Source organism: Paenibacillus sp. J2R1T-4 (assembly GCF_059692235.1).
This window is the reverse complement of record NZ_JCAUBA010000014.1, coordinates 1-115,343: the sequence shown is the minus strand read 5'-3', so window position 1 is coordinate 115,343 and position 115,343 is coordinate 1. Positions and strand designations below refer to the sequence as shown.

General features: G+C 47.9%; 86 protein-coding genes and 2 pseudogenes (1 of these 88 running past the window's edge). 76 read left to right on the top strand and 12 right to left on the bottom strand.

Annotated features, from left to right (window positions below):
- A protein-coding gene (locus AC58QD_RS21925; protein ID WP_497337143.1) for a LytS/YhcK type 5TM receptor domain-containing protein crosses the window boundary here: on the bottom strand, positions 1-1,633 show its 5' portion. It extends 140 nt beyond the left edge of the window; only the first 1,633 of its 1,773 coding nucleotides appear in the window; the start codon lies at positions 1,631-1,633; the stop codon falls past the left edge of the window.
- Between the two features lie 160 nt (positions 1,634-1,793).
- On the opposite strand from AC58QD_RS21925, the gene AC58QD_RS21920 reads away from it, so the two are divergent.
- From AC58QD_RS21920 to AC58QD_RS21900, 5 genes are all read left to right on the top strand, one after another.
- Positions 1,794-2,504 (top strand): metal-dependent hydrolase, encoded by a 711-nt coding sequence (locus tag AC58QD_RS21920; protein ID WP_497337142.1) that lies wholly within the window; start codon positions 1,794-1,796, stop codon positions 2,502-2,504.
- Positions 2,505-2,730: 226 nt separating this feature from the next.
- Positions 2,731-3,159 (top strand): MarR family transcriptional regulator, encoded by a 429-nt coding sequence (locus AC58QD_RS21915; protein ID WP_497337141.1) that lies wholly within the window; start codon positions 2,731-2,733, stop codon positions 3,157-3,159.
- A gap of 47 nt (positions 3,160-3,206) precedes the next feature.
- Positions 3,207-4,805, top strand: a complete 1,599-nt coding sequence (locus tag AC58QD_RS21910; protein ID WP_497337140.1) for an MDR family MFS transporter — start codon at positions 3,207-3,209, stop codon at positions 4,803-4,805.
- Positions 4,806-4,948: 143 nt separating this feature from the next.
- Positions 4,949-5,284 (top strand): ArsR/SmtB family transcription factor, encoded by a 336-nt coding sequence (locus AC58QD_RS21905; protein WP_497337139.1) that lies wholly within the window; start codon positions 4,949-4,951, stop codon positions 5,282-5,284.
- An 88-nt stretch (positions 5,285-5,372) separates the two neighbouring features.
- Positions 5,373-5,912: an SRPBCC family protein gene (locus AC58QD_RS21900; RefSeq protein WP_497337138.1), complete on the top strand. Its 540-nt coding sequence runs from the start codon at positions 5,373-5,375 to the stop codon at positions 5,910-5,912.
- 397 nt (positions 5,913-6,309) lie between these two features.
- On the opposite strand, the gene AC58QD_RS21895 is transcribed toward AC58QD_RS21900, so the two are convergent.
- Positions 6,310-8,052, bottom strand: coding sequence for an ABC-F family ATP-binding cassette domain-containing protein (locus tag AC58QD_RS21895; RefSeq protein WP_497337137.1), 1,743 nt, complete (start codon positions 8,050-8,052; stop codon positions 6,310-6,312).
- 510 nt (positions 8,053-8,562) lie between these two features.
- Between AC58QD_RS21895 and AC58QD_RS21890 the strand changes: the two genes are divergently transcribed.
- The 10 genes from AC58QD_RS21890 (at position 8,563) to AC58QD_RS21845 (ending at position 28,189) form a co-directional block, all read left to right on the top strand.
- Positions 8,563-14,325: a polysaccharide lyase family 8 super-sandwich domain-containing protein gene (locus AC58QD_RS21890; protein ID WP_497337136.1), complete on the top strand. Its 5,763-nt coding sequence runs from the start codon at positions 8,563-8,565 to the stop codon at positions 14,323-14,325.
- A 242-nt stretch (positions 14,326-14,567) separates the two neighbouring features.
- On the top strand, positions 14,568-16,745 hold the full coding sequence (locus AC58QD_RS21885) for a helix-turn-helix domain-containing protein (RefSeq protein WP_497337135.1): 2,178 nt from the start codon (positions 14,568-14,570) through the stop codon (positions 16,743-16,745).
- Between the two features lie 199 nt (positions 16,746-16,944).
- Positions 16,945-17,865, top strand: coding sequence for an ABC transporter permease (locus tag AC58QD_RS21880; RefSeq protein WP_497337134.1), 921 nt, complete (start codon positions 16,945-16,947; stop codon positions 17,863-17,865).
- A gap of 31 nt (positions 17,866-17,896) precedes the next feature.
- Positions 17,897-18,739: a carbohydrate ABC transporter permease gene (locus AC58QD_RS21875; RefSeq protein WP_497337220.1), complete on the top strand. Its 843-nt coding sequence runs from the start codon at positions 17,897-17,899 to the stop codon at positions 18,737-18,739.
- Between the two features lie 64 nt (positions 18,740-18,803).
- The gene (locus tag AC58QD_RS21870) at positions 18,804-20,372 is read left to right on the top strand and encodes an extracellular solute-binding protein (RefSeq protein WP_497337133.1); all 1,569 of its coding nucleotides are present in this window, start codon (positions 18,804-18,806) and stop codon (positions 20,370-20,372) included.
- A 55-nt stretch (positions 20,373-20,427) separates the two neighbouring features.
- Entirely contained in the window at positions 20,428-21,483 is a 1,056-nt protein-coding gene (locus AC58QD_RS21865) for an amidohydrolase family protein (protein WP_497337132.1), read from the top strand.
- A 15-nt stretch (positions 21,484-21,498) separates the two neighbouring features.
- Complete coding sequence (locus tag AC58QD_RS21860; RefSeq protein WP_497337131.1) at positions 21,499-21,858, top strand: Rieske (2Fe-2S) protein; 360 nt, start codon at positions 21,499-21,501, stop codon at positions 21,856-21,858.
- Between the two features lie 295 nt (positions 21,859-22,153).
- Positions 22,154-22,696 (top strand): NADPH-dependent FMN reductase, encoded by a 543-nt coding sequence (locus AC58QD_RS21855; protein WP_497337130.1) that lies wholly within the window; start codon positions 22,154-22,156, stop codon positions 22,694-22,696.
- A 237-nt stretch (positions 22,697-22,933) separates the two neighbouring features.
- Positions 22,934-24,736, top strand: coding sequence for a hypothetical protein (locus AC58QD_RS21850; protein ID WP_497337129.1), 1,803 nt, complete (start codon positions 22,934-22,936; stop codon positions 24,734-24,736).
- Positions 24,737-24,949: 213 nt separating this feature from the next.
- The gene (locus AC58QD_RS21845; RefSeq protein ID WP_497337128.1) at positions 24,950-28,189 is read left to right on the top strand and encodes an OmpL47-type beta-barrel domain-containing protein; all 3,240 of its coding nucleotides are present in this window, start codon (positions 24,950-24,952) and stop codon (positions 28,187-28,189) included.
- A 97-nt stretch (positions 28,190-28,286) separates the two neighbouring features.
- On the opposite strand, the gene AC58QD_RS21840 is transcribed toward AC58QD_RS21845, so the two are convergent.
- Complete coding sequence (locus AC58QD_RS21840; RefSeq protein WP_497337127.1) at positions 28,287-29,693, bottom strand: ABC transporter substrate-binding protein; 1,407 nt, start codon at positions 29,691-29,693, stop codon at positions 28,287-28,289.
- A 266-nt stretch (positions 29,694-29,959) separates the two neighbouring features.
- On the opposite strand from AC58QD_RS21840, the gene AC58QD_RS21835 reads away from it, so the two are divergent.
- The 9 genes from AC58QD_RS21835 to AC58QD_RS21795 all read left to right on the top strand — a co-directional run bounded on the left by AC58QD_RS21835 (position 29,960) and on the right by AC58QD_RS21795 (position 41,828).
- Entirely contained in the window at positions 29,960-30,979 is a 1,020-nt protein-coding gene (locus tag AC58QD_RS21835; protein WP_497337126.1) for a Gfo/Idh/MocA family protein, read from the top strand.
- Positions 30,976-32,277 carry an enolase C-terminal domain-like protein gene (locus AC58QD_RS21830; RefSeq protein ID WP_497337125.1) on the top strand — a complete coding sequence of 434 codons (1,302 nt, stop codon included), beginning with the start codon at positions 30,976-30,978 and terminating at the stop codon, positions 32,275-32,277. The genes AC58QD_RS21835 and AC58QD_RS21830 overlap by 4 nt, the downstream gene beginning before the upstream one ends.
- On the top strand, positions 32,274-33,206 hold the full coding sequence (locus tag AC58QD_RS21825; protein ID WP_497337124.1) for a Gfo/Idh/MocA family protein: 933 nt from the start codon (positions 32,274-32,276) through the stop codon (positions 33,204-33,206). The genes AC58QD_RS21830 and AC58QD_RS21825 overlap by 4 nt, the downstream gene beginning before the upstream one ends.
- Before the next feature lie 385 nt (positions 33,207-33,591).
- On the top strand, positions 33,592-35,145 hold the full coding sequence (locus AC58QD_RS21820) for a response regulator (RefSeq protein ID WP_497337123.1): 1,554 nt from the start codon (positions 33,592-33,594) through the stop codon (positions 35,143-35,145).
- A 21-nt stretch (positions 35,146-35,166) separates the two neighbouring features.
- Entirely contained in the window at positions 35,167-36,927 is a 1,761-nt protein-coding gene (locus tag AC58QD_RS21815) for a sensor histidine kinase (RefSeq protein WP_497337122.1), read from the top strand.
- 101 nt (positions 36,928-37,028) lie between these two features.
- The gene (locus tag AC58QD_RS21810) at positions 37,029-37,943 is read left to right on the top strand and encodes an ABC transporter permease (protein ID WP_497337121.1); all 915 of its coding nucleotides are present in this window, start codon (positions 37,029-37,031) and stop codon (positions 37,941-37,943) included.
- On the top strand, positions 37,940-38,800 hold the full coding sequence (locus tag AC58QD_RS21805) for a carbohydrate ABC transporter permease (protein ID WP_497337219.1): 861 nt from the start codon (positions 37,940-37,942) through the stop codon (positions 38,798-38,800). The genes AC58QD_RS21810 and AC58QD_RS21805 overlap by 4 nt, the downstream gene beginning before the upstream one ends.
- A gap of 31 nt (positions 38,801-38,831) precedes the next feature.
- Complete coding sequence (locus tag AC58QD_RS21800; RefSeq protein ID WP_497337120.1) at positions 38,832-40,379, top strand: extracellular solute-binding protein; 1,548 nt, start codon at positions 38,832-38,834, stop codon at positions 40,377-40,379.
- A gap of 90 nt (positions 40,380-40,469) precedes the next feature.
- Positions 40,470-41,828: an FAD-dependent oxidoreductase gene (locus tag AC58QD_RS21795; RefSeq protein WP_497337119.1), complete on the top strand. Its 1,359-nt coding sequence runs from the start codon at positions 40,470-40,472 to the stop codon at positions 41,826-41,828.
- A gap of 563 nt (positions 41,829-42,391) precedes the next feature.
- Here the strand turns inward: AC58QD_RS21795 and AC58QD_RS21790 are convergent.
- Positions 42,392-44,647: a helix-turn-helix domain-containing protein gene (locus AC58QD_RS21790; protein WP_497337118.1), complete on the bottom strand. Its 2,256-nt coding sequence runs from the start codon at positions 44,645-44,647 to the stop codon at positions 42,392-42,394.
- A 246-nt stretch (positions 44,648-44,893) separates the two neighbouring features.
- Between AC58QD_RS21790 and AC58QD_RS21785 the strand changes: the two genes are divergently transcribed.
- The 10 genes from AC58QD_RS21785 (at position 44,894) to AC58QD_RS21740 (ending at position 59,545) form a co-directional block, all read left to right on the top strand.
- Positions 44,894-46,573 (top strand): extracellular solute-binding protein, encoded by a 1,680-nt coding sequence (locus AC58QD_RS21785; RefSeq protein ID WP_497337117.1) that lies wholly within the window; start codon positions 44,894-44,896, stop codon positions 46,571-46,573.
- A 62-nt stretch (positions 46,574-46,635) separates the two neighbouring features.
- On the top strand, positions 46,636-47,535 hold the full coding sequence (locus AC58QD_RS21780; RefSeq protein WP_497337218.1) for an ABC transporter permease: 900 nt from the start codon (positions 46,636-46,638) through the stop codon (positions 47,533-47,535).
- Between the two features lie 24 nt (positions 47,536-47,559).
- Positions 47,560-48,438 carry a carbohydrate ABC transporter permease gene (locus AC58QD_RS21775; protein ID WP_497337116.1) on the top strand — a complete coding sequence of 293 codons (879 nt, stop codon included), beginning with the start codon at positions 47,560-47,562 and terminating at the stop codon, positions 48,436-48,438.
- A 34-nt stretch (positions 48,439-48,472) separates the two neighbouring features.
- Positions 48,473-50,443 carry a family 10 glycosylhydrolase gene (locus tag AC58QD_RS21770; RefSeq protein WP_497337115.1) on the top strand — a complete coding sequence of 657 codons (1,971 nt, stop codon included), beginning with the start codon at positions 48,473-48,475 and terminating at the stop codon, positions 50,441-50,443.
- 170 nt (positions 50,444-50,613) lie between these two features.
- Positions 50,614-51,447 carry an NAD-dependent epimerase/dehydratase family protein gene (locus tag AC58QD_RS21765; RefSeq protein ID WP_497337114.1) on the top strand — a complete coding sequence of 278 codons (834 nt, stop codon included), beginning with the start codon at positions 50,614-50,616 and terminating at the stop codon, positions 51,445-51,447.
- A 250-nt stretch (positions 51,448-51,697) separates the two neighbouring features.
- A complete protein-coding gene (locus tag AC58QD_RS21760; RefSeq protein WP_497337217.1) occupies positions 51,698-52,579 on the top strand; it encodes an ABC transporter permease in 882 nt (293 codons plus the stop codon).
- Between the two features lie 34 nt (positions 52,580-52,613).
- On the top strand, positions 52,614-53,495 hold the full coding sequence (locus AC58QD_RS21755) for a carbohydrate ABC transporter permease (protein ID WP_497337113.1): 882 nt from the start codon (positions 52,614-52,616) through the stop codon (positions 53,493-53,495).
- A gap of 46 nt (positions 53,496-53,541) precedes the next feature.
- Complete coding sequence (locus tag AC58QD_RS21750) at positions 53,542-55,074, top strand: extracellular solute-binding protein (protein WP_497337112.1); 1,533 nt, start codon at positions 53,542-53,544, stop codon at positions 55,072-55,074.
- A 15-nt stretch (positions 55,075-55,089) separates the two neighbouring features.
- Entirely contained in the window at positions 55,090-57,165 is a 2,076-nt protein-coding gene (locus AC58QD_RS21745) for a beta-galactosidase trimerization domain-containing protein (protein ID WP_497337111.1), read from the top strand.
- A 109-nt stretch (positions 57,166-57,274) separates the two neighbouring features.
- Complete coding sequence (locus AC58QD_RS21740; protein WP_497337110.1) at positions 57,275-59,545, top strand: helix-turn-helix domain-containing protein; 2,271 nt, start codon at positions 57,275-57,277, stop codon at positions 59,543-59,545.
- Between the two features lie 65 nt (positions 59,546-59,610).
- Here the strand turns inward: AC58QD_RS21740 and AC58QD_RS21735 are convergent, their stop codons facing one another.
- Positions 59,611-60,075 (bottom strand): cupin domain-containing protein, encoded by a 465-nt coding sequence (locus AC58QD_RS21735; protein WP_497337109.1) that lies wholly within the window; start codon positions 60,073-60,075, stop codon positions 59,611-59,613.
- A gap of 138 nt (positions 60,076-60,213) precedes the next feature.
- Between AC58QD_RS21735 and AC58QD_RS21730 the strand changes: the two genes are divergently transcribed.
- From AC58QD_RS21730 to AC58QD_RS21715, 4 genes are all read left to right on the top strand, one after another.
- Positions 60,214-61,065: an SDR family NAD(P)-dependent oxidoreductase gene (locus AC58QD_RS21730; protein WP_497337108.1), complete on the top strand. Its 852-nt coding sequence runs from the start codon at positions 60,214-60,216 to the stop codon at positions 61,063-61,065.
- On the top strand, positions 61,062-62,597 hold the full coding sequence (locus AC58QD_RS21725) for an AMP-binding protein (RefSeq protein ID WP_497337107.1): 1,536 nt from the start codon (positions 61,062-61,064) through the stop codon (positions 62,595-62,597). The genes AC58QD_RS21730 and AC58QD_RS21725 overlap by 4 nt, the downstream gene beginning before the upstream one ends.
- 198 nt (positions 62,598-62,795) lie before the next feature.
- On the top strand, positions 62,796-63,542 hold the full coding sequence (locus AC58QD_RS21720; RefSeq protein ID WP_497337106.1) for an RraA family protein: 747 nt from the start codon (positions 62,796-62,798) through the stop codon (positions 63,540-63,542).
- A gap of 20 nt (positions 63,543-63,562) precedes the next feature.
- Complete coding sequence (locus AC58QD_RS21715; protein ID WP_497337105.1) at positions 63,563-64,039, top strand: NanQ anomerase/TabA/YiaL family protein; 477 nt, start codon at positions 63,563-63,565, stop codon at positions 64,037-64,039.
- A 9-nt stretch (positions 64,040-64,048) separates the two neighbouring features.
- On the opposite strand, the gene AC58QD_RS21710 is transcribed toward AC58QD_RS21715, so the two are convergent.
- Positions 64,049-64,942, bottom strand: a complete 894-nt coding sequence (locus AC58QD_RS21710) for a helix-turn-helix domain-containing protein (protein WP_497337104.1) — start codon at positions 64,940-64,942, stop codon at positions 64,049-64,051.
- A 110-nt stretch (positions 64,943-65,052) separates the two neighbouring features.
- On the opposite strand from AC58QD_RS21710, the gene AC58QD_RS21705 reads away from it, so the two are divergent.
- The 9 genes from AC58QD_RS21705 (at position 65,053) to AC58QD_RS21665 (ending at position 79,672) form a co-directional block, all read left to right on the top strand.
- Positions 65,053-66,021 (top strand): D-2-hydroxyacid dehydrogenase, encoded by a 969-nt coding sequence (locus AC58QD_RS21705; RefSeq protein ID WP_497337103.1) that lies wholly within the window; start codon positions 65,053-65,055, stop codon positions 66,019-66,021.
- Between the two features lie 67 nt (positions 66,022-66,088).
- Positions 66,089-68,320, top strand: coding sequence for a helix-turn-helix transcriptional regulator (locus tag AC58QD_RS21700; RefSeq protein WP_497337102.1), 2,232 nt, complete (start codon positions 66,089-66,091; stop codon positions 68,318-68,320).
- Positions 68,321-68,519: 199 nt separating this feature from the next.
- On the top strand, positions 68,520-69,467 hold the full coding sequence (locus tag AC58QD_RS21695; RefSeq protein WP_497337101.1) for an ABC transporter permease: 948 nt from the start codon (positions 68,520-68,522) through the stop codon (positions 69,465-69,467).
- Positions 69,468-69,486: 19 nt separating this feature from the next.
- On the top strand, positions 69,487-70,362 hold the full coding sequence (locus AC58QD_RS21690; RefSeq protein WP_497337100.1) for a carbohydrate ABC transporter permease: 876 nt from the start codon (positions 69,487-69,489) through the stop codon (positions 70,360-70,362).
- Between the two features lie 47 nt (positions 70,363-70,409).
- Positions 70,410-72,044, top strand: a complete 1,635-nt coding sequence (locus AC58QD_RS21685) for an extracellular solute-binding protein (RefSeq protein WP_497337099.1) — start codon at positions 70,410-70,412, stop codon at positions 72,042-72,044.
- A 77-nt stretch (positions 72,045-72,121) separates the two neighbouring features.
- The gene (locus tag AC58QD_RS21680; RefSeq protein WP_497337098.1) at positions 72,122-73,207 is read left to right on the top strand and encodes a sialidase family protein; all 1,086 of its coding nucleotides are present in this window, start codon (positions 72,122-72,124) and stop codon (positions 73,205-73,207) included.
- Positions 73,208-73,237: 30 nt separating this feature from the next.
- Positions 73,238-74,044, top strand: a complete 807-nt coding sequence (locus AC58QD_RS21675; protein ID WP_497337097.1) for a polysaccharide deacetylase family protein — start codon at positions 73,238-73,240, stop codon at positions 74,042-74,044.
- A 63-nt stretch (positions 74,045-74,107) separates the two neighbouring features.
- The gene (locus AC58QD_RS21670) at positions 74,108-78,700 is read left to right on the top strand and encodes a CBM96 family carbohydrate-binding protein (RefSeq protein WP_497337096.1); all 4,593 of its coding nucleotides are present in this window, start codon (positions 74,108-74,110) and stop codon (positions 78,698-78,700) included.
- A gap of 42 nt (positions 78,701-78,742) precedes the next feature.
- Positions 78,743-79,672 carry an N-acetylneuraminate lyase gene (locus AC58QD_RS21665; RefSeq protein WP_497337095.1) on the top strand — a complete coding sequence of 310 codons (930 nt, stop codon included), beginning with the start codon at positions 78,743-78,745 and terminating at the stop codon, positions 79,670-79,672.
- Positions 79,673-79,770: 98 nt separating this feature from the next.
- Here AC58QD_RS21665 and AC58QD_RS21660 read toward each other — a convergent pair whose 3' ends face one another.
- Positions 79,771-79,956, bottom strand: a complete 186-nt coding sequence (locus AC58QD_RS21660; protein WP_497337094.1) for a CDGSH iron-sulfur domain-containing protein — start codon at positions 79,954-79,956, stop codon at positions 79,771-79,773.
- Between the two features lie 206 nt (positions 79,957-80,162).
- Here AC58QD_RS21660 and AC58QD_RS21655 point away from each other — a divergent pair, with 206 nt between their 5' ends.
- From AC58QD_RS21655 to AC58QD_RS21645, 3 genes are all read left to right on the top strand, one after another.
- Complete coding sequence (locus tag AC58QD_RS21655; protein ID WP_497337093.1) at positions 80,163-80,600, top strand: NUDIX domain-containing protein; 438 nt, start codon at positions 80,163-80,165, stop codon at positions 80,598-80,600.
- A gap of 27 nt (positions 80,601-80,627) precedes the next feature.
- Entirely contained in the window at positions 80,628-80,957 is a 330-nt protein-coding gene (gene csaA / locus AC58QD_RS21650) for a chaperone CsaA (RefSeq protein ID WP_497337092.1), read from the top strand.
- A 357-nt stretch (positions 80,958-81,314) separates the two neighbouring features.
- Positions 81,315-81,497, top strand: coding sequence for an NUDIX domain-containing protein (locus AC58QD_RS21645; protein WP_497337091.1), 183 nt, complete (start codon positions 81,315-81,317; stop codon positions 81,495-81,497).
- Between the two features lie 122 nt (positions 81,498-81,619).
- Here the strand turns inward: AC58QD_RS21645 and AC58QD_RS21640 are convergent, their stop codons facing one another.
- Complete coding sequence (locus tag AC58QD_RS21640; protein WP_497337090.1) at positions 81,620-82,267, bottom strand: PadR family transcriptional regulator; 648 nt, start codon at positions 82,265-82,267, stop codon at positions 81,620-81,622.
- 180 nt (positions 82,268-82,447) lie between these two features.
- Between AC58QD_RS21640 and AC58QD_RS21635 the strand changes: the two genes are divergently transcribed.
- Together AC58QD_RS21635 and AC58QD_RS21630 are read left to right on the top strand one after the other, a co-directional pair.
- Positions 82,448-82,951: a hypothetical protein gene (locus AC58QD_RS21635; protein ID WP_497337089.1), complete on the top strand. Its 504-nt coding sequence runs from the start codon at positions 82,448-82,450 to the stop codon at positions 82,949-82,951.
- Between the two features lie 2 nt (positions 82,952-82,953).
- A complete protein-coding gene (locus tag AC58QD_RS21630) occupies positions 82,954-83,856 on the top strand; it encodes an alpha/beta fold hydrolase (RefSeq protein ID WP_497337088.1) in 903 nt (300 codons plus the stop codon).
- Positions 83,857-84,305: 449 nt separating this feature from the next.
- Here the strand turns inward: AC58QD_RS21630 and AC58QD_RS21625 are convergent, their stop codons facing one another.
- On the bottom strand, positions 84,306-84,482 hold the full coding sequence (locus tag AC58QD_RS21625; protein WP_497337087.1) for a hypothetical protein: 177 nt from the start codon (positions 84,480-84,482) through the stop codon (positions 84,306-84,308).
- Positions 84,483-84,657: 175 nt separating this feature from the next.
- Here AC58QD_RS21625 and AC58QD_RS21620 point away from each other — a divergent pair, with 175 nt between their 5' ends.
- The 8 genes from AC58QD_RS21620 (at position 84,658) to AC58QD_RS21585 (ending at position 96,402) form a co-directional block, all read left to right on the top strand.
- Positions 84,658-85,314 carry a cysteine hydrolase family protein gene (locus tag AC58QD_RS21620; protein ID WP_497337086.1) on the top strand — a complete coding sequence of 219 codons (657 nt, stop codon included), beginning with the start codon at positions 84,658-84,660 and terminating at the stop codon, positions 85,312-85,314.
- Between the two features lie 75 nt (positions 85,315-85,389).
- Positions 85,390-85,536 carry a YfhD family protein gene (locus AC58QD_RS21615; RefSeq protein WP_497337085.1) on the top strand — a complete coding sequence of 49 codons (147 nt, stop codon included), beginning with the start codon at positions 85,390-85,392 and terminating at the stop codon, positions 85,534-85,536.
- 183 nt (positions 85,537-85,719) lie between these two features.
- Positions 85,720-86,991, top strand: a complete 1,272-nt coding sequence (locus tag AC58QD_RS21610) for an ABC transporter substrate-binding protein (protein ID WP_497337084.1) — start codon at positions 85,720-85,722, stop codon at positions 86,989-86,991.
- A gap of 278 nt (positions 86,992-87,269) precedes the next feature.
- Positions 87,270-89,567: a helix-turn-helix domain-containing protein gene (locus AC58QD_RS21605; RefSeq protein WP_497337083.1), complete on the top strand. Its 2,298-nt coding sequence runs from the start codon at positions 87,270-87,272 to the stop codon at positions 89,565-89,567.
- Positions 89,568-89,866: 299 nt separating this feature from the next.
- Positions 89,867-90,763 carry an ABC transporter permease gene (locus tag AC58QD_RS21600; protein WP_497337216.1) on the top strand — a complete coding sequence of 299 codons (897 nt, stop codon included), beginning with the start codon at positions 89,867-89,869 and terminating at the stop codon, positions 90,761-90,763.
- 18 nt (positions 90,764-90,781) lie between these two features.
- Positions 90,782-91,666 carry a carbohydrate ABC transporter permease gene (locus tag AC58QD_RS21595; protein WP_497337082.1) on the top strand — a complete coding sequence of 295 codons (885 nt, stop codon included), beginning with the start codon at positions 90,782-90,784 and terminating at the stop codon, positions 91,664-91,666.
- Positions 91,667-91,726: 60 nt separating this feature from the next.
- Positions 91,727-93,283, top strand: a complete 1,557-nt coding sequence (locus tag AC58QD_RS21590) for an extracellular solute-binding protein (RefSeq protein ID WP_497337081.1) — start codon at positions 91,727-91,729, stop codon at positions 93,281-93,283.
- 119 nt (positions 93,284-93,402) lie between these two features.
- Complete coding sequence (locus AC58QD_RS21585) at positions 93,403-96,402, top strand: Ig-like domain-containing protein (RefSeq protein ID WP_497337080.1); 3,000 nt, start codon at positions 93,403-93,405, stop codon at positions 96,400-96,402.
- A gap of 72 nt (positions 96,403-96,474) precedes the next feature.
- Here the strand turns inward: AC58QD_RS21585 and AC58QD_RS21580 are convergent.
- Positions 96,475-96,972 (bottom strand): annotated as a pseudogene (locus AC58QD_RS21580) (sigma-70 family RNA polymerase sigma factor family protein); the annotation flags it as partial.
- 192 nt (positions 96,973-97,164) lie between these two features.
- Here AC58QD_RS21580 and AC58QD_RS21575 point away from each other — a divergent pair.
- The 8 genes and pseudogenes from AC58QD_RS21575 to AC58QD_RS21540 form a co-directional block, all read left to right on the top strand.
- Complete coding sequence (locus AC58QD_RS21575; RefSeq protein WP_497337079.1) at positions 97,165-97,986, top strand: methyltransferase domain-containing protein; 822 nt, start codon at positions 97,165-97,167, stop codon at positions 97,984-97,986.
- A 30-nt stretch (positions 97,987-98,016) separates the two neighbouring features.
- Positions 98,017-98,838, top strand: coding sequence for an aminoglycoside 3'-phosphotransferase (locus AC58QD_RS21570; RefSeq protein ID WP_497337078.1), 822 nt, complete (start codon positions 98,017-98,019; stop codon positions 98,836-98,838).
- A gap of 301 nt (positions 98,839-99,139) precedes the next feature.
- The gene (locus AC58QD_RS21565) at positions 99,140-99,856 is read left to right on the top strand and encodes a hypothetical protein (RefSeq protein ID WP_497337077.1); all 717 of its coding nucleotides are present in this window, start codon (positions 99,140-99,142) and stop codon (positions 99,854-99,856) included.
- Positions 99,857-100,231: 375 nt separating this feature from the next.
- Positions 100,232-100,630: an RrF2 family transcriptional regulator gene (locus AC58QD_RS21560; RefSeq protein ID WP_497337076.1), complete on the top strand. Its 399-nt coding sequence runs from the start codon at positions 100,232-100,234 to the stop codon at positions 100,628-100,630.
- An 82-nt stretch (positions 100,631-100,712) separates the two neighbouring features.
- Entirely contained in the window at positions 100,713-101,627 is a 915-nt protein-coding gene (locus AC58QD_RS21555; protein WP_497337075.1) for an NAD(P)/FAD-dependent oxidoreductase, read from the top strand.
- Positions 101,628-101,788: 161 nt separating this feature from the next.
- Positions 101,789-102,688 (top strand): AraC family transcriptional regulator, encoded by a 900-nt coding sequence (locus AC58QD_RS21550; RefSeq protein WP_497337074.1) that lies wholly within the window; start codon positions 101,789-101,791, stop codon positions 102,686-102,688.
- 144 nt (positions 102,689-102,832) lie between these two features.
- Positions 102,833-103,315: a GyrI-like domain-containing protein gene (locus AC58QD_RS21545; RefSeq protein WP_497337073.1), complete on the top strand. Its 483-nt coding sequence runs from the start codon at positions 102,833-102,835 to the stop codon at positions 103,313-103,315.
- A 41-nt stretch (positions 103,316-103,356) separates the two neighbouring features.
- A pseudogene (locus tag AC58QD_RS21540) lies at positions 103,357-103,767 on the top strand (HIT family protein); the annotation flags it as partial.
- 15 nt (positions 103,768-103,782) lie between these two features.
- Here the strand turns inward: AC58QD_RS21540 and AC58QD_RS21535 are convergent.
- The gene (locus AC58QD_RS21535; protein ID WP_497337072.1) at positions 103,783-104,343 is read right to left on the bottom strand and encodes a 5' nucleotidase, NT5C type; all 561 of its coding nucleotides are present in this window, start codon (positions 104,341-104,343) and stop codon (positions 103,783-103,785) included.
- 138 nt (positions 104,344-104,481) lie between these two features.
- Between AC58QD_RS21535 and AC58QD_RS21530 the strand changes: the two genes are divergently transcribed.
- The 8 genes from AC58QD_RS21530 to AC58QD_RS21495 all read left to right on the top strand — a co-directional run bounded on the left by AC58QD_RS21530 (position 104,482) and on the right by AC58QD_RS21495 (position 115,081).
- Complete coding sequence (locus AC58QD_RS21530; RefSeq protein ID WP_497337071.1) at positions 104,482-105,057, top strand: VOC family protein; 576 nt, start codon at positions 104,482-104,484, stop codon at positions 105,055-105,057.
- 305 nt (positions 105,058-105,362) lie between these two features.
- Positions 105,363-107,522, top strand: a complete 2,160-nt coding sequence (locus AC58QD_RS21525; protein WP_497337070.1) for an ABC transporter transmembrane domain-containing protein — start codon at positions 105,363-105,365, stop codon at positions 107,520-107,522.
- Positions 107,522-108,031 (top strand): hypothetical protein, encoded by a 510-nt coding sequence (locus AC58QD_RS21520; RefSeq protein ID WP_497337069.1) that lies wholly within the window; start codon positions 107,522-107,524, stop codon positions 108,029-108,031. Before AC58QD_RS21525 ends, AC58QD_RS21520 begins: the two co-directional genes overlap by 1 nt.
- Before the next feature lie 222 nt (positions 108,032-108,253).
- Entirely contained in the window at positions 108,254-108,760 is a 507-nt protein-coding gene (locus tag AC58QD_RS21515; protein ID WP_497337068.1) for a hypothetical protein, read from the top strand.
- Positions 108,761-108,771: 11 nt separating this feature from the next.
- On the top strand, positions 108,772-109,083 hold the full coding sequence (locus tag AC58QD_RS21510; protein WP_497337067.1) for a hypothetical protein: 312 nt from the start codon (positions 108,772-108,774) through the stop codon (positions 109,081-109,083).
- Positions 109,084-109,159: 76 nt separating this feature from the next.
- Positions 109,160-112,261 (top strand): hybrid sensor histidine kinase/response regulator, encoded by a 3,102-nt coding sequence (locus AC58QD_RS21505; protein WP_497337066.1) that lies wholly within the window; start codon positions 109,160-109,162, stop codon positions 112,259-112,261.
- A complete protein-coding gene (locus AC58QD_RS21500) occupies positions 112,258-113,391 on the top strand; it encodes a response regulator (RefSeq protein ID WP_497337065.1) in 1,134 nt (377 codons plus the stop codon). Before AC58QD_RS21505 ends, AC58QD_RS21500 begins: the two co-directional genes overlap by 4 nt.
- 940 nt (positions 113,392-114,331) lie before the next feature.
- Positions 114,332-115,081, top strand: coding sequence for an alpha/beta fold hydrolase (locus AC58QD_RS21495; protein WP_497337064.1), 750 nt, complete (start codon positions 114,332-114,334; stop codon positions 115,079-115,081).
- On the opposite strand, the gene AC58QD_RS21490 is transcribed toward AC58QD_RS21495, so the two are convergent.
- On the bottom strand, positions 115,071-115,343 hold a 273-nt coding region (locus AC58QD_RS21490; protein WP_497337063.1), incomplete at its 5' end, for a hypothetical protein. The genes AC58QD_RS21495 and AC58QD_RS21490 overlap by 11 nt on opposite strands.

Sequence of the window (115,343 nt, the reverse complement as noted above, 5' to 3'; positions counted from 1 at the left end):
TGCTGATATTATATAAAGCGGTTCCGGTTCCTTCTGTTGATTTGACGGTGTGTTTACCAAGGGTATCTAGTAAATGGGAAGGCATTCCATTGCCGTTGTCTTCCGTAATAAGAATCATCTTATCCTCTTCTTGATAGGCCTTAATGGAAACATGTCCTCTTCTTTTGGAAAAGGCGTAGCGGACGGCGTTCTCCACTAACGGCTGGAGCGTAAACGGCGGGATCAACACCTCCTCAAGCGAAGGCTCAATAGCTACACTTACTGTGTATTTATCGGGAAAGCGAGCTTTTTCCAAAGATAAATACGCCTCTACATGCTCCAACTCCTTATGCAGAGGAATGAGCATCTGACGTGCTCCCTGCAGATTGCTCCGAAAAAACACGCTCAACTGCAGCAAGAGCTGTCTCGCTTTTTCAGAATCGGTGCGGCATAACACGGATATCGTATTGATTGCGTTAAACAAGAAATGAGGATGAACTTGCGCCTGCAGCGCTTTAATTTCGGCATCCTTTAACAATTTGCTCTGCAGTTCTGCCTCACCCAATTCCAATTGAGTGGAGAACAGCTTGCCTAATCCTTCGGCCAGCTCCTGTTCGACCTGATCCATCTGGTTCGGATTCTTAAAATAAAGCTTTAACGTCCCGACAGTTTCATTATGAACCTTAAGCGGGAGCACAATAGCGGCTTGCAAGGGGCAGTGTTCATGAAAGCATTGAATTTCTTCCCGCGATTTCGCCTTTAATACTCGTCCTTGTTCCAGCGCATTTTTCGTTAATTGAGTGGACAGGCTTTGCATGGGAACATGATGGTCAGAGCCAGTTCCGACGTGAGCCAAAACTTGACTTTTATTCGTAATGGAGATAGCGTCTGCATTTGTGCTTTTTAATATTACTGCTGCTGCTTCTCTGCAAGAATGGGCATTTAACCCTTGTCGGAAAAACGGAAGCGTTTGATGAGCTATATAAAGCGCCTTATTCGTTTGCAAGGCACGCGTGCGTTCCTCTTCCTGCAATATAGACTGAATGATTAACATGAACAAAAGCGTACCGAATCCGTTCATTGTAATCATTGGAATGCTTATGACTTGGACGAGCTCAAGCGCAGCTTCAAAAGGTTTGGCAACGAGTAGAATAATCCCCATCTGGATACACTCCATTATGATGCCGATTGCTACCGCATGCCACAGCGTGTTCTTTCTATTTTTTCTAAGGTGTTCCCCGAGCAGCCCAGTTACAATACCTGCTAATAACGTCGAAATGCCGCAAGCAACGGCTGTATAGCCTCCTAATGTGAAACGGTGAAAACCGGCAATCATACCAACGCCAAATCCGACAAGAGGGCCTCCAAGTAAGCCGCCGAGAGCTACTCCCAGGATTCTTGTATTGGCTAGGGCGCTGTCGTAGTCTACCTCTGTCTGCCAAACTTGGGATGCAATTAAGCCTTGGTGAATTTCTATTCCTGTATAGTTACTGATAATCCCGAATGTTCCGAACACCACGATCAACATCATTTTTTCTTTAAAGCCATGCTCATTATGAATAATTTGACGAAAAGACCTCATTCTGGAGAGTAAGAATACGAATATCAATAGTATACCGACCCGTTCCAGCATTAAAGGCAGTAAGTAAATCACGTAAGTTCACCCTCATTCTGAAGTTATTCCTCTACCTGAAGTATATACAAAAATAGAGCAGCCTCCTAATCTTTGAATGAGCATGAAGCTGCGCCAGCGCGATACGTAGGATATAATGATATTGGCATGATGAATTCTTAGAGAAGGGCAGGTTATCTGAATGAAAGTAGAGTACCATGGTCATTCTTGCATTCAACTGACGAGCGGTGGGCAGTCGATTATTATTGATCCTTTTTTGACGGACAATCCAACAGCCTCCGTCCATCCGGAGAGCATCCGGGCGCAATATGTGCTGCTGACACACGCTCATGGAGATCATATTCAAGACGCTGTCACCATCGCGAAGCAGAATGACGCGACGCTTATAGCGATTCACGAGCTAGCGACCTATATGAGCTGGCAGGGCGTACGCGTCAGGGATATGAACATCGGGGGCAAGCTATCCCTTGGATTTGCTGAGGTTCAAATGGTGCCTGCGTTCCACAGCTCGGGCATCGTGCTTCATGATACTAAGGAGATTGTCTATGCGGGCATGCCTTCAGGTCTTCTCATCCGGTGGAATGGGCTTACGATTTTGCATGCAGGCGATACTAATCTGTACTCCGACATGAGATTGATTGGCCAAAAGAATAAAATAGATCTGGCTTTCCTACCTATCGGTGATTTGTATACGATGGGACCGGAGGATGCGGCAGAGGCGGCAGAATGGTTGAACGCGAAGCGGGTAATTCCCGTTCATTACAATACGTTCGAGCTGATCCAGCAGGATGGGGAGAACTTCGTTCAGCTTCTCGCCAACCGAGGCATCGAAGGCAAGGCATTGAAACCTGGCGAGTCGATCACGTTAGAGGCAGGGCCGGACAAGCAATAGGATATGCAGTAGTCTGGTTAGAAAATCATATTTTTATTAGAGCTGAGATTTCATATCAGCTCTTTTTTGCGCTCTTTTTTGAAAAAGGACTAATACGGGGCGATAATTTGTTTCTCCTGAGGGAAAGCTTTAATACTTGACATTTTTATTGAAGCAGGTTTATATTTAAACATGTTAAATATAAATCTATTGAATAAAATTCGCGGAATGGAAGGGGGCATCAAATATGGATTCGTTATTACATCGGGTTCAAATTGCTCTGGAATCACTTAAACGCGGTGTCAATTCCGACTTACTGAAGAAATTAGGCTCCCAAGTCACGGGACCTCAGATATACGTGTTGTATTACATCAACCAACAGGAAACATGTAAGCTGACTCTTCTGGCGGAGAAGCTGGAGGTTAAACCTAGTGCGATAACGGTCATGATCGACCGATTGGAGAAGCACGGGTTTGTGAAGCGAACCCATGATACCGTGGATCGTAGGTCTGTGCTGGTTCAAGTCACTCCGGCTGGAAAAGAAGTATTGGAAAAAGCCATTCAGCAGAGGAACGAAACTATAGGAACTTATTTATCCCGGCTTGAACCGACGGAGAGGCTATTAATCGCCGAATTGTTGGAAAAAATGGTGAGTCCAAATAACAGGGCGGAATAGGTTGGTTAAATATTAAGCCACATTTATATTAAAGGGAGATTACATTTATGGAAGAGTTGTCCCACAAGCGAAAAGTGACCATTATGCTCGCGGTAATGGTGGCTATGTTCTTTTCTGCTATTAATCAAACCATTGTGAGCACCGCTATGCCTCGAATCATTGCTATTCTTGGAGGCATGGAATATTACACTTGGGTTATCACGATCTATATGCTTACTTCAACTATCGCTACAATACTTGTCGGTAAACTATCAGATATATATGGGCGCAAACCGTTCATCCTTGCCGGTATCGTTTTTTTTCTCATCGGGGCATTTTTAAGTGGTTTTTCCAAAGATATATTCCAATTGATCACCTACCGAGGCATTCAGGGGATCGGGGCCGGTATTATTATGGCATCCGCGTTCACTGCGGTCGGTGACTTGTTCTCGCCGCGTGAGCGTGGGAAGTGGACCGGGATGATGATGGCGATCTTTGGGTTCTCCAGTGTTCTCGGACCGACGCTCGGCGGTTGGCTAGTGGACAATATGGAGTGGAAATGGCTTTTTTGGATCTTCCTCCCGGTAGGGATCATCGCGTTTGTAATGATTCTCCTCCTTTTCCCGAAGGTGGAAAGAAGGGCATCGGAGAAAATTGACTATGCAGGCTCGTTTTTCCTTAGTTTAACCATTATCGCGCTCCTGCTCGGTTTCTCTTGGGCTGGAACGAAATATGATTGGGGATCGGTACAAATTATAGGTTTATTCGCAGCGGCGGTAATCTTTCTTATCGTGTTTATCCTCATTGAGAGGAAAGCAACGAGTCCGGTCCTGCCTTTATCGCTGTTCCGAAATGACATCGTTACAATCTCCAACAGTATAGGTTTCCTTATGAATGCAGGCATGATGGGGGCGCTCATTTACCTTCCTTTCTTCGTGCAAGGTGTAGAAGGGATATCACCGACATATTCCGGTTATGTTACGATGCCGATGTCGATCGCTATGGTTGTCGTCAGCGCGGTAACCGGTAGATGGATTACCAAAACAGGCAAATATAAACGTTATGCGGTCATTGGGATGCCGATCATGATAGCCGGTATGCTTATCATGGCGTTTATGAACACGGTATGGTTAGCTGTTATAGCGATGATCGTATTTGGTGTTGGTCTCGGCGTAGGTATGCCGGTGTTTTCGCTAACGGTCCAAAACGCGGTCAGTCCCGCACAGCTCGGTGTAGCCACGGCATCCTCTCAATTGTTCCGGAATCTTGGAGGGACGATCGGAATCGCTGTTATGGGAACGCTGATGCAGTCCCGATTGATTAAAAACATGCAGGAGGCGGCTACATCCGAGAATGGCTTCGATTTCACCAAGCTCGATCCTAAGACGGCAGAGCAATTAGCTGCGTTCCATAACCCTGAGATGCTTCTGGATCAACCCAAGCTCGAGGAGCTGCAGCGGACGCTTCCACAGGATATTCAACCGGTTGTTACTCAAATGATCGATACGCTTCGCGACGCTTTGAGCGCATCCCTGACAACGGTCTTCTTAGCTGGAGCCGCTTTGGTTGTGATTGCTATGATCTTAACCTTTTTCCTTAGAGAGATTCCGCTCCGCACGTCCAACAAAATGCCGCAGGAAGAGCCAGAAGGCGGCAGTGTTGTCTAACCGAAGCCAGTTGGTTGACTTCATGGATGTGAGTGCAAAGACGAGACTGGGTAAATCCAGCTCGTCTTTCCTTTATTCCTTGACAGATATATTCCGTTTCGGGTATATTGTAAGTAAGAATATCGTTTGGAGTAGATTTACTTATGAATGTTATGACTTTCAGTGCACTTGCCGAACCCAACAGGTTCGATATTGTTGAGCTGTTGCGTGATGGACCCTTGCCTGTCGGAGAAATTGCGGAGCGGCTTGATCTCAACCAACCACAAACCTCCAAACATCTTCGTGTTCTTAGTGATGCCGGTCTTGTGGAAGTGCAACCAGCGGCTAATAAAAGAATTTACAAATTGCGGGCTCAGCCACTCCAAGAACTGGATACTTGGCTGGATAATTACCGCCGCATTTGGGAAGAGAAATTCGATAACTTGGACATTTATCTTCGTGAACTGCAACAAAAGGAGAAAAACGAGGGAAATAAGTAATGTTCGAGCACACAGAGTTCCGGTCAATCTGCTAAGTCCATCAAGTAAGCTTGATTCAATAATTCCTATTCAGGTTTGGAGGATTAACATGGCTGCAGACAATGTATCAAACAACGTAACAACGGATGTGGACAACAATGATTTTGTGATAACACGAGTCTTCAACGCCCCGCGCGAACTCGTGTTCAAGGTATGGTCAGAGGTCGAGCATCTGAAGAAATGGTGGGGGCCAAAAGACTTGGAAATGGGCTATACCAAGTTAGACTTCCGCCCGGGCGGCACCTTTCACTACCATATGAGCTCCCCTGATGGCTTTGAGTTGTGGGGCAAGTTTGTCTATCATGAAATCGAAGCTCCTGAGAAGATTGTGTTCGTCAATTCGTTCTCCGATTCAGAAGGCAACATCGTTCGGCCCGAATTCAGCGCTACGTTCCCGCTGGAAGTACGCAATGAAGTGACATTCTCTGAAAATGATGAAAAAACGACGATTACTCTCCGCGGAGGTCCGATTAACGCAACAGAGGAAGAGCGCAGATTTTATATGGGAATGTTCGAGTCCATGCAGCAAGGATACGGCGGAACATTCGATCAACTCGCCGATTACTTGGCAAAGGTGTCACCGCAATAAAGTTATTTAGTCCGGTCCTCATGAATTATGGGGCAACTGAACCGAATGCGTAACAAAGAGGAGCATGCCATTAGGCTGCTCCTTTTTTGTAGTGTGATTTCCACCTTACTCAAGCAGAATATCGCTGTTGTTCCTCCTTCCCTTCTGCATATCGTCGCCCGTTTGGATTATAGTGGCACACCGTTACAGATAAGCCATTTTACTACTGGCTATTTAAGCCATCTCATCGCTCAGGCACTAATTAGCCAACCTGACTATCCCTTATTTCCGCATTGTGAACCGATTTTCCTTAGAACTAGGCCAATAACCAGTAGTAAAACTTGCTATCCCAGAAAGAACTGTCTTTTCCACACAAATAACCTATACTAGCAATGGCTATTAATCAGGTAGTCCAGAACTAAAGCCTCCTCAATTTTTGCAAATTTTTAATTTGTTCGGTCAAAACCTTGAACCGTTGATCAAGCTCGATAGTATCGTCGTGTTTCCCCGGCATCGACAAGCGAGCAAGAACGGTGTTGCGTTCCAACTCCAGCCTTAAGAGTTCTTCTTCTTCGTCTAATGACAGCTTGGCATCTGTCGCGGGGCCCTTGCCAACATTTCCTGCATTGGACTCCAATTTTATCGAAGATGCATGGGCTGCTTGCTTAAACGCCTCAAAGGACCCATCAAACCAAACATACCGCTCGCCTTCCAAGCTAAGGACTTTATCGGCAAGTTGGGCGGCTAACCTCCGGTCATGCGTGGCAAAAAGAATCGTGCCCGGATAACTCATCAGCACCTTCTCCAGCTCTTCTTTAGCAGGAAGGTCCAGGTAATTGGTCGGTTCATCCAATAGGAGAAGGTTGCAGTTGCTTAAGAATAGCTTGGCCAGGGCCGTTTTAACCCGCTCACCGCCACTCAAAAGCTCTACTCGCTTGAATACATCCTCTCTCTTAAAAAGAAGCCTTGCCAGCACGGTTCGGACTGTCGATTCCGGATGGATGCTTGTGGCCATTACGTTATCCAGGATCGTACCTGCATCGTCCAGTATTTTCAGCTTCTGATGGAAATAACCGATCCGTGCGCTCCCTGGCAAGCCAACGCCATCGGAACGATCGGCAATCATGCTGAGCAGAGTTGATTTTCCCGATCCATTGGGTCCGAGCAGAGCTACTTTGGAGCCGGGCCGGATCATAAGCGATAGATCGCGGAATAAGGTTCGCGCGTCAGCAGCACTTTCGCTGCCGCGAGACACATTGTTCAAGCGATGAGCGATTGCCACGTCTTCTCTGACGTGGTTGCATTCTTCTTTCCGCACAGGTACTGTACGGGTAAGCCCCGACAGACGAATGGCAGCTTTTCCATGAATAGGCTCGTAAGCCTGAATATCGAAGCGGACGGCCGGAAGCTCCATTGGCTTTTCTACCGCTTCGAGCTTCTCTAGCCGGCGGTGAATCGCCTTCGCATTTTTCTCCATTTTGGCCGCTTTGCCTTCAAAGAAATCCTTGCCCATGCGAGCCTCGGAGCTGCTTAATCGACGCGGGGCTTTTACCGCGCGGCTAGCTCGCTTCTTTTTCTCGGCGATTGCATCCGTCAGCTGCTCCTTCTTGGCCGTATATTTCTCAAATTCCAACCAGGCACGATCCCGCTCATTTTCCTTAAAAGCCCTATACTTGCTGTAGTTTCCCGTATAGAGGGTGAGCTTTCCGTTGTCTATCTCGAGGATTCGTGTGCATGCGGCATCCAGGAGCTCCCTGTCATGCGAGACCAGCAAGACGGTGCCGGGATAAGCGCCGAGTATACGCTCGACTTCCAAGATACCATTCAAGTCCAAGTGGGACGTCGGTTCATCGGCGATCAGCAGATCTGCCTGCGCAGCAAAAGCCGCTGCCAGACGCTGCCGCGTTTCTTCTCCGCCGCTGTAATCACCCTCGATTGGCTCCCACTGGGCAACCATCGCCACAGTCCCGTATCTTCTGACCGTACCTGCATCCGGCTCTACTACTCCTGCCAGCAGGTGAAGCAGCGTTGTTTTGCCTGCGCCGTTGGCTCCCACGATTCCAAGACGGTCCCCTTTATATAGCTTCAGCGGTTGTTCCTGTTTGAACAAAAGCCGATCGCCAAATGATTGTTCCAAATCCATACTCTCTATAGTTAACATAAAAAAACCTCCCTGATGTCAGAGAGGATAGGTTGCTCAAATAAACCATGCGCGTTCGCAAACCGTCATTCGTTAGAATCACGATCGAAGCCTTCGGTTATCCGTGTAAATGAGCATACCAATCCCGTCTGGACTTACTTTTGTATTCCTAAATTCAGAGTCCAGTTCATCAGGATTAGTTCCACATCGGCACAGATACCTTCGCTTTCATCGGATTGACCGGGAATCGTTTCCCGAGCCATCCCATTATAACATGTTTTGGAGATGCGGCCTATGCAGGAATATGAAAATGATTCATTCATTAAATATGATCCATATCCAAAAGGGCTCCTTCCATATACGATAAAGGAGCAAATTTTGGATGAGAAAGGATGTCGTTCATGAAAAAAGGTTAGGCTCTTGCTGGTAGGATGCATCTTATTGTTCAGTTTGGTACAGGATTGCCGTATTTGTTGGACATTCAGACGGAATAAATTCATGGTTTATTAAACCGGGGAGGTTCAAGAAAAAATGAGAAAGAAAAGCTTCGTTTCGCTGTTTGTTAGTATAGCGCTTATATTCAGTCTGCTGCCGGGGCTGCCGACTGGCGTTCTCAAGCTGTCAGCCGCTAATGCCGCGCAGGATGCAGCGGTTAACAACCAGAATGGGGACATGTTCGACCAGTTGCGTTTGAAATGGCGGTATTCTTTGACTGGAGAGAACGCTTACGAATTACCAGTAACGGATCCAGGAGTACAGAGTCGTATCGATGAGATTACGCTTGCTGCGCAAACTGCTTGGGATTCGATGAATAAGACCGAAGGGCGATTGCTGTTGTGGGACGACGCAACACCGGAGGTGTATCTGACTTCGGGCCATATTTACGAGACTTTCAAGCGCTTATACCGCATGTCGTTAGCTTACGCGACCAAAGGCTCTACCTTGTATCAGAACCCGCAATTGATGGCTGATCTCTCAGCAGGTCTGGACTGGGCCTACGAGAATCAGTACAGCGATACGATGACCTGGCAGGTCAATGTCCATCACTGGGAGATTAACATCCCAACTGTTCTGGTTAACATCACAACGCTTCTGTATGATGAGTTGACACCCGAACAGAGGACGAATTATATGAACGCCGTTCACAAATTCGCAAGTGATCCGACGACATACGCTACGTCGACAACTCCTTCTTACGGGGCCAATCGCTTGTCTGAATCGTTACCGATTGTAATACGAGGCATTCTCATTAAAGACGGGAGCCGTCTGGCACTAGTCCGTGATCGGTTAAGTGATTACGATGCACTCAATTATCCCTTTGTAGATGAGGGAAATGGATGGTATAGAGACGGCTCGTTTATATCTCACAATGCTCATGCTTACACAGGGACATATGGTCTGGAACAGTATGGGAAGCTTGTCCTGTTGTTAGATTTGCTCTCCAATACGCCTTGGCAGATTACGGATCCCCGAGTGGAGAACGTCATGTCCTGGACGATGGACGGATATCTCCCTCTGGTCCACAAGGGAAGACTTATGGATATGGTGAATGGGAGATCGATTGCACGACAAGGTGGAGGCGACTACGCCCAGGGTAATGCGTTGATCGATTATTTGCTCAAGGTGATTAACTTCGCCCAACCCGGGGATGCCGCCATCATCAAACAAACGATCAAGGAATGGGTTACAGACAAAACCGAGAACAGTTATCTGGAAAGAGCGTCGATTCCTAATTATTTCGCAGTGAAAGCGCTGTTGGCGGATTCATCTGTACCTGCTGCTCCGCCTTTATCTTATCAGCAGTACGCGGGCATGGACCGGGCCGTTCAACAAAGACCGACTTATGCTTTTGGGCTCAGCATGTTCTCGAAGCGTGTCTTCGATTTCGAATCGATTAACGACGAGAACAAGCGAGGATGGTATACCGCATCGGGTATGACCTATCTATACGACAGCGATCATGTTCAATATAACGATAACTACTGGGCAACGGTGAATATGAAGCGGCTTCCCGGGACGACCGTAGATGCGGAATATGCCCGTCCGGAGAAACAAGGAAACCGATTAAGCACGAAGAGCTGGGTGGGAGGAGTCGAAGTCGACGGTGAATTCGGTGCCTCCGGTATGGAGCTTGAAGGCATTGGTACTTCTCTGAATGCACGAAAGTCCTGGTTTGCGTTCGATAATGAAATCGTAGCCTTAGGTTCAAATATTACTAGCACGGACAATCGGACAATCGAGACCATTGTGGAAAATCGCCGGCTGGATAGCACGAAGCAGCAAGCCTTGACAGTCAATGGAATTGTCCAGCCTTCCGAACTGGGATGGAATGCAACCTTGGATGGAGTCCGTCAGATTCATCTGGAAGGCAAAGGGGAAGGCTCCAGTATCGGGTACGTGTTCCCTGGCGAGAATGTGACGGTGAAGGCGCTCCGTGAGGAGCGGTCCGGCTCCTGGCAAGATATATCTCCCTCTACGGATACTACTGTATACAACAACACATTCATGACACTCTGGATGGACCATGGCAAAAACCCAACTCAGGCCAGTTACTCTTACATTATGCTGCCGGATCGCTCGGCTGCGGAGGTATCGCAATATGCTAATCAGCCGGAGGTGTCGATTCTAGAGCAGAATGAATATGTGCATGCCGTACGAGACAATCAATTAAAGATTACGACTGCTCTGTTCTGGCAGGATGTCAAGCGCACTGTAGGTCAGTTGATTACGGTTGACAAAAAGGCGGCAGTAGCTGTCAAGGAATCGTCGAATGAGCTGGAAATATCAGTATCTGATCCTACGCACGAAAACAAAGGGATCATTGAAGTGGAGATCAACCGCTCCGCGGCCGGTGTCGTAACCGCAGATCCTTCTATCAAGGTACTGCGTCTCGCACCAACGATTCAATTGACCGTTCAGACCCACGGAAACGTAGGACGGACACAGAATATCAAACTGAGCTTGCAGAATAGTAATGCTTATTCAGCTCTCGTGCTTCCTGCGACTGCAGATGCATCGGTGCATAACGGGAACAATGCCTCAACGAATCTGGGTTCTGCCACGACAATGGCCGTGATCGATGCCCCGGATGAATCCAAGAACAGGAAGGCATACACCAAATTTGACTTGAGCCCTATTGTGACCGTTGATCGTGCGATACTTAGGGTCCGTACTTCCAGCACATCAGGAGAATCTGCGGTCTTGACCGCGACCGGAGCCGACAACAGCTGGACTGAAGGCGCGATAACCTGGAATAACGCTCCGTTACCGAATACCGGGGTGCTTGATTCCGTATGGGTCAATGGAAGGGAGCAGGTATACGAGCTGGATGTGACGGATTACATCCGCGGACGGTTAGCGGGAGACAGGCAAGCCACACTCGTATTGTCAGGTACGGATTATGAGAGTCTGGCGATGTCCATTCACAGCAAGGAGCATTCTTATGGCGAACCCCAGCTTCTGGTGCAAGGCTCATTCGTAGAGAACACACCTGTTGTGACCATTAACCCGACATATGGGGATGGGCTTCGAGCAGGCTATCAGGACAATTTCGAACCATCACCCATTAATAGTACCCCGCAGAATTGGCAGATTACCGGAACGGGCGCTCAGGCAATAGTAAGTGAACCCGCTGGGGCGATGAATGATCATGAGGTGAAACTTGTAAGCGGAGCCTCAGGATTAACCGCTAGTGTACCTTTTGCAGCACAGGAAGGAATTGTTCAGGCTGAGCTCCGAGTGCGGGCCAATCAAACAAGCGTACCTTTGAAGATCGAGCTCAAATCGGAAGGCCATGCAGCACCAGCCATGACACTTGCTTTTACAGGAAGCGGCCGCATTACCGCTACCGATGGAGAAAAGGATCGTTTACTGCAAACTTATACGTCAAATAAAGACTACAAGATCAAGATCATCCTGGACACCGTTAATGGGGATTATGATGTCTATGTGGACGAGGTCAGGAAGGCGCAGCGATTCGCGCTTAATCAAGCAACCCCATCCATTGGTGCGCTTGCGATGTCCATTCCTTATGCGGGTGTATTCCAAGTCGATGATGTTGCCATTGGGGAAATCGATACACGTCCACCTGTTCGGACGGACGAAGATGTTCTGCATGACGACGAAGAGGATATCACATTACCGAAATATACGGTTAACGACAGTTTCAACATACCTGGAACGAGCGTTCCGCAAGGTTGGTCCATTGCCAGCACGGGCGGGCCAGTTGGTCTGACGGATTCACCGAATTCTAATAATCGGAGCCTGGAGATAGCCAAAACCTCGGCCTCCTCTTCCTCGGCATTGCGCACGTTCAATCAACTTACTGGAAAGGTTATTGTAGATTACTGGTATAGATCCGATCAGAAAATAACGTCTGGAGCTCCTTACGTTCGAGATGCCGGTAACCGTGAAGTGATTTCTATCTTGTTCAGCAACAATGGGAATATTCAGGCGTTCGATGGGGCAACAGCCAAAAATCTGATGCCTTACGAGCTGGGCAAATGGTATCATATCAAACTAGTAATAGATACGGCCGCCAAAAAAACAGATATCATCATTAACGGCAAAACCTATGGTACCGGATTCACCTTCCGTAACGTTGCAGTAACCGGAGTAGCCAAGCTGAATTTCTTCAGCAATGCCACACCGGGAACAATCAAAATCGATAATGTGGTGGTTACTTCGGAGGACGACAGCTACTCCCAACCGGATCCGCTTAAAGTCCCGCGGATTCAGATCGATACGCCGAAGCAAGTACTGCCAGATCAGTCGTTCCAGGTCGGGATGCAGCTGCACAATGCAGGATACGCTGCGAATGTTGAGCGAGTACAACTGACTTATGATTCTAACGTATTCTCCTATGAAGGATTAGAGGGAGGAGATCCGGCTGCAGAGTATATGGTGGATTCCGCAGTTGCGGGGCTACTGTCCATGACTTGGACAAAGGGAGGCGATGGACAACTGCCGAGCTTGAATTTCAAATCCAAACCGACTATAGAGAGGAAGCAAGGTGCTATCCGTCTGTATTCGGCAGATCTTTATTTGCCTGAAACCCAGACGTTAATGCTGACTCCAACGGACAATCATGAAATCGTAGTTGATAAATATAATACCAATATTCAATTACAGCTTGCGGATCAAGAGCCTACGGTTACATCTGTTACTTATGGCGATCACAGCGCTCTTAGGGTAACCGTGACGGGAGGTCAGCAGGCACCAAATGTCATTCCGCAAGGTACGGTTACATTCAGGGATGGAACGGAGCAGATCGGCGTGCAGACATTAGCGACGGACGGAACGGCTGAGTTTGAGCTTCCTCCGCTAAGTCTAGGCGATCACCTGATAACAGCTCAATACTCCGGAGATGATACATTCAAGGCGGGTGTCTCAACCTTTGGGTTGAAGGTAATGCCAGATCAACTTCCCCCTGTTACTACTACTGAGGTAATAGGTACGGCTGGGCAGAACGGTTGGTATGTGACAGATGCACACGTAACCCTGAATGCGGAAGATTCGCAATCGGGAGTGGCGTTAACCGAATATTCGCTTACTGTCGTCCAAAGTCCCAAATTAACAACGGTGACTGAAGCGACCTACGACGGATCGTCTGGAGCCGGGACGACTGCTCCTACCCAAGGTTATGTGCCGTACTCAGGGCCGATTACGCTTGGAGAGGGAGTTTACTCGGTTGGATATCGATCAAAGGATCGGAGCGGGAACTATGAAATAGAACGCCAGATTACGGTGAAGGTCGATCATACAGTGCCGGTATTCCAGTTGAATGGGAATGGGAACCTGGTGACACAAGGGACAGTATACACTGATGTGCTGCCTGTAGCTTTCACCCTGCAAACGGACGATAATTTATCGGGAGTGGCTCTGAAAAGTATAACGGTAGACGGCGTCCCATACACAGAGGGAACCCTGAAGAATTGGACAGGAGCGTATGGTCCGCACCTCATTCAAGTGGTCGTTACAGATACGGCAGGTAACGTAGCGGAACAAGCTTACACGGTAACTGTTATAACAGCCGTGGATGCATTGCGAATGCTGCTTAATCGCTTTATCGAGGACGGGCAAATACAAGAGCCTCTTGCGACATTGCTTCGAAATATTGTCAATGTGATTGAGCATTTTGAAGAAGCCGACAAGAACAAACAGGCCGTCAAGCATTTGGGTGACATGATCAAGCACTTGAATAACAACGCTATGCAAGACCGAATATCGTCTGATGCAAAGCAGGCAATTGAGAACACAATCCTTCCTTTGATCGAAGCATGGTCGAAAGGATAGCAGGGCACTATCCCGTTTTTTAGCTTTGTAGGGTTATATTGCCTGCCTCTCGCTCACTCTTACCACACTATGCAGGGCTGCCGTATCACACGGCGGCCCTGCTGTGTTCCTCCAGATGCATTATAAGCTCTAACATTGAAATATAATCTCATGAATAATCTTAATAATTGAAGTATTATTTCATTAGTCTTATAATATTACTAGAACTGGAAACGTTTACAAAGGGCAGGGAGGAAATTGCTATGACCATCTCTAAGGTACACAAGTTCCGAATAGCCCTTTTTTGGCGGCTCTTCATGAACTATATCGTCGTTATTCTCATACCGGTGCTTGTCGCCAGCATTCTCGCTCACGTTCTTGTAGTCCGTACGATCGAGAAGGATGCCGAGAAGCTTAACGACGTCATCATGAGCCACTTTTCCCAACAAACGGACACCGCCTTAGATTCATTGAAGACCCAGATGATTAACATGCTCAGCTCATCCAACGTAACGAGTCTGCTCCGAATCGCTGACGATTCGAGAGAAAATCAACAGCGTGCGGAACAGTTTCATTCGCTTAGAGAGCAGTTGATGAAGATTCAATCTGACAAATTGGTATCGAAGGCATTTTTATATTTTGCGAATCACGATCTGGTGGTGGATGTCGATATATATACGGACAAAGCGTATTACTTCGATTATTTTTATCCGCTGGACGATCAGCAGAGAAAGGCATACTTGACCCAATTTACCGGCAAAAAGATGATGGATTTCACAGATCCGAATGTTTTCGGGATGTCCGCCTTCATGAGTTATCCGTTTAACACCGACAAGCCTGAGGTATATTTGGTCGTCGATTTCGATAGGGACAATCTCAAGGAGCAGATCAGCATTCCAGAGAAATGGGTGACCGGCACGGCCATTGCGAGCAGCCGAGGGTTCATCATGGATCAGTACGGTTTGACCGAAAAGGAAGCGAAGGCGGTAGTGGAGCATACGCGAGCTACTTCTGTCGGCTCCCAATTCCTCATTACGAACGAAATCGCCATGTCGCTCGTGAAATCCCGTTTCGACGATTCTTGGTACTACGTGACGATCGCGGATCTACGTACTCTGATGAAGCCTGCGCATATTACGCGGGTGATCAGTTGGGCGTTTCTTTTGTTTTTCCTAGTGGTGGGCAGCATCGTGTCTTATTATCTGAGCCGTCGTGTATATCGGCCTATTAAGGAAATTACAGAGGAGAATAAAGAGCTGTCTCAGCGGGTGAGCGGGATGTTCCCTGTGGTGCAGGAGTTATTCGTGACGAAGATATTGTTAGGCGAATACCGGGATGCGCTGTCCATTGAGTATTACGCGAAGGAAATCAAGTTTACATACAACAAAAATGCGGAGCGGACGGTTCTATGTATCGCATTTCATTACAACTCGCTAGCCTATGAACAGCTCTCGGAGACGACGAAGTCCTTCATGCTCGTGGAGCTTAAGGAACGTCTGTTCAAGTCGTCGCCTTCTCTGGTCTGGCTCAGCCAAACGAAGCCGGACGTGATGGCGTGCGTCGTGCAGCATGACCCGTTCCTGCGCTTTGGTGCCGAGGAAGCCGCGAGCATCGTCAGCGTTGTGCTGGAGCAGTACAGCCCCTATTTCAAGTCGACAGTAGGAATTGGGAAAACGGTGAATGCCATAGAGGAACTGAGCGATTCGTATGACCTCGCCTTGTCCGTGCTACAGAATCGCGGACTTGACTCCGATGTGGAGATTTGCCGCGGACCGAAGGTATGGGAACGAACGCAATGGGAAAGTTTCTTATCGGTGCAAGACGTCAACCGCATCATGAACCAATACAAGACGCGGGAGTTCGACTTGCTGCTGCAATCTGCATTCCATATGCTCGAAGAGGGGAAGAACAAGAATGCCACCGCCATCCAGATCAAATATTTGTGCACCGACGTGCTCAATACATGGATTCGCGCTGTAGAAACGGAGCACCACGATTTTAACGTATCTCTCTTCTCAGGCCTATTCAAGCAGCTCAATCGCTGTATGACATGGGACGAGCTGAAGAGCTGTTTTGAGGACATTCACAGTGTCTTATTCCGAACGGAGGAGCCCGATCAGCGTGCCCGGCAGTTCTCCGATATACTGGACTATATTCATGAGCATTATAACGAAGAGCTGTCGATTGAATATTTTGCCGGGCTCTTGAACATGTCGAACGGACACTTCAGCCGTACCTTCAAAGAAGAAGTGGGCGAGAAGTATGTGGAGTATATCGCAAAATACCGGCTGAAGAAGGCCAAGCAATTTCTACTCGAGACGGACATGAAAATCGATGATATTGCGGAGAAAATCGGGTATTGGGGACGCAACTCGTTTATCCGAACGTTTCGCAAATATGAAGGCATTACGCCAGCCAAATATCGCTCGATTAACCATTGATTAGAGGGAGGCTTCATTTTTTCTGAAGTCTCCCTTTTTGCATCGGAGCTCCGTAGGAAGCCCGGGATTCCTGGGAAACGCAACGTAAGCAAAAAAAGAGACAGCATGAAATTATGCGCACTTTACGGGGGCGATCGGGCTTTGTATAGTTAGGCCATCAACCGTTATGTAAACGCTACCAAGAGGAGGATTGGGTCATATGCCGCCACGCAACTATGTCTGGTACATGTTGTGGAAACACAAAGCCTTGTACCTGTTGATGCTGCCGGGAATTTTGTATTATATCATTTTCAAATACATGCCCATGTATGGAGTCATCATCGCGTTTCAAGACTATTCGATCGGCAAGGGGATTATGGGCAGTAAATACGTCGGGTTGAAGCATTTTATCGAATTCTTCTATGTAAATCCGGATTCCTGGAAGCTGATCCGCAATACCGTCATGTTGAACATATATGATTTGCTGTTTCATTTTCCGGCACCGATCCTGTTGGCCTTACTATTCCACGAGCTGAAGAACAAAACGTTCAAGCGGATTGTACAAAGCATCAGCTATATGCCGCATTTCTTATCTACCGTGGTCATTGCGGGCATACTCGTTACGTTTCTTTCTCCGCAGACCGGCATCATTAATCTCCTTCTAGTAAAGCTGTTCGGCATGGAGCCGATTCTGTTCCTGGGGCTGCCTGAATGGTTCAGGACGATCTACGTCAGCTCGGAAATCTGGCAAAAAGTAGGCTGGGGAACGATTCTGTACCTGGCCGCAATTGCCGGCATTGATCCGACGCTGTACGAAGCCGCCAAGATGGATGGGGCGAACCGATACCATCAAATGCGCCATATTACGTTCGTCGGCATGGTGCCCGTCATGATCATCCTGTTCGTCCTCACGCTCGGCAATTTCATGGAGAGTGGTTTCCAAAAAATATTGCTGCTGTACAATTCCATGAACTACGAAACCTCAGACGTCATTAACACATTCGTGTATCGGCGGGGGATCCTGGATGCGGATTTCAGCTTCGCCACGGCTGTCGGGTTATTTCAGTCCGCGATCGGGCTAGTCCTTGTCATCGCCGCCAACCGGATTGCACGCAAATATTCTGAAACCAGCTTGTGGTAAAGGAGGAGTCGTATTGAATATCAGAACTTCGATGGCCTCCAGGCTATTCGATACTTTCAACTATGTGTTCATGATTGTTCTGATCATCGTAATGGTGTTCCCGTTGGTCTATGTGTTCAGCGCTTCGATTAGCGATAACGCCCTTGTGTCGAGCGGGTCAGTGCTCCTATTGCCGAAGGGGATCACGCTTATTGCCTATAAGCAGCTGTTGGCTAATCCGGATCTATGGGTCAGCTACTGGAATACGATCCGCTATACGCTGGTCCATGTGGTGCTTACTTTGATCGCGACCTCGGCCATGGCTTATCCGTTGGCGAAGAAATGGCTCCCTGGACGCAGAATCATTCTAATTATGGCCGCATTCACACTGCTGTTCAGCGGAGGTATGATTCCGACATTTCTGGTCGTGCAGAAGCTGGGGATCTTGAACTCGATTTGGGCCATTGTCCTGCCTTCTCTGATCAGTACATGGTACTTGTTCATCATGCGGACGTTCTTCGAAGCACTGCCGGAGGAATTGGAGGATGCGGCGACGATCGACGGCTGCTCCTCGCTGCAAGTGCTGCTGCGTATCGTACTTCCACTATCGATGCCGGTATTGGCGACCATTGGGTTGTTCACGGCCGTGAACCAGTGGAACGCATTCTTCGACGCTCTTATTTACTTGAATGAGCGCTCTATGTATCCGCTGCAGATTATGCTTCGGAACATACTGGTGGCCGGCAGTACGATCCAGGCAGAAGGCGATCTGAGCCTGCTCCAGACGATGAAGTACGCCATCATCATCATCGCTACGCTTCCAATCCTTTGCGTATATCCGTTCATCCAGAAATACTTCGTGCAGGGAACGATGATCGGCGGTATCAAAGGATAGTTCTAGATTCTCTGGAATCTAACGCTATATAACTTAATTTTAACCCAAATTAGGAGGGAAACGAATGAACAAAAGAAGGATCGCATTGGCACTGACTACTATTATGCTCGGCGGGGTGATCGCTGCGGGCTGCTCAAGCAACACCAGTGAAGCGCCCAAGGCCGGGGAAACGAAGAAACCGGAAGAGTCTAAGAAGCCGATCACATTCACGTGGCTAGCCTATGACCGTCCGGAAGGAAAAGTGCGCCAGGATTGGGATATCTTCAAGGAAATCGAAGCCAAGACCGGCGTGAAGGCAGATTTCCAAGTGGTCAGTCAGGAAGGGTTGAAGGAAAAGAAGCAAATTATGATCGCGACCAATTCGGTGACGGATTTCATCCAGGTCGATACTTTAGAAGGCAGACAGCACGGTCCGGACAAAGTGTTCTTGAATTTGAAGGACTACTTGGACAAGGCGCCGAATCTGAAGGCGTTCTACGACAAATACCCGGAGGCCAAAGCGGTCGCGACCGGCTTGGACGGCGGGATCTACACGGTGCCCGTTATTGAGGGCGACGCCGAAGGGAAAGGCTTCAACTTCATCTGGTATACACGCAAGGACATTATGGATAAGTACGCATTGAAGGCGCCCACTAACTTGGATGAATTTTACCAGTATCTGAAAACACTCAAAGAAAAACAGCCGGATACGTATCCGCTCATCAATAACGCTATTGTCGGGGATACCGGTTTGTTTACGACATTCGGCAGAGCCTTCACCGGCATTCACGGTTTCTTCAATATCGATCCGTCCAACGACAAATACGCGTTTGCTCCTTACCATAAGGGCTATAAGGACTCGCTTATTTTCCTGAATAAATTGTTTAACGAAAAACTGTTGGATCCCGAATTCTCGATGATTACGCAAGCTCAGTGGGAAGAGCGGATTCTGAGAGGCAAATCGCTCGTAACGTATTTCTGGAAAGCGGACTTAGAGACTCTGATGGACAAAGGACGTAAAGCGGGCATAGCGGATTACACGCTCGATGCGATTCCTCAGTTCGCGGCTTCGGGCATCAAGAACTACCAATTCTCCCGTCCGGTTGTCGGCGCTGCAGGTCGTGCAATTTCGGCTAAGGTGAAAGACAAGGACCAGGCGGTTCAGTTCCTGGACTACCTATTAAGCGAAGAAGGCTCCAACTACTTATCGCTCGGCATCGAGGGTAAAACGTATACGAAGGAAAACGGCAAGCCTGTCTACAACAAGGATTTCGGTGCTTCGCCCTTCACGGTTCTGCGCAAGGACTGGGGCGTATGGTACGACATGCTCACCCTCGACAATGCGAAATCCCGCGAGGTGTGGGAGCGAAGCTTAAGCGACAAGGGCAAGGACATCAACAAGCGATACGAGTCGTTCATCATTCCGGCACCGAAGCAGATCGTGAAAACGAGTGAAGAGCTGGAGCTGGAGAAGTCGAAGCTGAGCAACCTGAACAAATTCCTGGAGCAGAAGCTGACCGAATTCGTGTCGGGCAAGACGCCGATCAACGACAAGACGTATGAAGAATTTATTGACCAGGCCAAGAAACTCGGCTCTGACGAACTGCTCAATATGTACAATACTGCCTATACTCGCACATATGGCAAGAAGTAATCCATTCGTGCAGCAATGAGGCAATAGCAATCTAACTCTGGAAGAGGGGATTCGTATGGCCGAAGATTTCAAGGTCATTGATGTGGATGTTCATAATGAACAAAGTGATGCCGCCTTGCTGCCGTATCTGGCCGAGCCGTGGCGCTCACGCGTAGCGGCGTCTGGAATCGGGTATGCCGGCTCCGGGTACTATTCGCCAGTGGGAGTGTTTAAGAAGGACTCCATTCCGGCCGGCGGCGGCAAAGCCGGAACGGACCCAGACCTGATGATCAAACAACTTCTCGAGGACCACAATGTGGAATACTGCGTATTGACCGGGGTTGTGTACAACATCTCGACGACGCACGACCCGGATTACGCAGCTGTGATCTGCTCGGCGTATAACGACTATTTGATCGCCGAGTGGCTTGGCAAGCATAAAGCGTTCAAGGGCGCCATGGCCGTCGCCACACAGGATCCGCATCTGGCCGCGCGTGAGATCGACCGCGTCGGCGGCCATCCGGACATCGTCGAAGTGATGATCTCCAGTGCCGCTCGTGCGCCGCTCGGTCAGCGCATGTATCATCCGATCTATGAGGCAGCGGAGCGAAACGGTCTACCCGTGGCGCTTCATCCGGGTGCGGAGGGAGGGGGCGGCTCGACGGCCCCTACCGCGGCCGGGTATCCGTCCCGTTACATCGAGTGGCACACCTGCTTGTCACAAATGTTCATGGCTCATCTAGTCAGCATGGTATGCGAGGGCGTATTCGAGAAATTCCCGCGTTTGAAAGTGGTGCTGACTGAGGGCGGCATTGCCTGGCTGCCGCATCTGATGTGGCGGCTGGATAAAAACTATAAGGCGCTCCGCTCCACCGTGCCTTGGCTGAAAAAGCTGCCCAGCCAGTACATTCGAGAGCATTGCTACCTCTCTACGCAGCCCATAGAGGAACCGGACAATCCGCAGCATCTGATCGATTTGTTCAATATGATCGATGCTGAGAATATGCTCCTGTATTCAAGTGACTATCCGCACTGGGACTTCGATTCGCCCGGTATGATTCTGCGGAGATTAAAGCCGGAGGCGAAGCGTAAAATCTTTTACGAAAATGCCAAAAGCTTGTATAACCTTTAATTCATGGAGGACCTTATGACGGTACATTACGTGCTGGATGTGGATGATGTTCCCGAAGGCGGACATGCGGTCGTCACGGTCGAGGGAAAGAGCATCGGCATCTATAGGATCAATGACGACTATTACGCCTTAAACAATTATTGCCCTCACCAGGGGGCACCGATGTGTGCGGGCCTAGTATCCGGGACTACGCTTCCATCAGACGTCTATGAATACAAGTACGGTAAGGGCGGCGAAATTATCCGCTGCCCATGGCATGGTTGGGAATTCGATATTCGAACTGGCAAATCTTTATTCAGCGACAAGATCTGGGTGAAAACGTACAAGGTGAGCGTTCAAGACGGCAAAGTCGGGATTGGGTTGGAAAGGAAGTAGTCCATTCGAAGTGTAAAAGATCGAACAGGCTTGAAACACCTGTTCGATCTTTTTAGTCTTTCAGGATTGTATCTGTCGTCAGTGTAATATGTATGGCTGTCAACAACCATTGGTATTTGATGAACTGAATATGTCATTTGTATCTTTTCTTCTGAGCTGCTATCCTAACAAGGGAATTTTACTTATGATAATAATTAATATATAGTAAGTTATGAAAAGTAATTAAATTGTTGGTTAGGAATGGAATCAAGCACACCAGGTAAGTATAAAACACAAACGCTTGGAGGGAAACATCATGAAAATAGTTGCAATAGTAGGTAGTCTACGTAAGGAGTCCTATAACTTAAAGCTCGCAAAATTTATTCAAAGCCGGTATAACGAGCGCTTTGATCTCGAGATCTTAAATATCCGGGACCTTCCGCATTACGATCAAGATAACGAGAATGATGCTCCTGCAGCCGTAAGGGAATTCAAACAAAACGTAAAAGCTGCGGATGTTGTCCTATGGGTAACTCCAGAATACAATTACTCCATACCAGGCGTGCTGAAAAATGCGATCGATTGGTTATCCCGCGTTGACAAGGTTATGATCGGAAAGCCATCGTGGATCATTGGAGCTACGATGGGTGGGTTAGGAACAGTCCGTGCCCAACAACACTTGCGAGACATTTTGTTCTCGAGCGGCGTTTCGTCACCCATCATGCCCGGGAATGAAGTATATGTAGGGGCCGTCCATGAAAAGTTCGATCAAGAGGGAAATTTCACCCATGAACCCACTATTAAATTTCTAGATACGGTCGTCGAAAACCTCGTTGATTGGGTGAAGTCCAAGAGATAACTAATAGAAGCCAAAAACTAGCGACCTGAACCTCAGCGTCGCTAGTTTTTTGTTTATTTGGATAAAGAGAGCAAACAACCGACGTGTTCAGAATAGCCGGCAGTAGCAGAAAATGAAATAGTTGTACACATATATCCATATTGATCCTAAAGTAGATTTGGTACGCTTGATGGCGGATACTTTCAGCACGAACAGGCATATAACACGCATCCAATCACTTTTCAAAGGAGGAATTTGATGAAGCGCTCAATTAGAAAAGGAATCGCAGCTGTTGTAGTAACCCTGATTCTGATGTTCCTGCTATTGCCTGTCGCTGCTTTTGCCCAAAACACCATGAAGGATGATGAGGATTACGCTTTATCTGCTTATGCTCTGCAAGAAGATGTTGGGACGAGTCTTTATTTGAATGTTTCTCCAACACGAGCCGGGGATAGCGCTCCGGAATCGGTCGAGAAGGTGCAGCTTAAAGTGTATGATGATGAGGGTAAACATTTGTATACCCGTAACGAGACAAACTTGCCGTCACCGGGCGGGAAACTGGCGATCTTGTTGGATAACACAGCTTTGGGGTATACCGTATCCATCGATGTCCGGATCGACCAGTCAGGTAAAAATGTGAAGCTTGAGGCGGAGACAGCCGTAACGGAGTTCGCCGTGAATGCCAATCAAGTGGTCGTCCCGGAATTCATGGGTTACGGCACCCAATTGAACATGCACCTGTATACGGCGCTTAACGACCCGGCTAGAGGCTTCACTGGCAACGAACCGCCAAAGGAGCTTGCGAACGTCGAGGCTAAAGTAAAGGCGCTGAAGCCAGGCTTGACCCGAATATTCCTATCGCCGGTTAATTTCGACCCGGGCAACGAGAATCGGATGGAATCCTTCAACAAGACAGTGGAGCTCGCTCACCAAGCAGGCGCAATCGTCAATGTGACCTGGTGGTTCATGGAACGTGCGCCCGGAGACGATCCGGCTAAGCAGGCGCTACTCATGCAGGAGAACATGCGGCAATTCGCAGATACGCTGATTGATCTCGTTACAACCCGGGGCTTGACGGCAGTCCAGCAAATTACGATCCAGAACGAAGTGAATACGACATGGATCAAGCCGGAGCTGTACGAGCAGTACTATCGTTTGCTCGATCAATATTTAGTTGATGCAGGAATCCGGGACAGCATTCAGTTCGTGGGCGGTGACTTGGTCTTCAACAATCAACTGACCTGGTTTACGTACATGGCGGATCATATGGGTGATGTGCTGGACGGTTGGTCCGTACACATTTACTGGAATTATTGGGATACGGCCTACATGCAGAAGAGATTCACCGATATTATGGCCATTTACAACAATATCGCTCCGGAGAAACGCAAGCCATTGTCAATTACGGAGTACGGAGTTCGGGGTCACAAGGTCTATGAGGACAAGACACCGATTATGGACGTCAACCCTTATCGGCGCGGTGCCTTGACCGCTACCCTTGCAGGTAAGTATGAGGATCTGGTCACAGCGATTAACGAGACGAACATCGCAGCATTCGAACAAGCCTGGTTCGACCTTCAGGCTGTGAATCTGGGCTTCGTCGGCCTGGCTAAGTGGGACGCTTACCGGGCGCAATATGATTTCAGCTACCAGGATCACTCCTTGATCGGGTATTTGTTCAATCCGGCGCCAGGCGAAGACCGCTGGCCGCTCCGGCCAGCCTACTACATGCAGTGGTTGCTGGCGAACACGACAGGTCAGGGCTGGCAAGTGCTCGGTTACAACGGCGATGCCGGCGCTAAGCTGATCACACCGTTCCGCAGCCCAGATGGCGAATGGACCGTATTGGCGCTTAGCCGAGACGGAGCTGCCGCTTCATTCCACATAGGCAGCTTGCCTGCCAACACCGAGTTCAAGGTGCTGCTCTGGAACGGAGACGGAAGCGGCAAAGTAACAAGCGCCGGAACCGTCAACTCGGGCACGGCCGGTACGGTAGCAGTAGATGCTCCGGCGGGCAGCGTGGTTGCGTTAACGACCGTATCCGTTGTGAATTTACCTTAAGTCACAAGCCAAATATAATCCAAAAATCAAGGGCTGCTTCACCGTTCGCGAATTTGTATTCGCTGCTCGGAGAAGCGGCCCTTTTTCTTAACCGCATTTATGATTTTTGGTTCCTTCTCAAATGTCGGTTTCATTAACCCCCCTAATTATTGACAGATGTTTCCCTCTCTACTACAATAACGGTGAGTCAGATGTAAATCACAATAAGAGGAGATGATCGCTATTTATCCATTAATTCATCGTATGATAAGTGTTCTAGCTGCTATCTGTTTAAGCTTTACACTGCTGCCTGTCGGCGTGTATGCAGAGTCGCCTCCAATCACGATTCACAATTCTGGTTTTGAAGAACCTGTTTCCGGGAAGGCTATTCCGGGTTGGAAACAAACGTTTGGCATGGGATACAGCGATGTGACTTATGAAGTATCTGCTGCTTCGAGTTATGAAGGCGGTTACAGTCTGCTGTTGGATGACCGGAATTCGGTTCGGGCGCTCGGATTAGAAAGCGATCCTTTCCCGGTTGTGCCTGGAGTCAGCTATTCTCTCACTGCTATGATGAAGGTTGAGAACGGTTCCATGGGTCTTTATTTGCGCTTTTTCAACGCGGCCGGGACCAAAATTGGTGAATCCGTTAACTGGCTAACCCCAACGAACGGGGAGTGGGCTAAGAATGGGACTTCCTCTGTCATTCCGGCTGATGCTGTATCGGCGACGGTATTACTCTATTCTTCTGGAGCAGGAATTACTCGCGGTTACGCGGACGATGTACAAATTCAAGAAATTGAAATGGGTACGTACGAGCGAATCGGCGGCGTTGTGCAAGGAATGATCAACGCAGACTCCGAAGTGGCAGTAGAGGACGGTAAACCCGTTATTTATTCTGTATTCAAGGGGCGTGATGCGGTGCCAACCGTGTTCGCGGTCATCGACGCGTTAACTCGGAATGTGCTCCGTACTTACCCGCTTCCCGGTGTCGAATCGGCATGGGGCGTAAAGGCGGCGACTGATGGCCGAGTATACATCGGCACACATTATGATGGGGGCTTATACCGTTATACTCCGGGGAGTCTGAATTTCGAGTATATGGGCCGCTTCGGCACTGAAACACATGTCTTCTCGATGACAGCCGGACCGGACGGGAAAATGTTCGCCGGTACGTATCCGGGAGGGAGACTGTATGAATTCGATCCAGCGCTCGAGAAAATTATCGATCTCGGCGCTGTAGACCCGGAGCAGAAATATGTAAGGTCACTGGCCTACGATGCCGCTCGAGATGTGCTGTATGCAGGTGCTGGCGGATCGAAGAGCCGGATCTACAAGATCAGTCCGGATGGAACACGCAAGGAGCTGCTGGGCACCATGATTCCGGGAGGCGGCGACACGGTCGCTTTTCCTTATGGTATGGATTTTGCTGAAGATCGGCTGTTTGTGAAGTTTTCCAACGGTGATCTGCTCGTCGTTCGACCTGATGATACGATCGATTATTACGATCCAGATGGAATGGATATACATTCCGGCCAAGTTGCCTCCATCCCTGGTCAGCCGGGAAAAGTCGTGTTTACCTTAGGCGGACAGCTGTATGTCTACGATTCTGCGACTCAATCCTCATCCCTGTTAAAGGAAATCGAATCCACCATAAACTTTCAAGATGGGAAATTTGTCGATCTAGGCAGCCCAGAGTGGCCCGGGATGACGTTTGTGGGAATGGGCTCCTTTGGCCATGTCATGTATTATAATTTGTCTACCGGCCGTACGGAAGTTACGCCAGCTAACTATGCCGGCTCCCCGATTCTCATTCAAAGCATTCATGCCGGCCCGGACGATAAGATGTATGTCGCTGGCTATATGTCCGGATTTGCCTCGTATGACCCTGTAAGCGGGGCGGTATCCGAGACGAATTCTCTAGGGCAGATTGAAGCGTCGGTGGTCCGCAACGGTAAGCTGATATTGGGCGCTTATGCGGGATCGCGCATATTGGAATACGATCCTAGTCTGCCATACTCGGAGAGTAATCCGCGCCAGCTGTTCGCTCTGCGTGACCACGAGCAGGATCGCCCGTTTGCGATGGCATATGACCCGGTGAGTGACCAATTGGCAGTCGGCACGGTTGCGAACACAACTTCACTACAGGGAGCGCTCTCGATCTACGATTTTGCCACGAAAAAAGTGGACGTATATAAGAATATCGTTCCGAATCAAAGTATCATTTCTTTAACCTATAAGGATGGATTGGTTTATGCGGGCACGACCGTTTATGGAGGCCTCGGCACAAGCGGTCCAACTGAGACGAATGCAAAGTTGTTCATCTTCGATCCAGTCACCAAACAGAAAGTATATGAGACGACACCGGCTATCGGGCGCAAAGGTGTGACGGGGCTGTCTGTCGGACCAGACGGTATGATCTGGGGAGTAGCTGAGGATTTCATCTTTAAATTTAATCCGGCTACCCGTCAGTTCGATTACAAAGTCGCCAAGTTGCGCCGCTACGGTGCCAACACTACGACATGGGCTTGGGCGTTTCTTCATCCTGGCACGGACGGGAACATGTATGGAACTTCACGCGGCCTGTTTTTCATGATGAAGCCGGAGACGAACGAGTTTGTTGTTCTCGACGGGAACCGCGGCAATTACTTGAACCGTGACGCATATGGCAACTTTTATTTCTCCGACAGCTCGGATTTGTGGAAATACACGCCGCCAGGATTGGACAACGAGCCGCCAACGACAACAACAGCGGTGGATCCCGTGAGTCCGGACGGAAATAACGGTTGGTATACAGGCCCGGTAACAGTAGCATTGAGCGCAACGGATAAGGGAGCTAGCGTCGTAGAGACAGTCTACAGCACAGATTCCGGTGCCAAGTGGTCACCATATACCGTACCGCTCCGATTCGAACTGGATGGCGCTTATACGCTGCTGTACAAATCAACCGACGCGGCCGGCAACACAGAGTCGATGAAGAGTATGAACTTCAAGCTGGATACGTCTGACCCCGACATTACAATCGATATCCCAGCAGAAGCAACATACTATACTGCGGACGAGCTATCTTTAGGCATTTCCGTCACGGACAGCGGTTCGGGTATTGATCCAGCAACGATTATTGTCAGCTTGGACGGACAGGAGGTACAACAAGATGCCGCCATCCAGCTGTATAAGCTTCCGCTTGGATCGCACACCGTAACCGTCACCTCAAGCGATCTTGCCGGGAATACTAAGAGCAATAGCATTATGTTCCACACGGCTCCAGCCCAGGAATCGTTATTTCGATTAGTCGAAAGCTTTGCGGCTAAGGGTTGGATTGATAATGACGGGATTGTAAGCAGTCTGTTGGTAAAATTGAAAGAGGGTAATTTGCAGCCGTTTATTCAACAAGTAAAGGCCCAGAGCGGGAAGCATATTCTTCAAGAGGCGGCCGATTATTTGCTGCGCGACGCAGAGGAGCTGCTGAGGTAATCATAGAGAAAGACATGCCATTAACAACGGCATGTCTTTCTGTTCGTATGCCCCATAGCTTAATCCATGGAGCCCGGCAAGCGAAGTGGTGCTAATTTCACCCCTGCTCCAACCGGAGAAACAACTCATTCACCTGCTTGCATAATTCATCATCATCGATCAAGCCGGACCAATATTTCTTGAGCAATTGCCTCAGTCCGACAAAGGAAGCGCTCGATAGATTCAATTCCCGGTGAAGCTTGTACGAGGACATAATTTCTCGGAATAAGGTGTGGCGGGAAGGGCGGTTCATGCCGCTGAGCGACTCTAGCCGTGTTTCCGCTGCTTCTCTTCGCGCGGGCAGGCTCAATGTTCGCTCACGGATAATTTGCTGCGCACGCGGAGAGATCAGATAGTCGGCCAAGAGCCGGGCCGCTTCCTTGTTCCTCGAGTCTTTGTATATCGCAACGCCGATTACGTTCAATAGAGACCGCGGTTCATACAGATAGGGTAAGGGCGAGATGTCAAATTCGAGATCCGCAGCCTTGAAGTCATTTATCGTCATATAATTGGTCATGATCATAGATACTTTGCCCTGCATGAATAGCTCTGTTACGTCATCGCTGTTCTCCGACAAGTAGCTTGGATAGATCGTTGGATCGGATATAATCCGTTTGCATAGGCGGATACATTCCAACATACGAGTGCCTGCTAACTGGAATGAGCCATCTTCCTCCGGTTCGAACTTCATCCCGCTTTGCAGGAGAAAGGCAGGCCATCGATTGTCTGATAATAAGTAAAAATACAGACCATGCTGCCTCCCGGCACTTGTCAATGCTGCCGCATATCGAAGGCAATCTTCCCACTTCCAGCTGCTGTCGGGTTCAGGGATGGCAGCCTCGCGAAAGTGCGCTCGGTTATAAGCAAGCACGATCGGCGAGAAGATGAGGGGTCTGGCATAAAGGGTCTGATTGTGTTCAAACGCATATTCGGCAAAATGATATAAATTCGAATCGGCAGGCAGCGTTTCAAGCAAATTTAGGCGGTCATAGTCCATAATGCCTTCGAAGTCCGTGTTGTTAATTGTAAATACATCTATTTGTGCGTGATCCATATATTCTTTCATGTTATCTGCATAATCAGCAGCTGTTTTCACATGAACAGTCTTGACGCGTTTGTCAGGATATATGGAGTGAAAGTCGTTCAGCAGAGCGGACAAGCAAATATCCCGTTCAATAGTGAAGCTGAAACCAAGTGTAATTGTGGATTTGCTTCCAGGTATAGGGTCAGACACACGGCTGCCGACACGGTCGATTTTGACAATGAGCTGTTCCTCGACAAGTATATCGAGTCCCTTTCGAACGGATTTATTACTTAAGCTGTACTGCTCGGTTAGTGTTTTCTCAGAGGGCAAGTATTCGCCGGGTGCCAGGCGGCCCTCACAAATATCGGAACGCAAGCGGTCTACCATACCGCGAAGCCGGGACTCGAAAGATTTGCGACTTGGTTTACCAGTTTTGTTCATAAAGCAGGGAGCACCCTTTCTTGAGGAGAGTATAGCTATTATCATAATGGATGGACTTAGAAATGTATAGCAGTCTGGTGTATATGTAAGTAGGAACTCATTAAATGGGGCTAAAAAATTAACTGTTGACAACAAAATGAATACATCTGTAAGATGAAAGAAAGCAAATATACATCAAGATATACATCAATTTAAGGTTAACATACGGAATTCGTTCAACATATACATCAGATTCCGTTGTAACCCATTTGGAGGGGAATTATCATATGTCACGTACAGTTAAAGTTGGTTTAATCGGCTGCGGTAATCTGGGTAAAATTCACGCGAAATGTATTGCAGAGGTAGAAGGGATGGAGCTTGTCGCCTATTGCGACGTATTCGAGAAGAGTGCGCAAGCGATGCTGGAGGAGTTCGGCGGAGCATACGCAACAAGCGATACCGATCGCTTCTTTCAGGATCCGGAGCTGGATGCGATTTATGTAACGACCCAGCATGACACGCACGCTGAGTATTGTATCCGTGCACTTGATGCCGGCAAGCACGTTCTGGTGGAGAAGCCGCTAGCGATGTCGGTGGAGGATTGTACCCGAATTGGTGAAGCGGTTACCCGCAGCGGTAAAAAGCTGTTCACGGCTTTTAAGATGAGATATTACGAGCTGCTCTGGAAAGCGAAGGAGCTTATCCCGCAGCCTGTTATGGTAACGATGCAAATGATGGACAACCGCTGGGGGGACTCCATTTGGCCGAATGATCCAGTCAAAGGAGGCGGCAACGTGCTTAGTCAGGGTTGCCATTCCGCTGATGTATTGCGATTCGTCTCTGGAGGCGAGCCGGTAGAGGTGTATGCCGCCGGTGGTAATTATTATCAACCTTCTGGTGTTGTTGATAACTTGGTTGCTGTGTTCCGCTTCGACAATGGAGTAGCCGGGAGTCTGGTTCAGGGGGATTGCAACTGTCCTCCAGTGACAAGTAAATTCTTCATGCAGTTGTTCGCCGAGAACAAATCGATTACGCTCAATGATCGTTTAACGACGCTTACTTATGTTGAAGCCGGGAAAGAGCCTCAAATTTTCCAAGGAACGGAATCCGGATTTCTGGAGGAGAACAAAGCGTTTTATCGTTGCTTGCATGAAGACACACCTGCACCGATTGATCACATTGACGGGCTGTATGCGACTCTCATGATTCTTCAGGCATTCGAATCACTGCGAAGCGGCAAACCGGAACCAATCAAGTCTCTTGTAGAGAACTCTGTTGCAACGTCATCGGAGAAGATAAGCTTATGATCCGAATCGCACAGACGAAACATGCCATTATTAAGGAGCCGTTGCTGTCACCCTTCGGCTTCAAGGGAGCTTATTTATCGGAGCTGTGGCAGTCCATCACGATGCTTGGGGATGAGAATGGCGGTGTCGGGATGGGCGCAGGGGTACAGAGTGTGCTTTGGTCGGATGCGCATGTGTTTGTCCGGTATGGGGAAGCAGCCGGCAATGAGATGATGGCTAACATAACCCGGTATGCGCTGAGTCGAATGGAAGGCAATCAATATGAATCTCCGTTCGAGCTGCTTGATGCGATCTTGCCGGAAGCATACCATTACGGGGTCGAATCGATGAATCTGCCCGCGCTGAGAAGCACCTTTGCGCTTAATGCTCTCGTTACGGTCGATCAAGCTGCTTGGGCATTATACAGCAGAGGCAAGGGGCTTCGCTTCGAGGAGCTTGTTCCTGACTTCTATCGAACTGCCTTCGCTGAACCGCAATCTGAGCTTGCGAGTATCCCGCTGATTCCGTACGGAATGTCAGCAGAAGCTATTACGCAAGTGTTGGATGAAGGTTATTTTCTACTGAAAATCAAGGTTGGATCGGACCCGGATCAAGACGGCAATCAAGATAAAATGCTTGCTTGGGATTGCCGGAGGCTGTCGCAAATTCACGAGATCGCTTCCCGTTACGAGACGGTAAATACAGTTAACGGCAAAATTGCTTATTACTTAGACGCAAACGGTAGATATGACAGTAAGGATCGCTTACTCCGTTTGCTGGAGCATGCGGATCGTATCGGCGCATTGGAGCAGGTTGTTCTATTCGAAGAGCCTTTTCCAGAGGAACAGAAAATCGATGTCCATTCCATTCCTGTTCGACTTGCGGCAGATGAGAGTATTCACGACGAGTCCGACGCATTGGAGCGCATCGAACTTGGCTATGGCGCATTAGCGCTTAAGCCAGTGGCCAAAACGATGAGCATAAGCCTGAAGATAGCTAAGCTGGCCCGTGAAAAGAATATTCCTTGCTTTTGCGCTGACTTGACCGCTAATCCAGTTCTGGCGGATTGGAATAAGAATCTCGCAGCCCGACTTCCCATACTGCCAGAGCTGAAGGTGGGGGTTATCGAGACGAACGGCCATCAGAATTATCGCAATTGGGAGCAGATGAAAAGTTGGCATCCGCGCGTAGGCGCTGAATGGATTGACTCAGCGCAGGGCATGTACCGTTTGAATGGCAGCTTTTATGACACCGCTGGGGGCGCGCTCGAAATTGCAGGACATTACGCATCCGTACTTACTGGAGGTCATTCACAATGAAAGCAATACGCATCGGTCTAGTTGATTTGGACACGTCTCATCCCGGCAGCTTTATTCCAATTCTGCGTGAACTAGGGCATGAGGTAACGACTGTATATGACGGGGGGGTTATTAATCCAGCCGGTTATGCAGAGAAATTCGCTCAAGATAATGGGATTGCTACCGTATCGGAATCCCTCGAGCAGGTAGCGGATCGGGTGGATGCAGTTCTCATCCACAGCTGCGACTGGGATCTGCATGTAGAACGGGCCAGACCGTTCGTAGAGGCGGGTAAAGCGGTTTTTATTGACAAGCCGATTGCCGGGAATGCGCGAGACCTGCAGCAGTTCGTTCAATGGGCCAAGGCCGGGGCAATCATTACTGGCGGGTCCTCATTGCGAGTGTGTGAAGAGGTGCGGGCTTGGCGCGAACAAGAAATCCCGCAAGAGGATTGGATATACGGCATGGTCGGCTGTGCCGTGGATGAATTCAACTACGGAATTCATGCCTACTCCATGCTGCACGGACTTATGGGGCCTGGCATTAGTCAAGTCCGTCATCTAGGTTCGGCTGGAGGTCAGCGACAAGTAGAACTGCAATGGACGGACGGGAGACGCGGGGTGATCAGTGTCGGGAAGACGAGCGGATATTTGCCTTTCTATGCCAATCTCGTAACCCAAAAGCGTATTGATTACATCCAAGCGGATAACAGCAAATTATACAAAGCGCTGCTTGAGGCCGTCCTGCCTTATCTGGCAGGCGAAGCCCCAGAGCCGCTTCCTATGGAGCAGCTTGTGGAGGCAGAGCTGGCCGCCATCGCCGCAAAGCTCTCCGAAGAGCGTGGAGGAAATGTGGTAACATTGAGCGATATACCGGCTGATTATGCTGGATATGACGGACTCGCGTTCGCGCGGTCGTATAAAGGGTTGAAATATCCTTCGACTAAATAAACAGGGAATACCTGGCCTAAGGCCAGGTATTTTTTATAGGTTTGCCCAGCATCGGTGCTATCTCTAAGTGCGCTATGTGACTATCCTCCGCTAATTCTCCCGTGTGATTGCTTAAAATACCCTTGTTGCTGCTGCCATCCTTCTGTATTATGATAAAAAGAAGAAGAATGCGGCTCAAGAAGCTCTGGTTAGCCGCCCGCATGTGCTGCTGGTGCGCGCTGACGAAAACTCGCCTCGTTTGGGGCGAGTTTTTTCAACTTCGATCCTTTAGTGAATTAAAGTAGATGTCGATGATTTATACACAGACAGGGTGATTCTGCTAGATTTACACTACTACCACATACGATCTAGCGGTACACAAGACGATGACGAGGAGGGAATCCGGATGAATGTGGTAATCGTCGAGGACGAGAAAGAAATCCTTAACGGGATGAATGAGGTGATAGGTGAGCTTCGTGACCTCTTTGACCAGGTGCATGCATTCGACAATGGCGAAGACGCCTTGCAGTATATTAACGTGCATAAGCCGAATATGATCATCACGGATATTGTGCTTCCCCGTACCTCCGGATTAGAGATGATTGAACAGATTGTATCAAAAGGATACCATCCGAAAATCGTTATTGTAAGCGGATACAATAATTTCGAGTACGCCCAGCGGGGAATTAAGCTCGGTGTGCATGATTATATATTGAAGCCCTTCGACAAACAACAATTCCATACTGTAGTTGTCGGCATGGTAGACGCTATCCTTGAAGAACGGCAGCAGCTGCAGCGGCGTGATCCGGCTGCTTCCGCGCTTGGCGCGAAGACTTTGCGCGATAAATTCCTTCACGGGCTGTGCATGAAGATGACAGCGCTGCATGAGCATGTGTATCATCGACTGAAATTCTGGTCGCTCGATTGGCTGGCCGTCACGGATTATTCTGTTCTTGCGATCGATGTGGCAGGTCTGTCCGACCGATCTCTGGCGGAGAAGGAAACAGATCTGACCAGCTTCGCTATTGGCAACATTGTGGATGAAATAATCCGTGATTATCCGCCATCTGTCTTGTTTCGCAACGCCAGGAATCAGTGGTGCCTGATTACAGGCACTACCGAACTGGATCGACTGACAGATGAAATCGCGGAAAAGGTAGCCACTTATCATAAAGTAACGGTGCGAATAGGAATCAGCTCCCCATCAGGCGGGGTACAATCGCTTGCTGCGGCATATGAGCAAGCAACCCGTGCTCTGCAAATGTGCATCCTTAGCAAACAAGCGGTCAAGCAATATTATGTCTCGCTTGATTTGCGGGAGGGGGAAACGGAGAATCATGCCGAGCGAATTGCCCTTTGTATCATGGTATTGGACATGTCGGGTATTGCAGCAGCCGTTGACACGATGATTAAAGAGCTGGCTTTGCGCAACCGGGCACATGATATACGCGAGCTGTCACGGGTGTGCTTGGAATGTCTGGCCGAGCTTCACGCTTCTCTTTCACAAAGATTCGCTAGCAGTCTGCATCATGTACCGCTCGAATTATGGGAAGCGCTCGACCAGTGCGATAGCTTCGAATCACTGCGGGCCTGTATCGTCGATTATTTGCAGCAGCTGGCGCGAAAAATCTCATCCACGCACTCCCATTTCATGATCGAGAAGGCGAAGCGATTAATCGACTCTAACTATGCCGAGAATATAACGCTTCAAGGAATAGCAGAGACTTTATCCATCCATCCTGTATGGCTGAGCCAGCTGTTCAAAAGGGAATGCCAAATTAATTTTGTCGATTATCTTGCGGATGTCCGCATTGAACATGCCAAATGGCTGCTGCGCGAATCCGATCTCAAAATATATGAAATCGTGCGCGCGGTTGGTTATCAGGATCTGCAGCATTTCGGACAAATTTTCAAAAAGAAAACGGGTCTCTCCCCAAAGGAGTTTCGATTCGGACGATAAGAGAGGGGGACCGTTTACCCTATGAAAAGATGGCGCCTGCCTACCCTAACACTCTACAAAAAGCTGCTCTTCCTGCTCCTTATCTCTGTCTATGTACCGGTATTCATCCTCGGTCTATTGGCTAACAGCAGGTACGGACATCAACTGGAAAAGGCAGCCGAGGCTTTTCTATCGGACAATTTGCAGACCAATGCACGGCGTATTCACGAATGGTTCGATGATGTTGAACGCCGCTCTGTTGATATTTACTCCGCTGAAGCGCTGCAACGGCTGCTGCTCGGGGCCAAAAACGGGATGCCGCAGGAGGTTGACTTCCTATATGAGCTAAGCAAGGTTCGTTATGCGCTTGCAGGGCCGTATGAGCTGAACATCTATCCCGTCGATCTGGACAAATATGCGAACTTCAGCTCTTTGATCGGCAGCATGCCGAAGCTGAGCGGAGACTGGTTCGAACAAGCGTTGCAGTCGGGAGGAAGGGGATTCTGGACATATGAATCTGTTGAGGTATATGGTGTTCGCCGTAACGATTATTATTTCATAAGGCCGATCCGCTCGCTCAATGACCAGTTCCAGAACCTCGGGGTTATGGTCATTCGGGTGCCCAGTGCCTTGGTGCAGAATCGAATGGTTACGAACGAACGTTACTCCAGGTATAAGTTAACGATCATCGATGCAGTCGGGAACAATATGCTTCAGCCGGATTCACCGTTCAATGCTGCCTTCTTCGGAGATATGAAGTCAAGCACTGATGGCGAACGTCTGCAGTCGATTACGAGCGGCGACACATCCTATTACGCTGATTCCTTGCCAATCCGTTACAATAACTGGCGTCTTGCTGCCATCATTCCGAAATCGGACGTGCTAGGTCCAATCAAGAGCATCAAGCAGTATACGTGGCTCACTCTCTGTGCCAGTCTTGCGATTATTACAATCCTGCTTGCGATTCTTACGCGCAATGTGACTGTTCCCCTCCAGACAGTCGTTCGATATATGAGAAAAGTACGACAGGGCGTGCTGGAGAGGTGCTTACCCTATACGCAGCGCAGGGACGAAATCGGTCAGCTTGTAGGCGGGTATAATGCGATGATCGGAGGCATGCTTGATTTGCTCGAAGGGACCAAGCAGTCCGAACGTGAGAAGCGAAAGCTGGAGCTGCAAATGCTGATGCATCAGATCAATCCGCATTTCCTGTTCAATACGCTTGATGCGATCAAGTGGAAAGCGGAATCTGCCCAGCAGGCCAGCATCGCGGAGATGGCGACATCGCTCGCTGACCTTCTGCGGTTCAGTCTGAACGAGGGAGAGGAGATGACAACGCTCGAACGAGAGCTGGAGCATGTCAAATCCTACGTCAATATCGAGCTGCTGCGTAAGGGCGGTTTTCAGATTATGTATCATATCCAGCCTGGTATTCTGAACGCTCCTTTCATGAAGCTGATTCTGCAACCTATCGTGGAGAATGCAATCCGCCACGGCATGGACCGTCTGCAGGGTGGCGAAGGCAAGCTGTTGGTGTCCATTTACCGCGAGGAACGGGATATTGTAAGTGTGGTGGAGGACAATGGACCCGGCGCGCCCGCGGCAACACTGGAACAATTGCATCGGCATTTGTCCGAAGGGACGCGAGAGGGAGGGACAGGCCGAATCGGTCTTGGTCTGCGCAACGTGCACCGCAGGCTGCAGGTCAGCTTCGGGGAGAGCCATGGACTGAGACTGGAGAACAAATCCACTTCCGGTCTGCGTGTCATTATTCGCCATCCGCTGCTCGACCATACTCCATAAATCACCCTTGTGAAATCATAATCCAGCCCTGTTCAATCTAACATCGAACAGGGCTATTATTTTAAATGTAAGCACCAGTCAACCAAGAGGGGGGAACATAAATGGGTAGAACGGCCCGTCTAAGGATGCTGCGGAGATACAGTCCGCTTTATCTCATGCTGTTGCCGGGTTTAATCTACTTCGCGACGTACCGATATGCGCCGATGTTCGGGGCAATCATCGCCTTCAAGGATTTCAACTTCATGAACGGCATTTGGGGGAGCGAGTGGGCGGATCCTTGGTATAAGCATTTTAAATCTTTCATCGATTCCCCCTACTTCTCTACTATTCTGACTAACACGCTGCTCATCTCCATCTACAAGCTGATCTGGGGAATGGCGCCCGGGATTGTGTTCGCCATTCTGCTTAATGAGGTGCGGTTTGCGCCATTCAAGCGCATCGTCCAGACGATTACGTACTTGCCGCACTTTCTGTCATGGGTCATTGTGTACGGAATGCTGCTCATTCTGCTCTCAGAGACGACCGGTCTCGTGAATGTATGGCTAAAGGAGCATTTCGACTTCGCTATCCCATTCCTGACTTCTACGGAGTATTTCCGCAGCGTGCTGATCGGTTCGGAGTTATGGAAGGAATTCGGCTGGAGCGCGATCATCTACCTGGCCGCGATTGCAGGCATCGATCCTACGTTGTATGAAGCGGCGCGTGTCGATGGTGCGGGGAGGCTTCGTTCCATCTGGCACATTACACTACCTGGGATTCGCAATGTGATCGTGCTTCTGTTCATCGTCAGACTCGGCCACATTCTGGATGCCGGCTTCGATCAAGTCTACATCATGTATAACGTGAAGGTATATCCGGTAGCTGATATATTAGACACCTATGTATTCCGAACCGGTCTTGAGCAGTTCAACTTCAGCCTCGCCTCTGCCGTCGGATTGTTCAAATCCATGATAGGATTAGTGCTCGTCGTCGCATCTAATCGGCTGGCCAAGCGATGGGGGGGAAGCATATGGTGACACGCGGCTGGAAAGACCGAATGTACATGACGATCGTTTATGCGCTTCTTTTGCTGGCGGCGATCAGTGTTATTTTCCCGCTCCTGTACGTAATCGCTGTATCGCTGACGCCTTATGCCGAGGTGCTGAAGCAGGGCGGCTTCGCCATCATCCCGCGAAAGGTGACCTTTGAAGCTTATACAACCTTCCTGAATGATTCGAAGATTCCGCAGGCGTATGGAGTCACGGCATTCATTACGATCGTAGGCACCTTAATCAACCTTTTGCTAACGTCTCTAATGGCCTATCCGCTCAGCAAGAAGGACTTGCCTTATCGCAGCACGATTCTGTTCATCGTTGTGTTTACCCTTTTATTCAGCGGGGGGATCATTCCAACCTATTTGGTGGTGAAGGCAACCGGACTTATCAATTCCGTGTGGGCCATGATCCTGCCGGGAGCGGTCAGCGCTTTTTATTTGCTCATTATGAAGACGTTTTTTGAGAATCTGCCGGAGAATCTGGACGAAGCGGCGAAGATCGATGGAGCAAGCGAGACCAGAATATTCATAGCCATCGTATTGCCCCTATCGCTGCCTATTCTTGCTACGGTTGGTTTGTTCTATGCTGTCGGTCACTGGAATGAATTTTTCGGTGCGATCATCTACATCTCAGACAACTCGAAGCATCCGCTGCAGGTTATTCTTAGGGGCATTCTGAACCAGAGTCAGATGCCGGAGCAGGACTTCGAACGAGTGCTGCCGACGGAGACTTTGCAAATGGCGGCCGTCATCTTATCCACGCTGCCGATCCTGGTTGTATATCCTTTTATCCAGAAGTACTTTACGCAAGGAGCTCTTCTGGGTTCGATAAAAGGTTAGCTTGAAACATATGAGAGGGGTATGATTCGTCATGATTAAACGGTTTCCACTCGTTATGAGCGCTGTGCTCGGAACCACTCTGGTCTTATCGGCATGCGGCGGCAGTTCCACCAAGGAAGAGGGAGCCCCATCCGCTTCGCCTGGTCAGCCTTCGTCCAGCGCTTCTGCATCGGCCAAACCTACCGCACCCGTCAAGCTTACCATGCTTCGCAGCGGCACCGGTTTGCCTGCGCCCGACAAGGACGTCATTTTACAACAGCTCAATAAGGATCTGAATATGGCTCTTGAGATTTCCATGGTTCCTTCTGAATACGATCAACAGTTGAATGTCCGATTGGCAGGCGGAACACCTCCCGACATTTTTACGGTGAACAAGAATCAAATGTTCTCCTATGCCAAACAAGGAATGCTTCTAGACCTGACCCCTTATTTGAAAAAAATGACGAATCTGACAGATGCGAATGGATTCTCGCAAACGTTCATGAAAAAAGGGCAAGTGAGCGGCAAGCAGTTCGGAATTCCTTATAGGCCGCTTATTCCGGTGCAGACGACATTCTGGGTGCGGCAGGATTGGCTGGACAAACTGAATTTGAAAGCACCGGCAACATTAGACGAGCTTAAAGCAGTTGCCAAGGCTTTCGTGGAGAAAGATCCCGACGGCAATGGGAAGAAGGACACGATCGGCATCACCGGCAACGGCTTCGAGGGTACGCTTAGCCCGTTCTTCGCAGCATTCGGTGTCGCAGCCCCCGGCCATTTCATGATAAAGGATAACAAGGTGGTCTATTCCACTACGCTGCCCGAGACAGCCAAAGCGGTGGACTACATTAAAGGGATGTTAGATGAAGGCTTGATCGATCCCGAATTCCTTACCAATACAGGGCTCTCCCATCAAGAGAAGGCATTCAAGGGCCAAGCGGGCATTGTGTATGCGCATTGGGCGCACCTCAAGCGTCCGGATATGGAGCAGAAGATGAACTCGATCAATCCGAATCAGAAGTGGACGCAGCTTGACGCCATGACTGGACCTGGCGGCAAATTCGCGGATATGTACGACGAGGGTAACACGAGCGGCCGCTATGTACTCCCTAAGTCTCTGGAGAAGGAACCGGAGAAGGTAGAGAAAATTATTGAATATCTGAATTACGTCTCAGGCGGTAAAGGACAGCTACTTGTCAATTACGGCATTGAAGGGGTCCACTACAAGATGAATGGCAGTCAGGTTGTTGTAGACCAAGACAAGGTGGCGGAAATCGGGCAAGCGACGATTCACCAGCTTACGGGCCGGATCGAAATGGAATATTTGAACGCACGCTTCCCTGGCCAGAAAACGTATTTCGAATTCACGAACAAATTGCCGGTTATCCGCATTTACGACGGATTTATTCCAGTGCCGGATGGCGTGAACATGACGGATAAAGCCAAATACGAGCTGGAGGAGATGGTCAAGTTCGTCTACGGCAAACGGCCGTCAAGCGATTTGCCGGCCTTTATCAAGACGCTGCAATCGACCTATCAGCTCGACAAAATCATGACTGAAGCGGATAAGGAATTGAAGGCGCTTGGATTGATTAAATAACCCCCCAGGGTGGAGAGATGTAAATAGACGAAACGGGACTGAACGGGGGCGACTTGCTCCCGTTCTCCGATTGCGAAGGAGTGAAGCTGTATGGGAGAACGAAATTACGATTACAATACGGTGCTCGCAGTTACCGCTAATTACGATATTGTTGTGTTCGGCGGCGGTCCGGCGGGCTGCGTAGCCGCGATCCAGGCTGCCAGGGAAGGAGCCCGAGTGGCGCTAGTAGAGAAAAACGGCATGCTCGGCGGGACGACCACAGTTGCTGCAGTCAATTTCCCAGGTCTGTTCCATACCCGATCAGGAAGGCATGTCATTCGCGGGATTGGCTGGGAAATCATCGAAGAGACGGTAGCCCGCGGCGGAGCCGTGCTGCAGGATTTCTCGGTCCCTTATTCGCCGCGGAGGCATCCGGAGCATCACATTTCCGTCAATCGGTTCGTCTATGCTACCGTGTTAGACGATATGTGTATCGATGCAGGCGTGACACTGCGGCTTCACGAGATGGCGGCTGCGGTCCGAACGGATGGAGATCGGCAGATGGTGGTGCTTGCCGGCAAATCGGGACTGACCGCAGTTAGGGCCCATAAGCTCATCGATTCCACGGGCGATGCCAATATCGCCTCCCTGATGGGCTATAAGCTCGAGGAAGATGAGCACAAACAGCCGGGAACGCTGATTTATCGGCTAGGCGGCTATAAGCTTTCCGATGTTGATCAGGCTGCGCTGCAGCGTCTCTCGAGTGAGGCTCTGACAGCGGGTGAGCTGTTGCCAACCGATTATTCGAATCCTGGGCCTGATTTACCCCCGTTATGGAAGGAGCTGCGATCCGGCGGTGGGAATTCTAACCACATCACAGGTATCGACGCTGCTACTTCGCAGGCGAAGACAGCTGCCGAACTCAAAGCACGGGCTGCTCTGCTTCGGGCATACCGGCTGCTACGCCAAGTTCCGGGCTGCGAGAAGCTCCTAGTCGAGGATGTTGCCGTTGAATGCGGCATCCGCGACACGCGGCGTATTCTTGGTGAGACACGGATTACCGGGGATGCCTATAAAACCGGGTATGTGTGGCCAGATGCGGTATGTTACAGCTATTATCCCATTGATATTCACCGCCACAATGACAATACGATAGATATTCGTCCGCTTGAGGACGGGATCGTAGCGACGATCCCCTACAGTGCGCTCATCCCCCGTGGGAGCGGGGGAGATCTTCTTGCGGCCGGCCGGTGTATTTCCGGAGATGCCGAAGCGCACTCCGCCTACCGCGTGCAGGCGTCCAGCATGGCGATCGGTCAGGCGGCTGGAGCGGCCGCGGCCATCGCAGCGAGACGCAGCATCTCCGTGAGAGATGTCGATGTGGAGGAGCTGCGGGGAATATTGCACCGCAATGGTGCAGTCGTGCCGGATCGTAACCCATCCCCATCTCCTACTCATGTACCCAATTGAACTTATAGGCCAACAACCTCTGTAGAGATCTCTCTTCAGAGGTTTTCCTATGTCTCAAAATAATTGGATAAAAAAGGTGATCATGAGTGAAGAATAACCAGTAACATCAAGGGCAGGCGGTGGGATCATGTTCTTAAAGCGCACAATGAGGCTGAAGCAAAAAAAGCAAAAAGCAGCAGCGGAATTGGTCGATGGAGGGAAAAGTGGGGGTGGGCGGATTGTTTAGCTAGACAGCGGGGTGAATGAACTGCAAAACCTGCAGCTAATTTCTCTTAAGCAATAGCTATTTCAAATATTACTGCAAAACCTGCATCTAATTATTAGAGTTATACCGAAATGGACCGGATTTCATAGAATTAACGGTACGAAATGCAGTTATTTTGGTAAAAAGCCTCAATCTCAGAAAATTAACTGCAGCTAATGCAGTTAAAATCGAAATACAGTTTACCGCTATGGAGCACAGGGGATCGATAGTCTAATATAAGCAAAAGACAGCTGCTCGAATCGATCAGCTGTCTTTGATACGCTAGCGAACATTATACACACAACCCGACGCAGCCCGATTATTGCATCTCAGCAATAACGACACGTTTCTCCCGCCTGTATTCCCCCGGGGTGATGCCCGTCAATCTTCGGAACATCCTCGTGAAGGAATTCGCATTCTGATACCCAACCTGTACGGCCACTTCGTGAATTCTGCAGTCGGTAGCTTCCAGTATTTGTTTGGCCTGCATGATTCGGATGTCGTCGAGACAGTCACCGAAGGTTTTGCCGGTTTTGTTCTTGATATATTTGCACATGTAGCCAGAGGACAGATGTAGCTTCTCGGCAACTGCGTCCGGGCCGATGTCTTCCCCGTAATGCTGCTCCATATAAGCGAGCACATACTCGATAATCGGGTCTTTTTCCATCTTCTTGCTGGTGATCATAGCGGCAGCACAGCCGATCCAGGCTGCAAAGAAGACGTCGTACTGCTCCTCGGTTACGAACTCCTTGATCTGTTCGTAAGGCGACAACTCTTCCTGCAAATCCCCTGCGTTAATATTTTGCAGCATGAGCGCCAATAGCGTCTTGGACACGACTTCGTTCGCCAACTGCCGGTATTGCTCGGCCGTGCCGTTCAATTGAAGGCGGTTCATCATTCGCCGGACCATCAACAAACTATCCACCTCGTTGCCGGCTGCAAGATGCGCGGTGAACTCCTTCTCTTCCGCAGGTGTCAGGTGGAAGTCCGACTGCGGACCAATCCGGTCCGTAATAATCTGCGTTTCATTGTTCAGCTTACGTCGGCGAACCATGTCCCGCGCTTCTTCATAAGCGGCCGTGAATGCGCTGGGGCTGCTTTGCGCCGGATTAAGCGCAATGGTCACGTAATAGTAATCGCTATCTGTATCGAACACATGCTTCATGCTGCCGAGCATATCCAGCAAGGCACCCGCGGCATCCGATTCAGCGAACACAATCGAGAAAATGAGATCCTTCTCCATCTGCACGGTTTCTGACTGTGGAAACACCTGCTGCATATTTAATTGGATAAATTCAAGAATGTGTGACTTCTTCTGTTCCTCAACGACCAGCTCATGATAACGACGGGTGAAATGGAGATGAAACATAACGAAGAAATACGGTTTGGACGTATCGATCAGGCTTTGCACATCGTTGCTGCCGATCGGAATGCTTTTCACTTTGTTCAGATATCCGTATTTTTTGAGCAGCGTATTTTTATGCTGAAGATCCTTATGGATGCTTCGATTGGAAGCTATAATGGTCCGCAGGTTGTCGAAGATCATATTGAATTCGTTGATTTTGCTGTCGAGCTGGATGTTTGGATTCATTTTATACATCGACTCGATAATTCTCTGGATCGGACTCTTGAACCGGATGCTCAGCAGGACTGAAATGATCAGACTAAGCAGAAGGGATAGCGCGAGAAGTACGATCAGAACTACGCTTAGGCGGTATACTTTGGAAGCGATGTTCTGGTTCGGAATGACGTTGACGTAGGTTAAGCCGGATTTCTCACCCTTAGCGTAGAAGTAGTAGTTGTTGTCCTTTGTCAAATAATGCACGGATGGATCGAACGATAGCTCGGGCGTTGATTGCCCTTGCTTGCCTGTGCTGTAGAAGACCGTTCCGCCGCTGTCCGTCATATAGAAAAGGTCCGTAACCGACAAATGATATTTTTGATAAATGGCGGGGGCATCGAGAAAAGCTGCTATATAATACTGCTTTTGCAGCTTGCTTTTGACGATAACAGGAAAGAACGTTCCGGCCGTTTGAATGGAGCCGTTAAAATTTCTACGCTCGAATTCGGCGGCAGGAAAGATTTTGACATGATAGTCCTCATCCATCTGCTTGGCCCAAAAAGCGGCGTCATACGTGGAATTGAGGTACTGATTGCCGAACATGTCGGCTTCTTTCATCAGACCGCTTTTATCGACCAGAAAGGAATGACGGCTGTTATAGAGAAATACATTATCTAACCCCAAATTCTTATAGATCGTGACTAACGACGTAAATTCATCAGCCAAATCGTTCATGGCAAAAAAGTTGGAGCTGTCTCGATTGAGAGCGGTTACATTTGGATTGTTATAAAAAGCAGAAGCCACTTCCTCCATTAGTTGGAAATGCTCTTCATAGTTGGACACTGTGTTGCTCATGTGCAGCTTGTTGTACGTAATGACTTCTTCTCGAATGCTTCCGGTAAAAAAGTTGAAAGACAGCGCGTTGAAAATAAAGGAAATAACAATAATAACGATAAAACCGAGAAGCAGCTTAGTAAATAACGAGTTCCGTTTCAACCGAAAAACGTCGATCATCGTCCGCACTCCCTTGCTCCAGATCTTATTGCTTCCATCATAGTCGATTTTACGGCAAAAGGGGAACATTCAATTTCATACCCTTTATTCATTCCCGGACATTTCACGTAGATTAAGCCCGGAACGGAATAAAGTGGCAGAAACGGACGCTATCCAAGCTTCGGGTGCAGCGGTTACGCTATACATGTAAGCGGCTTCATCCTAGCAGCTTGCTGAATTACAATCATTGGAGGGGGAATGCACAAGATGAAAAAGGTGAGCCTTCTATCGGCAACACTTATATGTGCGCTATCGCTTGCTTTGTCAGGCTGCACAAGTGAGAAGGGGGACAAGGGAACACCCCAAGATTCTTCCCAACCGCAAGAAAGCACGAAACCGCAGGATAGCGGAGCGGCAAGCGGTATGAAGGACGGCAAGTACGACCCGCCGATCACGCTGTCGACTGTAAGAGCGCAGCAGCCAACGGTGAAGTTCGCGCAAGGAGATTCGATTGAGAACAACATATGGACCCGCGCTTATGAGAAGGAATACGGCATCAAGCTCAAAACGTTATGGGCAGTCGATCCGACTCAGATGGAACAGAAGATGAATCTGACGATCGCGTCAGGCGATATCCCCGATTTCTTCCAGGCCACGGCCACCCAATTCAAACAGCTCGCCGAAGCGGGATTGATTGCCGATATGACGGAGGCTTACAACAAGTATGCGTCGGACGGCGTCAAGAAGCTGCTGACAGAAGGCGGGGACAATGCCCTGAAATCGGCCACCATCGACGGCAAGTTTATGGCCATCCCGTTCACATCGCCAAGTAAAGAAGGCTCTCAGATGGTCTACATTCGAACGGATTGGCTGAAGAAGCTGAACCTGCCGGAGCCCAAAACGATGGACGATCTGCTCAAAATCAGCGAAGCGTTCACAACCAAGGATCCCGACGACAACGGCAAGAACGATACGTATGGCCTCGCCATAGACAAAGATTTTGCCATTCTAACTGGCTTCTTCAACAGCTTCCATGCGTATTCGGGCATTCACATCAAGGACGCTAGCGGTAAATTAACGTACGGGACCATCCAACCGGAAATGAAAAACGCGCTCAGGAAGCTGCAGGAGATGTTCAAGGCGGGGCAAATCGATCCGGAATTCGGCGCGAAAAACACGACCAAAGTGTACGAAACGATCGCGAATGGCAAAATCGGGATGTTTTATAACGGACCCTATGCCGGACTGTTCCCATTGCAAGCAGCAAAGGACAAAGACCCGTCGATGGAATGGAAAGCGTTCCCGCTCACTTCCGTTAACGGAACAACGGCCAAATCGCAAGTCCAGCTCGGCGTGTCGGGTTACTGGGTCGTGAAAAAAGGTGTCAAAAACCCAGAGGCAGTTCTCAAAATGCTCGACTTTTGGCTGAAGACATACTATGACAACAAATCCGACGATATCTACAAGGAGTTCAATACGTCGCCAGCGGACAATAACCAGGTCTGGCTCCTCAATGCTGTATCCGCTTATAAATCGTTCAAGAACGTCGATGAAAGCTTGCGTATTATCGAAGCGATTGATACGAAGGATTTGTCGAAGCTGACACCCGAGGACAAAGGCGTACACGAGAAAATTCAAAAGTTCCAAGCCGGCGATCGCAGCAACTGGGGCTGGAATCTGATATTCAACAAAGGCGGCTCGATGTCGGTTGCCGATTACTATCGGAAAAACAATCTGTATGTCAGCAACGAGTTTATTACGACACCACTGCCTTCGATGATCGAGAAGGGCGCCGCGCTCGCCAAGATGGAATCCGAAGCGTTGACCAAAATCATCCTGGGGCAATCGTCTATTGACGAATTCGACAAATACGTGGAGCAGTGGAAAAAACAGGGCGGCGATGAGATTCTCAAGGATGTCAACGAGTGGTACCTCAAGAACAAGTAAGCCGGTTGAAGGACGGGGGCGATACCTCGCTCCCCGTTCCACCTTCTCCACTCCACGGGAGAATGAGCACTCGCAAGAAACTGGCAAATTGGCAGCTGCATCTGATGATTGTGCCGGGGCTTATCCTGGTGCTTATATACAGCTATGGACCTATGTTCGGGATTGTCATCGCGTTTCAGAAGTACATCCCGGCCAAAGGCTTTTTCGGCCCCGAATGGGTCGGATTGTACAACTTCCGCTATGTGATGAATTTGCCGGATACGCTCGAGGTGTTGAAAAACACTGTGTTCATCGCACTTATGAAAATTGTAGCCGGGCTGTTCGTTCCGATTACGACCGCCCTCCTGCTCAATGAGATTCTGGTCAAATTCGTCAAACGCAGCATTCAAACGCTCATTTACTTGCCGCATTTCTTATCGTGGACGATCTTGGGCGGCGTGCTGATCGATCTGTTGTCTCCCTCCGTCGGTATCGTCAACGAGATTATCCAGTTTTTCGGGTTCAAGCCGGTTTATTTCCTCGGCAACAACGACTGGTTCCCTTACGTGCTTGTCACATCGAATATCTGGAAGGAATTCGGCTTCAGCACCATCATCTATTTAGCGGCGTTAACGAGCATTAACCCTTCGCTGTACGAAGCTGCCATTGTGGACGGGGCCGGCCGATTGCGCCAGACATGGCATATTACGCTTCCGGGGATGCGGCCGATTATCGTGCTGTTGGCGACGCTCAGCCTCGGCAATGTGCTGAATGCAGGGTTCGATCAGGTATTCAACCTGTACAATCCGCAAGTGTACGAAAGCGGCGATATTATCGATACTTACGTGTACCGGATGGGTCTGATCAGCGCCCAATACAGCCCGGCTACGGCGATTGGGCTGCTTAATTCGCTTATTTCCTTCGCGCTGATCTCCATTGCGTATTTACTGGCGTACCGATTTGCCAAGTATCGAATATTTTGAAACCTATGAAAGGTGGGAGGTGTGATGCGGGCATCCGGATGGAGAATCGGATTCAACATCTTTAACTATACTTTTATGGGCTTGCTGGGCGTGTTGTGCCTATTACCATTGGTACACGTACTCGCCGTCTCGCTAAGCGTGAACGAAGCAGCATCAGCCGGTATAGTCAAGCTGTGGCCGGTTGGCTTCAATATAACGTCTTATTCCTATGTGCTCGGCAAGGAAGAATTTGTCCGGTCGCTTGTCGTTTCGGTGAAACGTGTGCTCCTCGGGACCTCGATCAATATGGTGATGACAGCGCTGCTTGCCTATCCCTTGTCCAAGGAATCGGCTAAGTTCAGATCGCGCACGTTGTATGTGTGGATTTTCGTCATTACGATTTTGTTCAGTGGGGGGCTCATTCCGTACTACATGATTATCAAAGCGACCGGCTTGCTCGATACGATCTGGGCACTCGTCCTACCAGGCGCAGTGCCGGTGTTCAGCGTCATCCTGTTGCTGAATTTTTTCCGGGGACTGCCGAAGGAATTGGAGGAAGCGGCTTTTATAGACGGAGCCGATCACTTCACTACGCTCATCCGAATTTATTTGCCGCTGTCGACGCCTGCACTAGCAACGCTTCTGCTGCTGACAATGGTCGGTCACTGGAATAGCTGGTTTGACGGTCTTATATTTATGAATTCCCCCGAGCATTACCCGCTGCAAAGCTATTTGCAGACGATTGTAATCCAGAAGGATTTCTCCACGTTGACCGAATTGAATTCGGAAGCACTGAAGGAAATATCCGATCGGACGGTGAAAGCGGCACAAATCTTCATGGGTGCGTTGCCCGTGCTAGTGGTGTACCCATTCCTGCAAAAGTATTTCATGAAAGGCATCGTGCTAGGAAGCGTGAAAGAATAAGCATGCGGCACTTTACGCAAAGGAGCGAATTAAAATGAGATTCAGACAAATTCACCTCGACTTTCACAATCATGAGAATGTGCAGATCGGTACCCGGTTTTCCAAGCGTCAGTTTCAGGAGATGCTGCAGCTAGGCCATGTGGATTCGATTACCATCTTCGCCAAGTGCTTTCACGGCTGGGCGTATTACGATACGCAAAAGTTCGAGAAGCATCCCGGGCTGCAGTTCGACCTCCTGGGCGAAATGATCGAAGCGGCCCACGAAATTGGTGTGAAGACACCTGTTTACATCAACGTCGGATTAAGCGAACATCTTGCAAGACGGCATCCCGAGTGGCTCATGCGCGACGAGAACGACCGGACGACATGGGATGCGGGCTTTAAGGAGCCTGGCCTGCACGTGTTCTGCTTCCATTCACCCTATCTGGAACGCATCGTGCAGCAAATCGAAGAGGTCGTTACGAACTATGACGCGGACGGCATCTTCCTCGACATCGTTTATCCGAAGGCATGCTACTGCCACAATTGCCGGGCGACACTACTCTCAGAAGGGAAAGATCCGAGAGATAAGCAGGCAGTTATGGAGCTGGCGGAACGGGTCTATGCCAACTATACGTCGCAGGTTAATGAGCGGGTACGGGCGATCAAGCCGGGCATGGCCGTATTCCACAATAGCGGCATTCGCTGCGGGCGCCGTGACATTGCAGCGATGAACAGTCATCTCGAAGTCGAATCGCTGCCATCGGGCGGCTGGGGCTACGATTACTTTCCGATTTCCGCACGCTATTTGCAGCAGATCGAAACGAATATCGTTGGCATGACCGGACGTTTTCACAAAAACTGGGGCGAATTCGGCGGGTACAAGCATCCGAATGCCATTCGATTCGAAGCCGCCCTCAGTCTGGCGCACGGAACACGCTGCTCGGTAGGCGATCATCTGCACCCAGACGGGATCATGGATCCAATCGTCTATAGCATGGTGGGAGACAGTTACAGGGAAGTCAAAGACAAAGAGCCTTGGTGTACGGATGTCCATAATGTGGCCGACGTCGCCGTTCTGCAAGTCGAATCACTTGGTCCTTCGGAGGAACGGATGGGCCGCTCCGATGTTGGCGCATACCGGATTTTGCAGGAAGGGAATGTGTTGTTCGATTTTATCGATACGGAATCGGACTTTGCCCTATATAAAGTTGTCATATTGCCGGATAAGGTGCGGATCACGTCCAAGCTTGCCGAGAAATTGGCGCGTTATTTCGAAAGAGGCGGTAAGGTGCTGGCTACTGGAGAATCTGGGCTAAACGAAGCAGGTGATGCGTTTGCGATCGATTTCGGCGTAAAGTGGATCGGTCCCAATCCGTTTCAGCCCGATTTTTTCAGGCCGCATTTTGCGACTCGCAGTTTGGGGGAAGGCGCCTTCGTCTTCTATGCGCAGGGGCAAAAGGTGGCTCTAAGCGCGGGTGGAACCGAATTGGGCGTACGCGAAGATCCTTATTTCAACCGTGACGTGAACGCCTATTACTTCACTCACACGCCGAACAGCCGCAACGATGCAGGGCCCGGAATGGTCGAAAGCGCGAACGGAATTTACCTCGCTTGGAACGCATTTCACGATTACGGGGAGAACGGAAGCCTGTTCGTCAAAGAGACGATCCTGCATGCGCTTGACCAGCTCCTCGGCAACGGCAAAACGCTCGCTACAAGCTTGCCGTCTGGAGGCATTGTTTCCCTGCAGCATCAGCCGGGCGAGTCGAGATACGTGAATCATCTCTTGTACGCATTGCCGGTCAAGCGGGGCAAGGATATGGAGATAATTGAAGATATAACACCGCTTTATGAGATCGACGTTGCACTGAACCTCTCGGAACAAGTGAACCGGGTGTACCTGGCGCCGCAGCTGGTAGAGCTTCCTTACCAACAAGAAGGCTCGACTATCCGCTACAAGGTTCCGGTTATCAATTGCCATCAGATGATTGTCATTGAGTATCAATCGATGGCGGCCAAGTGATCCAATGATCCTAAATTGCCGTCCTCTTAGTGAACATCCCTCCGCTTTTGAGCGGCAGGGATGTTTGGATTGCGGGAGCCCTTTTAACAAAGTGGCGCTTGACCTGTCAAAGATAAATTATATATAATTTATTTATAATATATATAATAACACGAGAAAGGAAGAGCAATATGACTATCTTAATAACGGGTGCGAACGGAAAAATCGGCACCAAATTGCTTGAGTCGATGGTCGTCGATCGTGAGCTGATTTGTCTATCGCGGAATAAACCGACCGTAGACGCCCCTTATGTAAAAGGAAATTTCGATTCGTTCGAGGATTTATGCAAGCTGGATGGCTATCAGATACATACCGTGATCCATCTGGCAGCTGTTCAAACCGGTTTTTCCGAAGACGAGATTTTTGGCACTAACTTACTGGGGACGAGGAGGTTGTTCCGGTACTTGATCGATCGGGGTTGTAAAAAATTCATTTCGATCAGTTCGATTGCAGCGGTTGGCTGTCTGGATATCAATTTCCTCCCCTTGCAGCTTCCGATTCCCGACGATCATCCTTGTTTGGCAACGGACGCGTACGGCACCTCCAAAGCCCTCGTTGAGGAATTGAACAAGTATTCTAACAGGAAGTCGCCGGCAACGGATTTTATTAATTTACGATTAGGTTCCGTTGTGGAAAACGAAGAGATCTGGGATCGCAGCGAGGTCAAACGCCATTCTTCCTTGAACATTCCATTCGCGAATTTAAGCAAAGTACTCATGAGTGATGTGGTCAGAGCGATCGCCACAGTCGTTGATGCACCGCTTCAATATGGTGTTCGTACATATAATGTGGTCGGCAAGCAAGCATGCTGCGATCATCCTGTTATGGAGAAAGTGGAAAGTATATTCGGTGATCGATTAAAGAACGTGGACCTCTCCTATTATCAACAAGCAGGCAATGAGATCGCTCCCTTGTTCGACATGACCAAAATAAAAAATGAGCTGGGATTCGAACCTGCAAGGTAGGGGGAGACAACTGACGCAAATAAGCTGCCCTTCAGGCTGGAATGGACACTTCCTGATGGGTAGCTTTTTTCTGCATCCTAATCATTTGCACACCATCCTGCCGAGGAATGGTCCTCTCCTGATTATTCGGCTGCGGAAGCCTCAAAGTACGATTAGGATTATAGACGGCACTATGCGAGAGGGGCTACTTTTAGGATGAATACGATTACACAATAGATAGAAAGGAGGCATACTTCCATTGGCCGTACTCATGCGCAACAAATGGCTATATGCGATGCTTCTCCCCGGACTGATTTATTTCCTTATCTTCAAGTATTTACCGATGTGGGGGATGTTCATTGCATTTCAGAACTATCAGCCGTTTTTGGGTATACTGGGCAGCAAATGGGTTGGCCTTGCGCATTTCGAACGCTTTTTCAGCGATTCCGATTTCTGGATGCTGTTCCGCAATACGCTCATGCTGGCCTTGTACAACATCGTTTTCTTTTTTCCGCTGCCGATCATTCTTGCATTGTTATTGAATGAATTGCGGTTGGAAGCATTCAAACGAACGATTCAAACGATCATTTATGTTCCGCATTTCATTTCCTGGGTTGTCGTGATAGGCATCTGCTATACTTTATTTACGATTCAGGACGGGATTGTCCCGCACCTGATGACATCGACAGGCTTGGAGCCTGTTGATGTGCTGCAGAGCTCGGAATGGTTCCGGACGATGGTTACTTCTCAAGTGATCTGGAAGGAAGCGGGTTGGGGAACAATTATCTTTCTTGCAGCTATCAGCGGAGTCGACCCTCAGCAATACGAGGCCGCGACGATAGACGGAGCAGGCCGCCTTCGCCGGATGTGGCATGTTACGCTGCCTGCCATCAGAAGCACCATTATTATTTTGCTTATTTTGCGGCTAGGCCATTTTCTGGATACGGGCTTCGAGCAAATCTTCCTGATGCTGAATTCCTTGAATCGGGAAGTGGGCGAAGTGTTCGATACTTATGTGTATACGGTTGCGATCCAACAAGGCAATTACAGCTACAGCACGGCAGTAGGGTTGTTCAAATCACTGATCGGGGCGATCCTTGTCATCGCGGCCAATTACGGAGCCCGTAAGGCAGGGGAGGATGGCATATTTTGAATACGCTTAACTCCAAGGAACGGTGGTGGCTCCCATGACTCGCAATTTCTCCTTTTCCAGCCGTTTATTCGATACGTTTAACGTCATTTTTCTTAGCGCGGTTTCGCTTGTAACTTTGCTGCCCTTCCTGTATGTCATCGCCAGTTCTCTGGCAGCTCCGGAGGAGGTAGCACAAAAACAGTTTCTGTTGTTTCCAAGCAAGTTCGATTTAAGCGCCTACAAGTACATTTTCTCGACAGGTGCCATCACCCGAAGCTTATGGGTCTCGATCATGATAACCGCATTGGGAACGATCACCAATCTGTTAATGACCAGCCTAATGGCTTATCCTCTCGCTAGAAAAGATCTGGGTTACCGTCGAGGCGTACTCTTTCTTGTCACGTTCTCGATGATTTTCAGCGGCGGCATGATTCCGACATTTCTGGTCGTCAAGGCTGTGGGAATGATGGATTCCTATCTGTCCCTTATCGTTCCGGGTGCAATTAGCGCCTTTTACCTGATTGTGCTCAAAAACTTTTTCCAGCAGCTGCCCGATGGCCTGGAAGAGTCCGCTAAGATCGACGGCTGCAACGATTTTCAGATTTTCTATAAAATTATACTGCCGCTGTCCAAGCCAGCTTTGGCAACATTAACGTTATTCTATGCTGTGTCCCATTGGAACAGCTATTTCTCAGCCGTGCTGTACATCAACGATGCTGCCAAGTGGCCCATTCAGGTGCTGCTGCGGCAAATTGTCATCCTCTCGCAAGGGGGATTCGGCGATTCGACGCAATTCAGCGATGCGTTCGTGGTCCCGCCTGCTGTAACGATTAAGATGGCGGTTATTGTAGTATCCATGGTTCCTATATTGTGTGTATATCCGTTTCTGCAAAAACATTTTGCCAAAGGGCTCTATCTCGGTTCCGTAAAAGGTTGAGGGTACCGCGGGTAACGTGCGTAAACTATAAGGAGGGTTTAAGAATATGAAAAAAAAGCTTGCCACGATTAAAAGAGTATCTCTCATGACAGCAGCAACAGGTATGCTGGTCGGGACGATTGCAGGCTGCAGTACAGCCGATTCGCCCAAAGCTTCGCCAGGGTCTTCGACTGCGCCAGGCGCAACAGCTACCGCTACCGCCAAGAAGCAGGTAACCGTGTCTATTATGGTCCCGCAGTTCACGACCGAGCCGATCAAACCCGACAGTGCGGCTGTTAAGAAGATAGAGGAGTATACCGGCGTTAAATTGGAGATGAACTGGGTCGTGGGTGCCGCCTACCAGGAGAAGCTCAACGCCACCATTGCCTCCGGCACGATGCCAAAAGTATTGACCGTGACAAACAACAAAGAAGCGAACATCGTCAATGGCGCCCGCTCCGGCATGTTCTGGGAGATCGGCGGTTACTTGAAGGACTATCCGAATCTAAGCAAGCTGAATACGCAAATTGTTAACAACATCTCCATTGACGGCAAGCTGTACGGATTGCCGCGCACACGCCCGATTAGCCGGCAAGGAATTATATTCCGCAAAGACTGGCTCGACAATTTGGGGCTTCAGCCTCCGAAGACGACTGATGATCTCTACAACATCCTGGAAGCGTTTACGAACAAAGATCCGGACAAGAACGGGAAGAACGATACGTTCGGTCTGAGCGATCAGGGCATTGCCTTTAACGATTTGGCTATTTATTTTGGCGCTCCGAACAAATGGGGCGTACAAGCGGGCAAGCTGATTCCGGATTTCACCACGCCTGAATATTTGGAAGCGATGCAATTCACCAAGCGTCTGTACAGCGAGAAGCTGATGAACCAAGATTTCCTGATCGTCAAGGACGGGTATGTAGCCAACATCAATCAAGGCAAAGCCGGGGTAGTGGTAACGTCCGTTGATAGTGTAACAACAGCCTTGTACGCAGATCTGAAGAAATTGAATCCGAACGCGGTGCTTGATATTACAACAGGTCTGCGAGGACCTAAGGGTGAGTATTCCCTAGGAGGTGCTGCCTTTCTGGGCACACTTATGTTTCCGAAGAGCAGCGTAAAGACGGAACAGGATTTGAAGGATATGCTGCAGTTTTTCGATAAAATGACAGACCAGACTATGATCGATTTGACCTTGTATGGGGTAGAGGGGCACACATACACGCTTGAGAATGGAGTCCCTAAGATCAATTCGGATTTGTACAACAACGAAATCAACCCGCTGAATCAGATCATGGTGAAATTGGGTGTGTTCGGACCTAAGAAGGGCGATTCTCCTATGGAGACCAAATGGAAACAAATATTGGTGGAGAACGAAAAGAAAGCGGTATTCGATCCAACCGTACCGTTCATCTCACAAACTTTCGTGGAGAAAGGCGCTCAATTGGACAAACAAATTCAGGATGCGCGCAACAAATTCATCATTGGGGAGCTGGACGAAGCCGGATGGAAGGGTGCGATTGACACGTGGCGCAAGAACGGCGGAGACAAGATTGCGGAAGAATATTCGGCTGATTACGCCAAGGCTCGCAAGTAGACGGGAGAGGACAAAATGGGCAACGATTTGTACAAACGGACGTTTCGCAGAGGTTTGTTCGATTTTCACGCAGGTGAAGCGATTCCCGAAGTGACGGTGGACGTGGAGAAGTATATGGCGGGCGCCGCTGCGGCCGGCATCCAGACGATTACGTTCATGACCAAGGATGCGTTCGGCAACAGCTATTACGATACACGAATCGGACATAAGAACGCCAAGCTGAAGGGAGATTTGCTGGCTGAAGCGGTCGAAGCGGCCAAGCGTCAAGGCATCCGACTGATCGCTTACTACAACGTAGGATTGAACACTCATGTAGCTCAACAGAACCCCGATTACCGGCAACGCACAGCGGATCAACAACCGGTGTCCGAAGCGTTCGGGTTCTACGACCTGCTATGCATGAACTCTCCTTACCGGGATCATGTGTATGGCCAACTGGATGAAATCGCCAAGAAATACGAGGTGTCGGGATTCTTCTTCGATATATCCTATGTATGGGCGAACAGCTGCTATTGCGGGTATTGCCAGAGCCGATATAAGTCGCGATACGGATGCGCAATGCCGGTATCGCCTCAGCCGGGTACGAAGGAAATGGCGCAGTGGCAGGCATTTCGGCGGGATATCCGGCTTCATTTCATGCGAGATGCGGCAACACGGCTGAAAGCAGCTAATCCGGACCTGCTGATCGGCTGGAATCATGCGGGCGATCCGCGATTCGGACAAGTGGAAGCAGACCAGTATGCCGATTACTTCACGTCCGAATTCCATCCACCGCATTACGCTTACGGCAGCCTGCTTGCCCGCTGGAAGCGGTCGTTCGGCAAGCCGTTCGAGCTAATGATGCCAAGCGAGATGGGCAGCTGGGGGGAGTGGACGCTTGCGCCCACTCCGACCTTGATGACGACTGCGGCGATCGCTGTCGCGAACGGCGGCTCCATCAGCTTCGGGCACGTCGCTTATCCTTCCGGCGAGTACAAGGGAGTGGTGCCCGCCCCCGTCATGAGCGCCATCGGGGAGGCGAATGCATGGGTGAAGTCTATGGAGCCGTGGCTACTTGAAGCCGAGAGCGAACCGATGGTCGCCGTCCTGTATGACATCGGGAACAAACGCATGCTGGAGAATTCCGCTCTCGCCCGCAGCAAGAACGAAGATCACCTCCAGGGCATTCATCGCATCTTGACCGAGGGCCATATCCATTTCGATATTATTGATGAAACGCATCTGCTTGAGAAGCTGGAGCGCTATGAGCTGTTAATCGTGCCTGATCAGGCGCATTTATCTGAAGTCGTTCAACACCGCATCCGTAAGTATGTGCAGGACGGCGGTCGTCTGCTCGCTTCCGGGCGTACATCGCTCTACAAAGCGGATGGTGAACGAGAGACAGACTTCGGCTTGGCAGATTTGTTCGGCGTCCAGTTCCAGGATGTGTCAACCTACAGTCTGTCCTATCTCGATTCGATCGACGCTAGCATAGCCGAGGGTGTTCCGAATATGCCTATTCTGCTTAAGCAGGAAGGTAAACCGTCGCTGAGGGTTGTGCCGACTTCGGGGGAAGTTCTGTGCGGCTTCATGGAGCCTGCTGTGGAAACGACCGTGAAGCGGCATGTGTACCATCAGCACGCTCATCCTGCGCTCAGCACCCCGCATCCTGCGATAACGCTCCAAACTGTGGGACAAGGGGCTTGTCTGTACATGGCCGGGCCGATCGAGGCCTCCTATTGGAGCTCTGGTTCGCCTTGGCTGCGCACCATATACTTGAACAGCCTGAGGAAACTCTATCCCAACCCGAGGGTCATCGTTCAAGCACCGCTAAGCGTGGAAGTCAACGTCATGCGGCAGAGGGGGCAGTCCCGTCTCATCGTGCATTTCATTAACGTTAGGGAAGACAAGGCGGCGGGCTCCAAGTCGTTTATCGAGGAGATCGCACCCATAACGAATATTAAGGTGTCTATTGGCGTGCAAGCGACTCGTGTCTTGTTGCAGCCGGAAGGCCAAGAGCTCGAGTTCACGAAGGAGCAGGAACGGATTTCCTTCGTCGTTCCCCGGATGAATCTGCATGCGGCGGTTGTTGTCGAGGGAATACTGGATTGATTTGTCTTCGGTTCCCAGGCAGGGGAATCCGGCTCTGCTCCCGAATACATCTTTAGAAGAGCATGATCTGTAACCCCCATTATCTTAGGGAGCGAATAGAGGTGGTGGCATGAAATCGAGATCTCCCCGATTTCTGATTCGGCTAATGGTCATCAGTATACTTGTTGGTACCATACCGGTATTGGCATTGGGCAGCTTTGCCTACTATTTCTTCTCCAGCAAAATTCAGAAGCAGGTGGATCTGCACAACGTTCAGCTGCTCACGGAAACAGAACTGCGCCTGGAGCAGCTCTTCATGACCATCGATTTCTATGTCACGCAGCTGGCCAATTCGCCCTTGCTGCAGGACGCTGCGGATTGGGAACTGTCGAACCGAAGGTTCCAATCGTTCCAGGAGCTGTCTGTGCAGTTGTCCCGTTTGCAAAGCTTCGAGATGGGAATCAGTGATGTATTCTACGTCAATTTCACCAATAAATGGGTCATCGACAATCGCGGGACAGCCGGGTTGCCGGATCGGGCAGACCGCGACCTTTTGGCCAGCTATGCGGCAAGCAACCGATCTTCTTACTGGATGAGCGAAGGCTCGGACGGAGAGGTTCGGGGGCGCTCGGTATTGCTAATCAAGAAGACACCGTTAACTTCACTCTCGCCTTCGGGCGTACTAGGAATTCGTATCCCCCGCTACGAGTTGGAGAAGCGGATTCAGGCTACCGGAGGAAGCGGTGTTCAATTGATCGCCAACGCTAGCTTCGATGTGTTGGCCAAGACGCAAGGAACGCTGTTGCTTGGAGAGCGGCTAAGTCCGGAGTTCGCAGAGCGTGTGACCAAAGCGTTAGAGGGTGCCCCGAGCGCCATCATCCGCTATAACGAGCAATACTTCACAGTGGTGAAGAAGTCCAACTATAATGGCTGGTATTACTTCTCCTTCTACTCTAATGCGGAAATCACCAAAGATTCCCGAACGATCCGTTGGATTACCCTGCTTGCCTGCGTGGGGGTGCTGCTCCTAACGCTCTTGGCCGCTACGATAATGAACCGCCGGGTGTATGTGCCCATTCGCCGGCTGTATGAGGCCGCAGGCGGGCAGTCGATAGCAGGGAAGGGGAACCGGCCCGATGAGTTTCAACTGATCGGCACTCGAATCGAGTCGCTGATCTCTGTCCAGGATCGCATGAATGATCAGATTAGGGGGCAAGCCCTCCAACTGCGGGAATTGTTTCTGTTCAAGCTGTTGTTGGGCGAAGTGAATCCGTCGGAAGTGGAACAGAAGGCGCAGTTTTATCAACTGGACTTCAAGTGGAAGCAAATGAAGGTCATAGCGGTGCAGTTCAGCGACTGGAAGCAATCCAAGTATGAGGATAAGGACTGGGAGCGGTTGATGTTTGCCTTGAGCAATATCATGTGCGAGCTTACTCCTGGCGACAGGCGGCTGGAGCCCATTATTATCGGACAGTATCAGATCATGATCGTCGGCACCGACCTAGAAGATGTTGAAGCGTTCCGCGAGTCTATGGTTACTTTCGCGAACCAATTGAAAGAATCGGTTCACCTGTATTTGGGATTGACGACAATGGTCGGGGTAAGTAAGCCCTATGCTCGATTGTCGGATACGCATAGAGCTTTCAGGGAAGCGAGCGAATCGCTGAAGCACCGGAGTGTTACGGAAGAGCAGTCTGTGTTCTTTTTTGGCGATTTGTTCCCCGGTCGGGACGTTCGCGTTAAGTATCCGGCTGCTCTAGAGAAGCAGCTGTTCCAGGCGGTGAGCGAGTTGGACCGGACGGGCGCTCAAACGGCGCTCCGCGGTATCACCAAATGGCTGCTGGCTGAAAACGTCAATTATCGAGAGCTGCAGCTGCATTTGGTACGCATATTGACCAGCCTTGTCGGCGATTCTCTGTATTCGGAGGAACCGCTTCGCGGGTTGATGCAAGGCAACAAAACCGTGTTCGAGCAATTGTTCGAGCTGGATGCCATTGACGATATTGAAGCGTGGTTCGAGGAGCGCGTGCTGACGCCGCTTATGAACTGGCGAGAAGAGCAGTCTCAGCGACAGTATAAAATTATTACAGAGCAGATGCTGAAGCTGGTCCACGAACGCTACGACTCCGAGTTGACACTGGAGAAATGCGCCGAGCAGCTCAATTTTCACCCGGACTACTTGCGAAGGGTTTTCCGCCGAGGAGTCGGGGTGAACTTTAGCGATTATTTGGGCGAATATCGTTTGAACCTGTCTAAGGAACTGCTCAAAAATACGGAAATGACGATTGCGGAGATCGCCCAGAAGATGAACTACCAGAACTCGCAGAACTTCATCCGCTATTTCAAGAAGACAGTGGGCATCACGCCGGGGCAGTTCCGGGAACGGCTGCATCAATCGTGAGCTATATGAAATGATGTTGTTGAAAACAATGAAGGCGGCCGGCAAATGCTGTGGCCGCCTAAAATTTACTCAATTAGTTTATTAAAGATTTCATTCCATGTCATTGGGTTATCACTTTGAACAGGAGGCGTTCCAACAACTTTCTGGTTAATGGGCATAAGCGGTTCAACAAATGTAGATACCACGTTTGGACTTGAAAAGAAGCCGATTACCTTCAATGTTTCGGAACCAGTGTTTCGAACATTGTGGGGAACCATGGCAGGAATAAGAGCCAGTTCTCCTTTATTCAACTGACCTTTTTCATTGCCGAGAGTTGCTTCAGCTGACCCTTCCAGAACGAGAATTATTTCTTCAGCACTATCTGTGTGAGTACCGAGACTATTTCCTGGTTCTATCTCAAAGTAAACAACAGACAGATTCTCTGTTCCTGTGCTTTTGTAAAGCGGGAAGGCTGCCCTTTGTTTTGTATTCGGGTCATTTTCAAACCAACATTCCAAAAGTCGCAACGAGTTGAGATTTGATGTAATCATTCATGAACCTCCAGTTCTGAATTAAAAATATTAATCAATCGTTTATCATGATATATAATTAATCTTACAAAATACTTACAAAGCACAACATGGGAGCGGGCCTGTCAGGGTCGTCCTTCAGGCAAGAAAGGAGCCCCAATGCACACCTACAACCTTTTCGAACATCTTTTATTCCCGCCGACTTTTTTGAATAGACAGAAGCTGGGGCGCCAACTGGAAGGAAAGACCGTTCTTATAACGGGCGCAAGTTCCGGAATAGGAGAACAGCTTGCTTATCTGCTGTCCGACATAAAGGTTCATCTGATATTAGTGGCCAGACGAGAGGACAAGCTTCAAGCCATGAAAAGCGATATTGAGACGAAAGCAGCCCAAATAAGTGTGTTCCCGGCCGATCTTCGAAATCAGGAGGAGATGGAGGGGTTGCTCACTTTTCTCCATCAGCTTCCGGATGGGTTGGATATCGTCATAAGCAATGCGGGTCATTCCATCAGGCGATCGATTCATCAGTCCATGGACCGCTATCATGATTTTACTCGCACGATGGCGATCAATTATTTTGCGCCGGTTCAACTGCTCCTATCTACCCTTCTTCTTCTTGAGAAAAAGCAAGGGCACATCATCAACGTCTCGACAGTAAATGCTCTGTTGCTCCCCCTTCCGCATTGGGCAGCTTATCAGGCATCAAAGGCTGCTTTTGACACCTGGTTTCGGTCTGCCGCTCCCGAGCTGAGCATGAAGGGGATCTCCACCACCTCGATCTATCTTCCGCTAGTTAGAACACCCATGATCCTGCCAACTGCTGCTTATCAACAATTGCCGGCTATGTCCCCACAGCACGTGGCAAAAATTATAGGCAAGTCCATCTATACCAAAAGGAAAACATACAAACCGTGGTGGTTGATTTTCGGACAGCTGGCCTCCGTACTTTTCAGAAGGTGTTGGGAATCTGCAATTCCGAGAAAGTTAAGGAGAAAAGGGGAACGGCAATGAGGGTGTATAAGCTGATCTATGTTTTATATTTAATCAGACTGCTTTCCCCCTTAGCCTTGATCCGGTTAACTTCCGCCATCTATAAATATGGAATCAATCTGATGGCACTGCTGAATTTTTCAGCCCGAACCTACGGGGAACAAATCGCGTTATCAGATGAGCGGGAAACCCTAACCTATAACCAATTGTTTGCACAGTCCAAAGCGCTTTCGGTAGTTTTGAGGGAGAAGTATCAACTTGCTAGCGGCAAGAAAGCGGGTTTTCTGTGTAAAAACCATGCTTCCTTGGTAAAAGCCATTTTTGCAGTTTCTTTAACGGGGGCGGATCTATATCTGCTTAATGCGGAAATGAGCGAGAGTCAGTTGAATAAGATCCTGGAGCGCCATGATTTCGACCTCTTACTCTATGATGAGGAACTAAGCTCCTTGCTTGAGCAATCTTCTTATACGAAAGCCAAAATGTTGAGTTATCATGATACATCTCCAGCGATAAACAACGTACTTTCTGCAACCATTTACGAAAAACAAAAACGTTATCGGACTTCCTCGGGAAAACTTGTGCTGCTGACCGGCGGGACCACAGGAAATGCCAAAGAAGCGGCGCATAAACCTTCGCTATTCAATTATTTGGATCCTTTTGCGGACTTCCTTACTCGATTGAAAATTTTAAACTATCATACTGCGTATATTGCGACGCCCATTTATCACGGTTATGGAGTAGCGGTACTGCTCTTATTCTGTGCTCTGGGAAAGAAGGTGGTTATTCATCGTGGATTCGATGCAGAGAAAGCATGTCGTTTGATTCGGGAGCACCAGGTTGATGTCGTAACGGTTGTTCCCTTAATGTTATATAAAATGTTAAAAACGAATACAGACGATTTGAAGTCCCTTTCTTGTATAGCTTCAGGCGGGGCAGAGCTAAGTCCCAAACTGGTAAAAGAGACTTTGAGTCAATTGGGCGACGTGTTGTACAATCTGTACGGTACTTCGGAAGCGGGCTTGAATATCATCGCAACTCCACAGGATTTGACCTACTCCGCCAATACGATCGGCAGAAAGATTAAGGGCGTTAACTTAACAATAATGGATGCTCATAAAGAGGAAGTTGAAATCGGCAGGGTAGGTCAATTGTGCATTAAAAACGAATGGTCCATGAGAAACGTTACTAATCCCTGGATCGAAACCGGTGATTTGGGCTATCGAGATGAGAAGGGCTATTACTTTTTGTGTGGAAGAGTGGACAGTATGATTGTTTCAGCGGGGGAAAATGTTTATCCTCTTGAAGTGGAACAGGTCCTGCTCACTCACCCTCAAGTGGAGGATGCGGCTGTGATTGGGATTCGTGATGAGCATTTTGGACAGCGATTGAAAGCTTTTGTCCTTCTGGCCCCTCATGCGGAAACGACAAAAGAGGAGCTTTTTGAATGGCTGCGCTCCAGACTGGCAAGATATCAGCTGCCAAAAGAAATCGTCTTCGTCGATCATTTGCCCTATACCCCCTTGGGGAAGCTGGATAAAAAGCTGCTTATATGAAGGAAGAAGTACTAGAAAATATTGTTGATGTAGTTAATTAATTGTCGAAAGACACAAGGATGGAATCACTTTGGTTCCATCCTTGTGTCTTATTTGTATGCGGCAAAAATTTGAGAGGTCCTGACGAAGAAATGGAAGATGTGAAATCAAAATGAAGTTTACAATTAAACGTATTCACTATAGAGAGGATGAGGAAGAATGACACAATTGTCACATGCCGATTTGTTGAAGCTTAAACGTTGGAACACGCCTACCATTTACAACGGTTGGGAAGTCATTACGAAGCACGATATTACGCAAGGATTTAATATGGAAGAAACCTGCGATTTCATGCCACATATGGGACCGATGGTCGGTTACGCTGTAACCGTTCAATTTGAGCCAAGCAATCCTGACCATCCCAAACGCAATGGTAATGCTTGGAGTGAATACCGTAAATATGTGGCAAGCCTACCTGGCCCTAAAATCGTGGTAGTTCAAGACCTGGATAAACCGCGTGTTATCGGAGCGTTTTGGGGGGAAGTGAACAGCAACATCCATCGCGCACTTGGGTGTGTAGGAACGATAACCGATGGTGCGATACGGGATGTTGATGAGATATGCAATGCGGGATTTAAAGCGATCGCTCGCAGGACGTGTGTCGGTCATGCTTACAGTACCCCAGTTCGATGGGGAATCGAAGTGGAGGTGTTTGGTTGCAAGGTGCAGTCTGGGCAACTCATTCATGCCGATAAACACGGATTTATCGTCATTCCAGAGGAAGATGAAGCACGATTGTTGGAAGCATCTGTTTATATGGATGGCAACGAGTGCAGTACAGTCATTCCTGCGGCGCGAATTACAACGGGAATGACTAAAGAGAAACTGCTTGCAGGAATTGATGAAGCTGGAAAACAGTTTGGTGTGAATGTAAGAAATAAATTTGGCACTTCGGGTGAATGGTAGAAAAAAGGGGGCGAATAGGAGTGATTTTGGGCGATCTGGGCACATGGAAGCAAGAACAGTGGGCGTATGCATCAATTCTCCGTAAAGCTATTGATTATTTGCAGAATACGGATTTTATAAATACTGAGGTCGGTCGCTATGATTTGCTAGGGGATGAAATGTTTGTGATGGTTCAAAAAATCAACACCGTACCCCCGAAAGAACGCAAAGCAGAGCATCATCAAAAATATATAGATGTTCAAATGGTAGTGACGGGGGAGGAGCTTCACGTTGTTGCCAGACAGTCAGCATATAACCAACCGATTGAAAATGAGTTGGAAGGTAACGACTATGCTCTTTATGAAGAAGTGGAGAACGAATTTGAATTGAACTTGAAGCCGGGTATGTTTGTCGTATATTTTCCCGGAGATCTTCACCGACCCGCATGCAGTAGGAGTGGAGGTACGGAGACGAAGCGGGTTGTGATCAAGATTCATAAAGACTTGTTGAAAGAATAGCTTTTGAATTCAACTCTTAAAAGAGCTTGAATGCCGGGTTGCTCGGTATTCTCGGGGTGACAGCCCTTTGGTTTTATGAAAAATACGAACAAAGCTGGAATAGGATCCGAATCCGGATTCCTCGGCAATCTCGGCAATGGGCATTTCAGTGGCAAGCAGTAACGAACAAGCATGGCGTACACGCAATTCGTGGAGAAAATCCGTGAAATGAATGCCATATTGGTGCACAATCATTTCACTGAGAGTGGAGGGATGGATCCCGAATTGTTCGGATATGGATTTGAGCATTAAAGGCTCAAGATAATGCTCGTGAATATAGTTGATAACGGGCCATATACTCCGTTTGTTGGGTTGAATTCTGGTTTGGTCTGTCAATACAGTCGGCGAGTCTGATAGAGCTGCTAGATTGCTTCGGGCGAACTGGGCAAGCGCTTTTTGCAAGTGAGCTTTCAGCATGACCGATTTAAAAGGATTAGAATTCTCGTATTCCTTCAATAAAGTGGAGAAGCATTGCTGCATCTCATCGAAGATAGTACATTCGAGTCTCACAAAAGCTCTCCTCTCATTTACGCCATTTTCCAGCAAAAAGTCACGCAGACCTGATTCTTGGTCGTCTATATCGGTGATTACGTCCATACCAAAATTGCAAATATATAAATCCAGCGGGCTATTCGGATCGGACACGATTTCATGTACCTGATAAGGGAGCAGCAGCACCATAGTACCGGGTATCATGACATGCGAGGATCCATTAATGGTTTCCGATCCACTGCCACCAAGGACCAAGGTTAATTCCACAAAGTCGTGGCGGTGAACATTGGTTTTCCATTGGAGCTTGCGTTTCATATAGAAAGGGAAGCTGGAGTTCATATGGGGATACTCAAACAAATATTCAGGATACACGATATATCTCCTCAAAATTCTAATACTGGTATTATAACAAAAACACAGCTTTCTCCCATACCGAAATGTAGCTTTAACACTCATCTTGGCACTGATTAGGAGGCGAAAAAATGAAAATTATCGTACTGGATGGCTATACATTAAATCCCGGCGATTTAAGCTGGGAGGGGCTGGCTCAATTAGGCGAGGTTACGATCTATGATCGTACTCCGCATGAGGAAATTATTGATCGTTGCCGCGGCGCGCAGATCGTGCTGACCAATAAGACTCCTTTGCGGGCATCCACGTTGAAGGAGCTGCCGGAACTTAAATATATTGGTGTGTTAGCAACAGGTTACGACATTATAGATGTACATCAAGTCACGATCAATCAGATATGCCTTACCCATATACCAACCTATGGTACAGCATCTGTCGCTCAATTTGTATTTTCATTAATCCTGGAGCTATGTCACCAGGTTGGGCGACATTCGACTTCTGTTAAGCAAGGCGAGTGGAGCCTGAATCCGGATTGGTGTTATTGGAAATCGCCGTTAATTGAATTGTCCGGCAAAACGATGGGCATAGTCGGCGGAGGGAAGATCGGAATACAAACAGCGCGAATTGCCAGAGCTATGGGAATGGAGGTCATTGCGTCAAACAGCAGAGGGGATCAGCATCTCCCAATTCCATTTGATGGGTTTCGTTGGGTTTCTAATAATGAATTATTCATTTCATCCGATATTATCAGTCTTCATTGTCCCTTGACGGAAAAAACAGAGAAAATCATCAATTCCACTCATATACGATTAATGAAATCGAGCGCATTCATTATAAACACTGCACGCGGAAAGCTGGTGGATGAACCCGCTCTTGCCCAAGCACTATTGGACAACAGACTGGCTGGCGCAGCACTTGACGTGCTCTCTACAGAACCTCCCGAGGCTGATCATCCACTTCTCCATGCCCCTAATTGCTTGATTACTCCGCACATCGCCTGGGCTTCGATTGAAGCCCGTACCAGACTGCTGCAAACAGCTATCAGCAATGTCGAATCATTCCTTGACGGTAAGCCGCAAAACCTTGTAACTATATGGTGAAATCACCAGAGGTGTGCTATTTTTATGAGTGACGCTGCTTGGTTAACAATAGGAAAGGAGCATTCGGATGCGAAAACGATGGTACTATAGGTTGCTTTTTTCTTATCTCCCTATTTTTGTTATAGCCTCGTCCATTGTTATTCTCATTTCCATTGTTTCTGCGCGATTAACGATCGGGAACGAAGCGAAGCGGGTAAATGAGGTTGCTACGAAACAAATGCTCCAAAGCATAGACGATGCCTTGCGTTCTATCGATCAATTAATAGTGAAAGAAGTACTTAACAATGTGAGTTTCGATAAATTTTTCGACCCTACGAAAGAGACGAACAAATATCTGGATTCTCTTGAAATGAGTGAGCGGATCCGGAACATCATTCATGCGACACCTTTGATAGACTCGTTGTATTTGTACCGTTTTCGGGATCAAATCGTCTTGACGAGAGATGCGAGGATTTCTATGGAGCAGTTCCTGGATAGAGAATTCTTGATGCAGTTGTCGAATAATCCGTCCAAGTCAAGGTGGTCAGATTTAAGGGAGCTTTCGGAAATTAACCCTTATTCGAACGATATATTAACTCGCAAAGTATTGACTCTTACTAGCAAGGTTCCGACCATTTCCGGAGGAGAAGGGCTTATTGTGGTCAATGTCCGTCCTTATGCGATACAATCTATGATTGAGCAAATGGCCAACTCCCAATACAGTCTTCTGGACTTTGTTGATAAAAAAGACGCTCCCATCGCTTCCATTCGAGAGAATGTCGAGACTATGAACATTACGAAAAAAAAGTTGCATTCTTATGTTATTTCTTCGGATTATACGGGTTGGAGCATGCGCAGTTCTATCAACAACTCTAAGGTCTACGGCTTCAGTACGGCCATATTCTATCTCAGCTATGCATTATGGACTCTCGTCATTGCTTTCGGTGCCTATTGGATTTTTGCCATAACCCGAAAAAACTACAAGCCCATTGAAGCTTTGACAGATCGTTTGGAGCGATTCAAATCACAAAAAAGTGTGCAATTGCTCAGAAATGAAAACCGAAACGAATTTGACTTTATTGAAGCCGCTATAGATCAATTGATTGATCAATTCGATGGTCAGCAGCAACTCAGGAAAGAAAACGTAATTTATCGTCACAAGGAATTGCTGATGGATCTGCTTGAAGGCAATATGGTGGACCGTAACGATGAGTTGATCGTAAAAATGCTTGAAGAAGGATTCCAAGCTCGTGTTGCATTGGCCGAAATCGATCATTTCCCAAATTTTATCGCGCGATATAATAAGCGAGATCAATACTTGTTAAAATATGCGGTCGGATGCGTATTCCAAGAGGTATCGCAAAAGCATCAAATTCAGATATGGACAGAATGGACACAGGGTAATCAGCTGGCTATATTGTTTCGATTCAACAAATTGGATTCAAAGGTCGAGAAGGTTTCACAAGAAGTGTCTGATTGGATACATGAGAATTTAGATTTCGCTATGACCATAGGAATCGGGTCGTTGGTGTATGAAATCGACGAAATTTCTAAATCTAACAAGGCGGCTAAACAAGCCATCAAAATGAAGTTCAAATTCGGCGGCAATCGAGTCATCTCCTCGGACAACATTCAGCCTCTCAAGGAAGAGGAATTGATCTTACAGCCGCAGATGTTGCGAAGTATAGCACAGACGTTCAGGCAAGGGGATCCCGGATGGTCGGATAAGATGCGTGATTTCGTAATGCAGACGACGGAAGCCAACGTTTCCAAAGATAATGTGCTTAATTTGGTCAAGCTCGTTTTATTTTCCATCGATCGTGAAATGGGTGAGACTTCTTCAGATCTTAAATCGATCTGGAAAAGGGGATTCAACAGATTGAACGAAGGCATGGAACCGCTAGAAACGGAGAAGGAGCTGTACCATTTTTTTTACACTGAAATGAACGCTGTTTTTGATGAAATGATTAAACGAAAAACGGAAGATTCTCAAACGGCATTAATTTATAGAATTAAGGATTATATGGATGAACAATTTGAAGATCCAGATATGTCTCTGGCGAAGATCGGGGAGCGGTATCGAATCAACCCCAGCTTTTTGAGTCGTATTTTCAAAGAAGAAATGGGGATCAATATGACGGATTATCTGACTTTAAACAGAGTCGAAAGAGCGAAGCAACTGCTCAAAGAAACTCAAGATACCGTGCAAAACATTTCCATCCAGGTCGGTTATCTTCATACCATATCGTTTATCCGCGCTTTTAAGAAGGCGACAGGAATTACACCCGGTGAATACAGAAAAATATCGACGGAAGGCTAGCTCCACCTCGCATCTATTCAGTAAAAAAATGTTCATAAGGCTTTGTTCAGCTGTCGGAGGTTTATTTCCGAAGGCTTGAACGAAGCCTTTTTGTGTCCGAGTCTATCCAGAAAAAACATGTATATTGTGCTTGATGGCTGCACTTCGATATATTGGGTTCAATTCCGCAAACGAACCTCACAAAAAGGAGCAGACAAAAATGAAAATGGCATCACTGATGGGGAAGAAGTATCCCCGTGTAAATCCGGAGCGAATCAAATTATGGAAATCCAATGTCCCTCTCTGGATCTTGTTTATGCCGGTATTGTTATACTTCATCATATTCAAATACGTACCGATAGGGGGGATCATCATTGCTTTCAAGGATTACAATCTTCGCGAGGGAATCATAAACAGCCCATGGGCGGGAACTAAATATTTTGAAATGCTGTGGAGCAGTCCGGATTTTGCGAATGTATTTCGTAATACCATATTGATCAGCATACTCGGGTTTGCGATCGGGTTTCCTTTTCCCATCCTTCTCGCCGTTCTGCTGAATGAAATTCGTCTAAGGTGGTATAAGAAGGCAGTCCAGACACTGGTGTACTTGCCCCACTTTCTTTCCATGGTTATCGTCACTGGCATAGTTGTTACCCTGTTTTCTTCCGCTGGGGCTGTTAATGATTTATTGCAAGCTCTACTGAGATGGGAAGAACCGATTCCTTTCTTGTATAAAATCCCTACTTGGCTTGCCATTTATTTTGGCTCAGGTATATGGCAGGAAGCCGGATTCTCCGCAATCATTTACTTGGCGGCATTATCTTCCCTCGATCCTGCTTTGTATGAAGCAGCTGCCATGGATGGAGCTCCCAAATGGAAACAAATGTGGCACATTACACTGCCCGGAATTCGCCCCACGATTGTTGTGATGTTTATTTTGCAAGTTGGTAAGTTGATTGATGTGGGATTCGACAAAGTGTACATGTTGTCCAATCCAGCTGTATCCGATGTGGCCGATGTCATCTCCACCTTTGTTTACCGAGTAGGACTTCAAGGGGGGCAGTTTAGTTTTACCGCAGCGGTAGGTCTTTTTGAGTCGGTTATTGGACTTATTCTGGTATTGTCCGCTAACGCAATTGCGCGTAAATTCGATCAAGGATTGTTCTGATAGATCAGGGAGGCACAGTATGAAACCAACACAAGGTGAAAAAGTTTTTTACAGTATCAACACATTATTTTTGGGAATATGGGCTTTAAGCGCATTGTTTCCCTTGCTTCATATCTTATCCCTCTCCTTTAGCAGCAACCACGCGATATTAGCAGGCAGAGTGTTCCTTTGGCCAGTCGAGTTTAGTTGGGACTCTTACAGTGCTCTGCTGAAAGGAACTCGTGTGCCCCAAGCTTTTGTAAACAGCCTTATTATCACTGGAGTTGGTGTAGCGCTTAATATGATATTTACGATTTTTGCTGCGTACCCGCTATCAAAGAAGTATTTTATCGGACGGCGTTTCATGGCATTATTGATCATATTCACGATGCTATTCTCCGGAGGGCTTATTCCGAGTTATTTATTGGTCAAGTCGATAGGAATTATCGATTCGTATTGGGCTCTATGGCTTCCGGCACTAGTGAGCGCATACAACATGCTGATTATGAAAACGTTTTTTGAGAATATTCCAGAAGAACTGGAAAACTCCGCTCGTATAGATGGATGTGGTGAATGGAGATTAGCTGTACAAATTGTATTACCATTATCTACTCCCGTACTGGCAACGCTCGCATTGTTTTACGGTGTCAGCCATTGGAATTCGTTCATGAATGTTCTCATTTATATCAACGATTCGAGCAAATATAATCTATCTGTGTTAATCCAGCAAATGGTCGTTCAATCGAACCTGATGAACGAGATTCAAAATATACAGGAGGATGATAGGCAGATGCTGACTCCTGAATCGATTCGAGCTGCCGGAATGGCCGTTATGCTAATCCCTATGATTGCCGTCTATCCTCTTCTTCAAAAGCACTTCGTTAAGGGGGTGTTAATCGGCGCAGTAAAAGGATGATATTCTCGTACATGATTCGCAAAAAAAAGTACACAGGAGGTCACGGTATGAAAGTGAAAGGGAAAGATTCGTTAATAGTTGCATTAATCGGTATGGGTGTACTTGCTATAGGTCTTACTGGCTGCTCCCAGGGCTCACCAAACAAAAGCGAAAGCTCGACCGGGGGCAAACCAAAGCCGGAGATTACGATCTCCGCTTACGATGCCGGCAATACGCCTCCTGAAGAGGGAACGATTGAGAAAAACAGATGGGTAACCTGGATGTCTGAGAAAGGCCCAGCCACGATTAAAGTGATTGCCATTCCGAGAACGGAGTCGGTCCAAAAATTCAATACGTTGTTAGCCTCGGGTTCTGCTCCCGATTTGATTCAGGAATTTAGCGGGCCGTTCCGCAATCAGCTGTATGACCAAAAGTTGATTATTCCTGTTGATGAATTGATCGAAAAGCACAGCACGACATATAAAGAATTGCTGCAAAAATATCCGGCACTAAAAAAGGCAGCCACCATGCCTGATGGTAAAATGTACGGTTATGGACGAATTAATGGACTTCGGCCTCATAATGTTTTGACGGTGAGGACGGATTGGTTGAAGAAGTTGAATCTTAAGGTACCCGAAACAACGGAAGAGCTTATTCAAGTATTAAAAGCATTCCGTGATAACGATCCGGATGGTAACGGTAAAAAGGACACCACTGCGTTGGATATGGGAAGCCGCTCGACACAGGTTCTTGACAGTATGTTCGGTAACGTAGGTTGGATCATTAATGGAGATAAGATGGTATGGGATTGGGAGAGGGCAAAAGCAGCAGCTGCATTCAAGAAACAGCTGTATGATGAAGGGCTCATCGACAAAGATTATTTGACTAAAAAAGGCTCCGGTTACATGGGACTGTATGCCCAGGAAATCATCGCCGGTAAAATTGGGATGTGGGGCTCAAGCGTTCATCAATCCGATATCGAAACCTACAAAGCGTTGAAAAAAGCCGATCCTAATGCGGAATTGCAGGTCATCGCGCTTCCGAGAACTTCATTCGGGCAATTCAGCCCTATATTGGCCAATCCGGTGCAAATTACCGGAATGATCAATGCAGATGCCAAAAATCCGGAAGCCGTCATGAAATATGTTGACTTTGTGGCAGCGAAGGAAACGGGGCAAACGTTGAAATACGGAATAAAGGGCGAAGATTGGAATGAAGGTGTGAATGGATGCCAGCAGTTCGTTAATAAAGAAAAAACGGATCCGAAGATCAAATATACACCCGCCTATACGATGCTCTTCTCTCCGATCACAGAAGGTTCTTGCGGCCAATTCCAGGCAACATTGAATCCGAACGATCCGGTGGAAAAACAATACTTGGAGCTTATGAAACAGGCGTATGAAACTTATTTGGATGAGAAGCGTCCAATGCCAGACTTTACACACCCGGAGCATGTCCCGGCCATGCCGAGCGAATTGCAGATTTCATTTAACAATGCAACTAAGAATATCGCAGATATATGGACCAAGGCTATTATTTCTGGAAATTCCTATTCGACCGATCAAGCTTTCCAGGATGCTAAGAGTGTCTGGGAGAAGAACAACGGGAAGAACATTGAAGAATGGTATGCGAAATGGTACCAGGATAACAAAACAAAAGCGTTTCTGACCAAAGACTTTTATGAATTCAAGCTGAAATTCTGATGATGTAATAGTACCCGGGCAGGATGGATTTATGGTTTCCATCCTGCTGTCGCCGGGTAGGACTAGGAGATGGGATCATGTCAAGCGCAACAATTATATACAGTAAGGTAGCGGAAGCCGGAACAGGTAATCCTCGTAATGATACAGCCAGCGTAATTCAACTGATGGACGGGCGATTGCTTGTGGTTTGGCACAAATACGACGACAGCCTTGAGGGAGGGAGCGATTTCGGCCTTTGTAGAATTTATGCCAAAATTTCTAGGGACGATGGGATCACTTGGAGTGAGGAAGCTCTTTTCGTCGACGTACACACTGGCGATAATAACGTGCAGGCACCTGGATTAACCCGGTTAACTTCCGGCGATTTGCTGCTTCATTGCCTTCGCGGACACCAAGGGGGCAATAGCTCCTCCATGTGTTTATTCCGTTCTTCTGATGACGGAAAGACCTGGCAGGACGCAGGCTGTGTATGGGAACGCAGCGATGGGCAGTGGCTGCAGGGCGGTGCCAATCAGATTAACGTATTGACCGACGGGCGATTGCTGTTGCCTTATCACTTCGGAGTTGGGCATCAGGGGAGCCAGCATAATACAGTTGGTTGCTTCCTTAGCGATGATGAGGGGCGTAGCTGGCGTCAAGCTCGCGTTACGGTCGATTTGCCGATGCGGGGTGCGATGGAGGCGTCCGTGGCTGAACTGATCGGTGGACGATTAATCATGTCGCTTCGAACTCAGCTTGGGGCGGTATTCTTGTCATTCTCCGAGGATGGGGGCGAATCATGGTCATTGCCACAAACGTCCGGATTAAAGGCACCTGAATCTTGTACTTGCATTAGACGGATCCCCGGAACCGACGATTTGGCCTTGTTTTATAACGATAGCGATTATGATCCTAGCAGACACCACTATGGACTGCGTACTCCGTTAACAGCCGCACTTTCGAACGACGGGGGAAATACATGGCGAAGGGTGGGGAATATTGAAACGGGTCCGTATGAATTCATGAATTTGAATTGTACGTTTACGGAGTCGGGGAAAGCGTTCCTTACCTATACGAAAGTAGAGGATCCGCAAATAGTGGAAGGCGATAGGTCGCTGCCATTTAAGCGGCAAGGAATGGATTTAATCATGGCATTGATCGATCGGGAATGGTGGTATCAATGAAACTTTTCCTACAAGGAAGGAGGAACAGACTTGCGCATTCGATACGACCGTTTTCCCGGAGGGAGAACGAAAGCCGTAACCTTAAGCTACGATGATGGGAGAGAAGATGACCGCAGGCTTGTCGCCAAGATGAACGAATATGGAGTGAAGGGCACGTTTCATCTGAACTCATGCTTTCTCGGAAAACCCGGCTACATCGACGCGGAGGAGGTTGAGGCTCTATATGCCGGGCATGAGGTATCTTCCCATACTGCGGCTCATCCCTTTCTTGATTTAGCACCACCTGACCGGGTTGTGATGGAGATCATGGAAGATCGGGATTCATTGGAAGCGCTTACTGGTTATCCTGTTCGCGGTATGAGTTATCCCTATGGAGCATGGAACGAGCAGGTTGTTTCTGCATTGCCGGGCCTAGGCATTGAATATGCCAGGACGACGATCAGCAGCCATACGTTCAACATGCCTTCCAATTTCCTGCTTTGGCAGCCCACCTGCCATCACAAGGAAATGGTGGAGTACGGCGAAGCGTTCCTTTCCCATGAGTCAAGGCACTCACGTATGAATCTGCTTTACGTGTGGGGTCACAGCTACGAGTTCGAAAGAGACCGGAGTTGGGACCTCCTCGAAAGGTTCGGCGAACTGGTAGGGCATCGCGGCGATATCTGGTATGCCACTAATGCCGAAATTGCTGCTTATATGCAAGCGATCCAACGGCTCCGTTATTCGGTTTCCGGCCAAATTGTACATAACCCATCGGCGATCACCGTTTGGATCGGAGTAGATGAAACGGCTGTGGAAATACAAGGAGGGGGGACAGTTCACTTGAATATCGGATAACAGATTTGCGACTGAAAACAGAGCTGCTTTGTCTAAAAAAAATTAAACAAGGAGTGATTTTATATGATGACATGGCAACGGAAAAGGTCGATTACCCGCACCTTTCTGATTTTTGTCTTTGCGTTCTTGTTAATTATGTCCAGCCTGGGTGGGGGAGCTTTGATTAACGCTTCTGGGACAGGGAGCATCCAAATACCTCCATCAGCTGATACTTATTTGAATGCGGGCTCGTCCGCCAATCTAAATTACGGAACAGTTCCGACTCTTCAGGTGAGAACTTGGACTGGCGATCCGAATTACACCCGGGAATCCTATATGAAATTCGACTTGAGTTCTTACACCGGGGAACTTGGAGCGGCAAAACTAAACGTCTATGCAGCGTTAAACAATTCCAATGGCAGTCCATGGGCATTCCAATTATATGGCGTTGAAGACGATGCGTGGACCGAGCATATGACGACTTGGAATTATAAGCCTGCCATGGAACACTATTTGGCGAATGTGAATGTGGGCTTGACCTGGAAATGGATCCAAGTGGACGTAACTGCCTTCGTGAAGGTACAGTTGGCCAAAGACCAGACCGCAAGCTTCGGGTTTACCCAAGAGGCCAAGGGCGGGGCGCTGATCCATATCAACAGTAAAGAGAGTACTGCGAATCAACCCTATCTGACTTTGTCAGGCACACGCGCTAATGAAGCTGCTCCGCTGTGGCCTTCTAATAGCAACTTACAGGTTACTCAGCTAGACCAGACAGGTCTTAACTTGAATTGGTCGGAAGCTGCCGCGCCTGCAGGCGTAACTAATTACCGGATCTTTCAAAACGGCAAGCTGATTGAGACAGTAACTGGAGATTCGTGGCATTATCCAATACAAGCTATTGATATCGGAAAAACATACACATTCAGAATCGAGGCCGGAAGCAGCCAAAATCAATGGAGCAACGACGGCCCATTCGTATCCGTGACCATACCGAAAACAGAGCTGAAGCAGATGAAAACTGGAAACGTGTTTCTCGACAATGAACCGATCCAATTCAAGGTAGCTACACTGCTGCCGAACGTTACCTGGAAGGTTTATGATATGAAGGGGGCCAAAATTTCCGAAGGAATCGGTCAAAATGATCGAGGGAAAGTGATGGTCAACGTTCCTTTTTCGAAGCGTGGTTATTTCAAATTCCATGCAACTGTTGAATCGGAAGGTCAACAGCCCGTTGAATTGGAGACATCATTTGCCGTTCTGTCCCCTTATGATTTCAGTGCTGTGGCAGATTCGCCGTTCGGGATTGCGACCCACTTGCACCGGGGACAAAAAAATACAGTTCCCTTAATCCAACAAGCAGGCGCGAAATCCGTTCGGGATGGCGTTGAATGGAATAATATTGAAAAAACCAAAGGGGTTTATACATTCAGCCCCGTCCCAGATGATTATATGGCTGAACTGAAAGAGCACGACCTTGGAATGCTGTTCGTCGCAGCTTATAACAATCCTTTTTATGACAATAACGCGACACCCTACACCGATCAAGGTCGCGAAGGCTTAGCCAATTATGCAGAAGCTTATGTTGATCATTACAAAGACCAGCTGATCGCGATGGAAGCCTACAATGAGTTTCATGGCGGATTCGGCAAAAGAGGCAACAGTCCTGCAAATTCCAAGCCAGATTATTATTTCAAACTGTTGAAAAAGACATATGAGACGGTCAAAGCCGAGCATCCCGAATTCCCAGTCCATGGTATCGTTGCTTCTGAGGACGCTGTGAGCTGGATTGAGGAGGTATTCAAGCTTGGTGGGCTGCAATATTTGGACGCTGTTACACTGCATCCTTACCGGTACCCGAATGAACCGGAAGGCTTGACCGATTCCTTGGAGAAAATCAAGGCTTTAATGCGCCAATACAATAACGGTGAAGAAAAACCGATTTGGATAACGGAATTCGGATATCCGACCTTCAAGGCAGCGAATGGGATCGATGAAATTACGCAAGCGAACTATTTGGTCCGCTATTACGTAGCAGCGATTTCAAACGGAGTTGAAAAAATATATTGGTATGATCTGGTGAACGATGGGCTTCGTCCCGACTATAATGAAGACAACTTCGGGATTCTCCGAAATGCGACGGACCCGTTAGGTGCTTTTACCCCTAAGCCCGCCTATGCAGCCTATGCAGCGATGACACGAGAGCTTACAGATGCGCAATTCATCAGGGAAGAGCCGCTTGAGCAAGGCCTCAAAAGCTATTTGTTTGATAAAAACGGGCAGAATCACAGGGTAGTGTGGTCACTCACGCCTGCATCGACCGTTATTCGGACAAATCAGCCGGTTGAAATCACAGACATGATGGGGAATGTGCAAACTTTTACGCCATCTAATGGCAGCATTTACTTAACCTTAACGGGGGAACCTCTCTATATCAAAGGTGAGATCGAAGGTATATATAAGGATGCAACGATTAGAGTTTCCGGCGGTAGCGCCATAGCAGGTGAACCGGTGACGCTACAGGTGGAAATGAACAATTCGTCACCTGAAACACTTAACTTTACATTGGAAATAGAAGGCCAACAATACTCTCTGGATGCTGTCCCTGGACAAACAAATATTGAGGAAATTGTCGTAGAAGGGCTGGATGAACCTGGGACCCGGCTTATAAAGGGAGTATTGAAAACAGGTGGGCAAACCATTGGACTGCTGCAGCACGCTGCTGCCGTAACTCCGTCAGAGTCGATTCAAATTCGTCCAATAATTAACGATACCGAACCACTTAGTCAAGCGATCAAAGTGCAAATCCAAAATTACTCGAAGGTAAACGGATTGCCTGTACATCGTGTCGATTGGCAGCTAGGAACTTTATCGGGCAATCAGGAACTGAACGCAGTGGTTCAGCCTGATACGATCGAGGTATTTGATATTGTACTGCAAGGTATCGAGTTAGGGAAAAGCTATACGTCGAACGTAACTGTAGATTACGGAAACAACAAAACTCACTCCTATGCAGGATCAATCGAATTCAATCCTATTTACACCGAATCGATTCATGTAGATGGAATTCCCGATCCGCTTATCGTGGCTGAGCCGCCTACCATAGAGCTTTCGAAAGGGAATGTGAAAGTCACCGGTTACAATGGGGCGGGGGATTTGAGCGGTTCCGTATGGCTGAACTTCGACATGGATCATTTTTATTTGACTGCGAGAATCAAAGATAATATTCATGCTTTTCCAGCAACCGATGTGAACATTTGGAACAACGACAGTATCCAGTTTGCGATTTCGAACGGGTTGCCCGGAGAGGAACCGAACTATTATGAGTATGGAATTTCACAAACCTCGGTTGGTCCTCAAATTCATCGGTGGATTACACCTGCAGGGGTTCCAAAGGGAGTAGTCTCAAACGGTGAGCTGCAGGTGACCAGGGATGAAGGACAGAAGATGACGATGTACGAGTTGGCTTTGCCTTGGTCCGAATTAATTCCGATCCAAACGAAGAGTGGAGTCATGAGCTTTTCACTATTGGTCAACGAAAACGATGGAAATTTAAGAAGAGGCTATATCGAATGGGGAGGCGGGATTGGGGATGGCAAAGCGCCAAGTAAATTCCGAACGATGCAATGGGTAAGGGAGCCGGCTGCTACGGTACTGGAAGTGCACAATGCTGTTGGTGCATACAGTGATGAAGTTCAATTGCGAGCAATGCTGAAGGACGAGAGCGCACACCCGATATCTGGAGAACGTATAGACTTTCTTGTGGATGGCGTTCATGTAGGTACGGAACAAACGGACGCGCAGGGAGTAGCAACTATCGAATACAAGATCGACCAAGGCGCTGCTGGCGATACAGGTAGTTGGGATATTCAGGTAAAGGCCATCTATGGTGGAAACCAAGAAGCTTTCTATCAAGGCAGTGAGGCGCTTGGTGCAATAACGATTACCAAGGAAGACGTCTCCGTTGTTTATACAGGCAACCAAATAACCAATGTGAATGATGGACTTATTCTGGGAGTATCAGTCTTGCAGGATCAGGACGGCAGCTACGGAACATTAGAAGGTCTTCCAGTACAATTCGTTCTGTCTGAAGTAAACCCTGAAGGTGGGCTTAATCCGTTGGTCGCTACGGTAACCGGGAGCACTTACACGACCGATGCCAGCGGACACCTCTCAATCCCAATAAGGCTTCCTGCCGGGTATTATCAGGTTAAGACACAACTGCTGAACAACCTGTACTATAAAGAGACTGAAACGGTATCCAACATTGTGGTTTACGATCCTGGAGCAAGCGAGTTTAAAATAAACGGGTTTTTCGATATTGCGAACAGCCATTTTATGGGGGAGCGGGCTAAAAAAGTACATTTGTATGTGCAATTGGATGATGGCGATAACGTGAAGCTTAAGAAGCATGGGATTCATGCGGAACCACAGGGTAGAGAGCTCACAATTACAGGTGTCGACTGGCAGATTGTGTCGCGAGACAACGCGTATTTACAGGGCAAAGCTGAATCCGGAGGAGAAACCTATACGGTTCGGATGATGACTCGTGTTCCTGATTCATCAGATCATAAGGATCAATTCCTATCGTTATTGATCTGGAAAGGCACGGACACAACGGCCGATGCGGTATTCCAGACGTTCGGAACCCCCTTATCCGGTAATATCAATATCAACTAGGTTAACAGCAAGCGCTTTGGCGCCAAGGGAGGAAATAATCGGTTGACTAAAAACAAAGAACAACACTCCGCGTTTCACGGTATTTTTACAGCGTTGCTGACACCGATGTATGAGAATGGCATGATCGATTTCAAGTCTTTGGCAAGACTGGTGGAGCATCAAATTGGTCAGGGCATCCATGGGTTTTATGTGGGGGGAAGTACGGGCGAAGGATTTATTTTGACAAGCGATGAGCGGGAGCAAATATTGGAGACGGTTGTTCAATTGGTGGCCGGTCGGGTTACAATTATTGCGCATGTCGGCTGTATCAGCACCCTGGAATCGATCCGGCTTGCCAAACACGCGCAAAAGCAAGGCGTCGACGCGGTATCGGCAGTCGTTCCTTTCTTCTACAAGGTGACGATTGAAGAAATTAGTCAGCATTACGAGGCCATTATGGCCGCGGTCTCACTGCCGATGATCATCTACCATTTCCCCGGAGCCACAGGTGTCAGCCTGTCTATGGAGTTCTACGAGCAGATGAGCCGTAATCCGCAATGCATCGGTCTAAAATTCACATCGATGAATTTGTTTGAGATGCAGCAAATTCGGGCGAGATGCGGCAGCGAGTTCCTGATCTTTAATGGACATGATGAGGTTTATATGGGGGGCACTTATGCGGGAGCGGACGGAGCGATAGGCAGTACGTTCAACATGATGCCAGGCTTGTTTGCGCAAATGTATGGGATGATTGCGGGGGAAGAGCAGCCACATATACCAACACTGCAGTCCATGCAATCGGAAGCAAACGAAGTGATTGCGAATATGATTCAATTCGATGTTATTCCATATGAGAAATATATCCTATATTTGCAGGGAGTTATCGCATCCTGGGCCGTCCGTCAACCACTTAAGCGCTTTACTGAAGAAGAACGTGAGCGGATCAAGGCATTCTACGAAGGGAGCGACGTGTTACATCGTCATTTACCGTGATTAACTATTTAATTTTTGACAAAGAAATTCTCTAAAGTAACAAATAAAAAAATGGGCAGTCACGTCTATTGACTGTCCATTTTGAATTTAAAAACGGGTTAAGCTCTTACCTTACTTTCGAGTTTACCTTTATGGGCACCGTTGCAAAATGGTTTGTTGGATGACAGCCCGCAACGACAGAGATAAACTTTGTCTTTTGTTTCCAGTTGGTTTCCTTCTCCATCAATCAAGGTAACTCCGCTTACCAATAATGGTCCATCATCTAATATTTTAATTTCCGCCATAACTTTACACCTCCTACTATTTTATTTATAACAATAATCACTACACATAGAACAAAAGACGTTACTTCACTTAAACGGGCTATTATTGATGGTTTATATTACGATATTTATTAATTATAATCGTTATTCCTAATGATGTTGTTTTCCCTTTAATATATGATTGAGGAAATGTTCCGAATGGTTGATATATAGGGAGGTTGATCCAAATGAGTGTAAAGTTTCGTCACATTGCACGCGCAATCATAATTAGTGATAATCAAATTTTGATCGCACGAATGAAAGGAGCTCATTCGTTTTTACCTGGTGGTGGTATTGAACTAGGAGAAGGTGCACAAACTGCATTAAAAAGAGAATTAGAAGAGGAATTAGGTATTACTTCTTGTGAAATTACACGTTTTCTTGGAGTCGTTGAGTTTGGCCTTGAAGATAACAATTATCATGAAATAAACCACCTTTTTGAAGTGAAGAGTAAACAGTTGGTCGCTGGTGTTTCCCCTCAATCATTGGAATCCCATCTTGAGTTTTTCTGGATTGAGCCAACACTGGACAACCTTAAGGAGATTAACGTTTTACCATATCTTGTTCAGGAAATGATTCCGCATATTTTAAAAGAAGACAAACCACTCTGGGTCAGCAATATGTAGCATGATATTCCGTCGTTGGAGGTAAGTATGGCTAACTATCAGGACTTTACTGCTTTAGATATTCGAATTGGTACCATAATAAAAGCCGAGCATTTCCTCGAAGCAGTAAAACCAGCAATTAAGCTAGAAATTGATTTTGGAAGTATGGGAATAAAATCCTCTTCAGCACAATTAACAGAAAGATACAAACCTGAACAATTAGTGGGAAGGCAGATTGTAGCTGTAGTAAACTTTCCGCCCAAACGTATCGCTGGATTTAAATCTGAAGTGCTAGTTCTGGGCGGAGTTCCTGGAGAAGGGGACGTAGTTCTTTTGCAACCGGATGTCATTGTTGTAAATGGAACGCCAATCGCTTAGTTAAGGTGGTTCCACTAACTTCTAATCCGAATTGCGTACAATCAAATAGGCAATTAATCCAATAGGGCCAAGCGCCAAAACGATAAGAGCCCACAGACAACCTATGTTTCCCCCTCTCTTGTCTGATGCGTCACTCCAAACCCAAAACAATGCAATGAACGAAAGGACCCACAGGATAATCATGAATGTCATGTGTTATTTGTTCCTTTCTTTATTAAGTCAGATCATGGCAAGGCACCACTCGTTGAATATCGAGTGGAGGTATGACTTGAAAAGTCGTGCCAGAAACTTCTCCTTTTAACTTAATGTTATTCATGAGCAAAATGAGTAGAACCCTGCAGAGGTGGGAACTAGCATATGAAGATTCCTGGAGGGCATATTGAGTCTGGAGAAACTCCAATCGGAGCAATGAAAAGAGAATTATACGAAAAAACACGTGCTTTGATTGACCTACCTCAGATGCTTGGCTATGAATTAATTAGATTACATAAGAAGCCTGAGAATTATAAGTATTCTTTTCCTGATATGGGTACAAGATAATTTGGCGTTTTATGAAGAAGCGCTAAGAAGGGTAAATAGTAATTAATAGACTTAACGAATATAATAGTTTCAAATATGACAAATCAGGCTGCCGAGGGGATTCCATCGGCAGCCTGGCTTCGTTAAGTTGTTCCTTTATTGTCATCCTCTGAGTAATCTTGGGAGGGTTCTTTGAAGTGTATTGCCCAGACCCAATGGTCGTTCTTCCACTCCGTTATGACCTCACCTTCAATGTCTTTCATGAATTGACCTACCCAATTTCGTTCTGCTTCGAGTAAAGCCAATGAATACTCCTGTTCGATGACAAAAAGCCGATCAATTCCCATCGCTAGAGTGGCCTCCATTGAAGAACGGACGTCTTGTATTTGTTTGACAAGCGTTGCGAATCGTTCCTTCAGAAGATCAAGGGCATCTTGTGGCGGCAGATGAGCTAGAAAAGAAAGCCCGGCAGCAAACTGCGGATATTCTTTCACAGGCAAGCGCAACAAGGAACGCAACCAATCGAGGAACTCAACCCTTCCTGCTGATGTAGGTTCATAGATTGTGCGCTCGGGATGTTTACCTTCCCGTTCGGTGCCTACCGGCTGAATCTGGTTGGTTTTCAATAAAGTGTCGATAACGGCGTAAAGCGAACCTGTGTTTAATTTGATGCTGTCGGAGATGCCTCGCTGACGCATTGTAACCCCGATTTCATAAGGATGCATCGGACGTTCATGCAGCAAAGACAAGATGGCCAGAGCCAGTAAATTGCTTCTTTTTGGTTTGGGCATGCCGTTCCCGGCTCCTTTCTATTTACAAAGAATGTTGTTTACGCTGTAGATTCAACTCATTATAGCTTATGTAAATTATTTTGAAAACAATAGTTGACTTAGTTTAGTTTGAATAATATAGTTTAAATAAACTATATAATAATTGAACTTACAACAACAATCTGGAAGGAGATATACGAAATGAAAGACAAATTGGCATTTTTATCATTGTTTATAACAGTCTTGCTCTTTGGTGTACTGAATGGGGGAGGTCTATATGAGGAGATCATAGTTGCTCCAGTTTGGAGCGCATCACCACCCACATCCCTTGCTTTGATTCAGGGACCAAACGGGCTCTCTCTAACTGATTTTTGGATCCCTTTTCATATTGCTGCTAATATTTTTCTCATTATCGCTTTAATACTCAATTGGAGGAGTCATAAACGGAGATTCTACCTGTTGATTGTACTTGGTATTTATATAACTATTCGGGTAGTAACTTTTGCCTATTTTGCTCCTGAGATCATCGCTTTTGAGAATACAGCCACCCAAAAACCTTATTCCCCTGAACTTGCAGCTCGTGTGGAGAGATGGGTCACGCTCAGCTGGTTCCGAACAATCGGTGAAATCGGAATTAATATCATTCTTTTACTGGCCATCATTCAACCAGTTAAAGCGAAATCAATAACAGAAGTGCGGGGGTAGCGATGCCGATCAAATATGAATCGACAACAGCAGCACATGTGCACTATACAACCAACTCTGTAACCTCTAAAGACGGTACCATCATAAGCTACCGCCAACTCGGCCACGGTCCGGGCTTGGTGGTTGTGCATGGCACCATGGAGTCGGCCCAAAGCCACATGCAGCTCGCCGAGGCACTGGCTGATTCTTTCACAGTTTACTTGCCCGATCGCCGTGGCCGCGGACTAAGCGGCCCGTACTGCGATAACTATTGCATACAGAAGGACATTGAAGATATGGACGCCCTCCTTAATAAAACGAGCTCCCACTATGTCTTTGGAGTCAGCGTAGGCGCCATTATCTGCCTTCAAGCGGCACTCACCCTACCCGCCATACACAAAGCCGTCATTTTTGAACCGCCGCTCGTAATCAACGGCTCTGTATCAACAGACTTCTTGAATCGCTATGACAGGGAGATCGCTGAAGGCAAGGTGGCCTCAGCTCTTGTTACAGGCATGATAGGTTCACAAATGGGGCCGCCAATATTCAACTTTATCCCCCGCAGGTTGCTCGAGCTACTGACGAAGATGATGTTGGCAAGCGAGGATAAGAAGGCCGGTGGAGACTACGTAACGATGAGGATGCTTGCTCCGACGATGCACTATGACCTTCAGCTGGCCGTCGAATCGGAAGGGATGCTGGAGAACTTCAGGGCAATACGCTCGGAGGTGCTTTTACTCGGTAGCAGCAAGAGCCCGACTTACTTCAAAGTCGCCCTTGACGCCCTGGTAAAGCTCTTGCCGCATGCCAAACGGATTGAGTTCCACGGACTTAATCATGGAGCCTCTGGCAATACCAATAGAGGCGGCAAGCCGGAACGTGTGGCGCAAGAACTGCGCCGGTTTTTTCTCGAACCGCTAACTTAGTGGAAGGTAATCTTGTGGGCAAAATATAGAACACATGGCACTCCAAGTTCGTTGAGTGGACCGGCTTTGCAACACTTTATGTGTAAGTAGTCATTTACGCAAATTATAATATCTGAGATCAGTTAGCCAGTGCTAGTATAGGTTATATGGGCAAAAAAGACGGATTTTTCTAGGATAACAAGTTTTACTATTGGTTATTGGGCTAGAATTGAGGAGTATCGGTTCATTATGCGGAAATAAGGGATAGTCAAATTGGCTAAATAGTGCCTGAGTGATGAAATGGTCCAAATAGACAATAGTAACATGGCTTATCTGTAGGCATGGTAACACTGACATCCAGGATGGCATGAAAAGCAGTAGTGAAGGAGCAAAGAGCAGGGATATTTTGCTTGATGGAAGGCGAAAGACCTAAGTATTAAAAGGGACGGGGGTTAATCACCCCCTCCTACTTAATTATCGATGATCTCGTCCAGTGAAGTGTGCGGATCGCGGTTCGCCGCTTTAGCGATTTCACGATCTGTTTCATTTTCGCCTTGGATTGCTTCAGCTGCTTCCGCCTGCTGGTTCAATTGCTCCTCAATTTGTCCGATACCGTGCGCCTCTTGATGATTTCGACTTGTTGTCAACGTAGATCACCTCCGGATTATAGGGAATTCCCCATCTTTTACTATGCCTCATTTAAACTTCAGTTATAATGAATTTTAATCACCCAACTATTGGAAATATCGTATAAATTATAAATATTGCTGCAGAATTAATGGCGGGGTTTTTTATTAACTTCAAGGAGGGCCGGAGGATACCATGAATAATTCTCTCATTGTACCTGTTAGAAAATATAAAGCTGATCCAGAGTTGAAAATTGAATTGATTGCTCAAAAAACAGCATTCGTATTAGTAGACTGTGATGAATCAAGCGGAAACGACCCAATTATTGAGAATCAAATCTATAACTCACTGGGTTTTGCTCGAGAGTTAGGTATGCCGATTATATACTTACACAACGTTATTCAGGGTGTGGGTGGACCGAATGATGTAACTCGGAGGATTCATGGTCTTCAGTATCTGGAGAACAGTTGGAAGCCTTTAATTCCTTCATTTAATAAGTTGATAACACCATTACCAGGCGAAGCCATAATACCAAAGTCGGGTAAGGATGGTTTCCATGGAACTGTACTTGATTATTATTTGAAAACGTGGCAAGTAGACACTATTATAGCTGTAGGATTTCACATTAAATCATGTTTTTTTCATACCTGTATGAGTGCCCGGCATCATAATTATCGGGTTATCATGCTACGGGATTGTACCGACACTTACGAATTTCCCGACACAATAGATCCTGATAATGTAGAGGGTGGTTGGATGAGATTTGTTTTTTTACGCTTATACGAAACTGATATCGGTTATACATCTACATCAACAGAACTCTTAAAATCAAGGACCGGTGAAGGTGAATAATTTTCTTAAGATGGTTTAATACTATTCCAGGTTAAAGTTGGAATACGAAATCATACTTGCGGAGGTTAGAAGCTGATGGACCAAGAAGAAACGAGACAAGCAAACGGAGAATTACCTGTTGCTAAGAATGAAGATGTAGAGTTTTCCGTAGAACTGGCAGACGAGGACGATCGGGAAGCTATGCAACGCGCTGAAGAAGCGGATCAAAGGGCAGAGCAGTAAAATAGCATAGAGGTGTCAGAAGGATAACGATTACGGGGGAGTTGCCAAGCGGCAGCTCCTTTTTTTAATATATACGTAAAATCGAACAAAAAGGCACCCTTTTAGAACACATCCTACATAGTAGTAAACTATTATAATTGTTACAATTATCCATATATAAAAGATAAGTGGAGGGGATTATACTTGAGAAAACCTTTCTTATGTCTTGTGATCGTGTTTATGCTTTTATTCGTGCTGGGATGTAACTCAAAAAATATTGAGCCCCGAACCTTAACCTTTTACACGGATGGAGCCTTCCCAGAACAAAAAAAGCTTTATGATAGAGCGAAAGAGCAGTTTGAGAAAGAACATCCAGGTGTCACAGTGAATTATGTTTATTTCAACGGAAACACTTTTACAACGGCTGCTTACAAGAAAGGGATTGACGACTTAATCCAAGAGGAGAATTCGCCGGATATTGTTAGTGGTGGTCCGAGTTTTTTTACTGACTTGGGTAAGGAAGAATACTTGTATGATATTAACATCCTTGCTAAAAGAAACGACTTCCATTTAGAAGATTATTTCGAACGACCTATGCTGACTAACTTAACTTTCAATCAAAAACAGTTAGCGATCCCCACCAGTGTAACGCCAATGGTTGTATTTTATAACAAGTCTGTATTCATGAATGCAGGACTCCCGGAACCGACGAAGGAATGGACCTGGGATGATCTTGCAGACGCTACACAGAAAATACAAAAACAGAGTGGTGGGCAAAAAATTGCAACTGTTTTTCCTTATTTGAATGCAACTACGCTGTCCCTTAGTAATGGTGGAAGTATTCTCTCACCAGACGGGTTAACGTACAAAGGTTACCTGGATGGGGAACGAAGTGTTGAAGCGATTTCCTGGTATGCGAGTAAAGTCAGGGATGGCCTTTTTAATCCGTTACCTGCTCCTACTCAAGATCCTATGATCCAATTGCAGAGCGGTTCTGTTGGAATGTATATAACCTATTTCAGTACTTTTTCTGTAATTACCCCTGAAAATCGAGACAATATAGGGATAGCTGTATTGCCATTTTTTGCGAACAAATCACGTGCAATATTCGGTACTTCTGCTGGCTTGGGGATTTTACAGAAATCAAAGAATCCAGATTTAGCTTTAGAGTTTCTCAAATTTATTACAATGGATAGAAACCAAATAAGTGAAGAGCTTTTTCGAAACGTAGGAATAGGTATGTCCAAAAAGGTGTTAGAATTCAATGAAGAAGATCCATATTTAAAAATTAAAATGGATTCTATACCGTATATGAAAAAAGATTTGCATCAACTTAATGCAAATTTTCTTGATGCGCAAATAACGTTTCGAAGAGGATTGGAGCAAATTGTGTTAAGGGGTACGGATTTCCAGAAGGAATTAAGTGATTTGGCTCAGGTAATGGACGATGAACTAAGAAAGAGCGAACAAGAATAGTGTTTTATTTATAAAAGTAAGGGGATCAGCTAATGCAAGGGTATAACGTTCTTATGATATACAGTAAAGATATGAGTTTATGAAAAAGGGATAGCGCGGATCACGGAGGGCATGATTGGAACTTCCTAGAAGGACGCAGTGAACCGAATATTTTTTGGACGAGCACCTGATGAGATGCAAAGCGGAGTTGCTTAGGCTCTAAAGAATTAGTATGCAAAGCGCTTTTATGGTCGCTATAATAAAGGAAATCATTAACGTAACGAATATGGAGGAGAAGCATGCATGCGATAAGAGATGCCATCCAATCGTTTCTCGCAAGAGGAATGTATTTCAGGAGGTTGCTAGGCTTCGGGATTGTTGCTCTATGCATCCCCATTCTTCTTGCCGCTTTATTGGCATATGCGATTGTCTCCAACCATTTGGAGCGGCAGGTAAACGTGGCTAATCTCGAAATGATCGAACAAATTCAGGAGCGCGTCGACAGCGCTTTGAAATCCATATCGAAGTCATCTCGTGGGATTACGCTCGACCCAGGCGTGCAGCAATATTTGTACCAGACTGATAGGCGCGATTTTGTCGAAATGATCGATCTGCTGGACAAGCTGACCGCAGCGTCAAGGTCAATTGAGTTTACGAATACGGTCAATCTGTTTTTACTGGAAGAGCGCTTCGTGCTGTCCAGCGAGAAAGGGTATCAGAAATTAGACGCTTTGCGGGACAGCTACCCGTTCCTCAATGCGGTCGGATCCATGTCCAAGCCAAAGTGGATGATGCTGAAGAAAGGCTCGAAAGACGTCATTGCCTACGTGCAGCCGCTCCCCATTTTCACCGATACTCCGCGAGCTTATTTGACCGTCGAGGTGGATGAAAGTTCTTTTCATTCGACCTTGCGTGCGGCGGAAAGGTTCAAATCGGGAAGCCTGATGCTTTTAGACGAAACGGGCACAGTCATCTCCCATAATGATAAGTCTCAGCTTGGCTCCATCCTTGGCGATAGTATGGAGGGTTGGAAGAAGAATCTGGATACGAACGGGCAAGCGGGCTTTTTCAAGCATGCAGGAGCCGGCTTATACACGGTTTACGCAAAATCAAATTTGAACGAATGGATGACGGTTCTCAATGTTCCGCTTTCAGTAATGACTTCACCAAAAACGCAGGTTGCGCAAATGACAGCGCTCGTTTGTCTGGGTTCGCTCATCTTGGGCATGCTGCTCATCTACTTGAATTCGAGAAGACTTTATGCGCCAATCCGCAATTTATTGAGGCAGGAAGCCGGAGCGCCATCTGTACTGGGAGGAACGAAAATAGATGAATGGACGCTCATACGCAATCATTGGGGCAACTTGAAAGACGAGATCGGCAAATATCATGACGTATCTAGCAAACAGACGCTTTCTTTGCGCGAATCGTTTATGATGCAAATCATTTACGGGCATTACGATAACGAGCAGCCGGATCGACTTCGGAAAATGGCTTTGCAGTATGACATTCAAGCCGATGCATGGTGGGACGTCATCTTAGTAGAACCTGAAAACTACGAGCAGTACAGCAGGTTTAAGAAGGATGACAGACACCTCATTCTATTGGCTATATCGAGCATTTGCCAGGATATGATGAAGCAACACAATGTGAACGGTTATTTCGTCTTCGGCCCGGATGCGGCCCGGTTAATTGTTGTCGCGCAAGTACCGATTGAGACGAAAGCGACACAGTGCCGGACGGTCCTCAATCAGTTAGCCGAATCGGTACGGATTTCCGTAAGCACTTATTTGAAATTCGACTGCTCGATCGGAATTGGAACGATATGCGACCGGATGGACGGAATCCGCCAATGTTATTCGGAAGCAGATGAAGCACTCGCGACGAGAGTCATGGTGGGTGGAAACCGGACGATCGCATTTGCGGATTTGCCGGCCTTACAGCACGAATTCGTCTATCCGTACGAGATCGAACAATCGTTGTTACAGGAACTGCAAAAAGGAAACCGGGAAAAATTCGGACACCAGTTTGAACAGTTCGTTCAGGCTGTTACGAAACGCAGTTATCCGGTTTCGGCGGTTTATGAATCGTTTCATGCCTTGTTCGTGCAGCTTTCGCACAAGACACACGAGCTATCACCGGAGCAAGCGAGGTTGCTGTCAGGAATGGAAGCGATGAAGCACATTTTATCCTGTCGGATGGCCGAAGATATGGTGCGATGGTTTGAAGAAAAGGTGTTCCCGGTTCTGCTGCCCATATTCGAGGATGCGGCGGACGACCGGGGCAAAATCATGATCGAAGCAGCCAAAGCATACGTTCAGGGACGGTTGGAGCTCGATCATTCGCTTACGTCGATGGCAGAATACGTGGGCGTCAGCCCCGCTTACTTCAGCAGGCTGTTCAACAAGCATACAGGCCATAACTTTATTCAACATGTTGCCGAGCTTAAGGTAGAACGCTCCAAGGAACTTCTACTGCACACCGATACGACGATCTCCGTAATCGCCGAGCAGGTTGGTTACAACGAACGAACGTTTCGCCGGGTTTTCAAGAAAATGACTGGTTATTCACCGGCCAGTTTCCGCAATCAGCAATAAAACGATGTGGAAGGCAAGTATACGCACGTAATATTCCGTCCATTTGGGCGGTCATTTTTTTATCCGGGCGAAGTTCCTGCAGTGTCGAAAATGTCCGGCGATGCTGAGAAAGCCTGATAGGACGCGTATTTTCGGGAGTGTCCACTGACGACAACGATTGAACCTATTCAGCCGCCCTGTTCCCGGATTAAGCTGTTTGTAGCCGGCTAACTAGAACGAAGGGAGTGAGGACGATTCGAAGCGCAGGTTCGCTAGAAGCCGTTCCCGTTGCCGTCAGGCGAGATCCAACCAAGCGTCTGATGTGGAAGCGGATGAAACGGTACAAATACATCTACATGCTGGCGTTTCCTACAGCGCTGTATTTTCTCGTTTTTAAGTACGTTCCAATGTGGGGCATCTTGCTTGCTTTTCAGGAGTACAGTCCATTCCGCGGATTTTGGAACAGCGAATGGGTTGGCTTCGAGCATTTTGCCCATCTATTCGCGAGCAATCAGTTTTGGAACTTATTCCGGAATACGCTGCTCATCAATTTGTTTGGACTCGTGTTTTATTTTCCGCTGCCGATCGCGTTGTCGCTCATGCTTAACGAAGTCGGTCGAGAGTCCGTAAAGCGGGTTATTCAGTCGATCGTTTATTTGCCACATTTCCTGTCGTGGGTCATCGTCGTCAGCTTTACTTATTTTTTTCTATCTGTTGATTTCGGGCTGGTTAACAAAGGGTTCGCCGCCTTGGGGTGGGACAAAATCAGCTTCATGTCGGAGCCGAACTACTTTTGGGGACTGCTGACCGCTCAAAGCATTTGGAAGGAAGTCGGCTGGGGGACGATCATCTTCTTGGCAGCGATCGCCGGAGTCGATCCGCAACTGTATGAGGCCGCTTACGTAGACGGAGCGGGCCGTCTGCGGCGGATGTGGCATATTACGCTGCCTGCGATCCGCAGTACCGCCGTTATTCTGCTCATTCTCCGGCTTGGCCATATGTTGGACGTTGGCTTTGAGCAGGTGCTGCTGATGCAAAGCCCTCTAGTGCTTCCTGTCGCCGAGGTGTTCGACACGTATGTATACAAGCGCGGGGTGCTTTCCGGTGAGCTGAGCTACAGCATAGCGGTCGGTTTGTTCAAATCGGTGGTCGGGCTGCTGCTTATCGTGTCGGCGAACCAGCTTGCCAAACGTTCCGGCGAAGAGGGACTTTACTGATCGAGAAAGGTGAAACCAATGATTAGGTCAAAAACTACTGCCGTTTCGAGAGCCGCCGATGCTTTAATCTACATCCTTCTTATCGGGGGCGCCCTTACGATGCTGTTTCCGTTCGTTTATATTTTGGCGGTTTCGTTCACGGATGAGAGTGTCTACGTAAGCGGGGAGCTCATGCTGCTGCCCACAAAATGGTCGCTGGATGCCTACCGGTACGTCTTGTCGACAGACAGCTTCTTTCATTCCTTTCGATCGACGGCATTCATTACGGTTGTCGGAACGGTTCTGAACCTGCTCTTTACAACGACATTCGCTTATGCGATGACAAAACAGGAGTTGCCTGGACGCCGCTTCCTGCTTCTGATGGTGTTGATCACCATGTTGTTCAGTGTGGGAATCGTGCCGAATTATTTGCTGGTCAAGGAGCTTGGGCTGATCAATTCGCTCTGGTCGCTTATTTTGCCAGGGCTGACCGGTGCGTGGAGCGTATTCGTTCTCAAATCGTTCTTTCAGAGCTTGCCCGCCAGCCTGGAGGATGCCGCCCAAATCGATGGCTGCAACGACATTCAAGTGTTCGTGCGGATTATTTTACCGCTGTCGCTGCCTGCGATCGCCGCTTTCTCACTGTTTTTCGCAGTGGCATTATGGAATACGTATTTCAGCGGTTTGCTGTATATAAGAGATGTGACAAAATGGCCGCTTCAGGTGCTGTTGCAGCAAATCGTGCTCGAACCGAACAGCAGTATGGTCGGGGACGCTACGCAATTCGATTCGGAGGCCAAGCTGCCTCCAGAGACGATTAAAATGGCCGCCTTAATGGTCGTTATGATGCCGATTTTATTGGTGTATCCGTTTTTGCAAAAATATTTTACCAAGGGCGTTCTGCTCGGATCGGTTAAGGGCTGAAAAGGGATGCCCTTCTCATGGATCGAATGACGAATATCAAACAAAAAGGGGAATAAAAAAATGATACGTAGAAAGCGCATGTTGGCATTATCGATCGCAGGTTCGTTATCGCTCTCTTTGTTAGCCGGCTGCGGAGGGAAGAACAATACCCCTTCGGATAGCAAAGGAAGCTCGCCGTCTCCAGCTGCGACTGCCGCGGCTACGAAGCAGGTGGAACCGGTCGCAATCAGCTTCACGACCCCACTCTATAACGAGCCACCAAATTTCCAGAGCGACTATTACAAGGAGTTGGACAAACGGGCTAACGTTAAGCTGACGATCAAGGCGATTCCTTTTAATGCTTACAAAGAACAGCTGAACTTGGCGTTGTCCTCGAACGAACTGACTGATGTCGTTGTCAATCTGGAGTTGTTCGATCCCGTTACGATCGGTGCGGTACGCCAGGGAGCGTTTCATGATTTGACGCCGTACCTCGGGGATTTGAAAAAGTATCCGAATCTGGCGAAAATTCCGAAGCAGATTTGGGATAATTCCAAAATTGACGGCAAGGTATTTGCCATACCGCGTCCACGCGGACTCACCGATCAGTCGCTGCACATCCGTAAGGATTGGCTCGACAAATTGAATTTGAAGGTGCCGTCGACCGTAACAGAACTGCGCGACGTGCTGAAAGCTTTCGTCGAGAAGGATCCGGACGGCAACGGGAAGAACGACACGTACGGGCTGGCGGTGTTCGGTGCCACGCTCAATTCCGCGAGCGCACCGCTCAGTTCCGCGTTCGGGGCTAATAAGCCGACGTTCGAGGGAGACAAGATGCTCATTCCGTGGATGACCACAGGCTACCGTGACATGCTCGAATATTTCAGGGGACTTTACGCAGATAAAATCATTACCCAAGAGTATTCCGTGCAGAAATTCGGCCAGGATACGGAAATGTTCCAGAGCGGCAAAGCCGGAGTCGTCGGCAGCTCTATCAACGGGGCTTGGGACATTTGGACGAATACGAAAAAGACGGATCCAAAGGCGGAAATTTTGACGCTGCCTCCGCTCAAAGGTCCGGGAGGAGACGGTAGCTTCCTGCCGTCGGGTTACTTGGGAGGCATCATGATTTCCTCCAAGGTGCCGAAGGATAAAGTCGAGATATTGTTGAAATACCTGGATCAGTCCGCTTCCCAGGAGTTCGTCGATCTCGAGAGGTACGGCATCGAGGGCAAGCACCATACGAAAGAAAACGGCGTTCCGAAAGTGAACGACGAAATGTTCAAGAAGGAAATCGGCAACGCCAGCCTGATGGTCGGCTATTACGATCCTTACAACAAGGCGTTGCATGCGAAAGCGACGCCGGAGTTTAACGAAGTTCAGAAGAAAGTATCCGATCAATACGCGGCCAAAGGCGTGCCAAATCCGTTAGAAGGGCTCATCTCCGATATGAATGCGAAGCGTTCAGCCGATTTGTTCAAGGACCGCAACACGATCCTGACAAAGGTTGTCGTCGGCCAAAGCACAATGGAGGAGTGGGACGCGTACTTGAACCGTTTGAAGGCGGATCCTGACGTTCAAAAAATAATGAAAGAGTATGCCGATCAATACAAGCTGAAATTCGGGGAGAAAAAATAGCTTTACAGGTATCGGGGAACAGTCTCACATCGCAAGACGAGGATGGCGGGACTTTTCTTTCCTACGTATAGTAAACGTTTTCATTCAAGCGAAGAGAATCATGTAATGGAGGTTAACTTATGAAAAAAAAGAAACGGTCTGCAATCGTAATGCTGATTGTTACATTTCTGATCGGCCTAATTGCTCCTGCGCCGTGGTCGAATTTTCGGGTCGAAGCGTCAGGGGGCGCGAACATCGCTCCGAGCGCAACCGTAACGGCCAGCACATACGGAGCGCAGGACACGCCGGACAAAGCCATAGACGGGATCAAGGACAATAATGCGAGCAGATGGAGCTCCAAATGGTACGCAACGCCACCGGCAGGCACGCCAAAGACTCCGCAGTGGCTTCAACTGGAGTGGAATGCTCCCGTGAGCATCGATAACGTCCGGCTGTGGAGCGGCAACATGACGTCGCCCGGCTGGCAGCTCGTCGATTTCGAGATTCAATATTGGGACGGCTCCGAGTGGGTGACGGCAGCTGCGGTTTCCGGCAATGCCAAGGACAGCAAGCTCGGGCAGTTTAACGATTTAACGTTTGCGCCCGTTCTGACGCAAAAGCTTCGCGTATATGTGACAGAGGCCTGTCGATTCGATACGGTTGCGCGCATATTTGAGATCGAGGTGTACCAAAGCGCCGGACTAAGCCTGGAGACCGTACATATCAGTACGAACGAACGGCACCAGACGATCGAAGGCTGGGGTGGCAATGTGTATCCTCAATTTATTCCTCTATTCGCGGCGAACGATCCGAATTACATGAACAAGATGCTCGACGAGTTGAAAACGACGAATATACGCGTTCGCAGCTACTGGTATTTGATGGAGGAAGCGAACGACGATGGCGATTCGCAAACATTCAATTGGAGCGAGTTTCAAGCGGGAGACAAAGGCGATGTACATCAGGAACTGCTAGCCTTGCAAATGCTCTATAACCGGGGCGTGAAGCTGACGCTCGGTTCGTGGCGGTTTCCGAACTGGATGGCTGGCAAGCCGCCGGGGTACAACTGGTCCGGCGCCCAGATGACACTGCCGGCCGATATGGATGACGAATACGCGGAAAGCATGGCAGGCTATTTGCTATATGCTCGCCAGCATTACGGCTTGACGTTCGACTATATTGCGGTCGCTAACGAGCCGAACGGCGGAGGCGTATATATCAACGGCATTACGCCAGCACGATACGCATCACTTACGCAAAAGCTTAAACAGAAGCTGGAAGCGAATGGCTATCGTACTGAGTATTTGGCCGGCGATACGAATGCGGCGACCATATCCGCCGCGCAGTATGCGGAAAGCGTCTTGTTTGAAGACGCTTATGCGAATCCGGAAGGGCAAAGGCTTTTTAGCACTCTTTCCTATCACGCTTACGAGCGATCTGTCGCCGGGCTGCAGCGGTACGAGGAAACGGCCCGGACTTACGGCGTCAAGTTGCATGTCGGCGAGCAAGAAGACCAGATCATCGTAACGGACAAAGACAAATGGTCACGCGCGATGAATAACGCCGTAGCCATTCACGACTCGCTCACTTACAGCAGGGCGAATTTGCTGCAATACTTCGCGTATTCGGCGACGGATAGCGGAGGCTTGGTCATTTACAGCTACAGCGGCAAAACGTGGTATCCCGTCTATGACATGCTTAAGCATTTTTATGATGCGGCGCCGCCGGGCTCCGTCATGATCGGGGCTCATCCTGATGCTTCGTCGGCTTCCGGTCTGTACACCGTCGCGTTCGAAAAGCCCGACAGAAGGCTGGAAATCGTCCTGATCAACGCCGAAGCCGAAACGCGCCAAGTGAAGCTTATCGGGGTCGGAAGCCGCATGTTTTCCGTGCGCAGCAGCAGCGAATTCGCACGGAACTCGCCGGGACAGGACATTGCAGGCTCTGCGGCCGGAGAGGTGACGGTTACGGTTGCGCCTAACAGCATCGTTTCGCTTTCGGAGAAAGCTGGAGTGGGGACGGTCCAAGCACTTCAACTGACCGCGGCCTCTTCCGCTCCGTTAATAAAGGGAGATCGGGTTCAATTGTCGGTCGCAGCAAGCTACGATAATGGAACGGAAAGCAATGTGACGGACGACGTGCAGTATACAAGCAGCAACAATGCGATAGCGACGGTGACGCGTTACGGTTTGGTAACAGGCTTAAGCGCGGGAGCGGCTACGATTTCGGCAACGTTAGGAGGAAAGACCACCGTCTACGAGCTAACGGTCGAAGCTGTCGGGGGGCGGTTGCTGCAGCTTAGCGGGCTTTCCTCTCCCGTTGAGGTAGGCAGTGAGCAGCAACTGGTAGTGAGGGCACTCTTTTCAGACAACACATCTCGGGATGTGACGGCTTATGCCCAATTTGCGAGCAGCAGCCCGCTCATAGCCGGAGTGGATGCTGCGGGTAAAGTAACCGGCTTGTCGGCAGGTTCGACGGTCATTACGGCAACTTACAGCCATTTGTCTGTGGCTGTTCCTGTGATGGTGCAAAGCGGCAATTCCAGCACAGCTGCGGTATCGACGTTAACCGGCGCCGGGGATGTAAGCCCGGGAAAGGAGTTTGCGGTACAGTTCGGGTTAAAGGGAGTAACGGATAGCGTGTACGCTCAAGACTTTATCGTCAACTTCGACCCTGCTTTGTTGAAATATGTTTCCGTTCATTCTTTACGGGAAGGCATTAGTATTGTCAGAACCGTTAAGCAAGCTGAAGGCAAGCTGCGGGTCATAATAGCAAGCCAAGGGTCCTGCTGCGGGTTCACCGGCGATGGCGACATAATCGAGATCGAGTTCAATGCCAAAAACATTCAACAGACGGGTACAGCGAATATTACGGTATCGAAAGTTATGCTGGGCGATGCTCTAGGCAAAGAAAGTGAAGCGGCTTCTGCCTCGTTGGATATTCTCATTGAACGTGTTATTCCCGGGGATGTAAACCGGGACGGCAAAGTGTCCGTCGGCGATCTATCCGTTGCTTCCGTAAGTCTGGGCAAGGGTAGCAGCGATCCGGACTGGAAGCACATAAAACCGGCCGATCTGGATGGAGACGGCGTTCTCTCTCCAGCCGATCTAATCTTGCTCGCGAAGCTGTTGGTGAACTGAGGGGATGATGCGGCAAGCCGGCGGGATGAGATCCTGCCGGCTTTTTAGCTTGAGATTTATTGTAATTCGTGGCTATCTGATATGCGCCAGCTTCTCTGGATTTCGAACGATGTAGATGTTTTGCAACAGTCCGTGCTTCATATGGAGGAATGTAACTCCCGTAATGATGCCTCCTTCTCGGAACACAATACCGGTCTGGCTGTTCATCGGCGCAAACTCGATTGTAGGGCCGACGCTCCTCTCTGGATTGCGGGTGATTCCGAACAGGAAGCGAGCCACAAGCTCCCTCGTCTCGATCGGACGGGCGGCGGACACTTTACCCCCACCGTCAGACACGAGTACCGCAGCTTCGGCAAGCAAAGACAGCACCATGTTGACATCTCCCTGCGAGAGGGCAACAAGAAAGCTTTGTACCCATTCTTCTCCGACGGAGCCCGCACTGATCAATTCCTCTTCAGTAATTCCCATCTTCCCTCTGGCTCGGCTCATCAGTTTGCGGCAGTTCGTTTCGCTCTTGCCTGTTAATTCCGCAATGGCGGGATAATCGAAGCTCAGTGCTTCCCTCAAAACGAATTCGGACCGGGGGGCGCAGGTTCAGGAGGCGCGAATCGGGCTCGACCTGAGATGGGAAGACAGTAATGAAGAACAGGAAGAACTCACTCGACTATCGGAACTCGAGTGAGTTCTTTTTATGTTGATTGTATAGCCACAGCCTAACCCAATTGCTACAATTGGAAATATTGGAAAATGAGGAGTTATATCATGCTAAACAATTCAACCTATAATATCCACAATACAATTCTTGGTTATCAATCAGAAATCGAGAGACTGAAAGCACAGGCCTTAATGGGTTGGGATAAAGAGTTTCGAAACTTAAAGTGGTATGGTTTAGAGAGTGGAATGAGCGTAATTGAACTGGGTAGCGGTCCAGGATATTTTACTCAACAACTTATTAATCACTTACCAGGCAGTCAGATTACAGCGCTAGAAATTGACATTACATTAATGGATCAAGCCAAAAGCATGCTGAATCATATTCCGGAAACACGAGTGCAATTTGTCCATTCATCGATTTATGAAACTGGATTGCCGGATCAATCCTTTGATTTTGCAATTACCCGCTTACTTTTTTTGCATTTACATAATCCATTGGAAGCTGCCAAAGAGATATTTCGTATTTTAAAACCCGGTGGAAAGCTTGTGATCATTGACATAGACGAGGGGATTTTTGGAGCGATTCATCCAGATGTTCTAACTCTACCTTCCGTTCTAAGGAAAATAGCCAAACACCAAGCTGCAAGAGGAGGAAACCGTAATATAGGCAGGAGTTTGCCGCGTCTTCTTAAGAATTCAGGCTATATAGATATCGATATGGATGCTGTAATTCAGCACAGTGATTTACTTGGGATGGAAGGGTTCAAACGACAATTCGATATTGAACGTTTTGTGGGATTATTCAATAGCGGGATAATTAATCAAGAAGAATTTGATGAAATAAAATCCGCGTCTGAGAAATTATCCAATTCACCAGATGCCTATGCAATGTTGACCTTTGTAATGGCATGTGGGAAGAAGCCCGATTAACAAATCGAAAAGGAAGTGAGCTGAACATAGATGAATCTGAAAGTGGAATCAACCATTTACGAGACATTTCCTGCCGAAATACAAACATACATAGAAGATGCAGTAGTGACAATCATTAAGAATAAGGCCAGGTCATCTGTTTATCACATTGAAAAAGAAGCTTACGATATTTTTCTTAAAGTGACTCCGATAAATCAAATGCAAAATGAAGTTCGGATGACGGATTATTTATATAAATACGGGGTATGTCCAAGGGTATTGCATTATTCTTCAGATGATAAAAGAGATTATCTTATTACGGACCGAATTACTGGTTCAGATGCAGCAAGTGACGAATATCTTACGCAACCAGACCGTTTAACTGAAATATTTGCAGAAAGTCTTGTGAATTTGCATCGAGTGAAAGATGTGGACTGCCCTAATATAAACGGGTTGGAGGAAATGGTTATCCGAGCGGAAGGAAACTACCGAGAAGGCAGGGCTGAAAAGGGCATTCTTCGGTATTTAGGATATACAAGCATCGAATCGGCATACGAAGATATGATTTATTTATATAAAAATGCGAACGAAGATAAAGTCGTCATTCACGGGGACTATTGCTTACCGAACTTAATCCTGCATGACTTTAAAATGAATGGATACGTTGATGTAGGGTATGGTGGCATAGGTGATCGCCATTATGATATTTTCTGGGGGCTTTGGTCTTTACAACATAACTTGAAAAGCAATGACTATTCACACAGGTTTGTTCAGGCTTATGGCAAACCTATCATCGATCAAGATCGACTTCGTCTTTGTGGACTTCTGTCTGTCTTTAACGGTTTTAGGGGGCAAGACTATTATGAATATTAACATCGTTAATTGAAATAACGGGTAACGAGAGCTTAACAAACAATTGGAACGAGGCTGCCGGCATCGATTTTTTACAAAACCTTTTACCAAGATTGAGGTTTCAGGTTGGTTTGCACAAAAGAAATTCAGGAATTTTCAAAAGAGGATAGTGGAGTTTGGTTGGACTACTTTTGACTTGAGCTAATTGAACTAACAGGGAACTAGAAAATTGGGGGTTTTCTAAACCGATAAAAATGAGATCTACAAACAATGGGTGAAATCTAGTATTATGGATTATTATGGGGTTTTGGAGGGCTAAGATATGGAACTAAAAGATTATTTGTTGGTTTCTGTAAGTAGTATTGCATTGGTAGTTTCGTTAGTATCAGTAATAATAACTTTAAGACAAAAAAAATATGAAAACGAACGAACGATAAGAAATCAACTTACAGATACTATTTCAAAATTAATTACTTTAAATATTGAAAATCAAAAGAATAGCGAACTAGCTAATGAATCTAGTAGGGTTGCCCTTAGTAGAATCTTTAATTCACAAAGAAGATATTTGCTTGAACAATCTATATACTTAATGGAAAAAATAGAAAAACTAGTTACAGATGTTGAGTATATTATTATTGCAGATGCGTTAGTTAATACAGGTGATATTGATAGAGCTGACTTTTATTATTCTAGATGTGTGGATACATCATCAAACGATACCTATAAACTCTTTAACACTAGAGGGTATGCAAGATTTTTATTTGATAATGTGAATCATGATCTCGGCAGAAAGAAATATCAAGAAGCTTTAGAAATTAAATTAACTGATAGTGATAGAAGTAGATATGAACGAGGTGATACTTATTTAATGTGGGCTGGGATTGAGTACGATCATAACTACATAGAAGAATCTAAGCGTCTATTTGATAGAGCTGAGAGTACATTCAAGAGTATCGGCAAGCTATCACAACAGGAACACGGTCTTGCTCGGTTGTACGAAAGAAAAAGGATGTTATTCAATGAGGATGGGGTTGCATAGCAATCCTTTTTTGTTTTCACGAGATAAAAGTATTTTTGTATTCCTAAGAGGTGTGCCAAACGATGCTCCAACGCCATATGCAGGAGAGGGCGTAGCGTGATCTGTAAATTGACGTTTTCCGACATATGCGGACACTAGATATGCTTATTACGAACAGAAAGCAGCAGGGCAAACCTTGGCACTATTAACCACAGAAACTGCGTCTATTCAAAAATTATACTTACAAATATTTTCATCAATGGTACAAACTTTTGCTGGCTGGGCTTTGGTGCCCCTCATAGTTGTCAAGACGCAATGAGAGGCGGTACGGAACGCTTGTTTTTTAGATGAATTAAAGTTATTATGGATTCATATAATCCTTAATGGAGGTGCTGAATGAAGTATTCTCAGGCGACCGACTATGCGCTTCATGCGATGCTTTATCTGGTAACGTCAGCACCTGATAAGCCTGTTGGAGTGCAATTGCTGGCTGAGAAGCTGGGCGTTTCACAGACCTATTTATCCAAGTTGATGACCAAGCTTGTCAAGGCCGGACTGATTCAGTCCTCTCCGGGGGCAAACGGTGGATATCGCCTCAGGCATAAGCAGGAGGATATCTCCTTTCTCGATATCATTCGTGCGATAGAAGGGAACGCCTCCTTGTTCGAATGTAGCATTAATCACGGAAACGGGTGTCTGATCCAACAGGTTGTGATGGACGCCGAACGACAGATGGAGCAGTATCTGGAAAGTAAGAAAATAGCGGATTTGGCGAATGTACTTAAGACGGAGTAAGATCCGTCCTTTTTAAACGTTAATTAAAGACATTAAGAATCTGTTAAATCTCTAATAATGAATTGTGGAAAGGAAATCAAATATGACTTACGATTGTGTAATTATCGGCGGAGGACCGGCTGGTCTAAATGCGGCTCTTGTATTAGGCAGGGCAAGGAAAAGTGTCGTCATAATTGATGAAGGGCGTCCGCGTAATCAGGTTACGCGCGAGACTCACGGTTATCTTACGAGAGATGGTATCAGTCCAAGCGAGTTTCGACGCATTGCGAAGGAACAGATTAGCGCATATCCATCCGTCTATTTTGTGGCGGATACTGCTGTATCGATCACGGGAACCGATGGTCATTTTCAAATCACGACCGCTCAGGGCACGATCTATCGGAGCAAAAAGGTGCTTTTTGCAGTAGGTAAGAAGGACGTTCCGTTGGATATTAGCGGTTTGGCTGATGTATATGGCAAAAGCGCTTTTGTATGCCCTTATTGCGATGGCTGGGAATTAAGAGACCAGCCGCTTGTCTTAATTGTTAAGGGAGCAAAGGCGCTTCACTTAGCCAAAATGATTTCCGGATGGACGGACCGTTTTACAATTTGCACCAATGGACCTGATGAAATGACACTTGCAGAAAAAGAGGAGCTCGATCAACATAACGTTCCTGTGTGTGACTCACCAATCCGGTCGATTGCATCAAACGACGGGATGGTTCAACAAGTTGAACTGGAGGACGGAACAACAATTCCGTGTACAGGTATTTTCTTTGTACCGAAGCTTGTGAACGGATCAGAGCTGCCGCAAGCAATAGGTTGCCAGATGACGGGAGCAGGAACGGTCGTTATTGATCATTTTGGTAAAACGAATGTTCCGGGTATTTATGGTGCAGGAGATGCAGCGTCGGAGCAGTATCAAGCAATAACAGCCGCTTCGTTAGGCGCATTGGCTGGTGTGGGCATAAACAACGAACTACTTATGGAGGATTGGAATAGGTACCATGATAAATAACCAGTAGTCATGTATGTTGAGAAGGGATCGAGGAACGTTAGTTGAAAGGTGATCTATCACAAGACTGCCGGCAATCCGGTTAGATGCAACTTAGTTGTGCACAAATAGTTGCGATACGGCGCTGAAGCTACTCTATACTTCGATTGAGAGGAGGGAATCAGATGGATTGGCTTGCGAGGATGAATCGGGCGATGGATTACATCGAAATGAATTTATCTGGAGAGATTGAACTGACTGAAGTTGCCCTTAAAGCTTGCTGTTCGTCACATCAGTTCCAAAGAATGTTCTCATTCATTACGAATGTGACGCTTGCTGAATATATTCGGCGTAGACGGCTTACTCTTGCCGCACTGGAATTACAAAATAGCGATGCTGCGAAAGTTATCGATATTGCCCTTAAATACGGCTATGAATCGCCGGTTTCTTTCGCACGAGCTTTTCAATCGTTGCATGGTGTCACTCCGGCAATGGCCCGTCAAAATGGAGTCGCGCTTAAAGCCTATCCTCGGCTTTCCTTCCTTATAACGATTAAAGGAGCAGAAGCGATGAATTATCGTATCGAGACAAAAGAAGCTTTCCAAGTATTTGGCATTGAAAGAGTGTTTCACACAAACGGAGGCGACGAAGGACTGGATACGCCGGCACAACTGTGGCAGCAATGCCACGCTAATGGCGAAGTTGAGAGACTTGCCGCCAATGCGGGTGACTTGCCTTCTTTTGTGAGCCTGGATTCATATAAAGTACATGCGGTTTGCAGCTATAGAAAAACCGGGAACGATACTTTTCCGTATATGCTGTGTGCATTCAAAAGTGAATCGAGTAACACAAATGGATATTCTTCCATAACGATTCCCGCGCACACATGGGCAATTTTCCCTTCAGAACTATTCACTTGGGATAAATTTGATAATACCATCGAGACCTTATACCGACGATTCTTCTCAGAATGGCTGCCAACGGCTGGATATGAGCAGATCGATGGAATGGAATTCGAAATCTATGGCGGCAGAGCCGGGCTTAACTACGTTGAACTCTGGTTCGCCGTAAGAAAAATTGCTTAATCTGTAGATTATTTGTATGCGCGTTGCTGTTCGACTATCGAATACCCCCGGCTTCCAAAGTCCGGGGGCAATAATATTTCTAGTTATTGGTAGATATGTTATGGTACATATTAGGATCAATGACAAACAGGGAGAGTGAATTTAATGGAAATTGAAATCGTTCAAACTAGTAATATCTCTGCATTTGTTGGGGTAAGGGCGAGTACTAGTATGTCTAATCTGGGAACTGGCATCGGGCACGCATTTGATGAATTGATAAGAAGACGAGATGAAATTAATAACATTAAGAATCCAAATGTGACCTATGGAATATCACCACCAAATTACAAAAGGAACAATGGGATTCTTGACTTCTATTGTTGCTATGAAGTGGATCCTCTTGAAAATTTACCGGGTGGGATGGTCCATATCCATCTATTGCCACGTACTTACTCAAAGACACATTATAGGGGACCGGCTAGTCAGACGGTAACCGCTTATGATTACACGACAAAATGGCTTGATGAAAATGGATATTCCTATGATGATGTAGCTTATTATTACGAGAGATACGATGAGAAGACAATAAGAGAATTCGATGATGAACGAAATGAGATCATAATATTTTGTCCTGTAAAAAAGAAATGAGGGAGTGTAAATAGCCTTGAAAGAGTAGACAGAAAAAAGGAGGGGTCTATATGAGTAAATGTCCTTTTTGTAGTATTAATGAAGATCTTGAGGAACAAATCGTTTTTGAGAATGAACACTGTATGTTTATTCAGAAAGAGAGTGAGCAGGAGGTACTAGAAGGCTGCGGACTTATTATTCCTAAAGCACATAAAGAGAATGTTTTTGAGCTGTCTAAAGAAGAATGGAACGATACATACGAAATCATGCAAAATGTGAAGGGATTACTAGACAACAAACATTCACCGGATGGTTATATCTTAGGGTGGAATGTTGGAATGGTGTCAAATCAGCACATAAATCATGCGCATTTTCATATTATTCCGAGGTTTAATGACGAGGCACACGCTGGGAAGGGTATAAGATATTGGATAAAACAGCCAGATAATAAAAGAAGATCAAAACAGAAGTAATTACTGGCCTTAAATTCATTTTTGTTTTAATTCCAAGTAGTCGATGTGCTTTTTTACTTCAATCCAATTTGAAGCTCGATATACTAAGACATTAGTAACGGACCTATTGTAGGGTTGCTCATATAAAATAACGGGCTTATTTGCAAGGGCAAACTCCTCCGCGTAGTGAGGACCATCATCAATCAACACATCCACCTTGGAATTAAGGCATTCCTGGAGTTTGTTTTCAATAAGTGTAATATTGTGATAATTAATGTTATGGTGCTTAAGCCATTTGACGGTAACATCAAGAAAAAGTAAGGGTCGAGCCGTAATAATGGATATTTGATGTTGATTAAATAGTTGCTGTAATATTTCTACGGCCATTGGAAAAGGTGCTGAGTTCCAATGAATATCATGCCCGTATTTATTATAAATGGCATCACGTTCTGTCTTATCCCATCCATATAAACGGTATAAATAAAAATCATTAACATCGTCAGCTGTAAACGATAATCCAGACGCTTGATTGTAATATTGTAAATGTGCTGAAGTTGCATCAAGAATGGTGTTGTCTAAATCTATTCCAATATGCAAAGGTTAACAACTCCTAACGGACTCTTTTTATTTTACACATTATACCATGCAGCAGATATTAGAAGGTAAAGATGATAAAAAAAGACATTATCGTCACATACGAGCATGGTAAAATTATGAAATAGAAGGAGGGATAATTTGGCGACCGATACTAAGACCCATCACAATTCTGATAGTTACAAACCTAACGTCATCCCTAAAGCATTGAAAGTTATTGAAGGGTATAGGGACGATATGACAAAGTTTGACGAGAGCGAAGATAAAAGTGAGCATACGGATACAAGTGGAGAAGGAGGCGATCCAGTGAGTGAGCAAGTGGTAACCGCGAATATATCGGGTTCATCCATTGTTTTGTTGGTTGCAGATGTACGGAAATCTTCTGATTTTTACAAGAATCTTGGGTTCAAATATGAGGAAATCGGTGGTCCGAAAGTTAAACATGTACACGTATCCAGAGGCAATCTCACGTTTATTTTGCACCCTGCAATTAATAGAGAGGATGTAAGACCGTCATCTTCTGTCGAAGGCGGGCTGTATTTTGATGCTTATGCTTATACCGATGCCATAGACCTACTGGTTGAAGAATGTCGTTCTAAAGGTGTAGAAATAGTAGATGGTCCTCACTTCTCCGAACATTGGAGTGAATTTACAATGAAAGATGCTGAAGGGTATCGGATTACTTTTGGCGGTGGTGTTAGTAAAAAGTTGGAATAGCTTTTTCATGAAGGATCAATACATGACATGCTGGACAGAAATGATCAGCACGAATCTAAAATTAGAGAACTTACGTCGGTACATACAGGGCACCATTTATAGTAATCCTTAACGGCCTTCCCTTTTGCGGAACAGCCGGTTTTTTGTGTGTATTAGGGGATTATGCGGGGAATTGTCGCACAAACCTAACATGAAGCGCTTTCTTTTCAGTTTCCGAACTAGTTGAGTCCGTTACAGTTAGTCTAATCGCGGTCATGCAGGTCCGATAACAGGCATCATTTAGCTAGCAAAGGAGACGGACTAAGATGTTATGGAAGAGCATAGTCGTTTTGGTTCGGTCGTCCCCGTTATTCATATTCCTCATCCTGTTGGGTGCCATCATCGACATCTTGTTCCGTTACCTCTCCTCCCTCAGTTATAAATACTTGATTGATCTTGCCTTGCTTCCCCGTGATGGTAAGGCACTAGCGATCATCATCAGCATCTTGCTGAGCCTGGGATTGGTCAACGTGCTGGTTGGCATCTCCAGCGACTACGCCAAAGCCCGATTGGGCTCGAACTTCCTGTTCGAGTATCGGATTCGCTTGTTTCGGCATATGCAGCTGCAGTCACAACGCTTCTATGAGCGATTCGGAGTCGGTAATCTTCTCGCCCGATATACCGATGATATTCCCTCCATACAGGCAGCCGTACTCTATATATTGACCGGAGGCTTCCTCTCCATCACTAGCGTTATCGTCGGACTCTCCATCCTCTTCACGATGGAATGGAAGCTGACCCTAGTGGCCTTAGCCGGCTCGCTTCTCTTATTCGTTCCTTTCCGGATGCTCAAGTCTCGATCGCTTGCCTTGGGCGACGCCTACTACAAGCAGCTGGACCAGTTCAACGGATCGATCGACGAGAATGTGAAGGCGTTCCGCGTCATTCGAGCGTTCGATCTGCGCGACAGCATGCTAGCGAAGGTCGAAGGGAATCTTCGGACGATGCTCTCCATCGGCGTCCAGAGGAACTTCGTCAGTTCGAATCTGAACCGGTTGCCCATGCTTGCCGTCTCTATTCTGACTGCGGTCATTCTCGCCTATGGCAGTTACTTGACGTTTGACGGGAGCCTCTCGATCGGCGAATTTATCGCGTATAACTCCATTTTTTTCACGGTAGGCACGTCGATGTTCGGCTTAACCTCCGTACTGCCTTATCTTCTATCGGCTCGTACGAGTCTGGAGCGCCTGCAGCAGGCGATGGACTGGAAGCCCGACGTAATCGAGCGGGAAGGGCCGGAGCTGTCTCCCATCCGTTCGGAGATTGCACTTCGTGACGTCACCTTCGCCTATATTCCCGGCGAGCCGGTGCTGCAGCACCTGGATCTTTCTATCCCGGTAAGCGGCTATACTTCAATCGTTGGCTCCAGCGGGGCTGGCAAGAGCACGGTCCTGCAACTGCTGATGAGGTTCGAGGACCCTCAAAGCGGAGCCGTGCTGTTCGACGGGCAGGATATCAAGGAAGCCCAATATGCGTCCCTGCTTCAGCAGGTAGGGGTCGTCTTCCAGGATTCCATTCTGTTCCAGGCTACGATCCGGGATAACATTCGCGTCGGCAGGCCAGATGCGAGTGAAGAGGAGATCGAGCATGCCGCGCGAGCGGCCGGCATCCATGAAACGATCGTCGGATTCAGAGAGGGCTATGATACCTTCGTCCGCAACTATGGGGATAGTCTGTCCGGAGGACAGCGACAGAGGATCGCGCTCGCCCGGGCTCTGCTGCGCAATCCGCGCATCCTGTTCCTGGACGAAGCCACATCGGCCCTCGATCCCGATACCGAACGCTCGGTGAACGAGACGATCTTGTCGCTTGCGCGCACCATGTCGATCGTTTCAGTCACGCATCGGCTGGCTTATGCCGCGATGTCCGACCGGATCATCGTCCTCGATCAGGGGACAGTAGCCGAAACCGGAAAGCATGAGCAATTGCTGGAGCAAGATGGCTTATACCGCCGTATGTGGGAAAAGCAGCAAGGGTTTATGCTAGCTCACGGCGGAGCCAGTGCCCAAGTACAGTCGGATCGGCTTCGCAAGCTGCCTTTTTTCCGAAGCATCGAGCCCGATGCGTTGGAGGAAATCTCCCGGCTCTTCGTCACGGAGAAATTCGAAGCAGGAACAACTGTGGTCGAGCAAGGCAATCAGGGGGATAAATTTTACTTAATTGCGAGAGGAAAGGTCGAGGTCTTCATCGCAACTGGAACGGGCGGCGAACGCCGCAAAGTAGCCGTGCTCGAAGACGGGGATCATTTCGGAGAAATTGCGCTTATGGAGCACATCCCACGAACGGCCACCATTGTCACGGCCACGTCCTGCTGGCTGCTGTCGTTGTCGTACGACCATTTCCATCCGCTCATGATGCGCTATCCCGCAATCCGGGAAGGACTCGAAACCACTTTAAGAACGCGAATGCAGAGGAGAGATGACTAATGCTGCAATGGATGATCGCTGATACGGAACAGATGAAGGAGGATGGGGTCCGGTTCTTATGCCGGCATGCTGAGGATCTTGGCGTCCCGTACAAGTGGAGTACGGTTATGAATTCACTATATACCTCCATCTACGATTCTGGCTTCATGATCGCTCTAGATGAGAATCGACAGGTTCGAGGGGTATTGGCGTATACGTACGGGACAGGGGAAGATAAGAAAGCCGATCAGACACGGATCGAAGTACATCATCTCTACCTCGAGGCTCAATTCCGTACAGGAACGAAGTTTGTTGAAGTCATGGAGGCCTTGGTCGAACGAGAGATCGAACTTACGCAACCGATTCGTCAGATTGAATTCTACTGTACTCCAACAGAAGCACATAGAAGGTTATTCGGCAAAATCGCTGCTGTCAGCAATACGAGGATGCATCCTTGCGGTATGCTCGACTTTTACATCACCACACCTGATCGAGTAAGGCAATATGTCGCACGGAAGGTTAACTCTTAAGAAAGACCAGCATCGCTGCTGGCCTCCTTACCATCAAATTTACTCCTTCTCGTTGTCGCTTCCATCGCGTTTAGGCGCTTCTTGTGGTGGCATATTGACTCCGGATTGTCCCATTCGTGCTCACCTCCTCAGTTGAATTCAACTTTAATATACGTAATAAAATTTGAAATAACAAGAATTAATCCAAAATATTTCTATATTACCCATAATGAGGTGATTAGTATGATACGATTCGAAGTTTGCTCGAATACCCAACAATGGAGCCAGTTTACGGATTTCTATATCCAGCATCGAACGCGCATTATTCCACATTACCGAGTGAGCCTTGCTTTGAGAGATGTCAAAAACTACATGAAGCGTGGCAGGGCCGCCCTTATCATGAATGAAACGGATCAGGTCGTTGGGATTGGAAGCTTCGTTCTTGGACTAGAGGATGATGAGTTCAAGGACAAAGATATTGCGGTTCTGGGCAATAGCTGCTTCATTGAGGAAGTTCAGAGTAATCTGACTTTCATTCGGGGCTTGCAAAAGCTGGCCGAACAGATCGAAGACGCAAACCCTAATGTGCGGGAAGTCAGAATTCCCACATCCGCGGAAAACGACTATACGAACCGCCTATATCAAAAGCTAACGGCCAAACTCCATTCGTATGATTCCAATTATGGAAAAGTGAACGTCTACTCGATGTCCTTTCGTGAGTATAAAGACTTCTGCGATCGTTTTCGCTAAAGGAGCCCAAGATGAGTCGTAAAGCTACACTAGGGGTATTACTCGCATTACACATTGGTTTCGTGTTGTTTCTCGCCGTTTGGTTGTTCATGGCCGGCATTTCGCTAATGGGATTCAATGATGCCAGCGTGTTCACACATGCTGCAACCTGGCTGCTCATCCTCTACTTGTTGTCCTATCCGTTGGGACTCCTTGCGTCCTTGATAGCAAGCTGGTGGCAATACAGACGCAAGCGATATAGGGCGGCACTCCTCTGGAATGTCTTCCCGGTGTTATGGATCTTAAGCGCGATCGGCATCTTCCTGTATGCTAATTTTTCTTGACGGGTAGGACCTGGCAGATAGTATGCTAAGATGAAGAGTGGAATTTACACTCCCCGAAAGTGGTGCAGGATGATCGATGTCACATAATTGGCGCAAAAGGTTGGCGGTATTGGTCGGCTGGGTAATCGTCATGGCTGCCTTGTGTTGGCCCATCGCAGAAACCATTCCCGCCAAGAGCGGTCTCCGTGCAGTGGAAGGCGTCATAGATCTGCAACAGTGGAGCTTGCAAGAAGACGGACCTGTCCGACTAAACGGTCGCTGGTCCATGTATTGGAATGAGCTGCTGACCTATCCCGAAGGCACTTCAGCGGAAGGCGTGAAGCCGATAATCGTAGAGGTGCCTGGCGAATGGCATAGCAATGATCTGCCGGGGCGCGGCTATGCAACGTACCGGCTAACTGTAGCTACGCAAGGGGACTCCGGCACATTAGCGCTGCACATTCCTGCAATAGCTCCTGCCTACCGCATCTTGATCGATGGTAGCGTCATTGCGGAGACGGGCGTCGTCGCGTCCGAACGGACAGCCGTACACGCTGCCTATTTGCCGCAAACCGTCTCATTCGATCCTCCCGGTGGGACGTTCGACCTTATGATCCAGGTGGCCAATGAGCTGTATCCGCAAGGCGGAATCTGGTACAGCCTGACGCTCGGTACCGAGCAATCGATGCTTACCCTGAAGGAACGTACAGGGTATGTGGAGATGGCGGTGTTCGGTGGTTGCGCACTGCTGGGCTTGTATCAACTCGCGTTGTTCGCGATGCGCCGGTCGGAACGATCGACCTTGTATTTCGGCATATGCTGTCTCTTAGGTGCCGTCCGAATCGGGGCGGTGGGCGGAATGTATATCGTCCAGCTCTATCCGCATACCGATATTCGGCTGCTTATTTTCATAGAATATTTGACCTATTATGGCGGTGTTACTGCGGCACTCCTGTTTGTGAGAGAGTTATATCCGAAGGAGTTCCACCCGGTAGTCAATAAGCTGCTAGTCGGAATTGGCTGTATCTTCATTGGAAGTGTCCTGCTGCTTCCTACCGAATGGTACACACGCTTCATAGATTTGTACAAATATGTATCCCTAGTAAGTCTGGCGTATATTTTATTCGGGTTTGCATGGGCGTACTGGCGGAGCCGAGAGGGTGCGCTGCTCCAACTCATCGGATGGCTCATTTTCACGGCTTCTGCGCTCCATGATATTTTATATAGTGACGGCAGGATGATCTGGAGTGATCTTCAGCTCGTGCCGTACGGCTTCATTCTGCTAGTGTTTATCGAAGCGATGGAGCTTGCTCGCCGATTCACGAATGCCTATCGCATTATCGGCCGAATGTCGGAACAGTTGATCGCTCCGGATCGGATGAAGGATGAATTCCTGGCCAACACCTCCCATGAGCTGAAGACTCCGCTGCATGGAATTATGAATCTTTTATTGGTTCTGACCGAGGAGAAGTCGGGGGCGTTGAACGGGCACCAACGGGAGCAGTTGGAAGTCGTCATCGCAGTAGCCCGCCGCATGTCGAACCTCATTAACGATATTCTCGATTGGTCCCGTCTGAAGAACAGCGGTATTCAGCTGGATCGTGGGCCTGTCGATATTCGTGCCATCGTATCGACGCAGCAGGAGGTATTCCGCCACTATATCGGAGATAAGCCAGTTGTGCTGCGCTTCGATTGGCCGGATAGGCTGCCTAATGCGTATGCTGACGAGAGCCGACTGCTGCAGATTGTGTACAACCTTATCGGGAATGCAATTAAGTTCACACCGGAAGGCGAGGTTGTAGTATCGGCATGGGCGGAAGGCGGAATGCTGCATCTTGCCATTGCCGATACGGGAATCGGCATCGAGGCGGACATGCTGGAGTCGATCTTTCAATCGTTCGAACAAGTGGGCACATCCGTTGCGAGAGAATACGGTGGAGCCGGGCTTGGACTCGGAATCGCGAGACGGTTGGTCGAACTGCATGGTGGACGGATCACGGTAACCTCGCAGGTTGGCAAAGGCTCCGTCTTCATCATCACGCTTCCGATTAGTGAAACCAACATCATACAGGGCGTTCCGCCTCGATCAAGCGAGGAAGCTCGTGCAGCAGCAGCTATGCCAGTAGTGCGGCCGGAGAAGGCAGTAACGGAAGCCGTTAGGCAGAATAACGGCACGCGACGGGAACATGTGATCTTGGCGGTCGATGACGATCCGGTCAACCTTCGAGTACTTCAGGCGGTGCTGGCGGACGAGCCGTACGAGATTATTACGGTATCCAGCGGGATGGAAGCGATGGAGACTTTGGACCGATTAGGCGGTCGAATTGGTCTTGTAATCCTCGATGTCATGATGCCTGGACAATCCGGCTATGAAACTTGCAGGCAAATTCGGCACACTTATCCGCTAAGCGAGTTGCCCATTCTGCTGACGACCGTACGCAGCGGGCCTTCAGACGTGATGGTCGGCTTCGAGGTTGGGGCCAATGATTACTTGACCAAGCCATTCCAAGCTTATGAGTTGCGGGCACGAACGCGTACCCTGCTGGAGATGAAACGTTCAGCTGAAGATGCGGTTCGTTCGGAGTTGGCGTTTCTGCAAGCGCAAATCAAACCGCATTTTCTCTACAATGCTCTCAATACCATTATCACCTTCTCACTCGAAGATCCGCAGACGACGCATGATCTGCTGTTGAACCTTAGCCGATATTTGCGAGGGAGCTTCGACTTTAAGTCCAAGGACAGGCTGGTGCCATTGCGCAAGGAGCTGGAGCTGGCTGAGGCTTACCTGCATATTGAGCGGGCGCGGTTCGGTGAACGTCTCCGTATCCGCTATGAGGTGGACGAAGCCGCTGATTGTATGCTGCCGCCGCTAACGCTGCAGCCGCTCGTAGAGAATGCGGTGCGGCATGGCATCACGAAGAATGAGGACGGCGGCACCGTGACGATATCGGTCCGCACCGATACCAACTTTACGATCCTATCTGTCGAAGACGATGGCCCAGGTATACCTGAATGGGCCAGCACGATGCTCTCGTCGGAGAATGAGGGTAAAGGAGGCGTAGGGCTGCGCAACATACATCTGCGACTGTTAAAGCTGTACGGATCGGGTGTAGAAATCGGGATGGGAAGCATCGGCGGCACCAAGGTCACCCTTCGCATCCCTCAAGCTGCAAGGGAAAGCATGGAGGTGAATCGATGATTCGAATCATTGCGGTTGACGATGAGCAGCCCGCTCTTCGTAGAGTGGGGAAAGTGCTGGAAACATTCGAGCAAGTCCATATAGCCGGTTTATTCGATAAACCAGTGGCTTGCCTGGAATACGTACTGACCGAGCAGGAACCCATTGATCTGGTTCTGCTTGATATGGACATGCCGACCATGCATGGCCTGGAGTTGGCGAGACGACTTCGTGAATGTCGGCCGGAAATTCATATCGCGTTCCTGACAGCTTACGAGGAGTTCGCCAAGGATGCTTTTGACGTGGAGGCGCTTGATTACTTATTGAAGCCTGTGATGAAGGAAGATATGGCCCGCACGATCGGACGGCTCTTGAAACGGATCGGGCGCGACGGTGGTCAAGTCCATCAGCCTGAACGGGGAATTGCCGTTCATAGCCTCGGCCCCTTCACTGTGCTGTCGTATAGCGGCGATGCGATCCGGTTTCGCAATTCGAAAGCGAAGGAGCTTCTGGCATACCTGCACTATCATCTGGGCAAGCCGGTTAACAAAGCACAGATCATGGAAGATATATGGTACGGGCGTGATGCTCAGCGAACCCAAGTCAATCTGCATACGACGATCTACCAGCTTCGCAAAGATCTGGAGATCAGCGGGGTGTCCGATCCTATCGTTCAGATGAAGCTAGCAGGCGGCAGCTACACACTGCATTGGTCCGCATCATTCGATGATGTCGTGGCTTATGTGGAAGAGGTGCGCCTATTTAAGCGTACATCGTCATTGACGCATGCGTTAAAAGCGGTGCAATTATATGGGGGCGGCTATTTATCGGGAAGCGGCTATGTATGGGCGGCACCACGACAGGCAGAGCTGGAGCTGGGCTACACAGAGCTGCTGGAAGCGATTGTGGACATCTATGTGAGGCAGCAGCGGTTCGATATCGCATTGAATCCGATGAGGAAGTGGTCGGAGCTGAACCCTTTAAGCACGCGGCTTCATGCTAAGATGATCGCGCTGCTGCTGCTTATGAACCGGGAAGCGGACGCCAGAGCCTACCACGAGCTTGCGCGGGAGCTGTTCGATCAGGCCGAGGACGTATCAGAGATTGAATATGACAGCATTGCTGCCAATCCGTTAAGGCCTTTCTCTTGAGATGGGCTTCTGTTTGCCGTTTTTAGGGGGAGCCAGAGGTTCCCCCCTATTAAACAGTATAAGAATACGATTTGGACTCGGATTCATTCTTCCTGCTAGCATTATTGAAGTAATCCTTACTAATTGGAGCATACAAGGGAAGGATCCGGGAAATAGTGAATCAAGCTTTACTATTAGTTAGGCTAGCTTTGGAATTAGTAAAGGTGGGTTAACTAATCGCCCCCGCGACTCGGTTGAAGGACAAATTAGTTCGTTTTCCTGTTTCTACTTAGGTCTTGTGGAGATCGATAGCCATTGCCAGTATAGGTTATTTGTGTTGAGAAGACAGTTTTTTTTTCGGATAGCCTGTTTTACTACTGGTTATTGGCCTGATTCTGAGGAAAATCGGGTAACAATGAGGAAATAAAGGATAGTCAGGTTGGCTAATTAGTTCCTGAGCGATGAAATGTCCCATATAGCCAGTAGTAAGATGGCTTATCTGTAAACGGCTTGCCACTATAATCCAAACTGTCCACAATACGCAGAAGTGGAGAAGGAAAAATAGTAATATTGTGCTTGAGTAAGGTGGGAATCACACAACGAATTCGAGCAATCGAGACCTAAGTAGTAACGTTTTCCTTCACTATTAGTAAAGTTTGATTAACTAATCCCAAGAATCTACCGATGGATCTCGGTCCTTTGTAGACAGTCCTTTAGCGAGCTAAAGTAGATGTCGATGATTTATACACAGACAAGCCATTCCTGCGTAGTTCCCCTAAGGAATTGGTGGAGACGGGAAAAATTAGTTATACAGGCTAAAAATTGTAGATGATGAACAGCTCCCTTCAGATTGACTGAGGGGAGCTTCTTTTGATTACATCCTCAATTGAGAACCGGCAACACAATTCGGTCATATAATAGGCGAATATACCAACGTTATTTTACGGAAGGAACATGAATCATGCATTACATCATTCAGCCTTTGACTTTCGTGCTCGTCCATGGCTCGTGGGCGGATGCAAGCTTTTGGAACGGCATTGCCTTCGAGTTGAGTAAGATGGGCCATAGAGTCTACACGCCAGAATATCCCGGCCACGGAAGCGATCCGAATACGAACGTGACGCACGCCATGATTACGAAAGCGGTAGCCGACTTTATTGTCGCCCACAATCTGCGCGATATCGTGCTGGTCGGGCATAGCTTCGGCGGATCGGTCATTCAGAAAACGGCGGAACGCGTACCCGACCGGATCAAGCGGCTCGTATTTATGAACGGGTTCGTGGTGGGGGACGGACAATCCGTGGCAGATCAATTTCCGCTTCCCGTTCAGCAGGCGTTCGTGCAACTTAGGCAATCGTCGGCAGACGATACGATCATGCTGCCGTTTCCTCTATTTCGCGAATCGTTTGTCAATCTGGCGGATCTCGCTACGGCGAGGCTGCTTTATAGTGAGATAAGACCCGAACCCGCGAAGCCCTCCTTTGAGAAGCTAGACTTGAGCGCTTTCTACAGCCTCAACATTCCTCGCAGCTACCTTTATTTAACCGAAGATAACGTATTGCCTCAGGGCGAAGGCTTCGGTTGGCATCCGCACATGTCCGGTCGTCTTGGCATGTTCAGATTGATCAAATCGCATGGTGACCATATGACCAATTTTAGGACCGAGCCTACGCTTTTGGCACTAAAGCTGTACGAGGCTTCTAGAGATTGATTACGGGAAATTTGCATAAAATTGTCCACTTTAGACCAATCTCTTCAGAGCGGAAAATCCGCTTTAGAAGTGACTCAGAAGGTTGAACGATCGCTGTAGCGCGGAAAATCCGCTTTAGAAGTGACTCAGAAGGTTGAACGATCGCTGTAGAGCGGAAAATCCGCTTTAGAAGTGACTCAGAAGGTTGAACGATCGCTGTAGCGCGGAAAATCCGCTTTAGAAGTGACTCAGAAGGTTGAACGATCGCTGTAGCGCGGAAAAT

What these genes read in the sequence shown, in the direction of transcription:
- AC58QD_RS21630 (WP_497337088.1), top strand. Translation starts at nt 82,954, where the DNA reads ATGCCGATCAAATATGAATCGACAACAGCAGCACATGTGCACTATACA.
- AC58QD_RS21495 (WP_497337064.1), top strand. Translation starts at nt 114,332, where the DNA reads ATGCATTACATCATTCAGCCTTTGACTTTCGTGCTCGTCCATGGCTCG.
- AC58QD_RS21525 (WP_497337070.1), top strand. Translation starts at nt 105,363, where the DNA reads ATGTTATGGAAGAGCATAGTCGTTTTGGTTCGGTCGTCCCCGTTATTC.
- AC58QD_RS21760 (WP_497337217.1), top strand. Translation starts at nt 51,698, where the DNA reads ATGCGCAACAAATGGCTATATGCGATGCTTCTCCCCGGACTGATTTAT.
- AC58QD_RS21815 (WP_497337122.1), top strand. Translation starts at nt 35,167, where the DNA reads ATGAAAAGATGGCGCCTGCCTACCCTAACACTCTACAAAAAGCTGCTC.
- AC58QD_RS21765 (WP_497337114.1), top strand. Translation starts at nt 50,614, where the DNA reads ATGACTATCTTAATAACGGGTGCGAACGGAAAAATCGGCACCAAATTG.
- AC58QD_RS21890 (WP_497337136.1), top strand. Translation starts at nt 8,563, where the DNA reads ATGAGAAAGAAAAGCTTCGTTTCGCTGTTTGTTAGTATAGCGCTTATA.
- AC58QD_RS21850 (WP_497337129.1), top strand. Translation starts at nt 22,934, where the DNA reads ATGAAGCGCTCAATTAGAAAAGGAATCGCAGCTGTTGTAGTAACCCTG.
- AC58QD_RS21795 (WP_497337119.1), top strand. Translation starts at nt 40,470, where the DNA reads ATGGGAGAACGAAATTACGATTACAATACGGTGCTCGCAGTTACCGCT.
- AC58QD_RS21870 (WP_497337133.1), top strand. Translation starts at nt 18,804, where the DNA reads ATGAACAAAAGAAGGATCGCATTGGCACTGACTACTATTATGCTCGGC.
- AC58QD_RS21770 (WP_497337115.1), top strand. Translation starts at nt 48,473, where the DNA reads ATGAGATTCAGACAAATTCACCTCGACTTTCACAATCATGAGAATGTG.
- AC58QD_RS21500 (WP_497337065.1), top strand. Translation starts at nt 112,258, where the DNA reads ATGATTCGAATCATTGCGGTTGACGATGAGCAGCCCGCTCTTCGTAGA.
- AC58QD_RS21820 (WP_497337123.1), top strand. Translation starts at nt 33,592, where the DNA reads ATGAATGTGGTAATCGTCGAGGACGAGAAAGAAATCCTTAACGGGATG.
- AC58QD_RS21555 (WP_497337075.1), top strand. Translation starts at nt 100,713, where the DNA reads ATGACTTACGATTGTGTAATTATCGGCGGAGGACCGGCTGGTCTAAAT.
- AC58QD_RS21745 (WP_497337111.1), top strand. Translation starts at nt 55,090, where the DNA reads ATGGGCAACGATTTGTACAAACGGACGTTTCGCAGAGGTTTGTTCGAT.
- AC58QD_RS21895 (WP_497337137.1), bottom strand. Translation starts at nt 8,052, where the DNA reads ATGTTAACTATAGAGAGTATGGATTTGGAACAATCATTTGGCGATCGG.
- AC58QD_RS21615 (WP_497337085.1), top strand. Translation starts at nt 85,390, where the DNA reads ATGGACCAAGAAGAAACGAGACAAGCAAACGGAGAATTACCTGTTGCT.
- AC58QD_RS21685 (WP_497337099.1), top strand. Translation starts at nt 70,410, where the DNA reads ATGAAAGTGAAAGGGAAAGATTCGTTAATAGTTGCATTAATCGGTATG.
- AC58QD_RS21905 (WP_497337139.1), top strand. Translation starts at nt 4,949, where the DNA reads ATGAATGTTATGACTTTCAGTGCACTTGCCGAACCCAACAGGTTCGAT.
- AC58QD_RS21830 (WP_497337125.1), top strand. Translation starts at nt 30,976, where the DNA reads ATGATCCGAATCGCACAGACGAAACATGCCATTATTAAGGAGCCGTTG.
- AC58QD_RS21560 (WP_497337076.1), top strand. Translation starts at nt 100,232, where the DNA reads ATGAAGTATTCTCAGGCGACCGACTATGCGCTTCATGCGATGCTTTAT.
- AC58QD_RS21900 (WP_497337138.1), top strand. Translation starts at nt 5,373, where the DNA reads ATGGCTGCAGACAATGTATCAAACAACGTAACAACGGATGTGGACAAC.
- AC58QD_RS21620 (WP_497337086.1), top strand. Translation starts at nt 84,658, where the DNA reads ATGAATAATTCTCTCATTGTACCTGTTAGAAAATATAAAGCTGATCCA.
- AC58QD_RS21835 (WP_497337126.1), top strand. Translation starts at nt 29,960, where the DNA reads ATGTCACGTACAGTTAAAGTTGGTTTAATCGGCTGCGGTAATCTGGGT.
- AC58QD_RS21810 (WP_497337121.1), top strand. Translation starts at nt 37,029, where the DNA reads ATGGGTAGAACGGCCCGTCTAAGGATGCTGCGGAGATACAGTCCGCTT.
- AC58QD_RS21790 (WP_497337118.1), bottom strand. Translation starts at nt 44,647, where the DNA reads ATGATCGACGTTTTTCGGTTGAAACGGAACTCGTTATTTACTAAGCTG.
- AC58QD_RS21910 (WP_497337140.1), top strand. Translation starts at nt 3,207, where the DNA reads ATGGAAGAGTTGTCCCACAAGCGAAAAGTGACCATTATGCTCGCGGTA.
- AC58QD_RS21640 (WP_497337090.1), bottom strand. Translation starts at nt 82,267, where the DNA reads ATGCCCAAACCAAAAAGAAGCAATTTACTGGCTCTGGCCATCTTGTCT.
- AC58QD_RS21840 (WP_497337127.1), bottom strand. Translation starts at nt 29,693, where the DNA reads ATGAACAAAACTGGTAAACCAAGTCGCAAATCTTTCGAGTCCCGGCTT.
- AC58QD_RS21825 (WP_497337124.1), top strand. Translation starts at nt 32,274, where the DNA reads ATGAAAGCAATACGCATCGGTCTAGTTGATTTGGACACGTCTCATCCC.
- AC58QD_RS21855 (WP_497337130.1), top strand. Translation starts at nt 22,154, where the DNA reads ATGAAAATAGTTGCAATAGTAGGTAGTCTACGTAAGGAGTCCTATAAC.
- AC58QD_RS21705 (WP_497337103.1), top strand. Translation starts at nt 65,053, where the DNA reads ATGAAAATTATCGTACTGGATGGCTATACATTAAATCCCGGCGATTTA.
- AC58QD_RS21585 (WP_497337080.1), top strand. Translation starts at nt 93,403, where the DNA reads ATGAAAAAAAAGAAACGGTCTGCAATCGTAATGCTGATTGTTACATTT.
- AC58QD_RS21655 (WP_497337093.1), top strand. Translation starts at nt 80,163, where the DNA reads ATGAGTGTAAAGTTTCGTCACATTGCACGCGCAATCATAATTAGTGAT.
- AC58QD_RS21550 (WP_497337074.1), top strand. Translation starts at nt 101,789, where the DNA reads ATGGATTGGCTTGCGAGGATGAATCGGGCGATGGATTACATCGAAATG.
- AC58QD_RS21730 (WP_497337108.1), top strand. Translation starts at nt 60,214, where the DNA reads ATGCACACCTACAACCTTTTCGAACATCTTTTATTCCCGCCGACTTTT.
- AC58QD_RS21680 (WP_497337098.1), top strand. Translation starts at nt 72,122, where the DNA reads ATGTCAAGCGCAACAATTATATACAGTAAGGTAGCGGAAGCCGGAACA.
- AC58QD_RS21510 (WP_497337067.1), top strand. Translation starts at nt 108,772, where the DNA reads ATGAGTCGTAAAGCTACACTAGGGGTATTACTCGCATTACACATTGGT.
- AC58QD_RS21785 (WP_497337117.1), top strand. Translation starts at nt 44,894, where the DNA reads ATGAAAAAGGTGAGCCTTCTATCGGCAACACTTATATGTGCGCTATCG.
- AC58QD_RS21645 (WP_497337091.1), top strand. Translation starts at nt 81,315, where the DNA reads ATGAAGATTCCTGGAGGGCATATTGAGTCTGGAGAAACTCCAATCGGA.
- AC58QD_RS21690 (WP_497337100.1), top strand. Translation starts at nt 69,487, where the DNA reads ATGAAACCAACACAAGGTGAAAAAGTTTTTTACAGTATCAACACATTA.
- AC58QD_RS21575 (WP_497337079.1), top strand. Translation starts at nt 97,165, where the DNA reads ATGCTAAACAATTCAACCTATAATATCCACAATACAATTCTTGGTTAT.
- AC58QD_RS21875 (WP_497337220.1), top strand. Translation starts at nt 17,897, where the DNA reads ATGGCCTCCAGGCTATTCGATACTTTCAACTATGTGTTCATGATTGTT.
- AC58QD_RS21515 (WP_497337068.1), top strand. Translation starts at nt 108,254, where the DNA reads ATGATACGATTCGAAGTTTGCTCGAATACCCAACAATGGAGCCAGTTT.
- AC58QD_RS21670 (WP_497337096.1), top strand. Translation starts at nt 74,108, where the DNA reads ATGATGACATGGCAACGGAAAAGGTCGATTACCCGCACCTTTCTGATT.
- AC58QD_RS21780 (WP_497337218.1), top strand. Translation starts at nt 46,636, where the DNA reads ATGAGCACTCGCAAGAAACTGGCAAATTGGCAGCTGCATCTGATGATT.
- AC58QD_RS21720 (WP_497337106.1), top strand. Translation starts at nt 62,796, where the DNA reads ATGACACAATTGTCACATGCCGATTTGTTGAAGCTTAAACGTTGGAAC.
- AC58QD_RS21885 (WP_497337135.1), top strand. Translation starts at nt 14,568, where the DNA reads ATGACCATCTCTAAGGTACACAAGTTCCGAATAGCCCTTTTTTGGCGG.
- AC58QD_RS21605 (WP_497337083.1), top strand. Translation starts at nt 87,270, where the DNA reads ATGCATGCGATAAGAGATGCCATCCAATCGTTTCTCGCAAGAGGAATG.
- AC58QD_RS21590 (WP_497337081.1), top strand. Translation starts at nt 91,727, where the DNA reads ATGATACGTAGAAAGCGCATGTTGGCATTATCGATCGCAGGTTCGTTA.
- csaA (WP_497337092.1), top strand. Translation starts at nt 80,628, where the DNA reads ATGGCTAACTATCAGGACTTTACTGCTTTAGATATTCGAATTGGTACC.
- AC58QD_RS21695 (WP_497337101.1), top strand. Translation starts at nt 68,520, where the DNA reads ATGAAAATGGCATCACTGATGGGGAAGAAGTATCCCCGTGTAAATCCG.
- AC58QD_RS21660 (WP_497337094.1), bottom strand. Translation starts at nt 79,956, where the DNA reads ATGGCGGAAATTAAAATATTAGATGATGGACCATTATTGGTAAGCGGA.
- AC58QD_RS21635 (WP_497337089.1), top strand. Translation starts at nt 82,448, where the DNA reads ATGAAAGACAAATTGGCATTTTTATCATTGTTTATAACAGTCTTGCTC.
- AC58QD_RS21545 (WP_497337073.1), top strand. Translation starts at nt 102,833, where the DNA reads ATGGAAATTGAAATCGTTCAAACTAGTAATATCTCTGCATTTGTTGGG.
- AC58QD_RS21755 (WP_497337113.1), top strand. Translation starts at nt 52,614, where the DNA reads ATGACTCGCAATTTCTCCTTTTCCAGCCGTTTATTCGATACGTTTAAC.
- AC58QD_RS21565 (WP_497337077.1), top strand. Translation starts at nt 99,140, where the DNA reads ATGGAACTAAAAGATTATTTGTTGGTTTCTGTAAGTAGTATTGCATTG.
- AC58QD_RS21520 (WP_497337069.1), top strand. Translation starts at nt 107,522, where the DNA reads ATGCTGCAATGGATGATCGCTGATACGGAACAGATGAAGGAGGATGGG.
- AC58QD_RS21865 (WP_497337132.1), top strand. Translation starts at nt 20,428, where the DNA reads ATGGCCGAAGATTTCAAGGTCATTGATGTGGATGTTCATAATGAACAA.
- AC58QD_RS21750 (WP_497337112.1), top strand. Translation starts at nt 53,542, where the DNA reads ATGAAAAAAAAGCTTGCCACGATTAAAAGAGTATCTCTCATGACAGCA.
- AC58QD_RS21800 (WP_497337120.1), top strand. Translation starts at nt 38,832, where the DNA reads ATGATTAAACGGTTTCCACTCGTTATGAGCGCTGTGCTCGGAACCACT.
- AC58QD_RS21775 (WP_497337116.1), top strand. Translation starts at nt 47,560, where the DNA reads ATGCGGGCATCCGGATGGAGAATCGGATTCAACATCTTTAACTATACT.
- AC58QD_RS21880 (WP_497337134.1), top strand. Translation starts at nt 16,945, where the DNA reads ATGCCGCCACGCAACTATGTCTGGTACATGTTGTGGAAACACAAAGCC.
- AC58QD_RS21845 (WP_497337128.1), top strand. Translation starts at nt 24,950, where the DNA reads ATGATCGCTATTTATCCATTAATTCATCGTATGATAAGTGTTCTAGCT.
- AC58QD_RS21735 (WP_497337109.1), bottom strand. Translation starts at nt 60,075, where the DNA reads ATGATTACATCAAATCTCAACTCGTTGCGACTTTTGGAATGTTGGTTT.
- AC58QD_RS21725 (WP_497337107.1), top strand. Translation starts at nt 61,062, where the DNA reads ATGAGGGTGTATAAGCTGATCTATGTTTTATATTTAATCAGACTGCTT.
- AC58QD_RS21915 (WP_497337141.1), top strand. Translation starts at nt 2,731, where the DNA reads ATGGATTCGTTATTACATCGGGTTCAAATTGCTCTGGAATCACTTAAA.
- AC58QD_RS21860 (WP_497337131.1), top strand. Translation starts at nt 21,499, where the DNA reads ATGACGGTACATTACGTGCTGGATGTGGATGATGTTCCCGAAGGCGGA.
- AC58QD_RS21700 (WP_497337102.1), top strand. Translation starts at nt 66,089, where the DNA reads ATGCGAAAACGATGGTACTATAGGTTGCTTTTTTCTTATCTCCCTATT.
- AC58QD_RS21600 (WP_497337216.1), top strand. Translation starts at nt 89,867, where the DNA reads ATGTGGAAGCGGATGAAACGGTACAAATACATCTACATGCTGGCGTTT.
- AC58QD_RS21595 (WP_497337082.1), top strand. Translation starts at nt 90,782, where the DNA reads ATGATTAGGTCAAAAACTACTGCCGTTTCGAGAGCCGCCGATGCTTTA.
- AC58QD_RS21570 (WP_497337078.1), top strand. Translation starts at nt 98,017, where the DNA reads ATGAATCTGAAAGTGGAATCAACCATTTACGAGACATTTCCTGCCGAA.
- AC58QD_RS21505 (WP_497337066.1), top strand. Translation starts at nt 109,160, where the DNA reads ATGTCACATAATTGGCGCAAAAGGTTGGCGGTATTGGTCGGCTGGGTA.
- AC58QD_RS21920 (WP_497337142.1), top strand. Translation starts at nt 1,794, where the DNA reads ATGAAAGTAGAGTACCATGGTCATTCTTGCATTCAACTGACGAGCGGT.
- AC58QD_RS21740 (WP_497337110.1), top strand. Translation starts at nt 57,275, where the DNA reads ATGAAATCGAGATCTCCCCGATTTCTGATTCGGCTAATGGTCATCAGT.